Here is a 96,771-nt window from a genome sequence, read left to right on the forward strand (position 1 = left end):
GGCGCAGGGGTCGGGCGCGGGTGGCTCCGCCGCCGGTCGCGTCGGCGGTCCGGGGGCGGGCGGTGCGGCTTCCGCCGGGGGCCCGGGCGCGGGTTCCGGCGGGCCCGGGTTCGGGGCCGGCAAGGCCGCCGCGGCCCGTGCCGCCGCGGCGCAGGCCGAGGGCCGGGCGGGCGCCGCGGCCCAGGTCGCCGCTCCCGCCGCTCCCGCCGTGCCGCAGCAGTCCACCCCCGTCACCAGCGGGCCCGGCGGCGGGCAGTCCTCCTGGGCGCAGCAGGTGCACCAGCTCGCGGGGGCCGGCGACGAACAGTCCGTGGCGCCGTGGAAGCCACCCGTGGAGGACCCCTTCCAGGCGATGGCGCGGCGGCAGGCCGCGGCCCGGCCCGCGGCACTCGGCAAGCGGCTGGCGGCCCGGCTGATCGACACCGTGGCCGTCGGCGCCGTCACCGCGGTGGCCGCCGTGCCGCTCGGTGCCAGGGCGGCCGACCACATCCAGGAGAAGATCGACGCGGCCAAGCTCTCCGGCCGCACGGTCACGGTCTGGCTGCTCGACGGCACGACGGGCACCTACCTCGGCAGCGTCATCGCGGTCCTCCTCCTCGTCGGCGTCCTCTACGAGGTGCTGCCCACGGCCAAGTGGGGCCGCACGCTGGGCAAGCGGCTGTGCGGCCTGGAGGTGCGGGACATCGAGGGCCATGAGCCGCCGGGCTTCGGCGCGTCCCTGCGGCGCTGGCTCGTGCACACGGTCCCGGGTCTGCTCGGCATCGGGGTCATCGGCTTCGCGTGGTGCCTGTTCGACCGTCCCTGGCATCAGTGCTGGCACGACAAGGCGGCCCACACCTTCGTGGCGGGCTGACCGAGGGCCCAAGAGCCTGTCGTCACGGGAATGTGACGACAGGCCCTACGCCCGTTGCGGGAGGCGCGGATCCGCCGTAGGGCCTCGGTGATCCCGTACTCCGGACAGCCGCCCGCCGGATGCGGAACCGGGCGGTCCGCGGTCCACTCGGGCCATGAGCAGTGAACCGCCCCCCGGCTCAGGACAGCAGCCACCGGAAGAAGACCCGTTCAGGAAGCCGCCCCCGTCCGGTCCAGGGTCGGGCACGCCCTACGACACCCCGCACGGCGGCCAGGGCCGACAGCCGACGCCCCCGGGCGGTGGGGGAGAACAGCCCCCGCCCCAGGGCGGCGAAGGCGGGCAGCCCCCACCGGAGGGCGGCGCGGGCGGCGAGCCGCCACCGCCCTCCGGCGGACAGCCGCCACCGCCCTCCGGCGGACAGCCGCCACCGCCCTCCGGCGGCGAGCAGCCTCCGCCCTACGGTGGTCAGCAGCCCCCGCCCCACGGAGGTGAGCAACCCCCGCCCCACGGCGGCGGGCCCTACGGAGGCGCCGGTGGGCCCGCCGACCCGCTCGCCGGCATGCCCCCGCTCGCCGACAGCGGCAAGCGCACCCTCGCCCGCATCATCGACCTGATCCTGGTCGGCATCGTCGTCTGGCTGCTCACCTGGGCCTTCGGGGTGCGCGAGTACCAGATGAACGGCGACAAGGTCGAGGTCGGCAAGTCGTTCGCGCAGTCGCTGATCGCCGCCGTGCTCTACATCGCCTACGACACCATCCTGATCTCCAGGACGGGCCAGACCCTGGGCAAGAAGTGGCTGGGCATGCGCGTGGCCAACCTGGACAACGGCGCCACGCCCTCCGTGCAGACCTCGCTGGTCCGCGCGCTGGTGCTGTGGATCCCGTTCGCGTTCTGCTGCGCCTGCATCTGGACCGCGATCTGCGGCGGTTGGAGCTTCTTCGACCGGCCCTACAAGCAGGGCCTGCACGACAAGGCCGCCAAGACGGTGGTGGTCAGCACCGGGTGAGCCCGGCGGGCCGCACGAGCCGCCGGGGGACGACAGCAGTCGGCGGGTCCATAACCCTCACGGACCCGCCGACTTCGTGTGTCACTCAGCGAGCGGTGGGCTCGCGCACGGGCTCGGCCACGGCGGTCACCGGCTTGCGCGGCGCCGGCACCACCCGCTCGGCGGTGGTCGGCGTCCCGGCCGTCGGGGCGACCGTACGAGACTTGGGCAGGGGGACCGTCAGGGCGACCAGCAGCCCCAGGGCGAGCGACGCGAGGGCGATCACGGCGATCCCCACTCCCGAACTCGTCTGCGACAGCAGCAGCATGGCGAGCGTCGAGAAGATCACGGTGCATGAACCGTAGGCGAGCTGTGCGGCAGTCGGACGAGGCATGGCAATCGTGTCCTCGGAGGATATTGGGGGTGAGGCGGGTAAGCGACCTGGCTTTTCCGCCGACTTCCGGGCGTTCCACATTCGACTCTATTCGCGTGCATGCCCGAGCGGAACGGCCGGTAAGCATGGCCTAACTCACGGTACCGGTGCACAGGGGGCGCACGGAGTCATGCGTCCAGCAAGTGGAGGGTCTCATGCGCCGGTTGGGTATGCCACAGGCATCCTCGTCGAACGGCGGCCACGCATAGTGTAGTTGTCCTGCTCAAGTCAAGATCTGTCTTTTCTCTTGAACCTCTAGTCAAATGTCGTCACTTGACTACACGCGTTGATCAGGCGCGCACGGACCCGTCAAGCCCGGGACCACCTTTCCCGTGCGCGGCGACGCGGGGGAGGAACTCAAGTGACCAGCAGACCCTGGACGTTCAGAGTCGCCGCGGTCGGTGTTGCGCTCGCGGCGGCCTCGGCCACGTTCGCGACGTTCGCCGTCGCGGAGGCGAGCACCACCGCCGCGTCGGCTGCCGCGACCCGGCACGACCCGGCCCCGGTGAAACAGGAGACGCACAACCTCGACGGCCCGCTGAGCCGGACCCAGGAGGCCCAGCGTCAGGAGGCCCTCAACCAGGTCATCGCCGGCAAGGCCCAGGTGAAGGACCGCGACGGTTCGAAGGTCGTCCGGCTCGACCGCGGGAGGGGCGACGGCAAGTACGTCGAGTTGGGCCGCGAGAAGACCGACAAGATCTTCACGATCCTGGTCGAGTTCGGCGACCAGGCCGACCCCCGGTACGGCGGCTCCGCCGGCCCGCTGCACAACGCGATAGGGGCGCCGGACCGCACCAAGGACAACAGCACCGACTGGAAGTCCGACTACAACCAGAAGCACTACGAGGACCTCTACTTCGGCACCGGCAAGGCCACCGAGTCGCTGAAGAAGTACTACGAGAAGCAGTCCTCGGGCCGTTACTCGGTGGACGGCGAGGTCTCCGACTGGGTCAAGGTCCCCTACAACGAGGCCCGTTACGGCAACAACGCGTGCGGCTCCAGCACCTGCTCCAGCGTCTGGGACGTCGTCCGCGACGGTCTGAACGCCTGGGTCGCCGACCAGAAGGCGGCCGGCCGCTCCGACGCCGACATCAAGGCGGACGTGGCCCAGTACGACCAGTGGGACCGCTACGACTACGACGGCGACGGCGACTTCAACGAGCCCGACGGCTACCTCGACCACTTCCAGATCGTGCACGCCGGTGAGGACGAGTCCGCGGGCGGCGGCGCTCAGGGCGAGGACGCCATCTGGGCCCACCGCTGGTACGCCTTCGGCACCGACGCCGGCGCCACCGGCCCCGACCACAACAAGCTCGGCGGCACTCAGATAGGCAACACCGGCATCTGGGCCGGTGACTACACCATCCAGCCGGAGAACGGCGGCCTGGGCGTCTTCGCCCACGAGTACGGCCACGACCTCGGACTGCCGGACGAGTACGACACCGCGGGCGGCGAGAACTCCACCGGTTTCTGGACCCTGATGTCGGCCGGCTCCTGGCTCGGCCGGGGCCAGGAGGCCATCGGCGACCTGCCCGGCGACATGAACGCCTGGGACAAGCTCCAACTGGGCTGGCTCAACTACGACGTGGCGAAGGCCGGCCTCACGTCCTGGCACAAGCTGGGCCTCGCCGAGTACAACACCAAGTACCGGCAGGCGCTGGTCGTCGCGCTCCCCGACAATGCGGTCACGACCGAGATCGTCACCCCGGCGCAGGGCTCGACGCAGTGGTGGAGCGGCAGCGGTGACAACCTCAAGAACACGCTGACCCGTTCCGTGGACCTGACCGGCACGTCCTCGGCCGCGCTGACCCTGGACGGCTGGTACGACATCGAGGCCGGGTACGACCACCTCTACACCGAGGTGTCGACCGACGACGGCGCCAACTGGACCGCGCTCGACGGCACGGTGGACGGCGGGCCCATTCCGCGCGACGCCAGCGACAAGCCGGCCCTGACCGGCACGATCGACGCCTACCAGAAGCTGTCGTACCCGCTGGATGCCTACGCGGGCCAGAAGATCCAGCTGCGCTTCCGCTACCAGACCGACGGCGGGGTGGCGCAGAAGGGCTTCGCGGCCGACCGGATCGCCGTGACCGCGGACGGTGCGACGGTCTTCTCGGACGACGCGGAGAGCGCGGACGCGGCCTGGACGGCGAACGGCTTCTCCCGGGTCGGATCGTCGTTCACCAAGGACTACAAGCAGTACTACATCGCCGAGAATCGCCAGTACGAGTCGTACGACAGGACGTTGCGGACCGGCCCGTACAACTTCGGCTTCTCGACGACCCGTCCGGGCTGGGTGGAGCATTACCCGTACCAGAACGGCCTGTTGATCTGGAAGTGGGACACCTCCCAGCAGGACAACAACACCGGCGCCCACCCCGGTACCGGTCTGATCCTCCCGGTCGACTCGCACCCGGGCGCCCTGCGGTGGACCGACGGCACGCTGATGCGCAACCGCATCCAGGCATACGACTCGACGTTCAGCCTGGAGCCCACGGACGGCATCACGCTGCACAAGGCGGACGTGCCGACCGTGATCAAGCCGTCGAGGGGGGTGCCGGTCTTCAACGACCACACCAGCACGTACTACGACCCGGCGAACCCGGCCGGCGGTGTGAAGATCACTGACACCAACACCAAGATCAAGATCGCCAGGCAGGCGTGGGACGGCTCGACGATCGAGATCGAGGTCGGTCCCGCAGTGAAGTAGTTTGCATCCTCGCAGGTCAGAGGCGTATCGGCGGCGGCCCCTTGGCGGGTCGCCGCCGATCGTGTTTAGGTGCGTCCTGTGGCGCTCTTATTGACACCGGCTGACGCCGACCAAAAACGGGGATGTGACTGAATGGCCGCAGGAGGTTTCTGCAAGCTGCCGAACGGCACGGTGGTGGTGGCACTGAACCTGCCCAGCCCCACCGCCGACGGCTCGTCCGCGGGCCCGCCCACGTGCGGAGTGCGGGTGCTGGTGCACGCCCACAACCGGGCGCGGGCCCTGACCCGGCTGCGCAACCTGGGCATGCGGGCGGTCTATCTGCGTGGCAATGCGGCCCCGCCGACCCCGGACGAGATCACGGCGGTCCTGCACCATCCGGACGGCCTGATATGGCGTACCGCCCCCGCCGCGGACGTCACGACGGCGGAGCTGACGACCGAGCTGTGGCACCCGATCAGGGCCCTCCTACGCCCTAGCGCTCCGCTGGGTGGGGCGGGGTTGGGGCGGTGATTTTGTGCGGGGGCGCGCTGCTGGGTTGGGTGTGATCGGGTTGTTGGTTGGGTGCGGGTGGGTTGTGGCTGGTCGCGCAGTTCCCCGCGCCCCTTTGGGGTGCTGTTGGGTCGCTTCGCTGGGTGGGTTGTGATGTGCCGGTGTCGCGGCTCTGTGCGCGGTTCCTCGCGCCCCTTCAGGGTGTGGTCCAGCGCTTTGTTGGGGCTCGGCTAGGTGGAGGGGGGCTGGACGAGGGGTTTGCCGGTGAGGGTTGCGCCTGCTTTGCGTAGGTCTTCGATCGCGCGTTGGGTCGTTTGCTCGGCCACTCCGGCGGTCAGGTCCAGCAGGACGTGGGTGCGGAAGCCCTCCCGTACGGCGTCCAGGGCGGTGGCGCGCACGCAGTGGTCCGTGGCGATGCCCACCACGTCCACCTCGTCGACCTCCCGCGCCCTGAGCCAGTCGGCCAGGGACACCCCGTTCTCGTCGGCGCCCTCGAAGCCGCTGTAGGCCGCCGCGTACGCCCCCTTGTCGAAGACGGCGTCGATCGCCCCGGAGGCGACCGCGGGGGCGAAGTTCGGGTGAAAGCCCACGCCCTCCGTACCGGCGACGCAGTGCGCGGGCCAGGAGTCCACGTAGTCGGGGTTGTCGGCGAAGTGGCCACCGGGCGCGATGTGGTGGTCACGGGTCGCCACCACATGCCGGTAGCCCGCCGTGGCCTGGCCGATCAGCTCCGTGATGGCGGCGGCCACATCGGCACCCCCGGCCACGGCCAGGCTGCCCCCCTCGCAGAAGTCGTTCTGCACGTCTACGACGATCAAGGCGCGGCGCATGGTCGTGTCCTTCGACTGGCGGTCCCCCCGGCTCCCGGAGCCCGGGGGAGGGAAGCTATGAGCCTAGAGACTTCGGCGGCGGTACGGGAGGGGGTCGTCGGGGGCGGGCGATGGCGATCCCGCTCTAGCCGGCCGACCGTCCCGGGACATACTCCGTCGGAATGACGGGTTCCCCGCGCGACAGCTGCGTAGCGGACAGCGGCAGATCGGCGCGGGCGGCGGCGTGCCGGTCGCGCACGACGTCCAGCGGCTCGCGGGCCACCACCTCGCCGGCCTTGACCAGCTCGACCAGGAGCTGCCGCTCGACCAGATCCGCGGGCACCGGCCCGATGCCGATGACCTCGGCCTGCGCCACCCCTTCCGCGTCCAGCCGCCGGGCGGCCCACTTGCGCCCGCCGATGGAGGTCTTGCCGCCGGTGGACCGCTTGGCCACCGGCACCAGCGGTGCCCGCGGGTCGGTCGACTCGGCGCGCGCCACCAGCTTGTAGACCATCGAGCAGGTCGGATGCCCGGAGCCGGTGACCAGCTGGGTGCCGACGCCGTACGCGTCCACCGGGGCGGCGGCGAGCGAGGCGATGGCGTACTCGTCCAGGTCCGAGGTCACGACGATCTTCGTGTCGACGGCGCCCAGCTCGTCCAGCTGCTGCCGCACCCGGTGCGCGACCAGCAGCAGGTCACCGGAGTCGATGCGCACCGCGCCCAGCTCCGGCCCGGCGACCTCGACGGCGGTCCGGACGGCCTCGGCGACGTCGTAGGTGTCCACCAGCAGCGTGGTGCCCCGCCCGAGCGAGTCCACCTGGGCCCGGAAGGCGTCCCGCTCGCAGTCGTGCAGCAGGGTGAAGGCGTGGGCGGAGGTGCCCACCGTCGGGATGCCGTAACGGAAGCCGGCCGCCAGATCGGAGGTGGTGGCGAAGCCGCCTATATAGGCCGCGCGCGCGGCGGCCACGGCGGACAGCTCATGGGTGCGCCGGGCGCCCATCTCGATCAGCGGCCGGCTCCCGGCGGCCGAGGCCATCCGGGAGGCCGCGGCGGCGATCGCCGAGTCGTGGTTGAGGATGGACAGGACCACCGTCTCCAGGAGCACGCACTCGGCGAACGACCCCTCGACCCGCAGCAGCGGCGAGCCCGGGAAGTACACCTCGCCCTCGGGGTAGCCCCAGATGTCACCGCCGAAGCGGTAGCCGGACAGCCACTGGAGGGTCTCCTCGTCGACGATCTGCCGCTCCCGCAGGAAGCCGAGGACGCCCGCGTCGAAACGGAAGTTCTCGACCGCGTCCAGGACGCGCCCGGTGCCCGCCACGACGCCGTAGCGGCGCCCGTTCGGCAGCCGTCGGGTGAAGACCTCGAACACGCTGCGCCGCCCGGCGGTGCCCGCCTTGAGGGCCGCCTGCAACATCGTCAGCTCGTACTGGTCCGTGAAGAGCGCGGTGGACGGCACGTCCACCGGGAGCCCAAGGTCCGCTGTGTCCATGGCTTCGCATGCTACCCCCATTTCGTCAGTGTGACGATTTTTGCCGGGCGTGGCAGCATGGCCATGTGACGTCACCCGCGCCCGTAGAGATCGAACGCACCGAGTCGGCGGAGGAGGTCTTCGCCGTACCCGAGCCCGACGTCCCCTGGGTCACGATCGTGCACAACGACCCGGTCAACCTCATGAGCTATGTGACGTACGTCTTCCAGGCGTACTTCGGCTATCCCAAGGACAAGGCCACCAAGCTCATGCTCGACGTCCACCACAAGGGCCGGGCGGTCGTCTCCAGCGGCAGTCGCGAGGAGATGGAACGCGACGTGCAGGCCATGCACGGCTACGGTCTGTGGGCCACCCTCCAGCAGGACCGGAAGTAACGACCCCACCGATGCCAGGACACTTCGAACCGCTCCCCGGCGGCGGCGCCGCCGTCGCGCTCGACGACGTCGAGATCTCCATCATCCGGTCGCTGGCCGTCCAGCTGCTGGAACTGATCGGCCCCGGCCCCGCCCCGGACGCCCCCGCCGACCCGCTCGCCGAGCTGTTCGCCGAGGGCCCCAGCGAGCCGCCCGACGACCCGGTGCTGCGCCGCCTCTTCCCGGACGCCTACAGCGACCCCGAGCGGGCGCCGGACTCGCCCGAGGAGGCCGAGGAGCGGCAGGCGCACTCCGCCGAGTTCCGCCGCTACACCGAGAACGACCTACGGGCCGGCAAACGGGAGAACGCCCTCGCGGTGATCCGCGCCCTGGACGCGCTGGCCGCGGCGGGGGAGGGCGGTGCGGTCCTCAAGCTGTCGTCGGGGGAGTCCCGGCAATGGCTGGGTGCGCTCAACGACCTGCGGCTGGCGATCGGCTCCCGGCTGGAGATCACCGACGAGGACGACACCGATCTGCTCTACCGGCTGCCGGACGAGGACTCGCGCAAGCCGATGGTGATGGCGTACCTGTGGCTGGGCGGGCTCCAGGACACCCTCGTCTCGACACTTTTGCCCTGATCCGTCCCGTTGCCGCGTTTGCTGGTCGCGTTGGCTGCTCGTGTCCGCGTACCGCGTTCGCCTGCCGCGTTCGTGAGTCGTGTCCGCTTGTCGTGACCGCTTGCCGTGTCCGTTTGTTGTGTTCGCTCAGAGGACGCTCGGATTCGGATAACGATCGCGTCATCAAAGTGACCCTCTTTATGGCGACTGCGCACCTCTTGTCCCCTTTTTCCGTGTGATGCGTCACAGTGCACCGGTGTGATCTGTATGGCTGTCGTGGTACATCTTCACGACCGCCCGGCGAACACCACCCGTGTTCGACCGGGTGCGCCGCCGAGCCGGTGACCACCGGCCAGGCGCGACTCCATCAGTCCGGGGGGATCGAGACCCGATCCGGGGCCGCCGAAGGGCCTGGATCGGCATGGAGAAAGGCGCACCACACATGACCTCATCGCAGGTCACCGAGGCACCTGAAGAGGGCTACGAGCGCGGGCTCGGCAGCAGGCAGGTCCAGATGATCGCGATCGGCGGTGCCATCGGCGTCGGTCTGTTCCTGGGAGCCGGGGCGAACATCGCCAAGGCCGGACCCAGCCTCATCCTGATGTACGCCCTCGCCGGCGGCGTCATCTTCTTCATCATGCGGGCGCTCGGCGAGCTGCTGCTCTACCGGCCCGTCTCGGGCTCCTTCGCCGAGTACTCCCGGGAATTCCTCGGCCCGTTCTTCGGCTACTTCACCGGCTGGACGTACTGGCTGATGTGGGTGGTGACCGGCATGGCCGAGCTGACGGCCGCCGCGATCTACGTCCACTACTGGTTCCCGTCGGTCCCGCAGTGGGTGACGGCCCTGGTCTTCCTCGTGGTCCTGTTCGTGGCCAACCTGATCTCGGTGAAGCTGTTCGGCGAGATCGAGTTCTGGTTCTCGATGGTCAAGGTCACCGCGCTCATCGGCATGATCGTGATCGGCCTGGGCGTGCTCACCTTCGGCTTCAGCGCGGCCGGCGACACCGCCACGGTCTCCAACCTCTGGCAGTTCGACGGCTTCTTCCCCAAGGGCATCGGCTCCTCCCTGATGACCCTGCAGGGCGTCATGTTCGCCTACCTCGCCGTGGAGCTGGTCGGCGTCACCGCCGGCGAGTCGGCCAACCCGGAGAAGACCCTCCCGAAGGCGATCAACACCCTGCCCTGGCGGATCGCGCTCTTCTACGTGGGCGCCCTCACCGTCATCCTGTGCGTGGTGAAGTGGACCGAGTTCGCCGAGGGGGTCAGTCCCTTCGTGAAGGCGTTCGCGGTCATCGGCATCCCGGCCGGCGCGGGCATCGTCAACTTCGTGGTGCTCACCGCGGCCCTGTCGTCCTGCAACTCCGGCATGTACTCCACGGGCCGCATGCTGCGCACCCTCGCGGACAACGGCGAGGCCCCGAAGGCGTTCAGCCGGCTCTCGGCCACCAAGACCCCCGCGCTCGGCATCACGGTCTCCGTCGCCTTCATGGCCATCGGAGTGGTCCTCAACTACGTCGTCCCGGAGAAGGCGTTCGGCTATGTGACCTCCGTCGCCACCGCGGCCGGCATCTGGACCTGGCTGATGATCCTGATCAGCCATGTCCGCTACCGCCGCGAGGTCGTCGCGGGCCGGCTGCCCGCGTCCTCCTTCCCGGCGCCGGGCGGCTCGGTGTGCAGCTGGATCGCCATCGTGTTCCTGATCTTCGTCACCGGACTGATCGCCTACGACGCCGACTCCCGGGTCTGCCTGTATGTGATGGCGGTCTGGGCGGTCGCGCTCGGCATCGGCTGGTTGGTGCTCAGGAACCGCACGCCCGGGATCACCGGACCCCGCGAACCGGCACTGGAGAAGGTGGTCTGAACGGGGAGGATCGTGGTGGAGCACGTGCGGTGCGCGTGCGGCGCGCGGTGAACGAACCGGCGGGGCCCCGACGGTCCCCCGCCGAGGGCGCCCGGCCGTGGCGCGTCACACGTGGCCGCCGCCGCGGCCCAGAGCGTCCGTCATATGGGCCGCTCCGTACCAGCCCTCGGTACGAGCGGCCCTTCTGCTTATCCTTGCCCGCATGCTGACCCTCACCCAGGACCTGTACGACCGGATCGTCGCGCACGCCCGCGAGGACCACCCGGACGAGGCGTGCGGCGTGGTCGCGGGCCCGGCGGGCACCGACCGCCCCGAGCGCTTCGTCCCGATGCTCAACGCCGCCCGCTCGCCCACGTTCTACGAGTTCGACTCCCAGGACCTCCTGAAGCTCTACCGCGAGCTGGACGACCGCGACGAGGAGCCGGTGATCATCTACCACTCCCACACCGCGACCGAGGCGTACCCGTCCCGCACCGACATCGGCTACGCCAACGAGCCCGGCGCCCACTACGTGCTGGTGTCCACGGCGGACGCCGACGGCCTCGGTGAGTTCCAGTTCCGCTCCTTCCGGATTCTCGACGGCGAGGTCACCGAAGAGGAGGTCAAGGTCGTCGAGGCGTACTGACCGACGCGTGCCGACCTGACCGACGCGTGCCGACCTACGCATACTGACCACAATTCGGTCAGAATTCATCCACTATGCGAGATCACATTCCAGGAAGCGGACCGGGAATCGATACGATGAGCCCATGGTTCTCCACGACGTGAGCGAGAAGGCGCGGGGCGTGTTGCTCGTGGCGCGGCTGCACGTCGATCTGTGCAGGCTGAACAGCGCCATCTGTTGACGTTTCCCTGCCGCCGTGCGCCCGTGAGCCGCGGCGTTCCCCCCGTGCCGAGAGCCTGGGGGGACCCCACTGTGCGCCCCGAACCGATACTTCCGACAGGAGCCCGCAACCATGGCCATCGAGGTCCGCATCCCCACCATCCTCCGCCAGTACACCGACGGTCAGAAGGCGGTGGAGGGCAGCGGTGACACCCTCGCCGCGCTGTTCGCCGACCTTGAGACCCGGCACGCGGGCATCCAGGCCCGCATCGTGGAAGACGGCAAGCTGCGCCGCTTCGTCAACGTCTATCTGAACGACGAGGACGTTCGGTTCGTCGACGGCATCGACAGCAAGCTGTCCGACGGCGACACCGTGACGATCCTGCCGGCCGTGGCCGGCGGCATGGCCTGAGCTGATCCCCGATGCGCTACGACTCCCCGCTCGCCGCGGTGGGCGGCACGCCCCTGGTCCGCCTGCCGCGCCTTTCACCGTCCGCCGACGTCCGGATCTGGGCCAAGCTGGAGGACCGCAACCCGACCGGCTCGGTCAAGGACCGCCCGGCCCTGCACATGATCGAGCAGGCGGAGAAGGACGGCCGGCTCACCCCCGGCTGCACGATCCTGGAGCCCACCTCCGGCAACACCGGCATCTCCCTCGCCATGGCGGCCAAGCTCAAGGGCTACCGCATGGTGTGCGTGATGCCCGAGAACACCTCGCAGGAGCGCCGGGACCTGCTCGGCATGTGGGGCGCCGAGATCATCTCCTCGCCGGCCGCGGGCGGCTCCAACACCGCCGTGCGCGTCGCCAAGGAACTGGCCGCCGAGCACCCGGACTGGGTGATGCTCTACCAGTACGGCAACCCGGACAACGCCGGCGCCCACTACGCCACCACCGGCCCGGAGATCCTCGCCGACCTCCCCTCGATCACCCACTTCGTCGCGGGCCTCGGCACCACCGGCACCCTCATGGGCGTCGGCCGCTTCCTGCGCGAGCACAAGCCGGACGTGAAGATCGTCGCCGCCGAGCCGCGCTACGACGACCTGGTGTACGGCCTGCGCAACCTCGACGAGGGGTTCGTACCGGAGCTGTACGACGCCTCCGTGCTCACCACCCGCTTCTCGGTCGGCTCGGCCGACGCGGTCACCCGCACCCGTGAGCTCCTCCAGCAGGAGGGCATCTTCGCGGGCGTCTCCACGGGGGCCGCGCTGCACGCCGCGATCGGCGTCGGCCGGAAGGCGGTGCAGGCCGGCGAGAGTGCCGACATCGCCTTCATCGTGGCCGACGGCGGCTGGAAGTACCTGTCCACGGGCGTCTACACGGCGGCCACGACGGAGGAGGCCATCGAGCGGCTCCAGGGTCAACTCTGGGCGTAGCGCCCCTCGGACCGGCGCCCCTGACCGCCGGATGGCGGACCCCGGCCGGTGGACCCCGGCCGTGGTCTGCGCGGGATCCGGACGGCCGGGGGGAACGTCACATCCGTACCGGGGCCCGACACCCGGCGGAAGGCGGTCACCCCCATGCGTCGTACGACGGTTCATCGCACGACCGTCCACTGCAGGACGGTCCACCGCACAACGGTCCACCGCACGGCGGTCGCCGCCGCGGCGGCCGTGATCCTGCTCGCGGGCTGCGGCGGCCGGGGCGCCGGCGGGACCGCGCAGGACGGCGCGGGCGGCGGCAGCGGCGGTAGCGGCGCGATGTCGTCCGCCCCGGCCACGCCGCCCGCCTCGGGCCCGCGGTCCTCCGGCCCGGCCACGCCGCCCGCTCCGGTCACGCCCTCCACTCCGGGCGCCCCGTCCGGCCCGGTCACGTCATCTGCACCGGGCACGCCCTCCGCTCCGGGAACGCTGCCGCCGTCGAGCCCGGCGCCGACGGCCGACGGCTGTGTGACCCGGGCCGAGCTGACCGCCGCCGACAACGGCCGCAGCCTGTGCCTGAAGCGCGGCGGGGAGGTGCGGATCACGCTGGACGGCACCGCGGACCGCCCCTGGAAGCCGCTCACCGCGAGCGGCGACGCGCTGAAACCGGCCAACCCGGGCTTCGTCATCCTGCCCGGCGACGCGGTCGCCGCCTACGAGGCCATCGCCCCCGGCACCGCACGGCTCACCTCGTCCCGCCCGCTGTGCGCACGAACCGACCCCGGCCAGGTCTCCTGCCTGGGCATCCAGAACTGGGCGGTCGCCGTACGGGTCCGCTGAGCCGCACCCGCGCGGACCGGCCCGTACTCAGGTGGCCAGGTGCCGCACCTGGTCCCACAGGACCGGATCGACCACGCCCACCCGGCGCCGGAAGTCCCACACCGGCACCTGGCGCAGCTCGTCCGTCTCCAGGAAGCTCGGGCGGCCGTGCGCGTCGCCGACGGAACCCGGCGGAAGCGGGATCACCCCGGCGCGTTCGTCGTGATACTTGCTGGAGATCTTCGCCACCGTGGCCCGCTTGCCGTGCACCGCCAGCACCAGACAGGGCCGGTCCTTCGCCCGCCCGTCTCCCACCGCTGTCCTGCCTGACGTGCTGCGCGCGGCCCCTTCCGACTCTGGCCCGCCTCCGTAGGGCAGGTTCACCCACCAGATGTCACCCGGCCGCGGCCGCTCCGCGCGCGCCCGCGGATGCTCCTCGCGCCCAGGCGGTCGCGTCCCGCGCCGCGCCGGGCGACGGCCGCGTCCCCAGCCGTCGACGAGCGTGGCAACCAGCGCGAGCAGTACCACCGCCGCGAGCGCCAGCCACCAGGACGTGTCCATATCGTTGACGGTACCGGCGCGTGCAACCCTGCGCGCGCCCTCTGCCAAGACACCCGCGCATCAGGTCCAGCCGAACCGGTGACACCACAGGTGAGTTCGCCCACAACGGCCCCTGGCGAAGGAGCGACCCGTGCTGTCGCGCCGTACGCTCGACGGACCGCACGACCCCTGTGTGCGCCTTTCCTGAACCCCTTTCACCCTTTCTGGAGAGTTCCATCCGGTTCGCTCCAGCCGGATTCACCGCCAACGGAGGTTTCTGCTTCATGAAGCTCACCGTCGTCGGCTGCTCGGGGTCGTTTCCGTCCGCGGACTCGGCCTGTTCGAGCTACCTCGTCGAGGCCGACGGCTTCCGGCTGCTCCTCGACCTGGGCAACGGCGCCCTTGGCGAGCTGCAGCGCCACTGCGGTCTCTACGACCTCGACGCGATCTTCCTCAGTCATCTGCACGCCGACCACTGCATCGACATGTGTGCCTATTTCGTGGCGCGCTATTACCGGCACGACGGCGGACGCGCCGCCCCGCTCCCGGTCTACGGACCCGAGGGCACGGAACAGCGGCTCACCACCGCCTACGCCGACACCCCCACCGCCTCGTCCATGAGCGAGGTCTTCGACTTCCACACGGTCAAGCCGTCCACGTTCGAGATCGGCCCGTTCACGGTGCACACCGAACGGGTGCGGCACCCCGTGGAGGCGTACGGCATCCGCGTCGAACACGGCGGGATGTCGCTGACGTACTCCGGCGACACGGGTGTCACCGCGGCGCTCGACGAGCTGGCCCGGGACACCGACCTCTTTCTGTGCGAGGCCGCGTTCACGTACGGCAAGGAGAACATCCCCGACCTGCACCTCAACGGCCGTGAGGCGGGCGAGACCGCCGCCCGCGCGGGTGCCCGGCGCCTGGTCCTCACCCACATCCCCCCATGGACCGACCCCGAGGCCAACCTGACGGACGCCCGCGCCGTCTTCGACGGCCCGGTGGAGCTGGCCGCGCCCAGGGCGTCGTACGAGATCTAGTCCGTACGCGGCGCAGGCCAGTACGCACGAGCACGAGAAGGCCCCGAAGCCGCCTCCGCGGTTCCGGGGCCTCCGTTCTGCCATGCGCGGGGCTTAGAGCTGCGAACAGAATGGGCGCCCGGCGTGCGACGCCTGGCACGCACGCTCGCGGCGTTGCCGAAACGCCCTAGTAGCTCCGCTACGAGGACCTTCCGGCGCCTTGCGATCGCACGCACCAGACGCCGCACGCTGATCGGACTCCCATCCTGTTCGCAGCTCTTACGCCTTGGTGAGGTCCTCGACCTCCTCCTCGGGCTCGCGGCCCGGGGTCAACAGGTCGAACCTGACGATGGCGAAACGGAAGGTCGCGTAGTAGACGCCCGCGAAGACCAGGCCGATCGGGATGATCAGCCAGGGCCTGGTCGCCAGGTGCCAGTTGAGCGCGTAGTCGATGAGACCGGCCGAGAAGTTGAATCCGGCGTGCACGCCCAGGGCCCAGGTCACCGCCATCGACACCGCGGTGAGCACCGCGTGCAGCACGTACAGGACCGGCGCGACGAACATGAAGGAGAACTCGATCGGCTCGGTCACACCCGTGACGAACGAGGTCAGCGCGAGGGAGATCATCATGCCCAGCACGGCCTTGCGGCGCTCCGGGCGGGCGCAGTGGGCGATGGCCAGCGCGGCGGCCGGCAGACCGAACATCATGATCGGGAAGAAACCGGACTGGAAGAGACCGGCGGACGGGTCACCGGCCAGGAACCGGGTGATGTCGCCGTGCACGACCTCACCGGCCGAGTTCTTGAAGTCGCCGAGCTGGAACCAGGCCACGGTGTTCACGAACTGGTGCATGCCGACCGGGATCAGGGCCCGGTTCACGGCGCCGAACAGGGCCGCACCACCCGCGCCGAGGCCGGTCATCCACTCGCCGAAGTGCGCGATGCCGTTGCCGATCGGCTCCCAGACCAGGCCGAAGAAGACGCCCGTCACGAGGCCGACGAAGGCCATGATGATCGGCACGAGCCGTCGGCCGTTGAAGAAGCCCAGCCAGTCGACCAGCCTGGTGCGGTGGAAACGCTGCCACAGCACGGCGGCGAGCAGACCCATGATGATGCCGCCGAGCACCCCGGGGTCGTTGTAGACGGCCGGAATGTCCTTGCCCTTCTGGACCACCTCGGCGGAGACCGGGAACGCCTGGAGGACCTTGCTGTAGACGAGGAAGCCGACCACCGCGGCGAGCGCGGTCGAGCCGTCCGCCTTCTTGGCGAACCCGATGGCGACACCGATGCAGAAGAGGAGCGGCAAGGAGCCGGTCAGCGCGCTGCCCGCCTGGTTGAACACGGCGGCGCCCCGGTCCCAGCCGAGCCCGTCCTTGCCGAAGATGTCGTCCTGGCCGAGCCGGACCATGATGCCCGCCGCCGGCAGTACGGCGATCGGGAGCTGCAGGCTGCGGCCGACCTTCTGCAGGCCCTGGAACAGGCCCGACCCCCGCTTCTTCGCGGGGGCCGCCGTCGCGGTGGCGGTGCTCATGCTGCCTCCATCGGGGGGTGGTCTACGCCGCTCAGTGGTGTAGACCTGTTGTAGCACGATGAGGGGCATGCAAGGAACCCACGAATTGCATAAGCACAGTGCCATCGCCGGTCATCTCTTCGTGACGCCTTCGACCTCCTCTTCTATCTCCCGTCCAGGAGTCTTCGGGTCGAACCTGATGATCGCGAAACGGAACACCGTGTAATTGGCAACGTAATAGACAACGGTGAAGCACGGCCCGAGCATCATTCGGCATGGACGACCCGATCGCTCGCGAAGCCGCGCCAACTATGGGTTACTGCCACAAAGCGGTACGGATCAGGGAGAGAGAACATGGCCAGCAAGGCTGAGAAGATCGTCGCCGGCCTCGGCGGGGTCGACAACATCGAGGAGATCGAGGGCTGCATCACCCGGCTGCGCACCGAGGTCGTGGACCCCTCCAAGGTCGACGAGGCCGCCCTGAAGGCCGCCGGCGCCCACGGCGTCGTCAAGCTGGGCACCGCCATCCAGGTCATCGTCGGCACCGACGCCGACCCGATCGCCGCGGAGATCGAAGACATGATGTGACCCCGCTGCACCCGGGAACCCCGCGACCTCTCGGGCCCGCCCACGCACCCCGTCACGGGCCACCCACACGCGGCCGGAGTGCACCCGCCGGGGGACTAGGCTCAACGCCATGTCTCGAATCGACGGCCGCACCCCCGAACAGCTCCGCCCGGTCACCATCGAACGCGGCTGGAGCAAGCACGCCGAGGGCTCCGTCCTCGTCTCCTTCGGCGACACCAAGGTCTTCTGCACCGCATCCGTCACCGAAGGCGTCCCCCGCTGGCGCAAGGGCAGCGGCGAGGGCTGGGTCACCGCCGAATACTCCATGCTGCCCCGCGCCACCAACACCCGCGGCGACCGCGAGTCCGTCAAGGGCAAGATCGGCGGCCGTACCCACGAGATCTCCCGGCTCATCGGCCGCTCCCTGCGCGCCGTCATCGACTACAAGGCCCTCGGCGAGAACACCATCGTCCTCGACTGCGACGTCCTCCAGGCCGACGGCGGCACCCGCACCGCCGCCATCACCGGCGCCTATGTCGCCCTCGCCGACGCCGTCACCTGGGCCCAGGGCCGCAAACTGGTCCGCCCCGGCCGCCGGCCCCTGACCGGCACCGTGAGCGCCGTCTCGGTCGGCATCGTCGGCGCGATCCCACTCCTCGACCTCTGCTACGAGGAGGACGTGCGCGCCGAAACCGACATGAACGTCGTCTGTACCGGCGACGGCCGCTTCGTCGAGGTCCAGGGCACCGCCGAGGCCGAACCCTTCGCCCGCGAGGAACTCAACGCCCTGCTCGACCTCGCCGTCACCGGCTGCACCGAACTCGCCGCCCTCCAGCACAAGGCGCTCGAAGCCACCCTCGAAAAGTAAAGGGAGCACCAAAAGGCAGTGGGCCGCGGGGCAACCCCGCCGCCCTGCCCGGCGTCCCTATGAGTACGGGCGCACGGCATCCACCGTGCGCCCGGCCAGCCGGAACCGGGGAGGGAACCCAATCATGGCCGCGAGCCGACGCCACCGTCGCGCCCGTCTCAGCACCATCGCCGCCGTCACGGCCGCCGTCGCACTCACCACCGGCCTCGCCACCGGCTGCGACGCCGTCGACAAGGCCCTGGACTGCGTCCGCACCGCCGACTCCATCGCCGACAGCGTGACCGAACTCCAGCAGGCGGTGGAGAACGCGGCCACCGACCCCACCAGCGCCGACGAAGCCCTCGACGCCATCGAGAAAAACCTCGACAAGATCGGCGACCAGACCGACGACACCGACGTCAACAAGGCGGTCGACGACCTCGGCAAGGCCGTCGGCAACATCCGTACGGCGATCAAGAACGGCGACAGCACCCCCGACGTCGGCCCGGTCACCGACGCGGCCGGCGAACTGACCAAGGTCTGCACCCCGTAAACCCGCCGACAAGACCGCCGACAACCCGTCGGCGGGGGCGGGGGATACTGGCCCGCATGACCCGCTTGATCCTCGCCACCCGCAACGCCGGAAAGATCACCGAACTCCGCTCGATCCTCGCCGACGCGGGCCTGCCCCACGAACTCATCGGCGCGGACGCCTACCCGGACGTCCCCGACGTCAAGGAGACGGGCGTGACGTTCGCCGAGAACGCGCTGCTGAAGGCGCACACCCTGGCCCGGGCGACCGGCCTGCCCGCCGTCGCCGACGACTCGGGCCTGTGCGTCGACGTCATGAACGGCGCCCCCGGCATCTTCTCGGCCCGCTGGGCCGGGCAGCACGGCGACGACAAAGCCAACCTGAACCTGCTGCTCGCCCAGCTCTCCGACATCGCCGACGAACACCGCGGCGCCCACTTCGCCTGCGCGGCGGCCCTGGCCCTGCCGGACGGTCGCGAGGCGGTGGTCGAGGGCCGGCTGCGGGGGACCCTCCGCCACGCCCCCGCGGGCACGAACGGCTTCGGCTACGACCCGATCCTCCAGCCGGACGGCGACACCCGAACCTGCGCCGAACTGACCCCGCCCGAGAAAAACGCCATCAGCCACCGCGGAAAGGCGTTCCGCGCCCTGGTACCGGCGATACGAGAGCTGCTGGGCTAACACCACGAAGAGGCCCCACACCTACGAATCGAATGTGTGGGGCCTCTTTTACCTGTGGGCCCGGTGGGACTCGAACCCACGACACACCGGATCTAAACCGACGCCCTCTTGGCCAGCTGGGGTACGGGCCCGCAGCGCTGCCTACTTTACTGTGCGCCGCGAGGGGCGGCGTCGCCCCCCTCTGCACCAGGTACTGGTAACCGCATGACAGTTGGGGCACAGCAGCCGCAGGTTCTCGCGCCGGTCGTCGTGCCAGTCCCCGTTGATGTGATCGACCTCCAGCGTCATGGGACGCCCGAGCCACTGTGGCCCCACCCCGCACCGGGCGCACTCCTCTGGGACGCCGACCGAATGGAGCGCACGGCGCAGCCGTGAGGTCCGTGTCCGGCGCTCACCCTCGTGCTGTACCAGGACTTCCGAGGGATGCCGTCTGTTCGGGGCTCGCTTTCCCCGTTGGTGTGCCTGTCCCAGGAAGTGGTCGGTCGGCAGACGCTCCTCCGTGATCCACTTCCTGAGACTGGCACGTTGCCCGCAGTTGTCCGGGCGGCCCAGGCGGCGCAGCACCTCCGCCAACGACGCCGACTCGGCCACCGCGCCACGCAGTTCGCCGGGTGTGGGGCGGCGGAGCCTGCCGACGGGACGGAAATGCGAGACGTCGATGCCGAAGTGGGCGAAGCGCTTCAAGATGTATCGCCGGAGGCTCCCGTAGGGACTGGTGCCGAGGTAGGCGATGACCTCGTCGACATCGGAGCATTGCCGGGCAGCCTCCATCAGCCGCTCCCGGGTGTACCGCACGACGTCACTCATGCGGCGCCGTCCTGTTTCGCGACGTGCCGCGGCCTCGGTAACTGTCCGTGGTGGAGTGGCAGTTGGGGCAGAGTAGCCGCAGGTTCTGGATCTCGTTGTTGCGCCAGTCGCCGTCGATGTGGTCGACCTCAAGTGGCAGCGGTTCCCCCAGCCACACCGGCGCCATACCGCACATGGCGCAACGCTCCTCGATGCCGTGCTTCAGCAGGGCCCGCTTGAGACGGCTGCTCTGCATCCGCCGGGCGTTGGCCGCTGACTGCTTGACCAGCAACCCCTCCGGTGCGCGATGGCGACGCACGTCCCCCCGTTTCGGCACCCGGAAGTGGGAGGTGTTGATGTCGTACGCCTTGATGCGGCGGCTGATGTGTGTGTGGTGCCCGCCGACCACATCGATTCCGAGATGGCGCAGCACCTCGCTCATGGTGGACGAGGCCGACACCGCCGCCTGGAGGATCTCGCGGGTCCACTTGGTTCCCTCCCGCTCGAAGTGGGACGTGTCGATCCCCAGCCTCCTCATGCGGTCCCGGATGTAGTTCCGGGTGGAGCTTCGTGGGTCCACCCCCAGCCGCCCCAACGCCTCCGACAGTGTCCGCGCCCCCTGGGCGGCGGCCTCCAGCCGGTCCCTGCTGTATGCACTGGCCCCCATCGCGGTTCCCTCCGTTTTCTCGGCCGTCTGTTCGTGGACTCGTATGGAGTAACGAACCGTTTATCGGACGGTCACGGTCGAAAAGCGGAGCGGCCCGCCTCGGGACAACCGGGGCGGGCCGCTCGGTGCGGAGGGGTGGGGCTCAGATGTTCAGGTCCTTGATGATCTTGGCGACATGGCCGGTGGCCTTGACGTTGTACAGGGCCCGTTCCACCGTGCCCTGCTCGTCGACGATCACCGTGGAGCGGATGACGCCGACCACCGTCTTGCCGTACAGCTTCTTCTCGCCGAAGGCGCCGTACTCCTCCAGGACCCGCTTGTCCGGGTCGGCGAGGAGGGTCACCTTCAGGGACTCCTTCTCGCGGAACTTCGCCAGTTTCTCCGGCTTGTCGGGGGAGATGCCGATCACGTCGTACCCCGCGTCGGCCAGCAGGTCCAGGTTGTCGGTGAAGTCGCACGCCTGCTTGGTGCAGCCGGGGGTGAGGGCCGCCGGGTAGAAGTACACGATGACCTTGCGGCCCTTGTGGTCCGACAGGGACACCTCGTGGCCGTCGGCGTCAAGGAGGGTGAAGGCGGGGGCCACGTCCCCGGGCTGGAGTCGCTCGCTCATCGGTCTAGCGTAACGGGGGGTCCTGGCAGTGCGGCGGCGTGGAAGGCTGACAGACTGTCCGAAACAGCACCAGCAGACTTCGGAGGCCGTACGGTGGCGGACACGTCGGACACCAGAACCCCGGCGCAGATCGAGGCGGACATCAGGCGCCGCCGTGAAGTGCTGGCCGAGACGCTCGACGAGATCGGGGTGCGGGTGCATCCAAAGACCGTCGTCGGGGATGCCAAGGCCAAGGTCGTCGCCAATGTCGACCACACCCTCGGGCGGGCTTATGTGCAGGTCAACCGGGTGATCAGCGATGTCAGGGGACAGTTTGTCGACGAGGATGGGGCGCCGCGTCTCGAACGCATCGTGCCGGTCGCCCTCGTCGCCGTCGGGGTGGTGGGGCTGCTCGCCCTCGGATCCCGGCGTCGCAAGGGCTGACCCGGTCGCTTACGGGCACGCGAAAGGCAGGTAGGTTCGAAGGCGTGAGCGCCAACAGAAATGAGCACAGCAGCACCCCCCGGCACGACAAGCTGCCCATTCGGATGCTGCACGACCGGGTTCTCGTGCGGCAGGACACCACCGAGGGCGAGCGGCGTTCGGGCGGCGGCATCCTGATCCCCGCCACCGCGGCCGTGGGCCGTCGGCTGGCCTGGGCCGAGGTTGTGGCGGTCGGGCAGAACGTCCGGACCGTGGAGCCGGGCGATCGTGTCCTGTATGACCCGGAGGACCGGGCCGAGGTCGAGGTGCGGGGTGTCGCGTATGTGCTGATGCGCGAGCGTGATCTGCATGCCGTGGCCGCCGACCGGTTCGAGGGCTCGGAGGACTCCACCGGCCTGTACCTGTAGATGGCCTCCCTGTAGATGACCTACCTGCGGATGGCCTCCCTGTAGATCTGGATGGCCTACCTGTAGATCACACCTGTTCTTCGATGGCCCAAAGGGGCCGGTGACCTTCGTCACCGGCCCCTTTCGCGGTTTCCTTGCTAGTTTTGCCGGAGCCCGACGAGACGCGCCGTACCGGGACGTAGGCAAAGACGACGCACCCCCGTCCCATCGGTACGTATGTCCCGGAGGTGCCTGTCATGGCCTGGTTTCTGCTCGTCGTCGCCGGTCTGCTTGAGGTCGGCTGGTCGATCGGCATGAAGTACACCGACGGCTTCACCCGCCTGGTGCCCAGTGTGCTCACCGGCGCGGGCATCGTCGCGAGCATGGTGCTGCTCTCGTACGCCGCGAAGTCCCTGCCCATCGGTACCGCCTACGGCGTGTGGGTGGGCATCGGCGCGGCCGGGGCGGCGGTGCTCGGCATGGTGGTGCTGGGGGAGCCCGTCACCGCCGCCCGGATCTTCTTCGTCTGTCTGCTGCTGGTCGCCGTGGTGGGGTTGAAGGCGACCTCCGGTCACTGACCGGTCGTGGCCCGTCCGTCACTGACCGGTCGCGGCCGTCGCCCGTCCGGTGCCGGTCACTGTCTCCTGGTGAGGCTGGACAGCGGTCCCGCCGTGCCCGCCGTCGCCCCGCCGTCCGGGGTACCGCCCGTGTCCTGGCCGCCGTCGGCGGTGCCCCCGGGGTTGCCGCCGGAGTCGCCGCCGTCCGTGGTGCCCGCGCTGGTTCCGGCGTTCGTCGAGCCGTCGGTGGTGCCGCCGTCGGTGGCGCTGCCGGTGTCGCCGGTGCTGCTGTCGGTGGGGTTGCCGGTGCCGCCGTTGTCCTGCCCGGCTGTCTGGCCCTCGGTCTGGCCCTGGGTTTGCCCCTGGTTCTGGCCTTGGTCGTGCTGGTCGCCGGTGCCGGGGGTGCCGCCCGTGTCCTGGCCACCGGTGCCGGGTTGGGAGGCGGGCGGGGAGCTGGGCGGCAGGGTCTGGTCGGCGCCCGGCTCCAGTTCCAGGTCGAAGGCGGCGGGCGGGGTGCCCTTCAGGGCGTCCTTGGTGTACTGGCCCCAGATCTCGGCGGGCGCGCCGCCGCCGTTGATGCGCGGCAGGCCCATCACGTTGTAGAGGGACTTGTGGCCGGCCGTCACCGGGTCCTGGCCCATGACCGCCACGACCGTGGAGAGGTCGGGGGTGTAGCCCGCGAACCAGGCGGCCCTGTCCTCCTCGGCGGTGCCGGTCTTGCCCGCGGCGGGGCGGCCGGCGGCCAGGGCGGCGGTGGCGGTGCCGTTCTCGACGACGCTGCGCAGGACGGAGGTGGTGGTGTCGGCGGCCTCGCGGCTGACGGCCCGCTCGGTCTTGCGCTCGGGCAGCTGGATGTCCTCGGTGCCGTCCTTGGTGATCTTGTCGACCAGGGTGTACGCGGTGTGCTTGCCGTGGTTGGCGAGGGTCGCGTACGCCTCCGTCATGTCGAGGACGCTGGCGGTGGCGGTGCCGAGCGCGATGGACGGGCCGGGGCTCAGGTCCTTGGTGTCCGCGGGGATGCCGAGGTCGAGCGCGGTCTGTTTGACCTTCTCCGGGCCGACGTCGACGGCCATCTGCGCGTACACCGCGTTGACGGACTTGTCGGTGGCGGTGCGTACGGTGATGTTGCCGTAGGAGACGTCGTCCTCGTTCGCGGGGTCGTAGGTGCCGCCGTTCCAGCCTTGTACGGGCCGCTTGTTGGTTCCGTCGTAGTACGTGTTGGGCGTGATGGTCTGGCCGTCCTGGGTGGTCGAGGCGTTCTCCACCGCCGAGGTGAACACGAACGGTTTGAAGGTGGAGCCGACCTGGAAGTCGGCGCGGGTGGCGCCGTTGGTGTACTGCTTGACGTAGTCGATGCCGCCGTACATCGCGACGACCCGGCCGGTCTTCGGGTCGATGGAGGCGCCGCCCGCGCGGGCGTAGGTGTCGGCCTTGCGGTTCTTCTTGTCCAGTTTGGAGATCAGCCGGTCGTCGACCGCCTTGACGAGGGCGTCCTGCCGGCCCTTCTCCAGGGTGGTGGTGATGCGGTAGCCGCCCGCTTCCAGCTCGTCCGCGTCGACGATCTTGTTCGTGGTGAGGTAGTTCTTGACCGCCTCGACGAGGTAGCCGCGCTGTCCGGACAGCCCGGTGGAGAAGGTCTGTTCCTTCGGCATCGGGAACTTCAGGCCCGCCCGCTCCGACCGGCTGAGCCAGCCCTTCTTGACCATGCCGTCCAGGACGTAGTTCCAGCGGGCCACGGCCGCCGGCTTGTTCTCGGGGCGGGCGACGACGTCGTACTCGCTGGGCGCGTTGACCAGTGCGGCGAGATAGGCGGCGCGGGCCGGGTCGAGGTCGTTGGCGTCCACGCCGTAGTACGCCTGCGCGGCGGACTGGATGCCGTAGGCGTTGCGGCCGAAGTAGCTGGTGTTGAGGTAGCCCTCCAGGATCCGGTCCTTGGACTCCGTGCGGTCCAGCTTGATCGAGATGAAGAACTCCTTCACCTTGCGGGTGACGGTCTGCTCCTGTGCCAGGTAGTAGTTCTTCACGTACTGCTGGGTGATCGTCGAACCGGACTGCTTGCCCTTGCCGGTGGCGGTGTTCCAGCCGGCGCGGAGCATCGCCTTGGGGTCGACGGCGGACTCGGAGTAGAAGTCGCGGTCCTCGGCGGCCAGTACGGCGTGCTGGGCGTCCTTGGAGATCTGGGCGAGGGTGACGCTCTCCCGGTTGATCTCGCCGTCGCGGGCGAGTTGGGTGCCGTCGGCGTAGAGGAAGACGTTGCTCTGCTTGGTGGCGAGGGCGTTCGCCGGCGGGATCTTCACCAGTGAGTAGCCGAGGAAGAACAGCCCGATGAGCAGCAGTACGCCGATGACGAAGGTGCCGAGGAGCATGCGCCAGGTCGGCAGGAGGCGGCGCCAGCCCGTGCGCTTGGGGCGTTTGGGCTTTTTGCCCGGTCTGTCGGGTTCCCCCGGTGCTTCGCTCGATGCCCAGCCGTCGGTCGGCTGTTGCGGCTGCGGCTGGTCGCTCATCTCGTGCACGGACTCCTGTTTCGCGTCGTACGTTCCCGTACGCCCTCATACGCCTTCTGCGCCCCCTGGTGAAGACTCTCGCACCCGGCGTTCCGTTCCCGGATTCCGGCACGCGTCCGCGGGGAATAATGCGTGGCCCGCGGCCTCGCCCGCCGCTAGGCTCCTGCGCTTCGGTGTCGGGCGGTCCGGGAGGTCGGTGGGAGTGGGTGCGGGACGGTTGTATGCGGCCGTCGCGGCAGGGGGATTCAGACGATACGCGACATACCGGGCCGCCACTGCGGCGGGGGTGTTCACGAACACGGTTTTCGGACTGATCCTCGTGTACACCTACCTGGCCCTGTGGGAGGAGAGACCACACCTCGGGGGCTACGACCAGGCGCAGGCGGTCACCTATGTCTGGCTCGGCCAGTGCCTGTACGCGACGCTCGCCATCCAGGGCGGCGGGGTCGAGAAGGACCTCATGGACCGTATCCGCACGGGTGAGATCGCCATCGACCTGTACCGGCCGGCCGATCTCCAACTGTGGTGGCTGGCGGGCGACTTGGGGCGGTCGCTGTTCCAGCTGCTGGGGCGGGGCGTGATCCCGTTCGTCTTCGGCGCGCTGTTCTTCCCGATGGCACTGCCGAAGGACGTCACCACCTGGGCGGCGTTCCTGGTCGCGCTGCTGCTGGCGATGGTCGTCAGCTTCGGCATCCGCTATCTGGCGGCCCTGAGCGTGTTCTGGCTCCTGGACGGCATGGGCGTCTCACAGGTCCTGATGGTCATGGGGATCTTCTGCTCGGGCATGACACTGCCCCTGAACGCCTTCCCGGGCGCGCTCGGCGACGTCGTCCAGGCGCTGCCGTGGGCCGCGCAGCTCCAGATGCCGGCCGATGTGCTGATGGGGAAGGCCGACCCGCTGGGCGCGTACGCCTTCCAGGCGTCGTGGGCGGTGGCGCTGCTGGTGACGGGGCGACTGGTGCAGTCGGCGGCGACGCGGCGGGTGGTGGTGCACGGTGGCTGAGACCTCCGGGGTGGCGGAGGGCCTACGGGCCTATCGGCTGATCGCCGCGATGTGGATCCGGTCCACCATGACCTACCGCGCGTCCTTCGCCATGACGGCGCTCGGCAACCTGCTGGTGACCGGGCTCGACTTCGCCACGATCCTGCTGATGTTCTCGCAGGTCGGCTCGCTCGGCGGCTGGACACTGCCTGAGGTCGCCTTCCTGTACGGCCTGTCGGTGACGGCGTTCGGGATCGCCGACCTGCTGCTCGGCTCGACGGACTCCCTGGGCTCCCGGATCCGCGACGGTTCCTTCGACACGCTCCTCGTGCGGCCCGCGCCGGTGCTCGCCCAGGTCGGCGCGGATCGCTTCGCGTTGCGCCGCCTGGGCCGGATCACCCAGGGCGCGTTGGTGCTGGGGTACGCGCTCGGCCGGGCCGACATCGACTGGACGGTGCCGAAGGTGCTGCTGGTGCCGGTGACGCTGGTCAGCGGTGCCGCGATCTTCGGCGCGGTGTTCGTGGCGGGGTCCGCCTTCCAGTTCCTGGCACAGGACGCCGCCGAGGTGCAGAACGCGTTCACGTACGGCGGTACGACGCTGTTGCAGTATCCGCCGACCGTGTTCGGGAAGGACTTGGTGCGCGGGGTGACGTTCGTGCTGCCGCTCGCCTTCGTCAACTGGCTGCCCGCGAGCTATGTGCTCGACCGGCCGTATCCGCTCGACCTGCCGCGGTGGATCGCGTTCGCGTCGTTGCCGGTGGCGCTGGCGTGCTGTGCGCTGGCCGGTCTGGCGTGGCGGGCGGGGCTTCGTTCCTACCGGAGTACAGGGAGTTAGCACGTGACGGATGTGACGGACGTGACGGACGGTGACTTTGTCGGACCGGACCGGTTCATCGAACTGGACGGCGTGGAGAAGGTCTTCGACGTTCGAAGGAAGACCGGTTTCCTGCGGCACGAACGGCGCCAGGTGCGGGCGGTCGACTCGATCTCCTTCACCGTGGCGCGCGGCGAGATCGTCGGCTACATCGGCCCGAACGGCGCCGGCAAGTCGACCACGATCAAGATGCTCACCGGCATTCTCACCCCGAGCGGCGGGCGGCTGCGGGTGGCCGGCATCGACCCGTCCCGCGAGCGCAGACGGCTCGCGCAGCGCATCGGGGTGGTGTTCGGGCAGCGTACGACGCTGTGGTGGGACCTGCCGCTGATCGACTCCTACCGGCTGGTGCACCGCATGTACCGCATCCCTGACCGGCGTTACCGCGAGAACCTCGACCGTTGCGTCGAACTCCTCGAACTGGCCGATCTGTTGGACGTGCCGGTGCGCCAACTCTCGCTCGGCCAGCGGATGCGCGGCGACATCGCGGCGGCGCTGCTGCACGACCCCGAGGTGCTCTACCTCGATGAGCCGACGATCGGCCTCGACGTCGTCTCCAAGGCCAAGGTGCGGGAGTTCCTGCGCGCGCTGAACACCGAGCAGGGCACGACCGTCCTGCTGACCACGCACGATCTGCAGGACATCGAGCAGCTGTGCTCCCGGGTGATGGTCATCGACCACGGTCGGCTGGTGTACGACGGTCCGCTCGCCGGGCTGCACGAGGCGGGGGAGAGCGAGCGGACCCTGGTGGTGGACCTGGAGCGGGAGGTCCCGCCGATCGAGGTGCCCGGGGCCCGGGTGACCCGGGTGGAGGGCCCGCGGCAGTGGCTGGCCTTCCCGGCGTCCGCGTCGGCGGCACCGCTGGTGGCGGGGATCGCGGCGCGCTACCCGCTGGCGGACCTGTCGGTGCGGGAGCCGGACATCGAGGCGGTGATCGCCAGGATGTACGCCGGTGAGACCGAGGGTGCGGTCTCGTAGCCGAGCCGAGCCGAGCCGAGCCGTGACCCGGGCCCCGGGCCCCGGTGAGACCGACCCCGTGATGCCGGCCCGCGTTGAGGCCGGGCCCGTCGATACCGGCCCCGGTAATCCCCCGTGATACCGGCCCCCGTGGCCCCGGCCGTCGCGTGGCCCGGCCATCTCGTAGCACTCGGGCGGGGGGAACTCGTAGGCTGCTGGGTATGACCGACGATGCCCCGGAACTGCGCGCCTCCGACGCCGATCGCGAGCGAGTCGCCGAGGTCCTGCGGGACGCCCTCGCGGAAGGGCGGCTCGACATGGAGGAGTTCGACCAACGGCTCGATGCCACCTACAAGGCGCGCACCTACGGGGAGCTGGCCCCGATCACCAGGGATCTGCCCACGGCCGGTGCGGTGGCCTCGCCGCCGGCGGTGTCGCTGAACAAGGAGCCCGCGCCGGACGGAAGTTGGGCGGGCAGGATCGTCGGGGGCGAGGGTTCCTCGTCCTGGGCGGTCGCCGTGATGTCCGGGTTCCAGCGCAAGGGGCGCTGGACCATGCCGCGCCGCTTCACCGGCTTCGCTTTCTGGGGCGGCGGGGAGATCGATCTGCGGGAGGCGGACTTCGCGGACCGCGAGGTCGTGATCAACTGCATTGCGATCATGGGCGGTATGCAGGTCGTCGTGCCCCCCGGGGTGGAGGTCGTGGTGCGCGGCATCGGCATCATGGGCGGCTTCGACCACCGGGAGGAGGGCGTGCCGGCCGAGCCCGGCGCCCCGCGGGTGATCGTGACCGGCTTGGCCTTCTGGGGCGGCGTCGGCGTGGAACGCAAGATCACGCGCGCGGCGCGGCAGCGGCTGAAGGAGGAGCGCCGGCAGCAGCGGCTGGACCGGCGGGCCGAGCGCCGCGAGCTGTCCGAGGGACGGCGCGGTGGCCTCGGCCACGACCTCCGCGACGAGCGGGAACGACGCCGCCACGGGGAGTACTGAGCATCGGACGGCACGGCACCCGGGCGCCCGCGGTACCCGGGTGCCCCGGCACAGCGGCACCGAGAGCCGCCGCCCCGAGCCAGGCGCGCCACCGGTCGCCTACGGCCCCATCCGCGCCCACCGACCAGAGCGCCGTCCGTCCTGCCGTCGGGACGTGTGCGGTGCGCGCCGCTTGCGGCCGTGTGGAGTCCGCGCCGTTGTCGGTCGTGTGGTGTCCGAACCGTTGTCGGCTCATGTGCCGTCCGGCCGGCCGTCGGGCTCGGGCCGGGTGTCGTTCGCTCCGCGGCAGGGCTGTGTGCCGACCGTCCTGCTGTCGGCCTGTGTGCGGGTCGTGCTCGTTGTCGGCCCGCGTGTCCGTCGTCCGTCCTGCTGTCGGCCGTGTGCTGTCCGCGCCGCTCGGGCCGGGTGCGGTTCGCGTTGGTGTCGGGCCGTGTGCGGTGCGTCCTGCTATGGGGCCGCGTGCGGTCGCCCCGCTGTCGGGCCAAGGACTTTCGCGTTGCCGGGCCGCCCCGTTGCCGGGCCATGTGACGTTCGTCCTGCCGTCCTGCCGTCCTGCCGTCCTGCCGTCCTGCCGTCCTGCCGTCCTGCCGTCCTGCTGTCGGCCCGAGTGCCGTTCGTCCCGTAGTCGCCGGGCCCGGCACCCCGCTTCGGTGGCTACAGCTCCGCCTGGCCCGCGCCCTTGAGGGCTTGCAGGTCGAAGGTCTCGGCCATCTTGCGGTAGCCCCGGTCGCTGGGGTGCAGATGGTCGCCCGAGTCGTACTCAGGGTGGAGTCGGCGCGGGCTCCAGGGGTCCCGCAGGGCCGCGTCGAAGTCGACCACCGCGTCGAAGACCTCGCCCGCGCGGATGTGGGCGTTGATCTCCTGGCGGACCTGCTCGCGGGCCGGTGTCGAGCCCCGGTGCCCGACGAACGGCATCAGGGTGGCGCCGACCGCCTTGAGGCCGTGTGCATGGGCCCGGCGGACCAGGGTGCGCAACCCCTCGACGATCTCGTCCGGGTCGGCACGCCGCGGGTTGCGCAGGATGTCGTTGACCCCCAGCTCGATGACGACCACCTTGACGTTCGTACGGTCGAGCACGTCCCGTTCGAAGCGGTCGAGCGCACGCTCGTTGTCGGCGGGCCGGCCCAGCCCGTCCGCCAGGATCCGGTTCCCGCCGACGCCCTCGTTGACGACGCTGTAGCGGGGCGCGTCCGCGCCGTCCGCGACGGCGTCGTGCAGCCGCCGGGCGAGCAGGTCCGGCCAGCGGTGGTTGGCGTTCTCGGTCGAGGTTATGCCGTCGGTGAGCGAGTCGCCGAGGATCACCACCGTGCCGTCGGATTCGTTGCTCAGCACGTCGAGGGCGGTCAGATAACGCCAGGACGATGTCTGCTCGGTGTAGCGGGCGGCGGTCGTGTCCTCGGTGCGGTCGCCGTGGGCGACGTAGGAGGTCTGCCGCGCGTGCGGGTGGTAGGTGACCGGGCCCGCGGCGGTCGGTGAGTACGTGGTGACCAGGACGTCCGCGGCGTGCGGGACGGTGATCTGTACGGCGTCGCTCAGCACCTGCTCGCCCGGCGGGATCACCACGCCGGTGCTGCCGCCGAAGGTGAGCCGCCGCATCGTCCGGGGCGTGGCGGCCGCGGTGGCGTCACCGGCCGCGACCGCGAGGGACGCGTGCGTGATGGCCAGCGCCGACTGGCCGTAGAGGTTGGACAGGGTGATCCGGGCGCCGGTGCCGCCCACGCTCGTGTGCACCACGTTGCGGACCGAGCGGCCCGCCATGCCCTGGGTCTCCGTGCCCGGCTCGCCGCCCACCGGCGAGGCGGCCCAGGCGCCGACCCAGGTGCCCGTGGAGGCGGGGGCCGCCGAGGGGTCGTGGCGTGGGAGGTGGCTGGCGACGGTGGTGCGGGGGGTGCCGTCGTCGGCCGCCACGCCGGCATAGATGGCGGCGGACAGTCCCAGCACCAGCGCGATGACCGCACTGAGCAGGACGTACCCATGACGCCTGGTCATGCTTGTGCTGTTCTCCTCGGCGAGGGGAGCGGGGGCTCCGGTCCGGCGAGCCCATGATGTGTCATGAGCCGGGGTGACCTGACAGGACCCTGTCCAAACCAAACCCCTGTCCGGACAGACGCCGGGAACTCTTGTTCCGTTCCGGGAGTCGGTCAGGTGGGGACAATGGGTGCGGGATCACCGAACGGGTGGAGCGTATGGAACGCACGGAGGAAGGCACGGAAGGGCGTACGGCAGACCGTACGGCCGAACGCGTGATCGCGCGTGCGGGGGACGGTACGGAGGCGGGGACTGCGGCCGGGACGGCGGCCCGGACCACGTCCGGGACCGCGGCGCCGCGCGGCTACCGCGCCATGGCGACGTTCACCCCCGCCGACGCGGAGCGGCAGCGCGGCGTGCGGCACATGAAGCTCACCGCGACCAGCCTGCTGCTCTTCGTGGCCGTCGTCTACGTCCTCGCGAAATGGGCCTCGAACGCGGGCGCGGGCCCCTGGGCGGGCTATGTCGCAGCGGCGGCCGAGGCCGGCATGGTCGGCGCGCTCGCCGACTGGTTCGCGGTCACTGCCCTCTTCCGCCGCCCCCTCGGCCTGCCCATCCCGCACACCGCGATCATCCCCACCAAGAAGGACCAGCTCGGGGTCTCGCTCGGCGAGTTCGTAGGCGAGAACTTCCTGTCCGAGGACGTCGTACGGCAGCGGCTGCGCGCCGTCGGCATCGGCAGCAGACTCGGCGCCTGGCTGGCCGAGCCCGAGCACGCGGACCGGGTGACGGCCGAGCTGGCCACGGCGCTGCGCGGCGCCCTGACCGTGCTGCGCGACTCCGACGTCCAGGCGGTGGTCGGCGAGGCCATCACGCGCCGCGCCGACGCCCAGGAGATCGCCCCCGGCATGGGGAAGATGCTGGAGAAGATCGTCACGGACGGCGGTCACAAGCGGTTCGTCGACCTGATCGTCGGCCGGGCGCACGACTGGCTCGTCCTCCACGACGAGCAGGTCATGGACGCCGTCCAGGGCGGCGCCCCCGGCTGGACCCCGCGCTTCGTCGACAAGAAGGTCGGCGAACGGGTCTACAAGGAGCTGTTGCGCTTCGTCACCGAGATGCGGGACATGCCCTCCCATCCCGCGCGCGGCGCCCTCGACCGTTTCCTCGGCGACTTCGCCTCCGACCTGCAGTCGGACACGGACACCCGCGCGCGTGTGGAGCGGCTCAAGGGCGAGGTGCTGGGCCGCGGCGAGGTCCAGGACCTGATCGCCTCCGCCTGGACGGCCGTACGATCCATGATCGTCTCGGCGGCCGAGGACGAGCGCAGCGAGCTGCGGCTGCGGGTGCGCGTCTCGCTGCTGTCCCTGGGCGCCCGGATGGCCACCGAACCCAAGGTCCAGGAGAAGGTCGACAGCTGGGTCGAGGGCGCGGCGGTGCATGTCGTGACGACCTACCGCATGGAGATCACCTCCCTGATCACCGACACCGTGGCCGGTTGGGACGCCGAGCACACCACCCGGAAGATCGAGGCCCACATCGGCCGTGACCTGCAGTTCATCCGCATCAATGGCACGGTGGTGGGTTCCCTGGCAGGGTTGTTGATCTACACGGTGTCGCGGGCGTTCGGCGCTTAGCCGTTCGCTTGGCCGGACCGGCGGCGGGGAGCCTGCCGGGCTCCCCGGCAACGCGGCGACCCGACGACGAGGGAGCCCGCGCCCATGACCGCTGCCGAGCCCGCCACCGGCCGGACCGTCATCACCTCCGTACCCGCCCGGCTGGACCGGCTGCCCTGGTCCCGCTGGCACTGGACGATCGTGATCGGCCTCGGCACCGTGTGGATCCTGGACGGCCTGGAGGTCACGGTCGTCGGCAACATCGCGAGTCGGCTGTCCGAGCCCGGCAGCGGGCTGCCGATCAGCTCGGGCGAGGTCACCGGCGTCGCCGCCGCGCTGTATGTGGCCGGAGCCTGCTCCGGCGCCCTTTTCTGGGGCCGCCTGACCGACCGCTACGGCCGCCGGAAGCTCTTCATGATCACCCTGGGGGTCTATCTGGCCGCCACGGCGCTGACCGCGGCCTCCTTCTCGACCTGGTGGTTCTTCCTCTTCCGCTTTCTGACCGGCTTCGGCATCGGCGGCGAGTACGCGGCCATCAACTCGGCGATCGACGAACTGATTCCGGCGTACTACCGCGGCCGGGTCGACCTGCTCATCAACGGCAGCTTCTGGCTGGGCGCGGTCGGCGGTTCGCTGCTGTCGATCGTCGCGCTGAACACCGGCCTGCTGCCCGCGGACGTCGGCTGGCGGCTGACGTTCGCGCTGGGTGCCGTGCTCGCCCTGGTCATCCTCCTGGTACGGCGGCATGTCCCCGAGAGCCCGCGCTGGCTGCTGATCCACGGCCGGGAGCGGGAGGCGGAACGGATCGTCGCCTCGATCGAGCGGCAGGTCACGGCGGAACGGGGCGAACCGCTGCCCGAGCCGCACGGCGAACTGGTCATCCGCCAGCGCCGCGGCATCGGCTTCCGGGAGATCGCCCGCACGGTCCTGCACGACTACCGCCGACGTGCCGTGCTCGGCTTCGCCCTCTTCATCGGCCAGGCGTTCCTCTACAACGCGATCACCTTCGGCTTCGGCGCGATCCTGACCACGTTCTTTGCCGTCCCCACCGGCCACACCGGTTACTACTTCGTCGTCATCGCGGCCGGCAACTTCCTGGGCCCGCTGCTGCTCGGCAAGCTCTTCGACAGCGTGGGCCGCCGGGTGATGATCTCCTCGACCTATCTGCTCTCCGGCCTGCTGCTGTTCGGCACGGCCTGGCTGTTCGACCGGGGCGCGCTCGACGCGGACACGCTGACCGCGTGCTGGTGCGCGGTGCTGTTCTTCGCCTCGGCGGGCGCCTCCAGCGCCTATCTGACCGTCTCCGAGATCTTCCCGATGGAGACCCGGGCCATGTGCATCGCCTTCTTCTACGCCCTCGGCACCGCGGCCGGCGGGATCAGCGGCCCCCTGCTGTTCGCGGAACTCACCGGCACCGGAAGGGTCGGCGACACGGTCCTCGCCTTCCAGGTCGGCGCGGGCCTGATGTGCGCGGCCGGGCTGGTCGCGGCGGCCTTGGCGGTACCGGCGGAGCGGCGGGCCCTGGAGGACATCGCCCGCCCGCTGACGGCGGTGGATGAGCGCTCCGTCTGAGCGCTCCAGGACGCCCCCGACGAGCGCTGCCCCGCGCCCCTCCAGCGGGCAGCCGCCGCTCCGGTCCCCTCCCGGTCCCCTGTGCGCTTCGCTCGGCAGGTCCGGCGAAGTCCGGTGCGGTGCGACAGCGCCCTGAAGGGGCGCGGGGAACTGCGCGACCGGCCACGATGGTGCCGCAGACGACCGACGACACATCGCGGCACTTCCCATCGCGGCGCATCCAGCGGAGCGCGGAGGCGGGCCGCGCGCCCTGCCGGAGGCTCACGCGCCGGTGGTTGATCCCGGGCGGACGATCATCAGCACCGTCACGATCGCCCACAGGACATTGAACAACCCGGTGAACATGGCAAGCCGTACGGTCGTCTCCCGGGTACCCGCCCCCTCGACCAGCGCACTCTGCCCCGGCAGCACCAGCGCCACCAGCACCACGGCGGCCAGCGCGGTCAGCACGATCGACACGATCAGCCAGGCGTCGCCGAGCACCCCCATGTTGCTCGCGGTGGCGAACCCGAAGACGGGCACGACGACACCGACGACGCCGTACACCCGGCACACCCGGTGCAGCAGCTCCACGGTCCCGGTGGCCCCGGCGTCCTCCGGGGCGGCCAGGGCCCGGCGGGCGGCAGGCGGGAACATGCTGGCGGCGACGGTGACGGGACCGATGGCGACTATGGCGGCCAGAACGTGGACGGCGAGCAGAAACTTGGTCACGGGGCGACGCTAGACAGCCGGCCGACCCCGCAGAAGCGGCAGAAATGCCAAAGGCCAACGGATTCCCGCCGCCTGCCTCCACGGCACCGACCGGTCCGCGCCCCCTGTCCCGCCTGCCTGGCGACAACCCGTCGTACGCTACGTTTCCGCCATGCACACCGTGGCCGTACTGGCGCTGGACCAGGTCATCCCCTTCGACATCGCCGCCCCGATCGACACCTTCGGCTGGGCCCGGCTGCCGGACGGCCGCGAGGCATACCGGGTCCGGGTGTGCTCCCCGCCGGGCGAGATGAGCGCGGGCACATTCACCGTGCGGGCGCCGTACGGTCTGGAGGCGCTCGCGGACGCCGACACGATCATCCTGCCCGGTGTCGCGGACCCGACGGTGCCGCTGCCGCCCGGGGTGGCGCAGGCGCTGCGCGCCGCGGCGGCGAACGGCACGCGCATCGCGTCGATCTGCGTCGGCGCGTTCGTCTTCGCGGCGACGGGCCTGCTGGACGGCCTGCGCGCCACAACACACTGGGCGGCGGCCCGCCATCTGGCGGACCGCCACCCGCAGATCACCGTCGACCCGAACGTCCTGTACGTCGACAACGGCCAGTTCCTCACCTCGGCGGGCGCCGCCGCCGGAATGGACATGTGCCTGCACATGATCCGCAGGGACCACGGCTCCGCGGTCGCCGCGCACGCGGCCCGCATGTGCGTCATGCCACTCGAACGGGAGGGCGGCCAGGCCCAGTTCATCGTCCACGACCTGCCCCCGGCCCCCGCAGGCGCCACCCTGGAACCGCTCCTGGAGTGGCTGGAGGACCACTGCGACCGGGACCTCACCGTGGAGGAGGTGGCCGCGAAGGCGGGCATGAGCACCCGCACCCTGAACCGCCGCTTCCGCGAGCAGACCGGCACGACCCCGCTCCAGTGGCTGCACCGGGCGCGGGTACGGCGCGCGCAGCACCTGCTGGAGACGACCGCGCACCCTGTCGAACGCATCGCGCTCCAGGCGGGTTTCGGCTCCCCGACGGCGTTCCGGGAACGGTTCAGACGGGTGGTGGGAACGAGCCCCCAGGCGTACCGACGGGCATTTCGCACCCGGGGCGGTGCCCCCGCCGGGGCCGGGGCGCTCTGACAGACGGAAGGCGACCCGAAGGGCTGCGTACGGTTGCCCGGACCGGTACCGAGGGCCGGTACCGCAGATCGGTACTGCGGACCGGGCTCAGGCGGCCCGAAGGGCTGCGTACAGGTACCCGGGCCGATGGCGGGGCCGGTATCGCAGATCGGTATCGCGGGGCAGCCCGTCAGGCGGGGGGCGTACAGGTGCCGACGGCCGGTACCGGGAGCCGGCACCGAGGCCCAGGGCCCCGAGCTCAGGTCTCAGGCCCGCCGGTCGGCGACGGCCCAGGAGGCCAGGGCGACGGCGCCCGCGACCCCGAACACGGACGGCCAGGCACCGATCTTCTTGGCCAGCGGATGCGACCCGGCGAAGGCGGCGACGTAGGCGGCGCCGAGCGCGCCCGCCGCCTTGGGCCCGGCCTCCTTGTGCCACTGCTGAGCGGCGGCGGCCCCCGCGACGGCCAGGACAACCCCGCCGAGCTGCCGCTTCTTCGTCCAGCGGGCGACGCCATACCCCCCGACGAGCCCGCTCGCGGCGATCACGGAGCTGGGAACCTTGACCATCTCTGCCTCCTCATATCACTGCCCCGAGATTAACCCGGCCCGTTGCGGCGGCCGTGCCCGGCGATGCTGTTTCGCGCATGAGCGGCTCGACACGCTTGCGGTTCACCAAGCGGCCCTGGCGGCGCAGCTCGGCATGGATACGCGGAACGCCGTACGGCGTCCTCTTCGAAGCGACATGAATGACGGTGATCTCGTGGACCAGCAGAGTAGTTCCTCCCGCTCGGCCGCCTCCAGCCCGCTACCGGCGGCCACCGCCGCCCCCGCGCCGACCTGCCCGGTGCCGTTCGCCTTCTCCACCCAGCCCCGCAGGCTCTCCGAGCTGATGCCGAGTTCCCGGGCGATTCTCGGTCACCCTCCGGCCCGAGGAGGGCACGAGCGCGATGGCGTCCCGCTTGAACTCCTCCGAGTGCCGCTTCGTGTACGTGCTTCCTACCTGGCACTACTTCCTCTGGGCTCACACGTCCCAGTCTCCAGGTGTCCACTATCAAGGGGCAGTTTCAGTTGCCAGCGGCCGCTGCGACGATGGCCGGATGACCTCCACGATCTTTGACCGGCTCCGATCCGGCGGCTTCGAGCAGGCGCTGTTCAGTCACGACGCCGAGACCGGGCTACGTTCCCTCGTAGTCAGCCACGACACCACGCTCGGCCCCGCGCTGGGCGGCGTCCGCATGTACCCGTACGAGGACGAGACCGCCGCCCTCGAAGACGGGCTGCGCCTCGCGCAGGCCATGACCCTCAAAGCCTCGGCCGCCGGCCTCCATCTCGGCGGAGGCTGGAGCGTCATCATCGGTGATCCGGCACGTGACAAGACCGAGGCGCTGCTGCGTGCCCACGGCCGCTTCATCGCCACCCTCGGCGGGCGTTTCATCCCCGTCAACGATGTCGGCACCACGCAGGCCGACCTGAAAGTGATCGGCACTGAAGCCTCACCGGTCTGCGCCGACGGCGACCCCTCTCCCATGACGGCGCTCGGTGTCCTTGAAGGGATGCGGGCGTGTCTGCGCGCCACCGGCGACGGGAGTCTGCAGGGCGTGCGGGTGTGCGTACAAGGCGCGGGCAACGTGGGTGTCGCGCTCGCTCGTCTTCTGGCAGCGGAATCCGCAGAGCTGCTGGTGTCCGACACCGACGCTCGACGAGCCGATGCCGTTGCCCAAACCGTTGGAGCCCGCGTCATCGACCCCGCGACCGCGGCAGTCGCCGAGTGCGATGTTCTCGCCCCCTGTGCCCTCGGAGGCGTCGTCAACGACCGCACGCTGCCGGAGCTGCGCTGTCGGATCATCGCGGGCGGCGCGAACAATGTGCTCGCCGCCCCCGAGCACGCCGCCGCGCTGGAGGCCCGCGGAATCCTCTATGCACCCGACTTCTGTGTCAACGCGGGTGGCTTGGTCTTCCTTGAGGAGCGGCTCCTCGGCCATGACGACGCTCAAGCGGAGTACCGGGTCCGTCAGGTCGGCGAGCGCGTGGCGACGGTCATCGAGCATGCGCGTCGCTCCGGTGTGCCCCCGACAGAGGCCGCGCTCTCGCTGGCCAGGGCACGGCTCCGCCCTCACTGACGCGCCCTGCCTCAACCCTCGACTCCCGACCGAGCGTCTGCCCCCGAGTCGGAGGCGCGGCGCCCTCCGCTCCGCTACGGAGCGCCGGACGGCATTCGGCTCGCGCGGGCGCGGCTCTCGACCCGGGCCCCGACGCAAGAACGGTCGACGGCGGGAAGAGAGAGGGGGCACCATGTCCTTGCCGGTCCGGAACAACTGGGTTCGCACCTCCCGACTCGGCGCTTGGACGTCCGCGGACATCCAAGCGCGCCACACGTCAGGAAGCGAACAACAACCCAATCAACCTATGTGGTCACAGCACCAGCTCACCCCTCCGCAGGGCCCAGGTGAAGGCATGCCAAGCCGGACCGGGGAGGGTGAGCGAGGGCCCGTGGGCATCCTTCGAGTCGCGTATGGCAACGCCTGTCGGGACGAAGGCGGCCTCTAGGCATTCGGTCGCTTGCGCCTGAAGGTACTCGAACGCAAGTCTGTAGCGGTCCAGTTCCTGGTCCTTCTCCAGGAGGAGAGAGCCCGTGTGGAAGTCCACGTAGACCACGTCAAGTGCCGGCTCAGAGCCGCTGATGATGATCAAACTGCTCAGCGCGGCGGTGTGGGCAGCTCAGGACCACTACCCCGACAGGGCGCAACAGTCTGCCGGATCAGTCGAACTCCCGGAGCGCGGAAACGAGTTGCTGGCCTTCCTTGGCTCCTGCGCGCAGCAACACGGCTGCCGTGGAGTGCAGTTCGTTCCAGGAGTGGGGCCGCCCTACCGCAGCAGCATCGGGGACACTCGCCACGGCCACGGACACGGCTTGCGCCGACTCACCCGCTCCGGCGAGGGCGTGGGCGAGACAGGCCCGGTACCACGTCTTGTCACGCCGGTACTCGTCTGGCAGCGCATCGAGGCCGACCGTGAGATGGTCCATGGCCGCTTGCCAGTCATGCAGGTGCAGCGCCGCCATTCCTCGCTGAAGGGTGAACCACGTTTCGTCGTAGAAGTACATCCAGACCGGCTCATCCTCAAGATGCTCGGCCGCCCGGCTGATCAGCGCCTGAGCTTCGTCCAACAGACGGTGGGCGGCGCCGGGCTCGCCGTTGAGTGCATGGCCACGCGCGGCCATCTGCGCAGCCATCCCCTGTACTCCCCGAGACGTACCGGGGGCCGACCAGCGCGCCGCATCCGCCAAGCGCACGCAGCGGTCGCCGCGACCGCCAGACCACGCCATGTGTGCCTTCATGCTGAGCGTCGTAGCGGCCATGTTGGCGTCTCCGGCCTCCAACGCCCACTCGTGCGAACGGTCGTACCACGCCAGCGCCGCCGCCGTCTGCGCCTGATCCTGGGCCATCCACGCGAGGAACTGCGCGTGCTCGGATGCCAAACGAACCACACGGTCAGCGAGGGGACCACGGGCACCGGTGTATAGGTCAACAACGGTCCGGAGCTGTTGACGCATCACGTCGACGAGTGGCCGTGAGCCGATGGTGTCCTCGGCCCGGCGATGCTCGGCCAATAGTCGGTCCAGCCAGTCGAGAGTGGTTGTGTCTACCCGGTGGGCGGATTCCATCACGCTTGTGACACGTGCCAACAGGTCTTCGTCCGGCCCCGCCCCCGGGACCACAAGGCCCGCTACCGGAGATCCCCACGGAGTCGACAGAGCCCCGCTGGACTGGAGATCGGCGGGAACCCCGAGCCCGGCGAGGACACGTTGCCGCACCTCAACCGAGGTCACACGGCGACGACCACGCTCAATGTCAGAGACATCCGACTGAACGAGACCAACCCGTTCCCCCAACTTGGTCTGGCTTAGTCCGGTGAGCCTCCGGTAGGTCCGGAAGACAGCGCCCCAGTCCTCACTGACGACCGCCGCCGCCAGCTGTGGGTGAGACCACACGTTCCCCCTGAGCGCGTCCTCCATACCCCCAAATATAGGGCACTCCTATAGGGCCGAGGGATGGGTTCAACCCGCGCCCGACGCCAGGGTCTTCGTGACAGAAGACCCCCGCGACGCAGCGAACGTCCGGGGCGTGGCCACCAACCAGCAAGAGGTTGACGACAGTGCTCAAACCCACAGCCAGGCTCCCTGAAAGTCGCCCGCAGGCTGAGGCACAAACCGACGCGCGACAGTGGGAGTACACGACGTACGCCCCCAAGGGCGAAACCTGCCCCTCGTGCCTGAAGCCGATCAAGAGCCTTGAAGTCTGCCGCCGGGCCATGCTCGCAGCCCGGGACGCCTCTCCCGTCGTTGCTTACTGGCACTCGGACTGCGCCCCGAAGGAGGCGGCCCAGTGACTCAGGCGCAGCAGAACAACAGGAGGCGCCCGTGCTTGCCGAAGGGATGGACTTCCTTCTCCTCAAAGCCGGACAGCACCAACACGGCCCACTGGTACGCGACCTCCCCGTACCCCGTGGACGCCCTCAAGGCGGAATACGGCAGGACCGCTCAACCGCTGTGCCGTACGATCGCTGCGGCCACTTGGTCCGAGTTGCACACGAAGGTGGCCGCCCAGGCCCAGTTGTACGAACGGCTAACTGGCGTGGCGGGCGAGTGATGTGCATACGTCAGTGCGTCGCCACGGCTGAAGTGCCGCCCGTGTTACTGCTGTTGGCCATTTTCACGCCGGACGGAAACAGGTATCGAACAGCGAAAATGTCGACGCCCCTGGACGGTTCAGTGCGAACTCGGGCTGCGCCAAGGAAGGCCGGACCGCCATGTTCTGCTGCCAGCAGTAATGACCGAACGTGTCGCTTCGTGGTCAGGGTGACTCGAAATATGGGGCTGGCCATTCGATGGAGTTGTCGGCGTCGGCTTGGGCGACATGTTGGAGCAGCAGGGCTGTGGGGTTTTGTATATCGACCGCGGCGTCCTTCCCTAGCAGGCGAGTATCGACCGATATAGAGGGATACTCTATGCTCAGTAGTTTGCATATGTGCTCGAACTCAAGGTTCTCATTTCCGTTGCCGAGATTTCCATGAAGGTAGTCCCGCAGCCGTGAGCAGATGTCAAGCATGGCCGATCCGCTGTCCGTTATGCGGTACATTCCGCCTTGCAGGCTGTCGCTGTCAAGGAATCCGATGACGAAGAGTCGTTCGGTCTCAGAACGAATCGCATCTGCGCTTGCGGCCAGCGTCTTGGCGGTGTGGCTGTGGTTTCGATAGCCGTGATTCTTGACATGGGACAGAATGGCGATGGGTAGTCCGGGGCGCCGTGACGACGAAAAACGGGTCACGTCTTGCGGGGTGAGACCTCCGAGAGCCACCTGGAGGAGGAGGTCCTTTGTCATCTCCTCCTTCAAGTAGTTGTAGATCGATTCCTGGGCTTGCTCGTCGTCCGCATCAAAGTCCGATGGCACCCAAAAAACGCGCAAGCGAGACAAGCGATCCCGCATCGGCGTATCGAGGAAGGACTGAGTTACCTCCGCGAGCCGAGTGCGGTTCCGGCTCTCATGGCGCGCGATATATACCGCGGCAGCGATGTCCGACTCGTTGAGAAGCGTTCTGATGTCCTTGTCGATTCCATCCCCGCCGTGCTTCCACAATGTTTGCCCGGAAACCACCTTTGACCAGTCTTTCTTTAGGTCGCACGAGAAGTCAAAGAGCTTGCGTTGTCCCTCCGCATACCCGAACAACCTTGATCGTGAGGCGCTCTCCAGTATGCGTATAGCAGCATGTGTCAGGAAAACGTGTTCTGGTGAGGTAGGCACGGCGGCTCCATGAAGGTAGGAAGGCGGTTACTAAACCGCGTATCTCGTATATCCGGCACCGTCCTGATGTACGAGATCGATCCCCTCTATGTGGAGAAGATCCAGCAAGTCGTCGTGCGGCTTCTCGGGGAGCAGAACGGTCAGCTTGGGGTTGCGCGGTCTGATGTGCCTTACGTAATCCTTCAGTTGACCTACCGCTGTGCGTACTTCCTCTCGACCGCAGTCACCCCTCACCGAATACAACTCGTGTGCGGTGGCATCGTAGAGATCGGTCTTGAGGATGGTTGTCGTGCCTGCGATCTTAATCTGGAATGCGAAGACTTCGTGCCCCTGCTTTGTTAGCTCCGCAAGGTACTTGTCCCGCAGGTCTGATTGACGGAGGTCGGCTATGAGGCTCGGCTGTGCGGCACGCCTACTCTCCGATGCTCCTTTCCTCTTGGGCTCAACCATCTTGGGCTCGGTCATCCTGCTGGTGGTAACGCCCGCAGAAACCCTATGCGCATGAGTGGATTTGGCGCGTGCAATGACGTCCTCGGTGACGCGCTCAAAATTTTCTTTGGGGCGCAAGCGGAAGACAATGATGCGACGTCGGTCACCTTTCTCATCCAATGCCTCACGCACGGTGTATGGCTGCTTTGTGTCCAACTCAAATTCGCCGACATACCTTTGTTGTTTGGCGGAAGATTTGGAGTTGGATGCTTTTCCGGCTGCCATAAATACCCGCAGGGACCGTCTGGATTCCGCGTGATAGAGGACCGCTTTGTTCCGGGAACCCCCCGTTCCCAGAAACGTTTGGTCTTGGACCTTGCCTTGGCCCGTGTACTCGAACACGGGCCCCCACTGGTCCTCCTCTTCCAGCCAGCCGTCCTCGTAGCCGTACCGCTTGCCGCTGTCATGGTCTACGTAGATGAGGATGTTTGGGGTGGTATCGGAGGGTTCGATGCCTGCCTGACGCCCTCCGCCGAACACCTTCTTCATCTCTGCCCGCGTCGTCAGCAGTCCGGGTCTGATCGAAGATACGTCCATGTCTCGACGTTAGCCGAACCTCTGACGCCAAGAGTGCTCAATTAGTTTGTAGTGATGGCTGCATACGACCACACGTCCGCCGGTAGGGGGTGCTCAAGCCGCCATGTGATGGCCATCGGCTTGCTGCCCGTGTGGTCTTCGTAGGTGGCGGGCCCGAGAAGCATCCACGGCTGGGACTTGCCGATGTCGCTGTCCTTGTAGCGGCGCATGAACAGCAGGACGTGGCTGCCTCGATCGGTGTGATGCTGGTAGCGCAGTCCGGTTGGAGAGGTTTCGGCAGTCGAGTTCTGCGACTCCCAGTGGAACAGGGTTGGGCTCAGTGCGTAGTCCTTGTAGCGGATGGTGGGGGAGAAGTCCTTTTCGTTCTTCTCCAGGGTGATCAGCAGGGCGTCCGTCTGAAGTTCGTTGACCCACTGGACACCCTGGGCGAAGGAGCGGGGCATCTGACCGCCGAAACGGGCCACCCCGAGCGCCGCCAGGATCTCGGAGCGGTTATAGGAGCTGTGCACCTTCAGAGGGACATGGCTGTGGCTGCCCGACAGAGGGATGGGGAAGTGGTCTGCCCGATCGATGACGTACGACAGTACTTGTTGTAGTTCATCCCGGAATGCGTGCTGGATCCGAAGTGATTCGAGACCTTGCTGGAAGCTGGTGAATCCGCCCGCGTTGTCCCACAGGTTGAAGAACAGCATGCGGGCGTACGCCTGATCGGTCGGGGCCAGCGACTCATAAGTCGGTACGTCGTCGGCGAGTAGGCGGAGGTACGCGTTCGCGCGTTCGGAGTCGTCGATGTGGAGGAAGGCGTGGATGCGCTTGAGGAGCGCCGACTCGCCGGAAGGGGAGGGGAAGTTGAGTAGCCCCGCTCTGCGGAGGACCGTGGTCCAGGAGTTGTCGCTCTTGTACAGCTCCTTGATCTCCCGACGGCTCTCCCGGAGATAATCCGCAAGCCGGGGCGTGTCATAAGCCTTGACCTCGGTAACCAGGGTCTTGACCGTGGCGCCCAGTTGAGTACGGATGTTGTTGAGGACGAGATCCTTCGCCTTGCCTTCCAGAATGATCTGACATCCGGAGGGCAGGAGTGGGAAGTCATGCTTGATGTGGTCGACGAGCCGGTTTCTAGTGAGGTTCGTCAAGGCGCGGAACTGCTCTTCGAAGCGGAACTCCGCTCGATGCTGACCGATGAAGTCGAGCACCGTGAGGACGGGCTTCGTCTGGGTACGTCGCAGTCCCCGGCCCAATTGCTGGAGAAAGACGGTGGCGCTGTTGGTGGGGCGCAAAAGAAGGAGCGTGTCGACATCTGGGATGTCGAGACCTTCGTTAAACAAGTCGACGGAGAAGATGACCTGGAGCTTGCCGTCACGTAGCTCAGACAGGGCCTGAGCCCGAACTGCTGCTGGTGAGTCACTGTCGAGTGCCGTGGCTTGGAAGCCGGCCTGTCGGAAGAAGTCGGCCATGAAGTGGGCGTGCGCCTTGGTCACACAGAACCCCAGCGCACGCATGGCTCCAGGCTGAGAGACCTTGTCGCGGATCTGCTTGACCACGATACGTGCTCGGGCGTCGTTTCCGGTATAGAGATTTCCGAGTTCCTGGTTCGCGTATGTGCCCTTCCGCCAGCCGAGATTCGTCAGGTCTGTGCCGTCCGGGATGCCAAAGTAGTGGAAGGGACACAACAGGTCGTTCTCAAGGGCTTCCCAGAGCCGCATCTCTGCTGCGATGCGACCGTCGAAGAACTCATCCTGCACATTCAGACCGTCCATCCGCTCGGGAGTGGCGGTGAGACCGAGCAGCTCCTTCGGCTTGAAGTGATCGATGACTCGGCGGTACGTGGTGGCCGTAGCGCGATGGAACTCGTCGATGACGATGATGTCGAAGTGGTCCGGAGCCAGTTGCTCCAGCCGCTGGACGTTCAGCGACTGCACGCTGGCGAAGACGTGGTTTCCCGCACGCGGGTCTTCCCCGCCGTAGAGCAGCTCACCGAACGAGGCATCGTCCAGCACCTCTTGATACGTGCGTAGCGACTGCTTGAGGATTTCCTTGCGATGGGCGACGAAAAGCAGCTTTGGTCGGTCACCCTCGAACTTCTCGCTTAGGTTTCGGTAGTCCAGAGCGGCCATGACTGTCTTTCCGGTGCCGGTGGCCGCGACCAGAAGGTTGTGGCTTCGCCCGCGGATTTCTCGCTCGATCCGCAAGCGCTCAAGCATGTCCTGCTGGTAGGGGAAGGGGCGTACCTCCAGGCCCGACAGGCTGATTCTCAGATCAGCAGCGGACGCGCCGCCGCCCGCCTGGGCCAGGGCAGAATCGAGACGTTCGCTGTGCTGATCAGGGTCGTAGGTCTCGAAGGCGGAGTCGTTCCAGTAGGCATCAAAGGTCGCTTCGAACTTGTCGAGCACCGCCGGTGTGGCAATGGACGACAGACGTACATTCCATTCCAGGCCGTCAAGCAGGGCGGCCTTCGAGAGATTGGAGCTGCCGACGTAGGCGGTGTCGAAGCCACTGTTGCGCCTGAACAGCCATGCCTTGGCGTGCAGTCGAGTAGATCGGATCTCGTAGTTGACTTTTACTGTGGCGCCGAAGTCGCGGACGAGACGGTCGAGTGCATGGCGGTCGGTGGCGCCGATGTAGGTCGTCGTAATGACTCGGATCGGTACGCCCCGTTCTTTGGCGGAGCGCAGGGAGTCTTCCAAGACACGAATGCCGTACCACTTCACAAACGCGCAGAGCAGATCGATACGGTCTGCGGTGGCGAGTTCCGCTCTGAGCTCGGCGCCGAGGCTGAGGTCGTCGGGGGAGTTGGTGAGGAGTGAAGTCTCGGACAGGGGCGTGAGGGGACGCACCGCGTAAACGCCCGGAGCCTCCTGTCGAGCGAGAGCCAGGAGTTGCCGGGGGCCCTCCACGATGGTGCCGACAGCTTCAGTCTCAGCCGGATCAGACGCGCTGGCGGCCAGGGAAGCGAGGATGCGGTTCGCGGCCTCGACTCGGTCCGCTGGCGGAAGGTAGCGCAACCTTCGCACCACCGCTTCACCCACGTAGCGTGCCAGCACATGTGGGGCGGATTCCGGGCTGACCTCGGCGTCGATGGCTTTCCAGCCCGCGGCTTCGAAGCGCTTCAGCTCAAGGTCTACGTCGTGGGTGATCAGTTGCTCATAGACACCGGCGATCGGTGTTGACGCGTCCTTTGGCTGTGGTGCTTGCTGTGCCACGACTGCTCCCCTGATCCCTCGTGGTTCTTGCGTACGACGGCCGCGCCGACGTGGGATCTGTTCTAACAGCAGTCACTGCGTTCTTTCAGCGCGGCCGCTGAACAGGTGCCGTTCGGCGTTCCGTTAGGCCCCGTGGCAGCCCTGGTACGTTCCTCCCGTCCCGCACCAGCAAGCCGCCCCCCGTTCCGGGGGCCAGGTCTGGGCTCGGCCTCGGGCTGCCAGTGTTGTTGCGTACTGGGGCAGCAACTCCACCTCCGTCGGGGAGGATGCCTCCGATGCCGCGAATGCCTCGTACGACGGGACCGTGCCCGTGACGATGCCCAGGTTGGCCGTGCCCGAGGAGGACAGTTCGCGCAGGGAGGACTCTATGGTCGTCAGGTGCTGCTCGCGGGACGGGTACTCGGTCGCGAGGGACGGGTAGGCGGACAGCAGTTCGTCCAGTTCCGCCGTCGGCCAGTGCAGCACCGCCACCGGGAACGGGCGGGACAGGGCCTCGCGGTGGGTGCCGAGTTCCGCGCGGAGGCGGGAGATCTCGGCCGCCAGTTCCGCCGGGTTGTCCGAGCCGAGGGACCATACGCGTTTGGGGTCGTGGAGTTCGTCCAGGGACACCGAGGAGGAGCGGGTGGAGTGGAGGGTGTCGGCCAGGTTGTCCCAGTCGTCGTGGGCCGCGCCCAGCATCCGGCGGACGCGGTGGCGGCCGAAGAGGAGGGGGTGCGTGGCGTACGGGGGCTCGGGGACGTCCGTCAGGAGCAGCGTCGCGCCCTGTGTGAACGTGTCGTGTGCCGCTTCCAGTTCGTCGTGGGATTCGAGGGCCTCGGCCACGATCACCCAGGGCGCGGGGTCCCGGGGAGCGGCGGTGCGGACTCCGTCGATGATCGCGCGGGCCTCCGCCTCGTGGCCGTACTCCCAGAGGTTGGCCGCCTTCAAGGCCCGTACTAGGTAGGGGGTATCCAGGGTGTCAGGGGCGGACAGCAGGCGGTCGTAGAGCGCGGTCGCGGCGGGGCGGTCGCCGGCGAGTTCCAGGTGTGCCGCGGCCTGGAGGAGCAGGGCCTCGGCGTCCTCGGGATAGCGGCCGGCGGTCCGTTCCAGGCGTGCCGCTTCGGCGGTGTGGTCGACGTTCTCGGCGGGCGTGTCGGGGCGCATGGGGGACACCGTACTGCCGATGGCCGACAGGGAGGGCGGCGGCCAGGGGACCGGCCCGGTGAGGGGAAGGGCGTGCGGGAGGGGGTGAGGTGCCGGTCGTCGGGGGTGTGGGGCCGCGGACGCCATCGAGGTGGAGACGGCCGCGGCGATGTACACGTATGTCGGTTGTCGGTGACACGATCCTGCGGCAGACGTCGGCACGCGACTCGGGCGTTCCGCGGCCGTGCCGCGCTCGGCCGTGAGGCCCGCGTACGGCTATGCGCTCCCGCCCACTGAGCACAAGGCTCAGGTCACCCCCGTTCCCGCCCACTGATCACAAGGCTCAGGTCACCCCCGTTCCCGCCCACTGACCACAAGGCTCAGGTCACCCCCGTTCCCGCAGTGCCAGCACGCTTGCCGCGCCCGTCACCGCCAGGCCGGCCGACACGGCGATCGCCACGTCCGCTCCGTGGGACAGGCCCGCGCCGGAGGATGTGGCCAGGGCGATGGTCAGGGCCACGCCCGCGCAGGAACCGAGGTAGCGGAACGTCTGCTGGGCGCCCGAACCCATCGCGGCCCGCTCGACCGGTACCGACTCCACCGCCAGCAGCGGAAGCGCCGCGTTCAGCAGGCCGCTGCCCACCCCGCCGAGCACGAGCCCCGGTAGCAGCCGGACCCAGGAGTCCGCGTCAAGCGCGCCCAGCATCGTCAGCGCGCCGATCGCGTGGAGCAGGAAACCGGCCGCCAGTTGGCCGCGCGGCGGCACGCGCCCGGCAAGGCGCTTCGCCTGGAGCGCCACCGCGAAGGACAGCCCGGACCAGAGCAGGATCAGCCATGCCGTGTGCATCGGTGACAGGTGCAGCGTCTGCTGCATCAGTGCCGGGAGATAGCTGAACAGGCCGATCACCGCCAGGCCGGTGAACAGGCCGCCGGCCGAGGACGCGAGGAAGCGGGGGCTGCGCAGCAGACCGAGGTCGATCATCGGGGTGCGTACCCGCCGCTCCACGATCGTGAAGAGGACCACCAGCGCCACGGTCGCCGCCAGCAGCAGTCCCACCGGCGCCCGCAGCCAGCCGTCCCGGCCCAGCGTGAGCGCCGCGACCAGGGCGACCAGCGCCAGCCCGAAGGCCGCGGCCCCGGCCGTGTCCGGCCGTCCGCCCCGCGGCGAGCGCGACTCGGACAGCACGCGGACGCCCAGCCCCGCGACCAGCAGCGCCGCCGCGCCCAGGACGGCGTACCCCACCCGCCAGTCGGGCAGCGCGCCGGCGACCAGCGGGCCGACCGCGATGCCGCCGCTCACGAACGCGCCCCACACGCCGGTCGCGTGCAGCCGTCCGCGCGGGCTCGGGAACGCCGCCACCAGCAGGCCCAGACTGCTCGCCAGCAGCGCCGCGCTCGCCGCGCCCTGGGCGATGCGGGCCAGGGTGAAGGCCCAGGTCGACGTGGCCAGCCCGCCGAGGGCCGTGGTGATACCGAGGGCCAGCGTGCCGGAGAGGAAGACCCGGCGGCGGCCGTGGTCGTCGGCGAGGCTGCCGGCCACCAGAAGCAGCGCGGCGAGGCCCAGCGGGGTGCCGTTCAGGAGCCACGCCTGGGCGGAGACGGAGGTGTGCAGGGTCGCCGCGGTGTCCGGCAGCGTGACCGCCGGTGCCGTGTACGTCATCAGGGCCACCGCGGTCGCGGCGCTGGTCAGGGCCAGGGTGGCGGTGGGCCGGGGGCGCGGAGGCGATGCTGTGGCGGGCGCGGCGCGCGGGGTGCTCCGGGGGGTCGCGGCCAGGAGGGTTCTTTCATTGAACCTAGTCATGTGCGCTACCGTAACATCGTCGGTTCGGTCATTGAACCAAGGCGTCGGAAAGTGGCTAAGGTGGTCCCCATGGCACTGGGCAAGGACTACGCGACACAGGAGTGCTCGATCGCCCGCGCGCTGGAGGTCGTCGGCGAACGCTGGACGCTGCTCGTCGTCCGCGACGCGATCTACGGCGTCCGGCGCTACAACGACTTCCTCGTCCACCTCGGCATCCCGCGCGCCGTCCTGTCGGCCCGGCTCAAGGTGCTGACCGACGAGGGCATTCTCGACCGGCGCCGCTACCAGGAGTCGCCGCCCCGGGACGAGTACGTCGTGACCGAGCGCGGGATCGCGCTGTGGCCGGCGCTGCGGGCACTCGCCCTGTGGGGGCGCGAGCACTTCATGGACAGGCAGTTGCGTTCCTTCCGGCACGTGGACTGCGGTACGGAACTCGGGCCGTACGGCGAATGCCCGGCCTGCGGAACTGTCGTGCCCGTCGGGGACGTTGTCATCGTGCCGGGCCCCGGACTCGATCCCGATCCGGCCGACCCGGTCAGCCGGGCGCTCCTGAAACCGAAGCGGCTGCTGGAGCCCTTGGTGATCGAGCCCGCATCGACGGGGGAGCCCGCATGACCGACGGGGGACCCCGTGTGACCGACCGGGGACCTCGTACAACGGCCGAGACTCCGGGGACACAGACTCCGGGGACACAGACTCTGGGGATACAGACTCCGGGGACACAGACTCTGGGGATACAGACTCCGGGGATACAAGGGACCCTGTGTAGGGGCACAGGGGATCCTGTATATCTGTAAACCTGTGTAACGACGGGCGGTACGGCAGAGACCGAGACGTGCGGCAGCACGGCACGTACGAGCGCGCGAGGGGAGGGGCGATCGATGGTCCGTAGCTGGTTCGCCCTGCGCCCCGCCGCCGTCCTCCTGTTCCTGCTGCTCGAAGTCGCCCTGCTCGACACCGGCGCCCTGTCCGCCACGGTCGCGCTCGCCGCGACCGCCGCCGCGGCATCTGCGCTCGCCGTCTGCACCCTGATCGCCGCCCGCTGCGCCCCCGCCGTACCACCCACCCGGGTCCGTACGGCCATCCGCGACCGGGCCCGGCGTACGGCCTTCCTGCCCCAGCGGGACCCCGACGCCTCGGGCCGGCCACGGCCCAGAGCACCCGGGCACGCCCTCCCGGCGACCACCGCGTAGGGCTCACCCGGACCACCGGACACGCACGTGACCCCCGCGCGGGTCGTCATGCCGCCACGCACATCCGTCACCCCGGCACGACGAGACCCCACGGAGGGCTCACCCATGTCCGTTTTCGCCAGCCTTGTCGAGCAGCTCGCCGAGCTGCTCCGGCCGCTCTTCCACGCCTCCGCGGCGGCCGCCGCGATCGTCCTGTTCACCGCGTTCGTCCGGCTGCTGGTGCATCCGCTGTCCCGGGCGGCGGCGCGCGGGCAGCGGGCCCGGGCCGCGCTCCAGCCCCGGATCGCCGAGCTGCGCCAGAAGCACGGGAAGGACCCGCGGCAGTTCCAGCAGTCCGTGCTGGAACTGCACGCCGAGGAGAAGGTGTCGCCGCTGTCCGGCTGTCTGCCCAGCCTGTTGCAGCTGCCTGCCTTCTTCCTCCTCTACCACCTGTTCTCCAGCACGACGATCGGCGGGGAGACCAACGGGCTGCTCACGCACGAGCTGTTCGCCGCGCCGCTCGGGGGACGGTGGACGGACGCCCTCTCCCAGGGCGGGGTGTTCGGCGCGGCGGGCACCGTCTACCTCGGCCTGTTCGCCGTCGTCGCCGCCGTCGCGACCTTCAACTACCTGCGGACGAAGCGGATGACGGCGGCCGACGCGCCGGTGCCGGCCGGGGACGGGCAGGCCCCCGGGCTCGCGGCGGTCGGCCGGGTCATGCCGTTCTTGTCGTACTTCACGCTGCTGACCGTGGCCGTGGTGCCGCTGGCCGCCGCGCTGTACGTGGTCACCAGCACGACCTGGAGCGCCGTCGAACGGGTCGTGCTCTATCGGTGAGCGGTGAGCGGTGAGCGGTGAGCGGTGAGCGTGGGCGGTGGGCGCCCGTGGTCACCGGTCGCGCTGGTTACGGTCCAGTACGTGAACCGGGTGTTGCGGGCCGCGCGGTGACCTTGGAGGATCGACCAGTCCTCCGATGGCTGCATGGCTGCGCCCATCGGTCGGGGCGCCCGCGATCGAGGGAGATGGTGACCATGAAGCTGCTGCGAGTCGGTACGGCGGGGGCGGAGCGACCCGCGCTGCTCGACCCCGAGGGGACCCTGCGGGACCTGTCGGGACTGGTCGACGACATCGACGGGGCACTGCTCGCCGACGAGGCCGCGCTCGGCCGGGTCCGGGCCGCCGCGGAGGCCGGGGACCTGCCCGTACTGGACGCGACCGGGCTGCGGATCGGGCCGCCGCTCGCGCGCATCGGGAAGATCGTCTGCATCGGCCTCAACTACCACGACCACGCCCGCGAGACGGGGGCCGAACCGCCCGCCGAGCCCGTCCTCTTCTTCAAGGCCGCGGACACGGTGGTCGGGCCGAACGACACCGTGCTCGTGCCGCGCGACTCGGTGAAGACCGACTGGGAGGTGGAGCTGGCCGTCGTCATCGGACGTACGGCCCGCTACCTGGAGTCCGCGGAGGAGGCGCTCGGGCATGTCGCGGGGTACGCGGTGGTGCACGACGTGTCCGAGCGGGAGTTCCAGATCGAGCGCGGCGGGACCTGGGACAAGGGCAAGAACTGCGAGACGTTCAATCCGCTGGGGCCGTGGCTGGTCACCGCGGACGAGGTGCCGGACCCGCAGAACCTGTCGCTGCGGCTGTGGGTCAACGGCGAGCTGAAGCAGGACGGGACCACCGCCGAGCAGATCTTCCCGGTCGCGGAAGTCGTGCGATACGTCAGCCGGTTCATGACGCTCTATCCCGGTGACGTCATCAACACCGGTACGCCCGCGGGGGTGGCGCTGGGGCAGCCCGAGCCGAAGCCGTATCTGCGGGCCGGGGATGTCGTCGAGCTGGAGATCGAGGGGTTGGGGCGGCAGCGGCAGCAGCTCAAATCGGCGTAAGCGCTCCGCGTAAGCGCTCCGCTGGGGGCGGGGGAATGGGGGGTGTTCGGTACGGGGGGTTGTTCGGCTGCGGGTGGGGGGTGGCTGGTGGCCGGTTTGCGCAGTTCCCCGCGCCCCTGGGGTGGGGGAGTTGGTGGTTCCTCGGGTGCGGGTTGTCTGTGGTCGGTCGCGCAGTTCCCCGCGCCCCTGGGAGGTGGGGGTGGTGGTTGTGGTGGGGTGCGGGTTGTGGGTGGCTGGTCGCGCAGTTCCCCGCGCCCCTTTGGGGGCGGTCAGTTGGTTTGGTTGAGGAGGGTGGGTCGACGCTGTTGCGCCGCCAAGTCTTCGACGCTATTGCGCCTCCAACTCCTCGGAGCTCTTAGGGCGTGCAGCTCGGGGTGATCCGCGGGTGGTGGCTCAGAGCGTCACTGCCACGCCGTCGCGGGCGGACCTGCGGGCCGCCTCCAGCACGTCGAGGGCGTCGGCCGCCGCCGTCGCGGTGACCGGGTTGGCACCGGCGCCGGTGAGGGCGTCGGCCACCGCGGCGTAGTACGCCGGGTAGTCGCCGGGCAGGGTGGGTACGGGGGTGCCGCCGCCGGTGAGCGGGGACTCGCCGGAACCGAGGCGGCCCCACCGGGACTCGGGCTCGGCGCCCCAGCCGGATCCGGGCCGCCGCCCCTCGCGCAGGGCCGCCTCCTGCGGGTCGAGGCCGTACTTCACATAGCCCGCGCGCGAGCCGAGCACCCTGAAGCGGGGGCCGAGCTGGGCGGCCGTCGCGGAGACATACAGGTGGGAGCGGACGCCGCCGGCGTGGGTGAGCGCGATGAAGGTGTCGTCGTCGGTCTCGGCGCCCGGGCGGCGGATGTCCGACTCCGCGTACACCTGGGTGGCCGGGCCGAACAGGACCAGGGCCTGGTCGACGACATGGCTGCCGAGATCGTAGAGCAGACCTCCGATCTCTGTCGGGTCGCCGGACTCGCGCCAGCCTCCCTTGAGCTGCGGACGCCAGCGCTCGAAGCGGGATTCAAAGCGCCGGACGTCGCCCAGCGCGCCCTCGGCCAGCAGGGCGCGCAGGGTCAGGAAGTCGTTGTCCCAGCGGCGGTTCTGGAAGACCGACAGCAGCAGGCCGCGCTGCTCGGCGAGGGCGGCCAGCTCCCGGGCCTCGGCGGCCGTGCCGGCCAGCGGCTTGTCCACCACGACCGGCAGGCCCGCCCCGAGGGCGGCGGTGGCCAGCGGGACATGCGTCCTGTTCGGGGACGCGATGACGATCAGGTCCAGCTCGCCCGCGCGGTCGAACAGCTCGTCGGGACGGGCCGCGAGTCGGACGTTCGGGAACTCGGCGCGGGCCCGCTCCTGCCGTTCGGGATCCGCGGTGACCACCGTGTCGAGGGTGAGGCCCTCGGTGGCGGCGATCAGCGGGGCGTGGAAGACGGAGCCCGCCAGGCCGTAGCCGATCAGGCCCACGCGAAGGGCGGTGCCAGTCGTCGTACCAGTCGTACCAGTTGTCATGCGGCCTACTTTCGCAACGCCGTTGCCAAAGCACAACGCAGTTGATGTGGGCGCCGCTGTTCGGGCGGTGGGACGGTTGCTGTCGGTCATGGCGTCGGTCGTGGTGTCGGTCGTGGCGTCGGAGTGGCCGAGGACGGCGACAAGCGGCCCCCAACCAACAAGTGACGCCGGGGGAAGGCCGGGGGCTCGGTGCTGGGCCGGGTGGGCGGATGCGCGGCGCCGTACGAGTGTCCGTGCGGGGCGGTGCCGTCCCCGCTCGTCCGGGGTCCGGCACGGTCATGTGCTCATGCGACTGTGTCCGCCCCTGTCCCTCTGTCTCGCCGCGGCCGCCGCCCTCGTCCCCGTCCCGCCGACTCCCGCGCAGGACGGTCCCACTCCTGGCTGTGTCGGCCCGGACACCCGGGAGTTCCCGCTGACCACCCGGATCCGCGGGGGACCCGCCTCCTATGTCGCCGGGGGCGGGCCCGGGAGCTGGTATCTCGACCTCACCAACACCACCCACGACACCTGCGCCGACATCCACCCGGTCGTCGTGCTCGTCGACGACCGGCACGCCCTCAAGTCCTCCCAGCCCCGTATGGAGTTCTACGACGGCCCGCGCGTCCGCCCCGTGCGCTTCGAGACCACCGACGAGGACGAGCTGGTCGGCGTCTTCGAGGGGGACGGCTTCGGCGGGTTCACCGTGGCGCCCGGCGCGACCGTCACGGTGCGGGTCAGGCTCTCGGTCACCGCGGACACCGAGCCCGAGACGGTCACCGCCAACGCCGCCGTCGTACAGCGGCGCGGCGCGGACGGCGACTGGGTCGGGCAGTCGAACGACTACCGGTTCACGGTCGCGGACGGCCGGGCGCCGGACACGGCGGAGAACGGGGGCGGGGCGGACGGCGGGTCGGCCGGCACCGTTTCCACGGTGCACGCCGAGGCGGGGGATACGCCCGAGAAACTGCCCGGCCTCGGGTTCGGCGCCGTCGCGTACTCCGCCGCGGTCGGGCTCGTCGTGTTCGCCGCCTGCGCAGCCGTCGTCCTCGGGGCGCGTCGGCGCCGGTGATGCCCACACTCGGCGTCCCCGCCCCCGGCGCGCCAGCCCCGACGGCGACGATCCCCGGGTGGACGCCTCCCGCGTGGACGACTCCCGTCACTGAGGCGCCATACGGCGCGGAAGCACGGCGCGGAAGCAGTCGGTCACATTGCCACCGCGGGTGACCGACGCCGCAGCACGCCCCGTTCGGCGGAGCGCTTACGCTGGGGGCGCCGGTACGCCGTGGTTCCGGTGCCTCCAGCCCTTGACCGTACGCATGCCAGGAGACCGAAGCACATGGCAGACCGCAGGCCCATCGAGTCCTGGCTCACCGACATGGACGGCGTGCTGATCCACGAGGGCGTGCCGATCCCCGGCGCCGACGCCTTCCTGAAGAAGCTGCGTGACTCCGGGCGCCCGTTCCTGGTCCTCACCAACAACTCCATCTACACCCCGCGCGACCTGCACGCCCGGCTGAGCCGGATGGGCCTGGACGTGCCGGTGGACAACATCTGGACCTCCGCGCTGGCCACCGCCCAGTTCCTCGACGACCAGCGCCCCGGCGGCAGCGCCTATGTCATCGGCGAGGCGGGACTGACCACAGCGCTGCACGACATCGGGTACATCCTCACCGACCACGAACCCGACTACGTGGTGCTGGGCGAGACCCGCACCTACTCCTTCGAGGCCATGACCAAGGCGGTACGGCTCATCCTCGGCGGCGCCCGCTTCATCTGCACCAACCCGGACGAGACCGGCCCCTCCACCGAGGGCCCGCTGCCCGCCACCGGCGCCGTCGCCGCGCTGATCACCAAGGCCACCAGCCGCAAGCCGTACTTCGCGGGCAAGCCGAACCCGCTGATGATGCGCACCGGCCTGAACGCGATCGGCGCCCACTCCGAGACCAGCGCCATGATCGGGGACCGCATGGACACCGATGTGCTGGCCGGCATAGAGGCGGGGATGCAGACGTTCCTGGTGCTCACCGGCCTGACCCGGCCCGAGCAGGTCGAGGACTACCCGTACCGGCCGTCCAAGGTCGTGGACTCGATCGCGGACCTGGTCGACCGCATCTGAAACCTTTGAAGCCTTTGTAAACCTTTGAAACCTTTGTGACCCGAACGGCGCAGTCGGACGCCGTCGAGGATGCGGGCCCGTGGGCCCCGGGGGAGCCTCCAAGTACTGGAGGTTTCACGATGGGCTCACTATCCCTCACTCTCGGTACAGGAATGCTGGCCGCCGTGGCGCTCGCCCCGTCGGCGTACGCGGCGGACGGCGGCGGAGTCTCGGTGGCCCCGTCCGCCCCCGCCCCCGGCACCGACGCGGCCCTGCGGGTCGCCGGCTGCGACACGAGCACGGGCACCGCGGTCTCCGACGCGTTCGCCACGGACGGCAGCCTCACCGCCATGGACGGCACCTTCGCCGCCACCGAAGGCACCTTCACCGCCGCGGAAGGCGGCCCCACCGGCGCGGTCGGCACCCTCACCGGCCGGATCCGGATCCGGCCGGCGGCCCCGTCGGGCCCCCACGACGTGCGCATCGCCTGCGGCGGCACACAGATCACGGGCACCGTCACGGTGGCCGAGGCCGGCTTCGGCGCCGCGCTCCCGACCGGCGTCCCCGCCGCCCCCGTCGCCACGCCCGTCGCTGCGGTCGCCACGCCCGTCGCTGCGGTCGCCACGCCCGTCGCCGCGGTCGACGCGACGGGTGGCGACAGCGCCTATTTCGCCTCCGTCGCCACCCGCTCCGCGGGTCCCGGCCTCGTGCACGCGGTCATCGGTGTCGTCCTGGTCGGCCTCGCCGCGGTCGCCATAGGGCTGCGCAGCGCCCGCCGGAGCCGCGGCAAGGACTGAGAGCGCCCGCCAGACGTCAAGTCCCGTATCTGTGGCTCTCCGTCACCCCCGCAGGCAGCCCGCAGGCAGCCCACAGGTGGCCCGGAGCGCCACCCGGGGGCACCGGATGCGACGGCCCGCCTGCCCTTCCGTAAGCTCGACAGGGTCGCCGCGGCCTCGTGACCGGCACGGCGGGTATGTCACGATTGAGCCTCACGAGAGTGCACCCAGGGGGGAGTTGGATGTACGTCAGCAGGGGGGTCCCGGCTTCGGCGCGGGCACGGGCGTCCGCGCTGGTGCTGGGGGCGGTGCTACTGGTCACCGGATGCTCGTCGTCGGACGACGGGAAGAAACCGGGCGACGCGGGCGCCCGGATCACTCAACAGCCCAAGGACGCCGACCCGTTCTGGGTGAACCCGGACGGGAACGCGGCCCGTCAGCTCGCCACCTACGAGAAGGGCGGCAAGGACGCCGAGGCCGACCAGATAAGGAAGATCGCCGAGCATCCGACGGGGGAGTGGGTCGGTACGGAGAACCCGGAGCGGGAGGCGCGCGGCTTCACCGAGGCCGCTGCCGAGTCCGACCGCACGGCGCTGCTCGTCCTCTATAACATCCCGCACCGCGACTGCGGCCAGTACTCACAGGGCGGGGCCGCCGACGGCAACGCCTACCGCGACTGGATCGACGGCGTCGCCCAGGGCATCGGCGACCGGGCGGCGACGGTGATCCTGGAGCCGGACGCCCTGCTCCACCTGGTCAACGGCTGCACCCCGGACCAGTTCCACGAGGAGCGCTACGACCTGCTCAAGGGCGCCGTAGCCAAGCTGAAGTCCCTGAAGAACACGAAGGTGTACCTGGACGCGGGCAACGCCGGCTGGGGCCACCCCGACCAGATCTTCGAGCCCCTCCAGTGGGCCGGCGTCGACCAGGCGGACGGCTTCTCCGTCAACGTCTCCAACTTCTACTCCACCGAAGAGTCCATCGCCTACGGCAAGCAGCTCTCCGCGAAGGTCGGCGGCAAGCACTTCGTCATCGACACCAGCCGCAACGGCAACGGCCCCTACACGGGCGGCAATCCGGACGAACGCTGGTGCAACCCGCCGGGCCGGGCGCTGGGCGAGCCGCCGACGACGAAGACGGCGGACCCGCTGGTGGACGCCTACCTGTGGGTCAAACGCCCCGGCGAGTCGGACGGCGAGTGCAAGGGCGGCCCCAAGGCAGGCGAATGGTGGCCCGCCTACGCCCTGAAACTGGCAAAGGCTTCCAACTGACGTCAGTCCCCGCGCCCCGAAGGAGCGCGAGGTCGTGTGGATATGCGGCTCCACCGCGTGGGCGGCGCGCCCAGCCGAAGCGAACCGGCAGCCGCAAGGCGTCCAAGCCGGTGCGGCGAGCCGCTACGGCCGGCGGGGTGTCCACGCGCGCCATTACCGCACTTCACGCCCAGACGAAACGACCCCCGTCCAGGTGCGACGGGGGCCGATCTCAGTTCCCGGGCACGGAGCCAGGGGTACCGTTCTGGTGTCGATGCAGAACGGAGACCGGTATGCCCCTGCACACTGACGAGCACACAGGCGCACGCATCGCGCACACCCGCAAAGTCCGCCGGTTGACGCAACGCGAGTTGGCCGACCTCTCACACGTCTCTTACAGCACCTTGACCAAGGTGGAGCAGGGCGTCCTGCCCCCAAGTCCCTCGGTGATCGGCGCACTCGCCCGCGCCTTGTCCGTTGCGGTCACCGAATTGACCGGTCAGCCCTACCTCGAAGAACTGAGGCAGGACCAACTGGACGGCCTGATCAACCCGATTCGCGAAGCCCTCAACGTCTATGACCTCGGCCCGGACCCGGACGTGACTCCGCGCCCCGTCGAGGAGTTGGAGGCACACGCGGACAGGCTGTGCGCCATGGTCCGCGCGACGAACATCAAGCAGGTTGCCGCCGACCTACCCGGCCTGATCCACGAGGCCACGGCAACTGCGCACAGGGACTCGGCAGACCGCAGCTGGCGGTTGCTCGCGAGCACGTACCGGACCGCGTACGACGTGACGACGAAACTCGGGTTCGCCGACCTGTGCACCGTGGCGCTCGACCGTATGGACTGGGCAGCGCAGCGGGCCTCTGACCCCGTGCTGACGGGGATGCGTCAGTACCTGCGGGCACTCGCCTATCTCCGGGCGAGCGACTACCGGACGGGTAAGCGGCTGGTCCAGTTGGGCATGGCCACCCTGGAGCAGGCAGAGCCGGGGCGCGTGACGGATGCCGTCACGGGACAGCTCCACCTCGGCGCCGCCGTGCTGGCTGGACGGGACAAGGACAAGGACGCGGCAGAAGGACACCTCAGCGAGGCAGAGCGCATCGCGGAGCGGACCGGTCCGGCCGAGAAGGTGCATTGGCTGTCCTTCGGACCGACCAACGTCGGCGTCCACCGGGTCAGTGTGCTGGCTGAACTGGACCTGTATCCGGAAGCCGTGCATTCCGCGCAGGAGACCACGATCCCGGACGGGTGGCCTCCGTCGCGACTCGCACACCATCACGCCGAAGTGGCGCGAGCGCAGATGTGGACGGGACGCACGGATGCAGCGTTCAAAAGCCTGTTGACGGCACGCAAGCTGGCACCGCAGCAGACGCGGTATCACCCCACGGTGCGCGAGACATACGCCGGGCTGGAGGCAGCCAAGCGCAGGATGCCCGAAACCTTCAGCAACTATGGTGCATGGCTTCATATTTGACGTAGCGTCAAGTCATGGCCGGAGCTATCAGCGATGACTGATAGTTCCGGCCTTCGTCTGTCGGCACGATGCCAGGGTCAGAAGACCCCCGCGACCGTGCGACCGGTCCGGGGGCGTGGCCACCAACCGGTAAAGGGTTGACGACGTGCCCCATACAACCAGAATCCCCACGCTGAGCCAGCGAGCGGGGGTCAGCCGATGACCAGGGCGGACACCGACGCCGGGCAATGGGAGTACATGACGTACGCGCCCAGGGGCGAAACGTGCCCCTCGTGCCTGAAGCCGATCAAGAGCCTTGAGGTCTGCCGCCGGGGAATGCTCGCAGGTCGGGACGCCTCTCCCGTCGTCGCTTACTGGCACACGGGCTGTGCCGCGAAGGGGACGGCACAGTGACCCAGACTCAGCAGCGCAAGGCTGGGCGCCCGCGCTTGCCGAAGGGGTGGACTTCCTTCTCTTCGAAGCCGGACGGCAAAACCACGGCGCACTGGTACGCGGCCTCTCCGTACCCGGTGGATGCCCTCAAGGCGGAGTACGGCAGGAGCGCGCAACCGCTGTGCCACACGGTCGTTGCGGCCACGTGGACGGAACTGCACGCAGAGGTAGCCGCTCAGGCCGAGTTGTACGGGCGGCTTACCGACGAAGTAATCGAGAGAACCGTCAGTGCGCCGAAGCCGCCGAAGTGCCGCCGAGCTGCTGTAGGCCATGCTCGCCGGACAGCCTGAACAGGACAGTGCCGCCAGGCCCGTACTGGTTCCAGCCGTCGGCGTGCGACCGGCTCGTCCCGACCCGGCCGCTTCGCGAGGCCCTGGCGCAGCTTCGCCCCGAGCCCACCCCACATGTCGCGCTCGCGGCCCAGCTCGGCATCGCCCCTTGGATCCCGTGCTCGTCGGTGGGTGACGCCCCAGGACACCGACGAGCACGGCCCAACCCCTGCGGCCGGGGAGGATCCGGCCCGGCCGCAGGTCCTACACAGAGACGAGCCCCCATGACGAAGCTGTTCTCTTCCTTGACCTGGAGAGTGTGCCTTGCTCACAGCACCGACATTCCGCAGCATCGAAGGCGCCTACATCGCCTTGCTGGAGCTTGCAACCAAGGAGCCCGAGCACCGCATTGACGCACGAGGCAACGCGGCCCTCGAAGTGCTCGGCGTCAGCTTCAAGCTGCCCAACCCGAGACAGCGCCTGCCCTTCTTGGCCGAGCGTAAGGTCAACCCGGTCTTTCAGTTCGCCGAAGCGCTCTGGTACCTCGCCGGCCGCCGTGACCTGGAGATGATCGGCTACTACGCGCCGTCCATGCAGGCCAGCAGCGCCGACGGAGTCAACCTCGGCGGATCTGCGTACGGCTACACGCTGTTCACCCCCGCCGACGGCGAGAAGCGGTCGCCTTTCGAACAGGTCGTGGAGTTGCTGCGGAACGAGTCGGACAGCAAGCGCGGGTACCTGCCCGTGTTCTCCGCGAAGGAACTCGCCGACCGCGCCAATCCGGACGTCGCGTGTCTGGCCGGTCTGCATCTGCTGGCCCGTGACGGCCGCCTGCACATGGTGTGCAACATGCGCGCCAACGATCTGGACTGCGGCCTGCTGAGCGACGTGTTCTCTTTCACGATGATCCAGGAGTTCATCGCCATCCAACTCGGGCTGCGGCTCGGCACGTACACCCACACCATCGGCTCCGCGCACGTCAACGACGCCAACGCGGACCGGGTCCGCCGCGTCCTCAACGAGGTTGCGACCCGCACGGCGCCGACCACCTTCCCATTCCCCGCGATGCCCGAGTCGACAAGTGCGGAGACCATCTCCGATGTCCTGCGGCACGAGCAGGCGCTGCGCCTGAACCGGCTCCGCTACAGCGCCCAGCACATTCAACGCCTGGACCTGGAACCGTACTGGAAGCAGGTGGTGATGTTGTTCGAGCTGTACCGGCAGATGCAGCACGACAAGACCGCGGCCGTCGACCCCGTCCTCGTGGCCGCGCTCGACCCGGGCCTGCGCTGGCTCATGAAGCGCAAGTGGCCGGCCTGCATCGCGGCCACCACCGGGAGCGCGCAGTGAGCGCCGCCGGCAAGCCGGTGAGCGGTGCCGTCGTCGACGGCGTGGAGTTCGACCGCTGGGCGGTCGTCCTGTGCAAGCCGGACGCCGTGGCGCGGGGCCTGGTCCCCCGCATCCTGGACATGATCGCGGCGGCAGGGATCACCGTGTCGGACCGCATGGACGTAGTTGCGCAGCCATGGCAAGCACACGTTGCCTACCGGGACATGCTCGCCGACCCCGGCCGCCGCAACCTGAGCGATCTGCCGTCCTACATCGACGCCGCCTACGTGGGACGGACCGTCACGGTCGCCCTGGCGCATGGTGAGCCCGGTGTGCACGCCCGGCTGCGGCAGCTCATCGGCCACACCGACCCCACCCGGGCAGTGCCCGGCACGATCCGCGGCGACCTCGGCAACGACAGCATGACCGCCGCGTCATCCGAGAAACGGCTCGTGCGTAACCTGGTCCACACCTCCGATGACCCGGTCGGCGCCCGCCGCGAGTACGGCACTTGGTACGGCCCCGGTGTCCGCCTGCGAGTGTCCGACTTCGACCGCTGCTCGGTGATCCTCTGCAAGCCGGACGCCGTACAGCGTCATCTCGTCGACACCGTACTTGACCGGTTCACCGCGGCCGGTGTCACGATCGCCAACCGCCTTGATGTCACAGTGCAGCCGTGGCAGGCACACGTGCACTACTGGGATCTCCTCGTTGACGCCGACCACTTCCCGGACCGGGACATTCCCGCCTGCCTGGACGACGCGTACGTCGGCAAGACGGTCTCGGTCGCCCTCGCCTACGGCGAGCCTGGCATCCACGCTCGCCTGCGGCATTTCATCGGGCACTTCGACCCGACCCGGGCCGCTGCCGGCACCATCCGCGGAGACCTTGGCAACGACAGCCTTGAGCGTGCCGTCGCGGAGAAGCGCCTGGTGCACAACCTCGTGCACACCTCGGACGATCCGGACGCCGCCCGCCGCGACTTCGGCACCTGGTTCGGCGCCACCCGCCGTCTGCTGCTCACCTCCCCCTCCGGCATCCCGATCCAGCCCACCCATGCCGAATGACCACCCAGCCTCCGGAGGTTCACGTGACCCCTCCCGCCACGCCGCGCCGCCTGCTCCCCCTTCTGACGCCTGAGCAGATCAGCGGGCTCAAGCCGGAACTTGCTGACGTGATCGAGTACCGCAAGTCAGGTCTGTCCCTGAACGACATCATCGGCTGCCCGCTTGAGTGCGGATACTGCGTCCGGCACCTGTTCAGCAACTTCGAGATGAAGACGCCGCGACGGCTGATGGGCGACGAGGCCGCCGTCGAAAGTCTCGTCAGCCACCCGTACTTCCGGCCCCACACGACGCCCATCCAGCTCTACAACCGGGCCACCGACCCGATGCTGCCGGTCGTCAAGCCGCATCTGTTCACGAAGCTGCGGATGCTCGACGAGCGGGGCCTGACCAACCACGTGCTGATCATCACTCGATGGCGGGTCGACGCCGACGACTGCGCCGTTCTCAACAGCTTCAAGCACCTGCGGCTCACCGTCCTGGTCACCCACTCCGGCATCGACGACACGCGCATCGAGCCGGTGGACTCCACCATCGCGGCGAAGAGCCTGCACACCTTGTACGAGTACGCCGAGTGCTACCGCACCATCCTGTACTGGCGGCCGATCGTGCCTGGCCTCAACGACTCCCCGGAACACCTCGAACGGGCCCGTGAACTGTCGCTGCACGCGCACGCCACGGTGTTCACGGGCTTGTTCTTCCGCGACGAGATCAAGGCGTACTACGAGGGTCATGGCCTGCCGTCGCCGTACGACACCACGGCACGGCGGAAGATCATGCCCGAGCCGGCCGAGCAGCGAATCATGGACGCCTACGAGTCCCGCCACATGCCCGGCGGAGCCTCCTGGGGGACCCTGTTCCGCAAGACGAGCTGCGGTGTCGCCTACGCGCACGGAGAGGCCGACTACAACGGCCACTACGGCATCAAGGAGCTGTGCGACATCTGCCCGCCGAAGCAGATCGCGCTATGCAAGCGGGCGTGGCGCAAGCCGGAATTGGCGGAGGTCACCCGCGAGGCGCGCGCTCTGGGGGCGGTCGGCGACGTTGAGGTCAATGACCGTGCCATCGTCGTGGAAGGACTGGACGAGCCGCCCCGCTACTTCCTGCAGCACGGGTTCGGCTTCCAGTGCCATGCCCGCGAGCACCCCCACCTGTACCGCCAGCACGGCCGGGCCCCCGTCGGCTGGGAGGCGGAGAACGGAACCGACCCCACATGATCTTCAGCACCTGGCCCTCGCTGCTCGTTGTCGACGTCGAAGGCAACGGCACCACTCCGCCCGACCTCGTCGAGGTGGCCGCTCTGCCCATCCGGGACGGCTGCCCCGACAAGACCTCAGCAAAGGCGTGGCTGACTCGCCCCAACCGCCCCGTCACCTCCTTCGCGACCCGGGTGCATGGCCTGTCCAACGACGACTTGGCCAACGAGCCGGCATGGGCGGAGATCGCGGGCCAGGTGCACGCCTTCATGGGCACGGCGTGGATCTGCGCGCACCACGCCCACACCGACTACCGCGTGCTGAGCGCCCACCTGCCGAGCTGGGAGCCGGCCGGTGTCCTCGACACCCTCCGACTCGCCAGGACCACCTTCCCGGACCTGGGCAAGTACAGCCTGGACGCCCTCATCGAGCACGTGAAGCCCGACCTGAGCGGGGCCCCCGCCCAGCGGCACCGGGCCACGTTCGACGCGTTCGCCACGGCGCAGCTCCTCATCGTCATGGCCTCCCGATACGAGACCTGGGACCGGTTGGTCGCCGCAGCCGTGCCGCCCGGCCTGCCCGGTGCCCCCGAACCAGAACAGGACCCGACCCTGTGGTGACCACTTTCCAGCCCATCCGGATCAGCGTGCTCGGCACGCACTCGACCGGCAAGACGACGCTCCTGAAGCGCATGGAAATGGAGCTGCGCGGCCACGGCCTCACCGTGGCCCGCACCGGCCGACTCGGCAAGCGCGCGGCCGAGGCCGGCCTGCCGAAGATGCAGCACCACACCGCGCAGTCCACAGAGTGGATCATCACGCAGGGCATCGTCGACGAGATCGGCGCCGTCGTCCAGGGCGCCGAAGTCGTCCTCGTCGACCGGGCCGCTCACGACGCCATCGCCTACTGGCACGCCGCACTGGCCTTCCGCGCCGAGACGCCGCCCCGCCTCGAACGGGAGCGGCTCCTGGCTCTCGCATCGACGCAACTATCCAAGTACGACCTGGTGTTCGCCACCGTGCTCGACGAGGGAGTGCCGGTCGACACCAGCCACGACTACGACGCCGATTTCCGGCGCCTCGTCGACGAGCACGCGCACCGCCTCCTGGCCAACGAGAACATCTCTCACCAGCGCGTGACCAGCGACCCCGGCAGTCAGGCCCACGCTGTCGCCGTGGCCATCCGCCTGTGCCTGAAGGAGTCCCTGGTATGACGACGCCCCCGCCGGAACCATCACCATCGCCGGGAAAACCGTGTCCCGGCTCGGATTCGGCACCATGCGGCTGACCGGCCCCGGCACCTGGGGTGACCCGGACGACCGCGACACGGCGCTTACCGTCCTCCGGCAGGCCGTACACACCCACGGCATCAGCCACATTGACACCGCCGATGCCTACGGCCCGCATACCGTCGAGCACCTGATCCGCGACGCGCTCTACCCCTACCCGGAACACGTCTTGATCGCCACGAAGGTGGGCATGGTCCGCCCCGCACCAGGACAGTGGAGGCCGCTGGGCAACCCGTTCTTCCTGCGCGCCACCGTCGAGGCGAGCCTTCGCCGTCTGTACGTCGAACGGCTGGAGCTCTGCCGGGAGCTGGACATCCCTTACATGGTCTACCGGCCACTCGGCGCCGACACGTTGGCCCGGGTACACGGGCCTCAAGCACCGCTGGACTGGCTTCTGAACTACGGGCCCCACATCGCGTCCATCCCTGGCACCGGCCACCCTCGCCACCTGGATGAGATCGTGGCGGCCGTCCGGAGCAGTCCAGCTTGATGCCGACCGTCACTGCCGCAGCGCCCGTAAGACGTCGCGCTGCCTATGAGAACTGGCGGCCACCGGTGGTAGGCGTCGCGCTTTTCTCCCCGTCGGCGCCGACCGCCTTGCCGTAGCCGACTTGCGGGGGATGCTCATGTTGCCGGTGGGAGGTGCCCTCGACGGACAGACCCCAGAGGATGCAGCGCACCACGTGCTTTCCGGGGCTGAGCTGTGGTCCTTACGTCGTGTCATGGTGGACGCGGTGCAGACACGACGCAGGAAGATCATCACGCACGTTCTGGCAGCACCGTCCGTGACCAGCGAGGTGGTGAGCACGCTGGGCTATCACGATCCGCGAGCCACGATACGCATCATCCCCACCGCGCAGTTCCTGAACGAGGCGTGGCCCAAGACGCGGCTGCAGGTCGTGGTAGGGCTGCAGGCACTCGCTACCGGCGTAACCGTCCTCATCGAAGACGGCAGGGCACGGAGAGCGCCAACGCAATCTGCCACCTGAGCCCGCTGTGCCACCGAACCCCCGACTCGGTGGGCGAATCGCGCCCCGAAGGGGCGCGGGGAACTGCGCGACCAGCCACAGCGCTCCCGCGCTCAAAGGCAAACCCCCGTTAGCAGCCACCCAAGCCAGCGCAGCGCTCCCGTGCCCGAAGAACGAACCCGCGTTGCCGGCGGCCCAAGCCGGCGCAGCGCTACGGTGCTGCGGCTACGGAACCTTCACCCACTGTGCCTTGGACGGTGTTCCCTGGTCGTCGTCCACGAAGAGCATGTACCACCCGGACTGCACCAGGTTACGGTCCTTCGGTACGGTTACCGTGATCTTGTCCCCGGATGTGGTGAAGTCCAGCGCGACGGACCGCTGGTCGACGTCCGTCACATGGGTGGAGGCGCTGGGCCGGATCAGCCGGACCTTCTTGATCGTCGAGGCGTGCTGGGAGGTGAAGGTCCCCGAGGCGCCGCGGGCGATCGTCTTCGGTCCGCCGGACAGCGAGGGCCGTGAGTCCCGGTAGAGATACGGCGGCGTGTAGATCTCGATCCGCTGCTCGAACTTGCCCGGCTTGGTGTTCGCCTTGTCCGCGTACAGCGAGTCGGACCCGAAGAACATCACCCGCCCGTCGGGCAGCAGGATCGACCCGGAGTGGTAGTTGCGGCCCACCAGCGGGTCGGCCACCTGCGTGAAGCTGTTGCTGTCCGGGTGGTAGATCCGCGCCTGGTGGATGTTGGAGTCGCTGCGCCCCCGGTAGTCCTGCGAACCGCCCGAGACCAGCACGGTGTCATCGGGCAGGATCGAGGACTGCGGGTAGCGGGTGCCCTCCTCCAGCGACGGCCCGTCCACGAACTTCGGGTGGGTGGCCTTCAGGTCGATCAGCCGGGTCTTCTTGCTGGACAGCTTGGACTCGCCGACCCCGCCCCCGCCGATCACCAGGTATTTCTCGTCCTGCGCGGGCGGCAGCAGCACCGTGCCGGAGGTCTCCATCATGTCGGCGTCGCTCAGCCCGGTCAGCTTGGTGAACGCGTTGGTCTGTACGTCCCAGATGCCGGGGTCGCGGCCCACGTCGTCGGGGCCGTAGCCCGCGTTGGAGCCCGAGTAGAAGATCTTCCCGTTCTCCATCAGGAACAGGGCCGGGTAGGTGGGGAACTGACGGATCTTCTCGGTGTACGTCCACTTCTTGGTCTTCGGGTCGAAGATCTCGTTCTTGCCCGGGACCAGCTGCCCGATGTCATCGAGGCCGGAGACGCTGAGGATCTTGCCGTCGCTCAGGGTGGTCAGCGTCGGGTACCAGCGGGCCTCGTTCATCGGGTCGACCTTGATGTACTTCTCGGCGACCGGATCGAACTCGTAGGCGTCCCGGATCCCCTGGAAGTCCTTCTTGTCGAGGGCGAGTTTCTGCGCGATGCCGTACGTGTTGCGCGCTTCGGTGCCGGTCAGCCCCTGGATCCGATAGTTGTCCTGGGTGCCGGTCTCGTACTGGGTGCCGCTCTGCTTCGCCTCGACGTAGATCCGGCCGAGCCCCGGGTCGTTTCGCAGAAAGGCACCGGTCGTCTTGTCGAAGACCTTCTTCGCGCGCGGCACCAGGACCGGGTCCTTCGATATGAAGGTCTTGCCGTTCTCCTTGCCGGTGAACTTGGTACCCGCGGGCAGGGTGATCGGCTCGTCCGGGTTCTCGTTGTGCACGACCATCAGGCCACCGGCCTTGGTGATGTCACCCTTGAGTTTCTCGTACCGCTTGGTCCCGCCGGCGATGAGCAGATTGCCGTTGGCCAGCTGGGTGTGGCCGGTGCAGAACAGGTCGTTGGGCGTGGGCACCTTCTTGATCGTGCCCTTGACCGGGTCCCAGATGCGGGAGTCGAACTTCTTCGCGTCGAAGTTCTCCTGGTCGTTGCCCGACCCCGCGACCAGCAGCACCTTGCCGGTGTGCAGGAGCGCCGCGTGGATGGTGTGCTGGCGGTACTCCTCGGGGAACTCGATGATGTCCCACTTGCCGTTGGCGGCCTTGTACTCGGGTTTGTTGATTTTGTACTGGTGGTATTTCTCGGTCCCGAAGCGGTACAGCCACGGCCCGTTCATCCCGGCCAGCGCGAGTACCACCGCCGTGCCTATCGCGAGTCGACGAGCACGGCGGCGACCGGCACTGTCGTTCATTCCTTACGTCCCCCAAGTCCACCCAGGGTGATTTGCATGGTCTGTTCGTTGGTCCCGTTCGAGGCGGCCCAGGTGGGCCGCTGCTGCGGGGCGTGCGGCGCGGGTGCCGCGGGCATCGCGTCCTGCGGTTCATGGCCGACCGCCGCAGCGCCCGACGCGACGCCCGCCGAGGTGGCCGGCAGGCCGGCCGCGGGCCGCTTGCGCTCCTGCCGCAGCGTGTACCGCCAGGCGAAGACCGGTGCCGCGGTGATCAGCAGGGCGAAGATGGCCCAGGTGACCATCGCCGGGTGGGAGTGCCCGAAGACGAAGCCGGCGGCGAGCGATCCGCCGAAGACCAGGATGAAGAACCAGTGGATCCGGAACGTCCCGAACAGCGTGTCGGGGCTGGCCGACTCGCCCTTGGGCGTCACCACGAACTTGCTCTTGCGGCGCAGCACGGCGTCCATCAGCGAGCGGGCGTAGATCGGCGCGGACAGCGCGGACATCACCATGCCGGCGACACCGCCGGAGCCCTCCGGCTCGTGCGGGGAGACGTTGTGCCGACGGTTCCAGATGTAGAGGCCGATCTGGAGCGCGGAGGCGTTGCCGTAGAGCATCAGCCACACCGTCGGGTCGATGTTCACACCCGAGGCGCCCAGGCCCAGGAACAGCGCGCAACTCAGCGCCGCCAGAATCCAGTTGAGGGCGGACATCGGATAGAAGATGATCATCATGGTGTAGTTGAAGAGCTTGCCGGGCGGCAGCGAGAAGAAGCCCTTCCAGTACTGCTTGAGGATCGTCTCGTAGGTGCCCCGTGACCAGCGCAGCTGCTGGGTGAAGAAGTCGGTCCAGGCGTTCGGGCCCTCGCCGACCGCGAGCACGTCCGGCGTGTACACCGACTTCCATTTCCGGCCGGTGGCCGGGTTCTTGGCGCGGTGCATCTCGAAGCCGGTGGCCATGTCCTCGGTGATCGAGTCGTACAGGCCGCCGATCTGCTTGATCGCCTTGATGCGCACGGCGTTCGACGTGCCCACGAACATCGGGGCGCCGTACCGGTTGCCCGCGCGCTGGATCAGCGCGTGGAAGAGGAACTGCTGCGACTCGGCGGCCTTGGTGACGAAGGTGTCGTAGTTGCCGTACACCTGCGGGCCGATGACGAAGCCGACGTCCGGGTCGCGGAAGTAACCCAGCATCCGCTCCAGGTAGTTGGGCAACGGCACATGGTCGGTGTCGACCGAGGCGAAGAAGTCGTACTCGCTGCCGTGCGCCTCCAGCCAGGCGTTGTAGTTGCCGTGCTTGGTCTTGGCGCGGTGCGGGCCCTTGGGCTGGTTCCACTTCGTGACGCCCTTGCGGGAGAAGTGGTGCACGCCGAGCCGGGCGCAGACCTCCTTGACCTCCGGGTCGTCGCCCTCGTCGAGCAGCCAGATGTGCAGCAGGCCCCGGTGGCGCAGCCGGACGGCCGCCTCCAGGGTCTTGGTCACCATCTCCAGCGGCTCCTTGCCGGGCACGAAGGAGGTCAGGAAGGCGACTCTGGTGCCGGTCTCGGGAACCACCGGGACGGGGTCGCGGGCGACCAGCGTGGCGTGCGCGTTCGACAGGACGTTCATGCACCGGAAGAACTCGATCAGACCGATCGAGACCAGCATCACGATGTCGAGCGCGGGCAGGAAGTCGTAGGCGGGGTAGTCGCGTTCGGTCCAGTGCTCGGGCTGGAGCAGCCAGGCCAGCAGGACCAGCGAGAGCAGCGGGGCCGCGCCCAGCATGAGCGCTGCGCGTATGCGGTGCGGCTCCTGCGAGAGCAGCGAGCGGTACTGCACCTTGTACGGCTTGCCGGGATCGGGCTGGGTGAGGGGTCCTGCCAGTCGGCTGTAGTGCTCGTAGTCGTATCGCGGCAGGTTCTTCTTGATCCGGCGGAAGGTCCCCGTGTTGCCGGTGCGATGCCCAGGCACTCTGAGCTGTGTGGTCTGTGACGGGTCGAAGTTCTGCCGGGCGCCCGTCGGCGTCGACGTCATGAGTCATCCCCCCACACGCGGAACACCGCGTGTCAGTCGGTTCGTTGCACGCCCCTTCTGGTCCCCCTCGACCTTCGCGGGCGCATCAGTGGTGGGTCACCGTCACCACGTCATCCACACCTTATAGACATGGAACCGCGACGTTCCGGTTGCAGGGTGCCCCCCTCGGCATCCGATCATGGACGGGTCCCCTCTCCCCGTCGCTTCGGCAACCGGTTCCCTTTCCCCCCAAGCGCCGCGTATCGGCGGCAGCTTGAACAACCAGGTTTCTACGGTGCCGAGCATGATCGCAAGATGCGAAACGCGGTGTTCACCGGTCATACCCGCTCATTGTGGTGCGTGTGGGGATCCTGTGGACGCGTTGTGACGGCGGGGGACAGCCGGGTGCGGATGTTGTCGAAGTGGTCTCTTATGGCCTCCTCCGCCCGTATGGAATCGCCGGACCGGACCGCGTTCAGGATCTCCCGGTGCTGGCGGCAGGTGACCCGCGGATCGCTCGGTGCCTCCACCAGGTCCCGCCGTACGCGATGGAAGGCGTCCCAGAACGCCTCCAGCACCTCGCTCAGCAGGGCATTGTCCAGCCCCCGGTAGAGCGTGGCGTGAAACGCTCGGTCGGTCTCGGCGAGGCCGGCTCCCTGCGCGGCCCGCTGTTCCATACGGTCGACGAGCGCCTCCAGTTCGGTCAGATCGGCCTCGGGGAGCCGCCCGGCCAGCCGGGAGACCAGCCCCGCCTCCATCGCCTCGCGCAGTTCGAGCAATTGGAGCAGGGAGTCCTCGCCCCGGTGGTGCCCGGCGAGCGTGCGGAAGGCGAGGCCCTCGACCATCGGGGCGAGGGACATCGGGCCCACATAGGTGCCGAAGCCGTGCCGGATCTCCACGATGCCCATCGCCTGGAGGGCCTTCAGTGCCTCCCGCACCGAGTTCCGGCTCGCGCCGAGGAACGCCATCAGTTCGGGCTCGGTCGGCAGTGGTGCCCCGGAAGGCAGCCGTTGGTCGACGATGAGTTTCTTGATCCGCTCTTGCAGGTCTCGGGCTGCCATGGCCAGAGGGTATCCGGCCAAACAAGCGACGATGGCGAGCACGATCCGCACGCTTCGCGGACCTGACTCGCCATCGTTGTCGTGCGCCGCCAGGGACTCGAACCCCGGACCCGCTGATTAAGAGTCAGCTGCTCTAACCAACTGAGCTAGCGGCGCCTGCTGACGCGAGAACTCTACCCGACCCCGGAGTGTGCTCCCGACCACCGGCGGGCGACGCGGGGGTGCCCGCGCAGGGCGCGTACATCATTCGGACCGTCAACATGCGCACCGCGATGACAGTTGAGAAACTGACCAACGTGCACAGACGCGGACATTTCAACCCGGAAGGGGAGGGGGATTGCATGGCGACTCCGGTCTTCGAGGAATTCGATCCCGTGAGCGACTGCGACTGTCCCGGATGCGTTCACTGGCGGCGGGTGAGCCCGCGTACGCTGCCCGGCCGGTTCGGCGGGCATCCGGCCGCCCGGCGGGCCCTGGTCGTGGCCGCCGCCACATCCGCCCTCGCCGCGGGCCACGCGGCGCCCGCCCTCGCCGTACCGCACGCTCCGCCCGCCCCGCACCGGCCGGGCCACGCGGCGGAGCCCGAACCCGACGCCCCGCAGGGCGGCAAGACCCCGCTGCACGGGCCGAGCGGCAAGCCCGCCACCGCGGGCCAGCTGCGCACCCTCACCCGAACGCAGATCATCAACCGGGCCAAAACCTGGGTCACCGCCAAGGTGCCGTACAGCACGAGCGCGTACTGGTCCGACGGTTACCGCCAGGACTGCTCGGGCTTCGTCTCGATGGCCTGGGACCTGCCGGGCAACGAGTGGACCGGCAGCCTCGGCAAGTTCGGTGTGAAGATCAAGAAGGAGGACCTGCAACCCGGCGACATCCTGCTCTTCCACAACGCCGCCGACCCGCACAAGGGCTCACACGTCGTCATCTTCGGCGGCTGGACGGACTACACGCACACCTACTACACGGCCTACGAGCAGACACCGCCGCGGACTCGCCGGCTGTCCACCCCGTATGCCTACTGGAGCCACTCCGACAAGTACGTCCCCTACCGCTACAAGGGCCTCGCCGCCGGTACGACGGGTGCCCAGGCGGCCACCACGGTCAAGGCCGGGCCGTTCCCGGGGGCGGCCTACTTCGGACCCGGCGCGAACAACAAGTACGTCACCCTGCTCGGCAAGCTCCTGGTCGCCCGCGGCGGCCGGGCCTACTACCCGAACGGGCCGGGACCGCGCTGGTCGGACCAGGACCGGCGGGCGACCCAGGCATTCCAGAAGGCCCAGGGCTGGAGCGGCGCGGACGCGGACGGCATGCCCGGACCGAGCACCTGGGAGCTGCTGGCGACCGGGAAGGGCAAGAACATCCGGCCCGCCACGGCCGGCGCGTCCGTGCCCGCCTCGCACGGCGTGCCCGGCTACCCCGGCCGCAATATGTTCCGCCCGGGCGCGAACAACGCGTATGTCACCCAGCTGGGGCGGCAGCTGGTCAAGAAGGGGTACGGCCGCTACTACACCACCGGGCCGGGACCGCGCTGGGGCGAGGCGGACCGGCGGGCCGTCGAGGCATTCCAGCGTGCCCAGGGCTGGCGCGGCGGCGCGGCGGACGGCTACCCGGGGCCGGAGACCTGGCGGCGGCTGTTCGGCTAGGCCGCCCCCTTCCCGTCACTCACCTGTCATGACGCATCTGGCGCGGAGGCTGGAGGCACGCATGAGCACGACAACATCACACACGCCCGAGTCGGAGGGACCCGTAGAGGGGCCGTCCCGTCCGGCCCGGCTGATCCAGAACGAGGCGACCACCGAGATCCCTGTCCATCTGCTGTTCCGCGACGACCCTGCCCCGGTGTCGGTGCCGCTCAAGCCGGCGGTGGTGGCCCGCCGGCAGGGCACCGGCGAGCAGCCGCGGCTCAGACGCCCGGGGCCGGTGCGGGCCCGGAAGGTGCCCGAGGCCGACCCCCTGCTGGTGGAGCGGCCGGTGCGGGTGCTGCCCGGGGCGGTGGGGGTGCTCGCCGGTCTGGGCGGGGCCGCCGGGTGTGTGGCCACCTCCTGGTGGGCGGGGGCGCTGCCGCAGCTCGTGGTGGAGGCGCTGCGGCTGCCCGGGTACCCGGGCGCCGGTCTGGGCCCGGCCCAGTGGGCGGCGTACGCGGGGGCCGGGGCGCTGGGCGCGCTGGGCTTCGGCGGGCTCGTCCGGGGCGCGACCGGCCGGGCCTGGGTGCTCGGTCTGTTCGGCCGCTACCGGGGGACCGTGCGGCGCACCGGCCTCATGTGGGTGAACCCGATGCTGCGGCGGCGCCGGGTCGATGTGCGGCTGCGGCACTGGCGCAGCGAGCCGATGCCGGCCGCCGACGGCGGCGGGGTCGCGCTCAGGGTGGTGGTCCTCGTGGTGTGGCGGGTGCGGGACGCCGCGCGGGCCGTGCTCGGTGTGGAGGACCACGAGACGTATCTGCGGGAGTGCGTGGAGGCGGCGCTGGCCCGGGTGCCGGTGGACATGCCGGGCGGGGCGCGGGGGGCCGTGGACGCGGCGGGGGAGGCGCTGACCCGGCTGGTGGCGGCGGACGCGGCGGGCATCGGTCTTGAGGTGTTCTCGGTGCAGCCGGTCCGGGCCGAGTACGCGCCCGAGGTCGCCGCGGCCATGCACCGCCGCCGGATCGCCGCGCTGGACGCGCAGCAGCGCTCCTCCATGCTCACCTCGGTGGTGGACTCGGTGGAGGACACGGTGACCCGGCTGACCATGCGCGGGCTGGTCGCACTCGACGACTACGAGCGCAAGATGCTGGTGCGGGACCTGACGGTCGCCTTCTGCTCGGGCCGTACGGAGTCCGCTCCGTGAAGCCGTACGGGGTTCGCCCGTGAGCCGTACCTCGTGAGCCGTACGGAGTCTGCCCGTGAGCCTTATGGAGCAGAACGCCGAAGGGCCCCTCGTCTTCACGAGGGGCCCTTCACCGGTGCGCCGCCAGGGACTCGAACCCCGGACCCGCTGATTAAGAGTCAGCTGCTCTAACCAACTGAGCTAGCGGCGCATGACTCCCGCCGTCCGCTTCCCGCGGTCGGCGACGAGGAAAATACTACCCGGTCCGCGAGGGTGTTCCGGACCGCCCTCCCGACCGCTCCGCAGCCCGGGTCCGCGGTGTGGTCCACACCACTGGTTCTGGATCTGAGCCGGTTCTGGATCTGAGCCGGTTCTGGATCTGTGCTGGCTCTGGATCTGAGCTAGATCGCCAGGGAGAGCAGCACCGGTGCCGCGTTGCGGTTCAGGGTGTCCGCGGCCTGCCGCAGCCGGTGCGCGTGCTCCACCGGAAGCGACAGCGCCAGACAGCCCACCGAGGAGCCCGCTGTGATCGGCACCGCCGCGCACACCGTGCCGACCGCGTACTCCTGTAGGTCCAGCACGGGCACCGTCGGCGGCTGGGACGCCAGCCGGGACAGCAGCAGCCGGTCGCTGGTGATGGTGTGCGAGGTGAGGCGGGCCATCTTGTGCCGGGAGAGATGGTCGCGGCGGGCGTTGTGGTCGAGCTGGGTCAGCAGGCTCTTGCCGAGGGCCGTCGCGTGTGCGGAGGAGCGGAAGTCGACCCACTCGTGGACCGCGGGCGCGGCCGGGCCGTCGGCGTACTGGGTGATCTTCACCTCACCGTCGACGTACCGGCTCAGATAGACGGCCGCGCCCACCGAGTCCCGCAGCCGGACCAGCGTGAGCTGGAGCTTCTCGCGCAGTGCCCGCTGCCGGTCGTGCGCCGAACCGAGGCGGCGCAGCGCCTGCCCGGTGACATACGTGTCGTCGGCGACCTGCTCGACGTACCCCTCGCGGCGCAGCATCCGCAGCAGCGCGGTCAGTCGCTCGGGGCCCAGGCGGGTCCGGCGGGCCAGTTCGGTGTCGGTGACGCCGGTGGTGTGCCGGGCCACCGCCTCCAGGACGCGCAGGGCGTCCTGGGCGGAGTGGTATGGGGCGGTCGGCTCGTGCGTCAGCGCCACGGTGGTCCCCCCTGCGCTTGCTCTCTGGGCCGTGATCCCTCTGGGCCGTGATTCTTCTGGGCCGTGATTCTTCTGGGCCGTGATTCTTCTGGGCCGTGATCCCTGTGGGTCGTGATCCTTCTGGGGCGTGATCCGGACAGCGGATCGCTTCCACGATAACGGGCAAAAGCCCTGTGCGGAGGGGGTGTTGGGGAGATCGCGAGGCCCTCGGCCGGGGCGCTGACACGCCCGGCATATGCCTAGGGCACGCCCCAGTCGGTGACCTGCTGTGTTGAAACTCTCACGCGCTGCAATTGCACCGGCCCGGCGGAAAGAATCACAGGACCGCGCCGAGGAACTCCCGGGTGCGGTCGTGCTCCGGATCGCTGAAGATCTTCTCCGGTGACCCGGCCTCGATGATCCGGCCGGCGTCGAACATCAGGACCTGGTCGGAGATGTCCCGGGCGAAGTTCATCTCGTGGGTCACACACAGCATCGTGAGGTCCGTGCTGCGGGCGATGTCCCGCAGCAGGTCAAGGACGCCCGCGACCAGCTCGGGGTCGAGCGCGGAGGTCACCTCGTCGAGGAGCAGCACCTGCGGCCGCATGGCCAGCGCCCGTGCGATCGCCACCCGCTGCTGCTGGCCGCCGGACAACTGGGACGGACGCATGCCGCACTTGTCGCCGAGTCCGACCATTTCCAGCAGGTCGCGGGCGCGCGCCTCCGCCTCGTCCCGGTCCAGGCCGAGCACGGTGACCGGGGCCTCAGTGATGTTCCGCAGCACCGTCATGTTCGGGAACAGGTTGAACTGCTGGAACACCATCCCGATCTTCTTGCGGACCTCGCGGACCTCCTTCTCGGTGGCCGGGAACAGCCGCTGCCCGTCCACCGTGATCGTGCCCTCGTCCGGCACGGCCAGCGTCATCAGCAGCCGCAGGATCGTGGTCTTGCCGGAGCCGGACGGGCCGATCAGGGTGACGTGCCGGCCCGCCTGCACGGACAGGTCGAGCCCGTCGAGGACCGTGTGCTCCCCGAACCGCTTGGTCACCCCGGCCATACGGATCAGCCGGCTCGAACGGTCCTCGGCGGCGGCCGGCTGCTTACTGGTCTCAACGGACAAGACGACGCTCCAGGGTGCGCAGAAGGAGGGAGGCGAGATAGGAGATGACGATGAAGGCCACGCCGATCACCGTCACCGGCTCGGTGAACTGGAAGTGCTGCTGGGAGAAGAGCCGCGCCCGGCCCAGCATCTCCAGGACGGTGATCGTCATCAGGATGGGCGTGTCCTTGAGCATCGAGATGACGTAGTTGCCGAGCGGCGGCACCACCCGGCGGATCGCCTGCGGCAGGATCACCACCGTCCAGGTCCGGCGCACCGACAGGCTCAGCGCCGTCGCGGCCTCCCACTGGCCGACCGGTACCGCCTCGATACCGGCCCGGTAGACCTGCATCGTGTACGTCGAGTAGTGCAGTCCGATCGCGAAGACACCGGTGGTCAGCGCGGAGAAGGTCAGGCCCCACTCGGGCAGCACATAGAAGAGGAAGAACAACTGCACCAGCAGCGGGGTGTTGCGGACGAACTCCGTCACCACCCCCACCGGCCAGCGCACCCACCGCGTCGGCATCCGCATCAGCAGCGTCCACACCAGGCCCAGGCTGAACGAGAGCAGCGAGCCGAGCGCCAGCGCCTGCAATGTGACCAGCAGGCCGTCCCAGAAGTGCGGCATGAAGTCGCCGACGGCGTTCCAGTCCCAGGTCATGCCACCCCACCGCCCGCGGCGCCCACGCCGGTCGTCTGCGCCCGCTTGACCGCACGCGCCGTCTTCTCCGTCCCGGGGTCCTTGCCGACCCCGGCCTTCAGCCGCTTCTCCAGCGCCCGCATCAGCCGGGTGATGACGAAGGCGATCACGAAGTAGATCAGCAGGACGTAGGTGTAGACCTCCGCGCTCTGCTGGAGCGCCAGCCGCACCAGGTTGGCGCTGAACGCCAGATCGCCCATGCCCATGACGGACACCAGCGCGGTGCCCTTGAGCAGTTCGATCACCAGGTTGCAGAAGGACGGGATCATCTCCGGCACCGCCTGCGGCAGCAGGATCAGCCGCAGCCGCTGCCAGGGTGTGAAGCCGAGGGCGATGCCGCCCTCCTGCTGCGTCGCGTCGACCGCGGTCAGCGCCCCGCGCACGACCTCCGAGCCGTACGCGCCGTAGGTGAGCCCGAGCGCCAGCGTGCCCGCCCACAGTGGCACCAGCTGCCAGCCGAAGGCGATCGGCAGCACGAAGAACACCCAGAAGATCATCACGAGCGCCGAGGTGCCGCGGAACACCTCGGTGTAGAAACCGGCGACGAAGCGGACGGTGCGCAGCCGGTGGGTGCGCGCCACGCCTACGACGAAGGAGACCGCCGCGGCCATGAGCGAGCTGAGGACCAGGAGCTGGACCGTGGTCCACACTCCCTTCAGGACGAGTTCCCAGAGCCCGGTGGTCATCCGCCGCACAGCTCCTTCGCGGTGAGGTCGGTCATCTCGGTCTGGGTGAAGCCGAACGGCCGCAGGACGCGGAACAGCTCACCGCTCTTCTTCAGCTTGTGCAGCTCGGTGTTGAAGGCGTCCCGGAGCTTGGTCTCCGTGGGCCGGAAGGCAAACGCGCCGCCGTCCACGTGAGGTTTGCCGTCGACGAGCGGGGCGAAGGCCGTGGTGGCCTCCACCTTGGCGGACTTCTTCACCACCTGATGGGTGGTCAGGGCGGTCCCGGCGAACACGTCGACGCGTCCGGCCTCGACCGCGTTCAGCCCGGCCACCTGGTCCGGGACGATCAGGATGTCGCTCTCCTTGTAGCCGGCCTCGACCGCGTACTGGATCTGGGTGTATCCGGTCCCGGTGGCGAACTTGGCCTTCCTCGCGACGACGTCCTTGTAGTCGTGCAGCCCCTTCGGATTGCCCTTGCGGACGATGAAGGCGTCGGGCATCTGGAAGTCGGGATCGGCGAAGATCACCTGTTCGCAGCGGTCCGGGCTCACGGACATCCCGGCGGCCACGACGTCGAACTGCTGCGAGTTCAGTCCGGGGATCAGCGAGCCGAACTCGGTCGGCACCGGCTGCACGCGGTCCACGCCGAGCCGTTTGAAGATGACCTTCGCCAGCTCCGGTGCCTCACCGGTCAGCCGGCCGTCCTTGTCGATGTAGCCGAACGGTATTTCGCCCGCGATCCCGAGCCGTACGACACCCTGTGCCCGCAGCCGGTCCAGCAGGTCGCCGCCGTTCGTCGCGGACGCCGTGGCCACGCGTGAGCAGCCCGCGGCGCCCAGCGCGCCGAGGGCCGCGACACCCGCGAGCACCGCCCGTCGGCTGTGTCTGTGCCCGTACCCGGTCGTGTGTACGCCGTTCCCAAGTGGTGGAGCCATGGCCGCGCGGCTACCCGGGACCGCACGAGTTATGCACCATGGATTTCATGACGGATTCCATGACCGCCCGCTTCCTGGACATCTCGCTGGTCAAGCGCGAAGTGCGGTGCACGGCCCGGCTTCTGGACGAGCGTGCTCCGCTGACCTGCGCCGCGGTGTGGGACGCCCTGCCGCTGTCCGGCGACGTCTATCACGCCAAGTACGCGCGCAACGAGATCTACGCCCTCTTCCCGCCCCTTACGGCATCCGAACCGCCCCTGGAGAATCCGACCGTCACCCCGATCCCCGGTGACCTCTGCTATTTCTCCTTCGCCGGCGCGGAACTGGGCACGCGCGCCTACGGCTACGACCGGGAGGTTCGCCCCGGGACCACCCTGGTGGACCTGGCCCTGTTCTACGAGCGCAACAACCTGCTGCTCAACGGCGATGTGGGCTGGGTGCCCGGCATCGTCTGGGGCCAGGTCGTCGACGGTCTCGACCGGATGGCCGAGGCATGCAACGACCTGTGGCGGTCCGGGGCGGCCGGGGAGACGCTCAGCTTCCGCCGCGCGTGAGCCCGGCCGTGTACAGCGCGTGGGCGGCGCGCAGCACCAGAGCGTCCCGGTGCCGGGCCGCGACCAGCTGCAGACCGATCGGCAGCCCCGCCTCGTCCGTCCCTACGGGTACGGTCGCGGCGGGCTGCTGGGTGAGGTTGAAGGGGTACGTGAACGGCGTCCACCCCGTCCAGCGCCGGTGGCGCGAGCCCTTCGGCACCTCCACGCCCGCCTCGAACGCCGTGATCGGCAGGGTCGGCGTGACCAGCAGGTCGTATCTCTCATGGAAGCGGCCCATGCGCCGGCCGAGGTCCATCCGGACGTCCACCGCGGCCAGATAGTCCAGCGCGCCGAACCGGGCGCCCGCCTCGCAGATCTCGCGCAGCCCGGGGTCGAGCAGCTCCCGCCGGTGGGGCGCAAGGCCCTGCACGACCCGGGCGGCGCCGCTGAACCACAGGGTGTGGAAGGCGTCCACCGGGTCGGTGAGGTCGGGGTCGGTCTCCTCGACGTACGCGCCCAGTTCCGCCAGCCCCGTCACCGCCCGCCGCACCGCCGCCGCGACCGCCGGACGCACCGCGACCTGGCCGCCCAGCGACGGCGAGTACGCCACCCGCAGCCCGCGCACGCCCCCGTCGAGGGCCGCGCGGAAGGAGCCGGGCGACTCGGGCAGCGCCGACCAGTCCCGGGCGTCGGGCCGGCCGATGACGTCCAGCAGCAGCGCCGCGTCCGCCGCGTCCCGGGTCATCGGGCCCACATGGGACAGCGTGCCGAAGGCGCTCGGCGGATACAGCGGCACCCTGCCGTACGTCGGCTTCAGCCCGAAGATCCCGCAGAACGCCGCCGGGATGCGCACGCTGCCGCCGCCGTCCGTGCCCAGCGACAGCGGGCCCGCGCCGAGCGCCACGGCCGCCGCGCTGCCGCCGCTGGAGCCGCCCGCGGTGCGGGCGGGGTCGTGCGGATTGCGGGTCACTCCGGTCAGGGGCGAGTCGGTCACCCCTTTCCAGCCGTACTCGGGTGTCGTCGTCTTGCCGATGAAGACCGCGCCCTGCTCGCGCAGCCGGGCCACCGACGGCGCGTCCTCGGCCCACTCGCCGTCCGCTGCTACGGTCCGCGAACCGCGCAGCGTCGGATGGCCGCGGAGCAGCAGGATGTCCTTGACCGTCACCGGCACGCCGTCCATCAGCCCCGCCGGCTCCCCGCGCCGCCACCGCCCCGCCGACTCCCGGGCCTGTTCCAGCGCCTCCTCGTTGAGGAGCCGGACGAATGCGTTCACCTCCGGCTGGATCCGGGCCGCCCGCTCCAGCGCGGCGGCGGTGGCCTCCACGGGGCTGAACGCGCCCTTGCGGTAGCCGTCGAGGAGTTGTACAGCGGTCAGGTCGGTCAGCTCCATGCACCCTCCCGGGGTCAGCGACCCGGTACGTATCCGCGCTTCTTGTCGACCACGTTCACCAGGGGTCTGCCCGCCGCCCACCGCTCGTACAACTCAACGAACTGGGTGCTGAGTTCATCCCGCCAGCCGACCGTGTCGCCGCTCATGTGCGGGGAGACGATCAGTCCCGGCAGCTGCCACAGAGGGCTGTCCGCGGCGAGCGGCTCGGTGGCGAACACGTCCAGGGCCGCGCCCGCGATCCAGCGCTTGGACAGCGCCTCGACCAGCGCGTCCTCGACGACCAGCTGGCCGCGGCCGACGTTGATGAAGTGCGCCGAGGGCTGCATCACGCCGAAGCGGCGGGCGTCGAACATGCCGTGCGTCTGCTCGGTCAGCGGCGCCGCCGCGATCACCCAGTCCGCCCGCGACATCAGCCGGTCCAGGTCGTCCGGGCCGTGTATGCCGGTGCGCGGGACGCGGCCGACGACCGCGGGCGTCACCTCCAGCGCCTTGAGCGTGCGGGCGATGGTGCGGCCGATGGGCCCGGAGCCGACCACGCACGCGCGCGTGCCGGCCAGCCGCCGGGTCTCGCGGTGCCGCCAGGTGCGCTGCCGCTGGAGGTCCAGGGTGTGCGGGAGGTCCTTGGCGATGGCCAGCACGAGTGCGGCCACGTACTCGGCGATGGGCCCGTCGAAGATCCCGCGCGCGTTGGTCACCACGGTGTCCGAGTCGGCCAGCTCCGGGCACATCAGATGGTCGACGCCCGCGCTCGCCGTGTGCACCCAGTGGGGGCGCGGACCGCCGCCCGGCCAGGCCACGCGGACCGCGCGCGAGGCGAAGTCCCACACCAGCAGGACGTCCGCCGTGGGCAGCAGCCCGGCCAGCGTGCGCTCGTCCGCGTGCACGACGCGGGCGTGGCCGGTGAGCCGGCCGAGGCGGGGAAGGGGGTCGGCGTCGAGGACGAGAACCGTTGGGACAGGCGTCGGCAAACCGTTCCTCCGTATTCCGTAGCGAGAGTCGGGACGAGGCGGACGGGACGAGGCGGGGCGGACAGGACTGGCGGGGCTCGCGGGGCTGGCGGGATGTGGGGGGCGGTGCCGGACCGGGCAGGCCGGGCGGGGCGGGGCGTGCGGGAAGGTGGCGGACGGTATCGGATCGGGCGGGGCGGACGGGACGTGCGGGGCGGTGCCGGACCAGGTGGGGCAGGCCGGAGAGGTGAGCCGGCTCGGGGACGTGGGGCGGTGCCGGACCAGGCAGGCCGGGCGGGGCGGGGCGTGTGGGAAGGGGGCGGACGGGGCTTGCGGGATGTGGCGGACGGTATCGGATCGGGGTCGGGTGGACGGGACGTGCGGGACGGTGCCGGACCAGGTGGGGCAGGCCGGAGGGGTGAGTCGGCTCGGGGACGTGGGGCGGTGTCGGATCGGGCCGGGCCAGGCGGGTCGGACGGAGCTGGCGGGAAAGGGATGTGCGGGGCGGTGGTGGACCGGGCGGTGCGGCGGGGGACGTGCGGGGCGGGGCGTGCGGGAAGGTGGCGGACGGGGCTTGCGGGATGTGGCGGACGGTATCGGATCGGGGTCGGGTGGACGGGGCGTGCGGGGCGGTGCCGGACCAGGTGGGGCAGGCCGGAGGGGTGAGTCGGCTCGGGGACGTGGGGCGGTGCCGGATTGGGCCGGGCCAGGCGGGACGTGCGGGACGGTGCGGTGCGAGGTCGGACGGGTGGGACGGCGGTGTCGGATCGGGCCGGGCCAGGCGGGTCGGACGGAGCAGGCGAGACGTAGGGATGTGCGGGGCGGTGGTGGACCGGGCGGTGCGGCGGGGGACGTGCGGGGCGGTGCCCGACCCGCCGGGCGGGGCGGTGGTGCGAGAAAAGGGCGGATGGGGCGGTGTCGGACCGGGCTGGGCGGGGCGTGCGGGAAGGTGGCGAACAGGGCAGGACGGACCGGCAGGGCCCCGGTGGGCGGTCTGGGGCAGGGGGTCTGACATGCGTGGATTGACCACGCTCGCACCCGAACCTACCTTCGTCAACACGGGCGTACCCGCACTCTGTTGCCCTCCCGTTTTCTTACCGTGAGGGGTGTCTTCCATGGACGTCTCTTTTCTCGGCGGTCCCCGCCCGCAGCGCGGCGTCGGCGTGGTCGCCCCCTTCGACTTCGCGCTCGACCGGGAGCTGTGGCGCTGGGTGCCCGACGAGGTGTCGCTGCACCTGACGCGGACGCCGTACGTACCGGTCGAGGTGAGCCTGGACCTGGCCCGGCTGGTCAGCGAGCACGAGACGCTCGGCAAGGCGGTGTATGCGCTGACCGCCGTCGAGCCCGAGGTGGTGGCCTACGCCTGCACATCCGGCAGCTTCGTCGGCGGGATCGCCGGGGAACGGGCGATGGGGGAGGCGATGGTCCGGGCCGGCGCCGTCCCGGCCGTGACGACGTCCGGGGCGCTGCTGGAGGCGCTCGCCGAGCTGCGGGTGCGGCGGGTGGCGCTGCTGACGCCGTACACGGAGTCGGTGACCCGCGCGCTGCGGGACTACGTGGCCGAGGCGGGTGTCCGGGTGACGCGGTGCGTCTACATGGGGCTGACCAGGCACATCTGGCGGGTGCCGTACCGGGAGGTGGTCGCGATGGCGCGCCGGGCCGTGCCGGTGGGCGGGGCCGTGCGGGCGGGCGGGGCCGACGCCCTGTTCATCTCCTGCACCAACCTGCCGACGTACGACGTGATCCCCCAGCTGGAGGCGGAACTGCGCATGCCCGTGCTCTCGGCCAACCAGGTCACAATGTGGGCGGCGCTGCGCCGACTGGGTACCCCAGCGGTGGGGCCGTACCAGACGCTGCTCGGGGACACCTCCCACGCCCTTTGGGACAGTGAGGGAGGCGCGGCGCGCGGATGGCCCGTACTGCCGGGAGAACAGCAGGAGGGCTGGACATGACCGCACTCGGATTCCTCTACCCGGGGCACTCCGCCGAGGACGACTATCCGCGCATCGAGCAGCTCCTGGGCAGCGACATCCGGGTGGACCTGGTCCATACCGACATCGGCGAGGACGCGCACCGGGTGGACGCGCTGCGGCGGATGGGGGCGCCGGAGCGGCTCTCGGCGGGTGTCGAGGCGCTGCGCCTGGCGGGCGTGGAGGCCCTCGTGTGGGCGTGCACCAGCGGCAGCTTCGTGTACGGCTGGGAGGGCGCCCAGACGCAGGTACGCTCGCTGGCCCTGGCCGCGGGCATGCCGGCCTCCTCGACGTCGTTCGCGTTCGTGCACGCGCTGCGCGAGATCGGGGTGCACCGGGTGGCGGTCGGCGCGACCTATCCGGACGACGTGGCCGAGCTGTTCGCGGACTTCCTGCGGACCGCGGGCGCGACGGTGACCGGAGTGCGGCCGTCCGGGATCATCACGGCGGCGGAGGTCGGCGACTGGGGCGAGCGCGAGCTGTTCGACCTGGCCCGGCGGGCGGACCGGGCGGACGCCGAGGCGCTGCTGCTGCCGGACACGGCCCTGCACACGGTGGCGCAGCTGCCCGCGCTGGAGAAAGAGCTGGGCAAGCCGGTCCTCACGGCCAACCAGGTCACGGTCTGGGAGGCGCTGCGCCTGACGGACCGCAGGGTGAACGCCCCGGCGCTGGGCTCCCTGTTCACCCGGGAGCCGATCGTGCAGGTCTGAGCCCGCCGGTCGCCCGGCAACGCCTCTCGCGAAGACCCTCGCGCCCCCTCACGAAGACCCCCGGGAATAAACCGGAGACTGCCTCCCGTTAGCTCCCGGAGGACAGTGCACGGCGGACCGTGCAGGGCGAACCACAGGAGGCAGCACCGTGGCGGCAGACGAGATCCGGGGGACGGCCCACGGGACCGCCCCCGTCCCCCTCTCCGTACTGGATCTGGTGACCGTCGGGGCGGGCAGTACCGCCACCGAGGCGCTGCGTACCGGCGTCGAGCTGTCCCGGTTCGCCGAGGCGCGCGGCTTCCACCGGTACTGGGTGGCCGAGCACCACTCGATGCCGGGCGTCGCCTCTTCCTCGCCCGCGGTGATCCTCGCCCACCTCGCCGCCCACACCGAGCGGATCCGGCTCGGCTCGGGCGGGGTGATGCTGCCCAACCACGCGCCCCTGGTCATCGCCGAGCAGTTCGGCACGCTGGAGGCGCTGGCGCCGGGGCGGATCGACCTTGGGCTGGGGCGGGCGCCGGGCACCGACGGGGCCACCGCCGCCGCGCTGCGCCGCACCGACACCCTGAACGAGGGCGCCGACGACTTCCCGCAGCAGCTGGCCGAACTGACTCGGTTCCTGGACGACGACTTCCCGGACGGCCATCCCTACCGGCGTGTCCACGCCGTGCCGGGCCCGGTGCAGGGCAGCGCGCCCGGCGGCGTCCAGTCCCCGCACCGCCCGCCCGTCTGGCTGCTCGGCTCCTCCGGTTTCAGCGCGCGGCTCGCGGCCCTGCTCGGCCTGCCGTTCGCCTTCGCGCACCACTTCTCCGCGCAGAACACCGTCCCGGCCCTCGACCTGTACCGGGAGAACTTCCGGCCGTCCGACGTCCTCGACGAGCCCTACGCCCTCATCGGCGTCTCCGTCCTCGCCGTGGACGACGAGCGGGAGGCGCGTCGGCAGACCCGGGCGATGGCGCTGAACATGGTCCGGCTGCGCACCGGCCGCCCCGGCCTGTTCCCCGACCCGGCCGAGGCGGAGAAGCACGAGTTCAGTCCGATGGAGGAGGAGTTCGTACGGTCCTGGACGAGCAACATCGTGCACGGCGGCGCCGAAGAGGTGCGCGCCGGACTCGACGCGCTGCACAAGCGCACCGGCGCCGACGAGCTGATGCTCACCTCGCACGCCCACCACGGCGACCTGCGGCTGCGCTCGTACGAACTGATCGCGGACGCCTACGGGTTGCCCACCGCCTAGGGACTGCGGACGCCTACGGGTTGCCCACCGCGTAGGACTGTGTCGCCAGCAGTTCGGAGATGCGGTCCGGCGGCACCGGCCGGGAGTAGAGCCAGCCCTGGCCGGTGTCGCAGCCGATGTTCCGCAGCCGGTTCGCCTGCGCCGCGGTCTCCACGCACTCGGCGGTCACCGTGAGCCCCAGCCGGTGGGCCAGCTGGATCATCGCCTCGACCACGACCTCGTCGGCCGGATTCGGCCGGTCGCCGGGGTCGTCGTACTGGAAGCCGCGCACGAACGAGCCGTCCAGCTTGAGGACCGACACCGGCAGCCGGCTCAGATAGGCGAGGTTCGAGTAGCCGGTGCCGAAGTCGTCGATGGCGATCTGTACCCCCATGTCGCTCAGGGCCTGTAGGGCTTCCAGCGGGCGGCCCGCCGATCCCATCACCGCCGACTCGGTCAGCTCCAGCTGCAACAGATGCGGGGCCAGGTTCGTCCGGGCGAGGGCGTCCGCCACGTCGGCCACCAGGTCGGAGTCCCAGATCTGGCGGACCGCCACGTTGACGCTCACGAAGATCGGCGGCTCGCCCGGGTGGTCCAGCTGCCAGCGGCGCGCCTGGCGGCAGGCGGTGACCAGCGCCCAGCGGCCGAGCGGCACGATCGAGCCGTCCTCCTCGGCCAGTCCGATGAACCGATTCGGCGTCAACGTGCCGAACTGCGGGTGGTGCCAGCGGGCCAGGGCCTCGACCCCGCGCAGCCGGCCGTCCGCCATGCCGACCAATGGCTGGTACTCCAGGGCGAATTCACCGTGCTCGATGGCGGGGCGCAGCGCGGAGGAGAGGGCCTGCCGGGTCATCCGGTGCGCGTTGCGCTCCGGGTCGAACAGCGTCCAGCGGCCCTTGCCGTCGGCCTTCGCCCAGTACAGGGTCGTGTCGGCCGCCTGCATCAGGCCGGTGGCCGTCGTGCCGGCCGTGTGCCGCTCGACCACGCCGATGGAGGCCGTCAGCGACAGCCGCCGGCCCGCCAGATCGAAGGGCGCCCGGAGCGCGGTCAGCGCGGACTCGGCCAGCTCGGCCAATTGGTCCGTGCCCGTGGAGTCCTCGACGAGCAGGGCGAATTCGTCGCCGCCGAGCCGCGCCACCAAGGGGGTGGACGCCCGGCCGGCCCCGGCCTCGTCCGCGATCCGGCTCAGCCGCTCCGCCACCGCGGCCAGCAGCCGGTCGCCGACCCGGTGGCCGAGGGTGTCGTTGACCGCCTTGAAGCCGTCGAGGTCCAGGGAGCACAGTCCGACCCGGCCGGTGCCGCCCTGCTCGTAGGCGTCCGCTTCCAGCGCGGCCGTCAGCCGCTCGAAGAACAGCGTGCGGTTGGGCAGCCGGGTCACCGGGTCGTGCATCTGCAAGTGCCGCAGTCTGGCCTGGAGTTCGCGGCGGGCGCTGATATCCGCGACGGAGAACAGGACGCCCTCCTCGGACTCGGCGAGCGGAGCGACGGTGACCTGCACCCACACCGAGCGGCCGTCGGGCTGCTTCAGTCGCCGGGTGCAGCGCAGTCTCGCCTGCCGGCCGCGCAGTACCTCGCGGTAGGCGTGCCAGGCGCGGGCGTCGGCGGTCAGGTCGACCAGGTCGGCCGCGACGAGTCCGGTCAGTGCGGCGGCGTCGGTGCCGAGCAGCGTGCCGAATGTGTCGTTGGCGCTGACCACCAGGCCGTCGCGGTCGACGACGGCCATGGACAACGGGGCGGCCGCGAAGACGGAACGGTAGGTGTGCGCTGGTGCTCCGGCGTGCGGCCGGGCACCGGGAGGCGCATTGTTGTCACTGTCTGTGACGGCGGACCGGTCGAGGTCTGCCGCGGGCGTCGGCCCTTCGGACGTTCCGCTCACCGCTCGCTCCCGCAGTGCACTCGATCTCTGTCCGTGCCGGAAAGTGTGCCGATCATAGAGGCTGGCCCGAGGGCCTTCCAGCCACCCTCCAGTGTCCCTGATCGACCCACGGTTCTGACAGATCGTTTCTGCCCGTGGATGGACAGGTTCTTCGGGCCTACGACCGCTTGTGACGTTCCGTGAGTGATTCGGGGTGTCGGCCATTCGGGGGTGTGACGGATGCTCACCCTTCTGGTGCAGACAAACAGGGCGTAGTGGATCAAAATCCCACAGGCTGGGTGCGGTGTCCGTGCAATCGCACCCGGAGGTCTCCCCTTGCCGCCCCATCTGCGCAGTGCCGCCGCCGTGTTCACCACGATGTCGGCGCTCGCCGCGACGTCGATCCTCACCGTCCCGTCGGTGGCCGAACCGTTCTCCACGACGCCGTGCGCCCTGCAGCGGACCGACGCGCACCACTCGGAGGGAGTGGACACCTGGAACCCCTCCTATCCGCGTCCGACCCGCCCGCTCGATGCCGTGCTGGTGTTCCTCTCCTTCCCGGACTCGGCCCCGCACAGCACGACCGCCGCATTGGCCGCCGACCACTTCCCGGCCACCAGCCGCTTCTTCGAGCATGCCTCCTACGGCAGGTTCACGCTGCGCCCGCATCCGCTGAAGCGCTGGCTCCGCATGCCGCACCCCTCGACGTCGTACGTCATGAGGCGTGACTGGAGCGCCGCACAGCGGGCCGCCTATCTGCGCGACGCGTTCGCGGTGGCCGACGGTGACGTCGACTTCTCGCGCTACGACATCGTCTACTTCGTGGCCGACCCGGATGCGCCCGGTGTGGACTCCGACGCGACGAAGGTCGTCAACCTGGACACCCCGATGCGGGTGGACGGCAAGGACATCCGCCGGGTCGTCACGGTCTTCGAGGAGCATCCGCCGGACCGGCTGGTCCTCGCGCACGAGACCGGGCACGCCTTCGACCTGCCGGACCTCTACCACCGCCCGGTGGACGACAAGGGCGACTGGGACACCTATGTCGGCGACTGGGACCTGATGGGAAGTCAGTTCGGGCTGGCGCCGGACCTGTTCGCCTGGCACAAGTGGAAGCTCGGCTGGCTGGATCCACGCCAGGTGGTGTGTGTGCACGGGACCGGACCGACCCGGCTGACCCTGGAGCCGCTGGCCGCCGGGGAGACGCCGGCCGCCGGGACGGCCGGGTCCCCGGCGTTCGGCCTGGGCGGCGGGGTGAAGCTGGCCGTCGTGCGCACCGGGTCCGACAGCGCGCTGGCCTTCGAGGCGCGCGGGCCGGTCGGGAGCGACCGCGGGGTCTGCCGGCAGGGGGTGCTGGTGTACCGGGTGCACAGCGGCGCGGCGTCCGGAAACGGCCCGATCGAGGTCGTGGATGCCCATCCGCGCACCGAGGCATGCTGGGAGGGTTCGGTCTACCCGCCGCTCGCCGACGCCCCGGTCGCCCTCGGCGAGAGCTTCACGGTGCCGGATGACGGCGTCCGGGTGGCGGTGGAGGACCGTACGGTGTCCGGCGCCTGGACGGTGAAGATCACCCCGAAGATCGGGGACTGAGCGCTGGAGACGAAGATCCGGAGGGGGAGGAAGAGGGGGGCTGATCCCGCTGGAAAACAGCGATGGCGAGGGGGTTCGCGTGTGCTGCGAACATGCCTCGCCATCGTCATTGTGCGCCGCCAGGGACTCGAACCCCGGACCCGCTGATTAAGAGTCAGCTGCTCTAACCAACTGAGCTAGCGGCGCCTGCTGACGTCGTAGACCCTAGCACCCTGGTCGGCGGGAGGAAAAATCGATATCCGTACGGTTTCCCGGGCCGCCCGGACCGCCGCCCAGAGCACCACCTCGGGCCCGGGCAGCCAGGGGTGCCGGGTGTCGGGGGCGACCAGCCAGCGGGAGCCGTCGCGGGCGGCGGACCCCACGCCGTCCGGGGCGTGCGGGCCCGGTACGGTCACCGCGTCCCCGGTGCCGTGGCACAGCAGCGGTGGCACGCCGCAGGTACGGTCCCGAAGGCCCCACTCCTCCCAGGCCAGCAGCGAGGGCAGGCGCTGGGCCGTGCCCGGCGCGGCGAACAGCAGCACGCGGCCCCGGAACACCGCGACCGGTCCGGACCCCGGGCCCTCGGCCCACAACCGGTCCAGCATCCGGCGCCCGAAGATCGCCGGCGCGTTCACCACGTCGAAGGCGGTGCCGCAGGGCAGTACGAGCGGGGCGTCAGGCCGCTCCTCCCATAACGCGAGTGCGCTGCGCGGATACGTTTCTGCGGAGGCGAGCCAGGCGGCGCCGTCGACGGTGACCTTCCGTGTGCTGCTCATGCCTCATAGATCTACCGTCGGTGAAATTACCGTTGCTGTGAGTTGCGGAATCTCAGGACGGGAGGGTGGAAGGGGGAGTATCTTGCCCGCCTGGCATAGGGCGTAGGGCATAGTCGGTGGGACGGCGATTGCCCTGGCGGCGACGCTGTGGGGCGGCGATTGGTGTGGGGCGTCGGTGTGACACCCGCCCCAGGGTCACGGGTCACACAGGATCGACGGTGCCGCGCCCCTCGGTGTCGGCCCCGCGCATCAGGTCCCGGCCGAACTCGACCATCCGCTTGGCGTAGTCCTCGGTCCACTCCGCCCGCTCGGCGATGTCCGCGGGCGTCAGCCGGTCGAAGCGGCGCGGGTCGGCCAGCTGGGCCGCCGCGATGGCCTGGTACTCCACGGCGCGGTCGGCGGCGGCGCGGAACGCCTGGGCCAGCTCGGTCGCGCGCGCCAGCAGGGCCCGGGGGTCGTCCATCGACTCCAGGTCGAAGAAGTGCTCGGGATCGGCGACCGCCGCCACGGGCTCGAAGAGCAGGGGCGCGGGGCGTAGCCGCGATTCGTTCCGACGCGGCGTGGGCTCCGCCATGTCTCGTCCTCCTTGTACGGTTCCGTTGGCCGCCCCCCTAACAGGCTGCGCCACCGTCCATTCTCCCGCGCCCCCACAAGCCCCCGTCACGCCCGCCCGGGTTCACCCTCACACAGCCCAGCCAGGTCGAGCAGTACACCCGTGCCTTTGAACGGCTGTCACAGGGAGCCGTGAGGGGAGCGGCAGCACGTTCTCTCATCGCGGGCGCGTTGGCGTCCCTGGACTGATTGCCTGCGCGTCACCCCAGCTCACGGTCGCCAGGGCACACGGTGTTCCTGGAAGTGGAGCCAGGTGGTGAACATGGCCTCCCAGCCGTCCGGGAACTTGACGAGTGTGCCGAGTTGGACCGGGTCGGTCGACGGGTAGTCGTCCAGGAGTTCGGCGACGCCCGCCCGGCAGACCACGATGCAGGCGTGGCGGTGCCGGGAGGCGAGCACGCACAGGCGGCCCGTCTCCAGGTGGAAGGCGGTGGCGTCGGGGCGGCCGGACAGGGGGTGGAGCATCACCGTCACGTCGTACTCCCGGCCCTGCAACCGGTTCGCCGTGTCGACCGTGACGTCCGCCACGCCCAGCTCGGCCAGTGCCGCCCGTACCGCCGCCGCCTGGTCCCGGTGCGCCGTGCCGACGGCGATCCGGGCGGCGGTGAGCGGGGCCGGGCCCGTATCGCGCTCCGAGGTCGCCGCGCCACCGCGGTCCAGCAGCCGGCGGACGACCGTGGCCACCGCCCGCACCGCCTCCGGATCCGTGCGCGGCGTGTGCCGCGCGGGCAGTTCCAGCAGGCCCCAGCCCGAGGCCGCCGCCTCGTCGATCACCCGGTCGGGGCCGGAGCCGTCGGACGGCACCGCGAAGACCAGCCCGCGGTCGCCGTGGTCCGTGCCGCTGCGAAACGGCGTGTACGGATAGAACGCGTCCGAGACCAGGGGCGCCGCCGAGGCCGGCAGCCGCCAGGACACCGGCAACCGGTGCTGCGGCAGCTCGGGATTGTGCGCGAGCAGCGTCGTCACGGCGGAGGCCGACGGGTCGTACGACAGCCCCGCCCACTGCTCGCCGCCCACGATCGCGAACGGGTCCAGCTGGCCCGGGTCGCCCACGAACAGCGCCCGCTCGAACAGTCCGGCCACCGCGAGCAGTGCGTCCGAGCGCATCTGGTACGCCTCGTCGACGATCGCGTGCCGCCATGGCTCGTCCACCGTGACGTGCGCCCACTTCGCGGCCGTGGACAGCACCACCGGGACGCCGGCGAGATCCGCCGCCTTCGCCGATGTGCGCACGCTCGGCAGTTCGTCCAGCGCCTTGTCGTACGGATCTGCGTCGCTGCTGTGCAGTCGGCCCACGGGCAGCTCGGGGTTCTTCTCCGCGAGCCGCAGGACCAGGTCGTCGACCTGGGCGTTGGTCTGCGCGACCACCATCAACGGACGCCCGGCGTCGGCGAGTTCGAGCGCGGCCCGGACCACTAGCGTGGACTTGCCGGCGCCGGGCGGGGAGTCGACCACCACGCCCCGGTGCGCGCCGTGCAGGGTGTCGTGCAGGATCGCCTCGGTGGCGCGCGCCGCCACGGCCCCGGGGTCGAAGGTGCCCGTCGTCATGTCTGTTGTCATGCCCGCCGTCATGCCCGCGGTCACAGCACGTCCTCCTCGGTGAGGGGATCGGCGGCCTCCGGGACGGCCTCGCCCGGCGGCCCGCCGTGCGTCCACGGGGTCTGCTCCGGGTCGGGCAACTTGGCCCCGCCACGCTGCTCGTGCTCGAACAGCGTGCAGCACAGCCGGTCGCCCTTCTCGGGCACGGACCCGGCCTCGGGATCCTTGCCGCGGCCCATCTTGTCCAGGATCCGCAGCACGATCAGCCCCTCGCCCTCGTACCCCACGAACTCCGCCGACTGCGGCCTGCCGCCCAGCGAGCGGTATGTCCTCGCCCGCTCCCCGAGGTGTGGCCGGTCGTCCGTGCGGACGGTGACCAGCGGGCGCGGACTGGGCCGCTTCCCCTCGCTGTACGCCATGACGACATCGGTGACCTCGCCCGCGAACGCCTCCCCGGCCAGCCGTCGTCCCGCCATCACCAGCGGGTCGTCGAGCGCTTCCTGGGCGTCCAGTCGGGCCTGTTCGCGTTCCCGCGCGGCCAGCTTGTTCGCCGCGGTGACCGCGTCGTCGCGGCGCGGCTGCGGGGGCTCACCCGCGCGTACCCGGTCGCGGTGGCCGGTGAACGACCAGCGGTCCCGGGTCCACCGCTCCTCGACGTGCGCGCCCTCGGGCAGCGCCCGCAGCAGGTCGAGCCCGCGCCACACGGCGTCCCAGGTGGGCCGCGTACGGCTCTCGACCAGGGCGTGGATCTCCCGTTCGGCGACGGTGACCGGACCGAGCCGGGCGTCGGCCTCCAGGCCGTCCGCGGCGGCGGCGAGGGCGGTGCGGGCGCGGTGGTGGCGCTCGATGGCGGGGGCGAGCAGCCGGTTGTCGAAGGCCGGGTCGGTGGCCGGTCCTGCGGGCGGGTACAGCAACTGGCCGTCGGCGTCCCGCGCCCGCTCCATCCGCTCGGCCGCCGCGGCGCCGGGCTCGCCGTCGGGCGGGTCGATCCAGGCCAGCAGCGCGCCCAGGTGCTGGTCCTCCAGGCTCGACTGACCGGTCGCCCAGTGCCGGGCCAGCACGTCGGTCAGCGCGAGCAGCAGCGCCGAGCCGGGCACCCTGGCCCGCTCCCCGAAGTGGGTGAACCACCGGCCGAGCAGCGGCACCCGGGGCGGCGCGGGGTACGGAGCCTGCGGGTCCTGCTCGGCCGTACGGCGAAAGCGCATGGAGCGGCCCAGCAGCCGTACGAAGTCGACGCCCGCGCGGCTCGGCACGATCAGCTGGGGCGCGTCCGCGCACAACTCCGTCATGACCTTGACCCGCTTGCCGGTCTCCGGGTCGGTCTCGGTGCGCTCGGCGTACGCGTCGAGGTACGGCAGGACGATGTCGGCGAGTTCGGCGAGGAAGGCGAAGCGCAGGTCGCGGTCGCGCGGCTGCGGCACGACCAGCAGGCGGGGCGCGTTCCGGTCGGTGCCGACCAGGGCGCCGAGCGGGGCACCGGCCTCGCCGGCGGTGGTCAGTGGCACGAACACCAGGGGCCGGTCGGACAGATGCCGGTGCCGGACGGTGGCGGCGGGGCGGGCCCGGCCACAGCTCACGGCCTCCAGCCGGCCGAGGGTGGCGATCAGCGACAAGGGGCCACCTCCCGATCGGCCCGCGCTCCGGGGAGCGCCAGGTCGCCCGGTGTCGCCTCGCCCGCTGCCGCCTCGCGCAGCGCCTCCGTGCGCAGGACCGCCGCCCGGCGCAGGGCGGCGACCGCCGGGTCGTCCGGGTCGCCGCTCGCGCCACGGGCCGCCGACAGCACGTCATCGACGGTGGTCAGACCGCCCAGCTCGGCGCGCTGCGCGCGGCCGAGGGCGGTGACCGCGCCGGCCGCGCGCGAGCGTGTGCGGCAGTGGAAGGCGAGTTCGCAGGCGGCCAGGCACTCGGGCGCGTACGCCGCGGGCACCGAGTCGACCGCGGCCGTCAGCTCGGCGGCGGGCAGGCCGGGGGCGAAGCAGGTGCCCTCGGGCAGGGTGTCTGCGATGTCCTGGATCCGGGTGAGCCGGGCCAGTTGACGGGCGGTGACGGCGCGCTGCTTGCGGACGTCGACGGCGGAGGCGGCCGGCAGGTTGGAGAAGTCCTTGGGGCAGACCAGAAGCACCCGGTGGCGCACGCGCGGGGCCGGTTCGAGGCGGGCGGCGACCTCCTCCAGGGCCAGCACGTACACCGCGGCCTGCCGGGCGGCGGCACCCACCTTCGCCGGGTCCGCCGCACCGTCCAGCATCGGGAAGGACTTGATCTCCACGACGGACCAGCTGCCGTCCGGATGCACGACCACCGCGTCCGGTTCCAGGTACGTGGGGGAGCCTGCCACGTCGAGGGCCAGCATCGGGTGGTCGAGCAGCGTCCAGGCGCCCGGGGCGGCCGTGGCCTCGCGCAGCGCCAGCGCCGTACGGGCCGTGCGCCCCTCGGGGCCGATCGCGGACAGGTCGGGGACGGCGGCCTGCCGCGGCGGTTCGGCGGCCGGATCCAGTGTGGTGTGCACGAGCCGCAGCAGTTCCGCGCCGTCGCCTGCCTTCACCCGCGCCTCGAAGGCGTTGCCCCGGGTCAGGGCGAACTGCGACTGGCCGAAGACGGCCGGCGCGCCCAGCGACTTGGCCAGCGCGGTCTTGTCGACCCCGGCACCGTCCAGGATCGCCCGCCTGCGGCATCCCGGGTTCGCGGCGAGTGCCGCGAGGGCGCGCGCGTCCAGTGCCTTGGGCTGGACGTCGGCGCCGCCGCGCAGCTCAGCGAGTCTTCCCCAGACTCTCGACTTCGCCGGAGCGGGGGAGGCCCCAGCCCGGGGTCCCTTCTCCCGCGTCCCTGGGGGAGTCTCCCGGGTCCCTGGGGGAGGTGTCCGGCTCGGCTCCGGGCCCGAGCCGGTCCTCGCGCTGCCGTGGAATTCGTTCACCCGTCGAAGTCTGGCATCCGCCACCGACAATCGGTGAACCTGCGCCGCCGGAGCGCCCGGTGACGGCGGTGGCCGCCGGGGCGAGACGGGCCCGCAGCGCGTACTGGGCCCGTACCGCGGGCGGGGTGAGTCGGGTCCGCGTCGCGGCGGCGGCCCGCGTCACATGCGGCGCGAGCAGCAGCCCGGCGCCCATCACGACCGCGCCCGCGACCGCGTCCAGCAGATAGTGGTTGGCGGTGCCCATGACCACGATCGTGGTCAGCAGCGGGTAGGCCACGCCGAGGACCTTGGTCAGGCGCGTGCCGCCGTACCGCCACAGCATCACTCCGCACCACAGCGACCAGCCGACGTGCAGGCTCGGCATGGCCGCGTACTGGTTCGTCATGCCGCCCAGCCCGCGCGGGGCGCTGGCATCGCCGCCCCACCAGCCGTACGAGCTGTACTGGGCCATCGTGTCGACGAAGCCGTGTTCCGGCGAGAGCAGCCGGGGCGGGCAGGTGGGCAGCAACGTGAAGCCGATCAGGCCGATGAACGTGGACGTCATCAGCCAGGTGCGGGCCGCCTGGTAGTGGGCGGTGCGGAACCGGAAGATCCAGATCAGGATGACCGGTGTGACCACATAGTGCAGGGACGCGTACCAGAAGTCGGCGGGTACGCCGAGCCATGCCTCGCGCGTGAACAGCCGGTTGAGCGGGTGCTCGGCGTTGACGTGCAGGAACGTCTCGGCGCGCAGGATCGCCAGCCCGTGGTCGACGGCGGTCGAGACATCTCCGCGGGCGAGGAGGCGGCCGGCCGAGTAGCCGCCGTACACCAGCAGGATCAGCGGCAGTTCGGTCCACCACCGCAGCCGGATCGGCCGGGACTTCCCGGTGCCCGGTGTCTCGGTCTGCGGCATCCGATCGCCCTCCCCCTTTTTCTCACGTGCCGCCCGGCGGGCCGACCGTGCCACTTTACGGTGTACGTGGTCCGCCCGTGCGGGGCGTTCCAGCCCTCAAAGACGCCGAGATCGCCCGCTGGGTTGCCCCCGAAGGGCGTGCGCGATGATGGACGGGTTCCGCTTCCGTTCGCGCTCGTTCTCCTCCTCTGTCCCTCCCTGTTCCTTCCTGTTCCGCTCCCTTGATGTCCTGTTCCCCTCGTTGATTTCCTGTTCCCCCTGTGATTTCGGGCGGTTTCACATCGTCTGTCCAGAAAGGTCTCCTCATGGCACCGCGCATCCTGTTGGCCCGGCACGGACAGACACAGTGGTCGCTGTCCGGCCAGCACACCGGCAGGACCGACGTGCCGCTCCTGGAGGAGGGACGGCGGGGCGCCAAGCTGCTCGGCGAGCGGCTGCACCGGGCGCCCTTCGACGGCCTGCCCGGGGCCGAGGTGCGCACCAGCCCGCTGGCACGCGCGCGTGAGACATGCGAACTCGCCGGGTTCGGCGAGCGGGCCGACGTCTGGGACGCGCTCCTGGAATGGGACTACGGCGCCTACGAGGGCCTGACCCCCGCCGAGATCCAGGCCGCCCGCCCCGGCTGGCTCATCTGGCGGGACGGTGTCCCCGAGGGCGAGAGCCTGGCCGAGGTGACGGCCCGCGCGGACGAGGCGGTGGCCTGGGCCCGGTCGGCGGACCGCGACGTCCTGGTCTTCGCCCACGGGCACATCCTGCGCTCCATAGGGGCGCGGTGGCTGGGGCTGCCCCTGGACTTCGCCGCGCGCATCCGCCTCAACCCCACATCCCTGTCGGTCCTCGGCTGGGCGTACGGCGAACCGGCGATCGAGAGCTGGAACGACCTGGGGCACCTCGCCGGGTGACTCGCCGGGTGAGCGGACTCACACACCGCGCGGCAGTGCGGCATGCCGCTCCAGGAACTCGGACACCCCCGAGGCCCTGCGGTGCGGCAGCAGCACGCGCGCGGTCCCGGCCAGCATCGTCTGGATGCGGGACGACTGGACCTGGTCCAGCAGGTCCAGCACTTGCAGACCGGCCTGCGCGGCCTCGTCGGGTCGCCCCCCGCGCGCGAGGTCGTCGGCCAGCTCCGCCGTGTACAGGGCGATGTTCCGGGTGAAGTGCGGGTCCTGAAGCCCGGCCGCGCGGCGCGCGTGCCGGGCCGCCCGCGGCCAGTCGCCCAGCGTCGACCAGCACTGCGCCTCAAGCCCCTCCAGTTCGGCCTCTCCGTAGAAGGTCATCCACTCGGGGTCGGCGTCCGAGCGGCCCCGCTCGAAGAATGCCTGCGCGCGGGCCAGCGCCTGTGCGCAGCCGGTGCGGTCGGCGAGCCCCGCCCAGCCACCCGCCTCGCGCAGCGCCAGCAGCGACATCAGGCGCGCGGAGCCCAGCGGGCGCCCCACCCGCTGCGCGGCCTGCGCCGCCCGCACCGCCTCCCGCGGCCGTCCGGCGTCCCGCGCGAGGAACGCCGTGTTGCAGAAGGCGTGCGCCTCCAGGGCCGGGTCCCCGGTCACCCGGGCGGTCGCCAGCGCCTCCGCGTAGTGCGAGCGCGCGTCGTCGAAACGGCCGGAGTCGTGCGCCAGCCAGCCCACCGAGATGGCGAGTTCACCGGCGCCCGAGTGCAGCCGTTCGGCGGTGGCCTGCCGGGTCGCGCC

90 protein-coding genes, 4 tRNA genes, 2 pseudogenes and 1 riboswitch are annotated in these 96,771 nt (G+C 70.2%); of the genes and pseudogenes, 53 read left to right on the top strand and 43 right to left on the bottom strand.

Annotation, left to right across the window (positions count from 1 at the left end):
• Together ACWEKM_RS10610 and ACWEKM_RS10615 are read left to right on the top strand one after the other, a co-directional pair.
• The coding region (locus tag ACWEKM_RS10610; RefSeq protein WP_451620788.1) for an RDD family protein at positions 1–853 on the top strand (853 nt) is incomplete at its 5' end.
• Positions 854–1,007: 154 nt separating this feature from the next.
• The gene (locus ACWEKM_RS10615) at positions 1,008–1,859 is read left to right on the top strand and encodes an RDD family protein (RefSeq protein ID WP_451620789.1); all 852 of its coding nucleotides are present in this window, start codon (positions 1,008–1,010) and stop codon (positions 1,857–1,859) included.
• A gap of 85 nt (positions 1,860–1,944) precedes the next feature.
• Here ACWEKM_RS10615 and ACWEKM_RS10620 read toward each other — a convergent pair whose 3' ends face one another.
• A complete protein-coding gene (locus tag ACWEKM_RS10620) occupies positions 1,945–2,232 on the bottom strand; it encodes a hypothetical protein (protein ID WP_451620790.1) in 288 nt (95 codons plus the stop codon).
• A gap of 400 nt (positions 2,233–2,632) precedes the next feature.
• Between ACWEKM_RS10620 and ACWEKM_RS10625 the strand changes: the two genes are divergently transcribed.
• Positions 2,633–4,984: an immune inhibitor A domain-containing protein gene (locus ACWEKM_RS10625; protein ID WP_451620791.1), complete on the top strand. Its 2,352-nt coding sequence runs from the start codon at positions 2,633–2,635 to the stop codon at positions 4,982–4,984.
• Between the two features lie 132 nt (positions 4,985–5,116).
• Positions 5,117–5,494 (top strand): hypothetical protein, encoded by a 378-nt coding sequence (locus tag ACWEKM_RS10630; RefSeq protein WP_451620792.1) that lies wholly within the window; start codon positions 5,117–5,119, stop codon positions 5,492–5,494.
• Positions 5,495–5,703: 209 nt separating this feature from the next.
• Here ACWEKM_RS10630 and ACWEKM_RS10635 read toward each other — a convergent pair whose 3' ends face one another.
• Complete coding sequence (locus tag ACWEKM_RS10635) at positions 5,704–6,303, bottom strand: isochorismatase family protein (RefSeq protein ID WP_451620793.1); 600 nt, start codon at positions 6,301–6,303, stop codon at positions 5,704–5,706.
• Positions 6,304–6,427: 124 nt separating this feature from the next.
• Positions 6,428–7,774 (bottom strand): nicotinate phosphoribosyltransferase, encoded by a 1,347-nt coding sequence (locus ACWEKM_RS10640; protein WP_451620794.1) that lies wholly within the window; start codon positions 7,772–7,774, stop codon positions 6,428–6,430.
• A gap of 8 nt (positions 7,775–7,782) precedes the next feature.
• On the opposite strand from ACWEKM_RS10640, the gene clpS reads away from it, so the two are divergent.
• The 8 genes from clpS (at position 7,783) to ACWEKM_RS10680 (ending at position 13,627) form a co-directional block, all read left to right on the top strand.
• Positions 7,783–8,148, top strand: a complete 366-nt coding sequence (gene clpS / locus ACWEKM_RS10645; RefSeq protein WP_451620795.1) for an ATP-dependent Clp protease adapter ClpS — start codon at positions 7,783–7,785, stop codon at positions 8,146–8,148.
• An 11-nt stretch (positions 8,149–8,159) separates the two neighbouring features.
• Entirely contained in the window at positions 8,160–8,765 is a 606-nt protein-coding gene (locus ACWEKM_RS10650) for a DUF2017 domain-containing protein (RefSeq protein ID WP_451620796.1), read from the top strand.
• A gap of 421 nt (positions 8,766–9,186) precedes the next feature.
• The gene (locus ACWEKM_RS10655) at positions 9,187–10,605 is read left to right on the top strand and encodes an amino acid permease (RefSeq protein ID WP_451620797.1); all 1,419 of its coding nucleotides are present in this window, start codon (positions 9,187–9,189) and stop codon (positions 10,603–10,605) included.
• A gap of 202 nt (positions 10,606–10,807) precedes the next feature.
• Entirely contained in the window at positions 10,808–11,230 is a 423-nt protein-coding gene (locus ACWEKM_RS10660; protein WP_451620798.1) for a Mov34/MPN/PAD-1 family protein, read from the top strand.
• A 124-nt stretch (positions 11,231–11,354) separates the two neighbouring features.
• Positions 11,355–11,450 carry a putative leader peptide gene (locus ACWEKM_RS10665; protein ID WP_451620799.1) on the top strand — a complete coding sequence of 32 codons (96 nt, stop codon included), beginning with the start codon at positions 11,355–11,357 and terminating at the stop codon, positions 11,448–11,450.
• A gap of 111 nt (positions 11,451–11,561) precedes the next feature.
• Positions 11,562–11,840 (top strand): MoaD/ThiS family protein, encoded by a 279-nt coding sequence (locus ACWEKM_RS10670; protein ID WP_451620800.1) that lies wholly within the window; start codon positions 11,562–11,564, stop codon positions 11,838–11,840.
• 11 nt (positions 11,841–11,851) lie between these two features.
• Positions 11,852–12,802 carry a PLP-dependent cysteine synthase family protein gene (locus ACWEKM_RS10675; RefSeq protein WP_451620801.1) on the top strand — a complete coding sequence of 317 codons (951 nt, stop codon included), beginning with the start codon at positions 11,852–11,854 and terminating at the stop codon, positions 12,800–12,802.
• Between the two features lie 144 nt (positions 12,803–12,946).
• Complete coding sequence (locus ACWEKM_RS10680; RefSeq protein WP_451620802.1) at positions 12,947–13,627, top strand: hypothetical protein; 681 nt, start codon at positions 12,947–12,949, stop codon at positions 13,625–13,627.
• Between the two features lie 27 nt (positions 13,628–13,654).
• On the opposite strand, the gene ACWEKM_RS10685 is transcribed toward ACWEKM_RS10680, so the two are convergent.
• Positions 13,655–14,167: a type II toxin-antitoxin system PemK/MazF family toxin gene (locus ACWEKM_RS10685; protein WP_451620803.1), complete on the bottom strand. Its 513-nt coding sequence runs from the start codon at positions 14,165–14,167 to the stop codon at positions 13,655–13,657.
• 263 nt (positions 14,168–14,430) lie between these two features.
• Between ACWEKM_RS10685 and ACWEKM_RS10690 the strand changes: the two genes are divergently transcribed.
• Entirely contained in the window at positions 14,431–15,183 is a 753-nt protein-coding gene (locus ACWEKM_RS10690; protein ID WP_451620804.1) for an MBL fold metallo-hydrolase, read from the top strand.
• A 258-nt stretch (positions 15,184–15,441) separates the two neighbouring features.
• Here the strand turns inward: ACWEKM_RS10690 and ACWEKM_RS10695 are convergent, their stop codons facing one another.
• Positions 15,442–16,692, bottom strand: a complete 1,251-nt coding sequence (locus ACWEKM_RS10695; protein WP_451620805.1) for a PTS transporter subunit EIIC — start codon at positions 16,690–16,692, stop codon at positions 15,442–15,444.
• A 333-nt stretch (positions 16,693–17,025) separates the two neighbouring features.
• On the opposite strand from ACWEKM_RS10695, the gene ACWEKM_RS10700 reads away from it, so the two are divergent.
• From ACWEKM_RS10700 to rdgB, 4 genes are all read left to right on the top strand, one after another.
• Positions 17,026–17,259 (top strand): glucose PTS transporter subunit EIIB, encoded by a 234-nt coding sequence (locus ACWEKM_RS10700; protein WP_451620806.1) that lies wholly within the window; start codon positions 17,026–17,028, stop codon positions 17,257–17,259.
• 109 nt (positions 17,260–17,368) lie between these two features.
• Complete coding sequence (gene rph, locus ACWEKM_RS10705; protein WP_451620807.1) at positions 17,369–18,106, top strand: ribonuclease PH; 738 nt, start codon at positions 17,369–17,371, stop codon at positions 18,104–18,106.
• Between the two features lie 124 nt (positions 18,107–18,230).
• Positions 18,231–18,638 carry a hypothetical protein gene (locus ACWEKM_RS10710; protein ID WP_451620808.1) on the top strand — a complete coding sequence of 136 codons (408 nt, stop codon included), beginning with the start codon at positions 18,231–18,233 and terminating at the stop codon, positions 18,636–18,638.
• Positions 18,639–18,694: 56 nt separating this feature from the next.
• Entirely contained in the window at positions 18,695–19,297 is a 603-nt protein-coding gene (gene rdgB / locus ACWEKM_RS10715) for an RdgB/HAM1 family non-canonical purine NTP pyrophosphatase (RefSeq protein WP_451620809.1), read from the top strand.
• A gap of 55 nt (positions 19,298–19,352) precedes the next feature.
• Here rdgB and ACWEKM_RS10720 read toward each other — a convergent pair.
• The 4 genes from ACWEKM_RS10720 to bcp all read right to left on the bottom strand — a co-directional run bounded on the left by ACWEKM_RS10720 (position 19,353) and on the right by bcp (position 21,360).
• Positions 19,353–19,428, bottom strand: a tRNA-Leu gene (locus ACWEKM_RS10720).
• Positions 19,429–19,438: 10 nt separating this feature from the next.
• On the bottom strand, positions 19,439–20,104 hold the full coding sequence (locus tag ACWEKM_RS10725) for an HNH endonuclease signature motif containing protein (RefSeq protein ID WP_451620810.1): 666 nt from the start codon (positions 20,102–20,104) through the stop codon (positions 19,439–19,441).
• Complete coding sequence (locus ACWEKM_RS10730) at positions 20,097–20,750, bottom strand: HNH endonuclease (protein ID WP_451620811.1); 654 nt, start codon at positions 20,748–20,750, stop codon at positions 20,097–20,099. Before ACWEKM_RS10730 ends, ACWEKM_RS10725 begins: the two co-directional genes overlap by 8 nt.
• A gap of 142 nt (positions 20,751–20,892) precedes the next feature.
• Entirely contained in the window at positions 20,893–21,360 is a 468-nt protein-coding gene (bcp, locus tag ACWEKM_RS10735; protein ID WP_451620812.1) for a thioredoxin-dependent thiol peroxidase, read from the bottom strand.
• Positions 21,361–21,453: 93 nt separating this feature from the next.
• On the opposite strand from bcp, the gene ACWEKM_RS10740 reads away from it, so the two are divergent.
• The 3 genes from ACWEKM_RS10740 (at position 21,454) to sugE (ending at position 22,747) form a co-directional block, all read left to right on the top strand.
• Positions 21,454–21,783, top strand: coding sequence for a DUF3618 domain-containing protein (locus ACWEKM_RS10740; protein ID WP_451620813.1), 330 nt, complete (start codon positions 21,454–21,456; stop codon positions 21,781–21,783).
• 104 nt (positions 21,784–21,887) lie between these two features.
• On the top strand, positions 21,888–22,190 hold the full coding sequence (locus ACWEKM_RS10745; RefSeq protein ID WP_451620872.1) for a GroES family chaperonin: 303 nt from the start codon (positions 21,888–21,890) through the stop codon (positions 22,188–22,190).
• Positions 22,191–22,318: 128 nt separating this feature from the next.
• Positions 22,319–22,388: riboswitch (guanidine-III (ykkC-III) riboswitch) on the top strand.
• 38 nt (positions 22,389–22,426) lie between these two features.
• On the top strand, positions 22,427–22,747 hold the full coding sequence (gene sugE / locus ACWEKM_RS10750; protein ID WP_451620814.1) for a quaternary ammonium compound efflux SMR transporter SugE: 321 nt from the start codon (positions 22,427–22,429) through the stop codon (positions 22,745–22,747).
• Positions 22,748–22,803: 56 nt separating this feature from the next.
• Here the strand turns inward: sugE and ACWEKM_RS10755 are convergent, their stop codons facing one another.
• Positions 22,804–25,230, bottom strand: a complete 2,427-nt coding sequence (locus ACWEKM_RS10755; protein WP_451620815.1) for a transglycosylase domain-containing protein — start codon at positions 25,228–25,230, stop codon at positions 22,804–22,806.
• A 202-nt stretch (positions 25,231–25,432) separates the two neighbouring features.
• Here ACWEKM_RS10755 and ACWEKM_RS10760 point away from each other — a divergent pair, with 202 nt between their 5' ends.
• The 4 genes from ACWEKM_RS10760 (at position 25,433) to ACWEKM_RS10775 (ending at position 29,029) form a co-directional block, all read left to right on the top strand.
• Positions 25,433–26,233, top strand: a complete 801-nt coding sequence (locus ACWEKM_RS10760; RefSeq protein WP_451620816.1) for an ABC transporter permease — start codon at positions 25,433–25,435, stop codon at positions 26,231–26,233.
• Complete coding sequence (locus tag ACWEKM_RS10765; RefSeq protein ID WP_451620817.1) at positions 26,226–27,047, top strand: ABC transporter permease; 822 nt, start codon at positions 26,226–26,228, stop codon at positions 27,045–27,047. The genes ACWEKM_RS10760 and ACWEKM_RS10765 overlap by 8 nt, the downstream gene beginning before the upstream one ends.
• Positions 27,048–27,050: 3 nt before the next feature.
• Positions 27,051–28,064, top strand: coding sequence for an ABC transporter ATP-binding protein (locus ACWEKM_RS10770; protein WP_451620818.1), 1,014 nt, complete (start codon positions 27,051–27,053; stop codon positions 28,062–28,064).
• 200 nt (positions 28,065–28,264) lie between these two features.
• Positions 28,265–29,029 carry a DUF1707 SHOCT-like domain-containing protein gene (locus ACWEKM_RS10775; protein ID WP_451620819.1) on the top strand — a complete coding sequence of 255 codons (765 nt, stop codon included), beginning with the start codon at positions 28,265–28,267 and terminating at the stop codon, positions 29,027–29,029.
• A 654-nt stretch (positions 29,030–29,683) separates the two neighbouring features.
• On the opposite strand, the gene ACWEKM_RS10780 is transcribed toward ACWEKM_RS10775, so the two are convergent.
• Entirely contained in the window at positions 29,684–31,018 is a 1,335-nt protein-coding gene (locus tag ACWEKM_RS10780) for an SGNH/GDSL hydrolase family protein (RefSeq protein WP_451620820.1), read from the bottom strand.
• Positions 31,019–31,215: 197 nt separating this feature from the next.
• On the opposite strand from ACWEKM_RS10780, the gene ACWEKM_RS10785 reads away from it, so the two are divergent.
• Together ACWEKM_RS10785 and ACWEKM_RS10790 are read left to right on the top strand one after the other, a co-directional pair.
• Positions 31,216–32,634 (top strand): DUF445 domain-containing protein, encoded by a 1,419-nt coding sequence (locus tag ACWEKM_RS10785; protein WP_451620821.1) that lies wholly within the window; start codon positions 31,216–31,218, stop codon positions 32,632–32,634.
• Between the two features lie 84 nt (positions 32,635–32,718).
• Positions 32,719–34,185, top strand: a complete 1,467-nt coding sequence (locus tag ACWEKM_RS10790) for an MFS transporter (protein ID WP_451620822.1) — start codon at positions 32,719–32,721, stop codon at positions 34,183–34,185.
• A 261-nt stretch (positions 34,186–34,446) separates the two neighbouring features.
• Here ACWEKM_RS10790 and ACWEKM_RS10795 read toward each other — a convergent pair whose 3' ends face one another.
• Positions 34,447–34,896, bottom strand: a complete 450-nt coding sequence (locus ACWEKM_RS10795; protein ID WP_451620823.1) for a hypothetical protein — start codon at positions 34,894–34,896, stop codon at positions 34,447–34,449.
• A gap of 151 nt (positions 34,897–35,047) precedes the next feature.
• Between ACWEKM_RS10795 and ACWEKM_RS10800 the strand changes: the two genes are divergently transcribed.
• Positions 35,048–36,022, top strand: coding sequence for a GlxA family transcriptional regulator (locus ACWEKM_RS10800; protein ID WP_451620824.1), 975 nt, complete (start codon positions 35,048–35,050; stop codon positions 36,020–36,022).
• A 245-nt stretch (positions 36,023–36,267) separates the two neighbouring features.
• On the opposite strand, the gene ACWEKM_RS10805 is transcribed toward ACWEKM_RS10800, so the two are convergent.
• Complete coding sequence (locus tag ACWEKM_RS10805) at positions 36,268–36,570, bottom strand: hypothetical protein (protein ID WP_451620825.1); 303 nt, start codon at positions 36,568–36,570, stop codon at positions 36,268–36,270.
• A 70-nt stretch (positions 36,571–36,640) separates the two neighbouring features.
• A pseudogene (locus tag ACWEKM_RS10810) lies at positions 36,641–36,775 on the bottom strand (IS3 family transposase); the annotation flags it as partial.
• A gap of 325 nt (positions 36,776–37,100) precedes the next feature.
• On the opposite strand from ACWEKM_RS10810, the gene ACWEKM_RS10815 reads away from it, so the two are divergent.
• A complete protein-coding gene (locus ACWEKM_RS10815) occupies positions 37,101–38,123 on the top strand; it encodes a Leu/Phe/Val dehydrogenase (protein ID WP_451620826.1) in 1,023 nt (340 codons plus the stop codon).
• Positions 38,124–38,415: 292 nt separating this feature from the next.
• Here the strand turns inward: ACWEKM_RS10815 and ACWEKM_RS10820 are convergent, their stop codons facing one another.
• Together ACWEKM_RS10820 and ACWEKM_RS10825 are read right to left on the bottom strand one after the other, a co-directional pair.
• A complete protein-coding gene (locus ACWEKM_RS10820; protein WP_451620827.1) occupies positions 38,416–38,694 on the bottom strand; it encodes a DUF397 domain-containing protein in 279 nt (92 codons plus the stop codon).
• 67 nt (positions 38,695–38,761) lie between these two features.
• Complete coding sequence (locus tag ACWEKM_RS10825) at positions 38,762–40,018, bottom strand: helix-turn-helix domain-containing protein (protein WP_451620828.1); 1,257 nt, start codon at positions 40,016–40,018, stop codon at positions 38,762–38,764.
• 409 nt (positions 40,019–40,427) lie between these two features.
• On the opposite strand from ACWEKM_RS10825, the gene ACWEKM_RS10830 reads away from it, so the two are divergent.
• Positions 40,428–40,652 (top strand): hypothetical protein, encoded by a 225-nt coding sequence (locus ACWEKM_RS10830; protein ID WP_451620829.1) that lies wholly within the window; start codon positions 40,428–40,430, stop codon positions 40,650–40,652.
• A 204-nt stretch (positions 40,653–40,856) separates the two neighbouring features.
• On the opposite strand, the gene ACWEKM_RS10835 is transcribed toward ACWEKM_RS10830, so the two are convergent.
• From ACWEKM_RS10835 to ACWEKM_RS10855, 5 genes are all read right to left on the bottom strand, one after another.
• Positions 40,857–41,804: a hypothetical protein gene (locus tag ACWEKM_RS10835; RefSeq protein WP_451620830.1), complete on the bottom strand. Its 948-nt coding sequence runs from the start codon at positions 41,802–41,804 to the stop codon at positions 40,857–40,859.
• Positions 41,805–41,834: 30 nt separating this feature from the next.
• Complete coding sequence (locus tag ACWEKM_RS10840) at positions 41,835–42,830, bottom strand: hypothetical protein (protein ID WP_451620831.1); 996 nt, start codon at positions 42,828–42,830, stop codon at positions 41,835–41,837.
• 41 nt (positions 42,831–42,871) lie between these two features.
• The gene (locus ACWEKM_RS10845) at positions 42,872–46,030 is read right to left on the bottom strand and encodes a DUF3427 domain-containing protein (RefSeq protein WP_451620832.1); all 3,159 of its coding nucleotides are present in this window, start codon (positions 46,028–46,030) and stop codon (positions 42,872–42,874) included.
• Positions 46,031–46,153: 123 nt separating this feature from the next.
• The gene (locus ACWEKM_RS10850) at positions 46,154–47,173 is read right to left on the bottom strand and encodes a hypothetical protein (RefSeq protein WP_451620833.1); all 1,020 of its coding nucleotides are present in this window, start codon (positions 47,171–47,173) and stop codon (positions 46,154–46,156) included.
• Positions 47,174–47,537: 364 nt separating this feature from the next.
• A complete protein-coding gene (locus tag ACWEKM_RS10855) occupies positions 47,538–48,953 on the bottom strand; it encodes an MFS transporter (RefSeq protein ID WP_451620834.1) in 1,416 nt (471 codons plus the stop codon).
• A gap of 69 nt (positions 48,954–49,022) precedes the next feature.
• Here ACWEKM_RS10855 and ACWEKM_RS10860 point away from each other — a divergent pair, with 69 nt between their 5' ends.
• The 4 genes from ACWEKM_RS10860 to ACWEKM_RS10875 all read left to right on the top strand — a co-directional run bounded on the left by ACWEKM_RS10860 (position 49,023) and on the right by ACWEKM_RS10875 (position 52,014).
• Entirely contained in the window at positions 49,023–49,568 is a 546-nt protein-coding gene (locus ACWEKM_RS10860) for a winged helix-turn-helix transcriptional regulator (protein WP_451620835.1), read from the top strand.
• A gap of 266 nt (positions 49,569–49,834) precedes the next feature.
• Complete coding sequence (locus ACWEKM_RS10865; protein WP_451620836.1) at positions 49,835–50,146, top strand: DUF6412 domain-containing protein; 312 nt, start codon at positions 49,835–49,837, stop codon at positions 50,144–50,146.
• Between the two features lie 105 nt (positions 50,147–50,251).
• Positions 50,252–50,962: a YidC/Oxa1 family membrane protein insertase gene (locus ACWEKM_RS10870; RefSeq protein ID WP_451620837.1), complete on the top strand. Its 711-nt coding sequence runs from the start codon at positions 50,252–50,254 to the stop codon at positions 50,960–50,962.
• 194 nt (positions 50,963–51,156) lie between these two features.
• Positions 51,157–52,014 (top strand): fumarylacetoacetate hydrolase family protein, encoded by an 858-nt coding sequence (locus ACWEKM_RS10875; protein ID WP_451620838.1) that lies wholly within the window; start codon positions 51,157–51,159, stop codon positions 52,012–52,014.
• Positions 52,015–52,407: 393 nt separating this feature from the next.
• Here the strand turns inward: ACWEKM_RS10875 and ACWEKM_RS10880 are convergent, their stop codons facing one another.
• Entirely contained in the window at positions 52,408–53,499 is a 1,092-nt protein-coding gene (locus tag ACWEKM_RS10880) for a Gfo/Idh/MocA family protein (protein WP_451620839.1), read from the bottom strand.
• A gap of 286 nt (positions 53,500–53,785) precedes the next feature.
• Here ACWEKM_RS10880 and ACWEKM_RS10885 point away from each other — a divergent pair, with 286 nt between their 5' ends.
• The 12 genes from ACWEKM_RS10885 (at position 53,786) to ACWEKM_RS10940 (ending at position 65,644) form a co-directional block, all read left to right on the top strand.
• A complete protein-coding gene (locus ACWEKM_RS10885) occupies positions 53,786–54,547 on the top strand; it encodes a hypothetical protein (RefSeq protein WP_451620840.1) in 762 nt (253 codons plus the stop codon).
• 267 nt (positions 54,548–54,814) lie between these two features.
• Positions 54,815–55,594 carry an HAD-IIA family hydrolase gene (locus ACWEKM_RS10890; protein ID WP_451620841.1) on the top strand — a complete coding sequence of 260 codons (780 nt, stop codon included), beginning with the start codon at positions 54,815–54,817 and terminating at the stop codon, positions 55,592–55,594.
• A 119-nt stretch (positions 55,595–55,713) separates the two neighbouring features.
• On the top strand, positions 55,714–56,370 hold the full coding sequence (locus tag ACWEKM_RS10895) for a hypothetical protein (RefSeq protein WP_451620842.1): 657 nt from the start codon (positions 55,714–55,716) through the stop codon (positions 56,368–56,370).
• Between the two features lie 221 nt (positions 56,371–56,591).
• Positions 56,592–57,620 carry a glycoside hydrolase family 6 protein gene (locus ACWEKM_RS10900; protein ID WP_451620843.1) on the top strand — a complete coding sequence of 343 codons (1,029 nt, stop codon included), beginning with the start codon at positions 56,592–56,594 and terminating at the stop codon, positions 57,618–57,620.
• Between the two features lie 272 nt (positions 57,621–57,892).
• Positions 57,893–59,077, top strand: coding sequence for a helix-turn-helix domain-containing protein (locus ACWEKM_RS10905; protein WP_451620844.1), 1,185 nt, complete (start codon positions 57,893–57,895; stop codon positions 59,075–59,077).
• Between the two features lie 1,025 nt (positions 59,078–60,102).
• Positions 60,103–61,128: a thymidylate synthase gene (locus ACWEKM_RS10910; protein ID WP_451620845.1), complete on the top strand. Its 1,026-nt coding sequence runs from the start codon at positions 60,103–60,105 to the stop codon at positions 61,126–61,128.
• Positions 61,125–62,174, top strand: coding sequence for a nucleoside-diphosphate kinase (locus tag ACWEKM_RS10915; RefSeq protein WP_451620846.1), 1,050 nt, complete (start codon positions 61,125–61,127; stop codon positions 62,172–62,174). Before ACWEKM_RS10910 ends, ACWEKM_RS10915 begins: the two co-directional genes overlap by 4 nt.
• A gap of 23 nt (positions 62,175–62,197) precedes the next feature.
• On the top strand, positions 62,198–63,388 hold the full coding sequence (locus tag ACWEKM_RS10920; protein WP_451620847.1) for a radical SAM protein: 1,191 nt from the start codon (positions 62,198–62,200) through the stop codon (positions 63,386–63,388).
• Positions 63,385–63,987 carry a 3'-5' exonuclease gene (locus ACWEKM_RS10925; protein ID WP_451620848.1) on the top strand — a complete coding sequence of 201 codons (603 nt, stop codon included), beginning with the start codon at positions 63,385–63,387 and terminating at the stop codon, positions 63,985–63,987. The genes ACWEKM_RS10920 and ACWEKM_RS10925 overlap by 4 nt, the downstream gene beginning before the upstream one ends.
• A complete protein-coding gene (locus ACWEKM_RS10930) occupies positions 63,984–64,580 on the top strand; it encodes an AAA family ATPase (RefSeq protein WP_451620849.1) in 597 nt (198 codons plus the stop codon). The genes ACWEKM_RS10925 and ACWEKM_RS10930 overlap by 4 nt, the downstream gene beginning before the upstream one ends.
• A gap of 40 nt (positions 64,581–64,620) precedes the next feature.
• Positions 64,621–65,145, top strand: a complete 525-nt coding sequence (locus tag ACWEKM_RS10935) for an aldo/keto reductase (RefSeq protein WP_451620850.1) — start codon at positions 64,621–64,623, stop codon at positions 65,143–65,145.
• A 232-nt stretch (positions 65,146–65,377) separates the two neighbouring features.
• Positions 65,378–65,644 (top strand): hypothetical protein, encoded by a 267-nt coding sequence (locus ACWEKM_RS10940; protein ID WP_451620851.1) that lies wholly within the window; start codon positions 65,378–65,380, stop codon positions 65,642–65,644.
• A 204-nt stretch (positions 65,645–65,848) separates the two neighbouring features.
• Here the strand turns inward: ACWEKM_RS10940 and ACWEKM_RS10945 are convergent, their stop codons facing one another.
• The 4 genes from ACWEKM_RS10945 to ACWEKM_RS10960 all read right to left on the bottom strand — a co-directional run bounded on the left by ACWEKM_RS10945 (position 65,849) and on the right by ACWEKM_RS10960 (position 70,973).
• The gene (locus ACWEKM_RS10945) at positions 65,849–67,786 is read right to left on the bottom strand and encodes a galactose oxidase-like domain-containing protein (RefSeq protein WP_451620852.1); all 1,938 of its coding nucleotides are present in this window, start codon (positions 67,784–67,786) and stop codon (positions 65,849–65,851) included.
• Positions 67,783–69,777, bottom strand: a complete 1,995-nt coding sequence (locus tag ACWEKM_RS10950; RefSeq protein WP_451620853.1) for a glycosyltransferase family 2 protein — start codon at positions 69,775–69,777, stop codon at positions 67,783–67,785. Before ACWEKM_RS10950 ends, ACWEKM_RS10945 begins: the two co-directional genes overlap by 4 nt.
• A gap of 317 nt (positions 69,778–70,094) precedes the next feature.
• Entirely contained in the window at positions 70,095–70,817 is a 723-nt protein-coding gene (locus ACWEKM_RS10955) for a FadR/GntR family transcriptional regulator (RefSeq protein ID WP_451620854.1), read from the bottom strand.
• 82 nt (positions 70,818–70,899) lie between these two features.
• Positions 70,900–70,973: transfer RNA gene (locus ACWEKM_RS10960), tRNA-Lys, on the bottom strand.
• Positions 70,974–71,158: 185 nt separating this feature from the next.
• On the opposite strand from ACWEKM_RS10960, the gene ACWEKM_RS10965 reads away from it, so the two are divergent.
• Both ACWEKM_RS10965 and ACWEKM_RS10970 read left to right on the top strand, forming a co-directional pair.
• Positions 71,159–72,460 carry a peptidoglycan-binding protein gene (locus ACWEKM_RS10965; RefSeq protein ID WP_451620855.1) on the top strand — a complete coding sequence of 434 codons (1,302 nt, stop codon included), beginning with the start codon at positions 71,159–71,161 and terminating at the stop codon, positions 72,458–72,460.
• A gap of 61 nt (positions 72,461–72,521) precedes the next feature.
• Entirely contained in the window at positions 72,522–73,643 is a 1,122-nt protein-coding gene (locus tag ACWEKM_RS10970; protein WP_451620856.1) for an SPFH domain-containing protein, read from the top strand.
• A gap of 116 nt (positions 73,644–73,759) precedes the next feature.
• On the opposite strand, the gene ACWEKM_RS10975 is transcribed toward ACWEKM_RS10970, so the two are convergent.
• From ACWEKM_RS10975 to ehuB, 6 genes are all read right to left on the bottom strand, one after another.
• A tRNA-Lys gene (locus tag ACWEKM_RS10975) sits at positions 73,760–73,833 on the bottom strand.
• A 190-nt stretch (positions 73,834–74,023) separates the two neighbouring features.
• Positions 74,024–74,782 carry an IclR family transcriptional regulator gene (locus ACWEKM_RS10980; RefSeq protein ID WP_451620857.1) on the bottom strand — a complete coding sequence of 253 codons (759 nt, stop codon included), beginning with the start codon at positions 74,780–74,782 and terminating at the stop codon, positions 74,024–74,026.
• A 316-nt stretch (positions 74,783–75,098) separates the two neighbouring features.
• The gene (gene ehuA, locus ACWEKM_RS10985) at positions 75,099–75,818 is read right to left on the bottom strand and encodes an ectoine/hydroxyectoine ABC transporter ATP-binding protein EhuA (protein ID WP_451620873.1); all 720 of its coding nucleotides are present in this window, start codon (positions 75,816–75,818) and stop codon (positions 75,099–75,101) included.
• Between the two features lie 52 nt (positions 75,819–75,870).
• Positions 75,871–76,521, bottom strand: a complete 651-nt coding sequence (ehuD, locus tag ACWEKM_RS10990; protein ID WP_451620858.1) for an ectoine/hydroxyectoine ABC transporter permease subunit EhuD — start codon at positions 76,519–76,521, stop codon at positions 75,871–75,873.
• The gene (gene ehuC / locus ACWEKM_RS10995) at positions 76,518–77,246 is read right to left on the bottom strand and encodes an ectoine/hydroxyectoine ABC transporter permease subunit EhuC (protein ID WP_451620859.1); all 729 of its coding nucleotides are present in this window, start codon (positions 77,244–77,246) and stop codon (positions 76,518–76,520) included. Before ehuC ends, ehuD begins: the two co-directional genes overlap by 4 nt.
• Positions 77,243–78,160 (bottom strand): ectoine/hydroxyectoine ABC transporter substrate-binding protein EhuB, encoded by a 918-nt coding sequence (gene ehuB / locus ACWEKM_RS11000; protein ID WP_451620860.1) that lies wholly within the window; start codon positions 78,158–78,160, stop codon positions 77,243–77,245. The genes ehuC and ehuB overlap by 4 nt, the downstream gene beginning before the upstream one ends.
• A gap of 59 nt (positions 78,161–78,219) precedes the next feature.
• Here ehuB and ACWEKM_RS11005 point away from each other — a divergent pair, with 59 nt between their 5' ends.
• Positions 78,220–78,714 carry a DUF3830 family protein gene (locus ACWEKM_RS11005; protein ID WP_451620874.1) on the top strand — a complete coding sequence of 165 codons (495 nt, stop codon included), beginning with the start codon at positions 78,220–78,222 and terminating at the stop codon, positions 78,712–78,714.
• Here ACWEKM_RS11005 and ACWEKM_RS11010 read toward each other — a convergent pair.
• Both ACWEKM_RS11010 and ACWEKM_RS11015 read right to left on the bottom strand, forming a co-directional pair.
• Complete coding sequence (locus tag ACWEKM_RS11010; protein WP_451620861.1) at positions 78,695–80,083, bottom strand: amidase; 1,389 nt, start codon at positions 80,081–80,083, stop codon at positions 78,695–78,697. The genes ACWEKM_RS11005 and ACWEKM_RS11010 overlap by 20 nt on opposite strands.
• Positions 80,084–80,097: 14 nt before the next feature.
• Complete coding sequence (locus ACWEKM_RS11015; RefSeq protein ID WP_451620862.1) at positions 80,098–81,051, bottom strand: D-2-hydroxyacid dehydrogenase; 954 nt, start codon at positions 81,049–81,051, stop codon at positions 80,098–80,100.
• Positions 81,052–82,145: 1,094 nt separating this feature from the next.
• On the opposite strand from ACWEKM_RS11015, the gene ACWEKM_RS11020 reads away from it, so the two are divergent.
• The 3 genes from ACWEKM_RS11020 to ACWEKM_RS11030 all read left to right on the top strand — a co-directional run bounded on the left by ACWEKM_RS11020 (position 82,146) and on the right by ACWEKM_RS11030 (position 84,947).
• Positions 82,146–82,982, top strand: a complete 837-nt coding sequence (locus ACWEKM_RS11020; RefSeq protein ID WP_451620863.1) for a maleate cis-trans isomerase family protein — start codon at positions 82,146–82,148, stop codon at positions 82,980–82,982.
• Positions 82,979–83,710: a maleate cis-trans isomerase family protein gene (locus tag ACWEKM_RS11025; RefSeq protein WP_451620864.1), complete on the top strand. Its 732-nt coding sequence runs from the start codon at positions 82,979–82,981 to the stop codon at positions 83,708–83,710. Before ACWEKM_RS11020 ends, ACWEKM_RS11025 begins: the two co-directional genes overlap by 4 nt.
• A 148-nt stretch (positions 83,711–83,858) precedes the next feature.
• Positions 83,859–84,947 carry an LLM class flavin-dependent oxidoreductase gene (locus ACWEKM_RS11030; protein ID WP_451620865.1) on the top strand — a complete coding sequence of 363 codons (1,089 nt, stop codon included), beginning with the start codon at positions 83,859–83,861 and terminating at the stop codon, positions 84,945–84,947.
• 13 nt (positions 84,948–84,960) lie between these two features.
• Here the strand turns inward: ACWEKM_RS11030 and ACWEKM_RS11035 are convergent, their stop codons facing one another.
• Complete coding sequence (locus ACWEKM_RS11035) at positions 84,961–86,802, bottom strand: putative bifunctional diguanylate cyclase/phosphodiesterase (RefSeq protein ID WP_451620866.1); 1,842 nt, start codon at positions 86,800–86,802, stop codon at positions 84,961–84,963.
• Between the two features lie 357 nt (positions 86,803–87,159).
• On the opposite strand from ACWEKM_RS11035, the gene ACWEKM_RS11040 reads away from it, so the two are divergent.
• Positions 87,160–88,371 (top strand): M6 family metalloprotease domain-containing protein, encoded by a 1,212-nt coding sequence (locus tag ACWEKM_RS11040; RefSeq protein WP_451620875.1) that lies wholly within the window; start codon positions 87,160–87,162, stop codon positions 88,369–88,371.
• A 112-nt stretch (positions 88,372–88,483) separates the two neighbouring features.
• Here the strand turns inward: ACWEKM_RS11040 and ACWEKM_RS11045 are convergent.
• From ACWEKM_RS11045 to ACWEKM_RS11075, 7 genes are all read right to left on the bottom strand, one after another.
• Positions 88,484–88,557 (bottom strand) — tRNA-Lys (locus ACWEKM_RS11045).
• Entirely contained in the window at positions 88,548–89,126 is a 579-nt protein-coding gene (locus ACWEKM_RS11050) for a bifunctional DNA primase/polymerase (RefSeq protein WP_451620867.1), read from the bottom strand. The genes ACWEKM_RS11045 and ACWEKM_RS11050 overlap by 10 nt, the downstream gene beginning before the upstream one ends.
• A 202-nt stretch (positions 89,127–89,328) precedes the next feature.
• Positions 89,329–89,700, bottom strand: coding sequence for a hypothetical protein (locus ACWEKM_RS11055; protein WP_451620868.1), 372 nt, complete (start codon positions 89,698–89,700; stop codon positions 89,329–89,331).
• A gap of 248 nt (positions 89,701–89,948) precedes the next feature.
• Entirely contained in the window at positions 89,949–91,286 is a 1,338-nt protein-coding gene (locus ACWEKM_RS11060) for an AAA domain-containing protein (RefSeq protein ID WP_451620876.1), read from the bottom strand.
• Positions 91,287–91,318: 32 nt separating this feature from the next.
• Complete coding sequence (locus ACWEKM_RS11065; protein WP_451620869.1) at positions 91,319–92,890, bottom strand: hypothetical protein; 1,572 nt, start codon at positions 92,888–92,890, stop codon at positions 91,319–91,321.
• Positions 92,881–94,023: a hypothetical protein gene (locus tag ACWEKM_RS11070; RefSeq protein ID WP_451620877.1), complete on the bottom strand. Its 1,143-nt coding sequence runs from the start codon at positions 94,021–94,023 to the stop codon at positions 92,881–92,883. Before ACWEKM_RS11070 ends, ACWEKM_RS11065 begins: the two co-directional genes overlap by 10 nt.
• A gap of 1 nt (position 94,024) precedes the next feature.
• The gene (locus ACWEKM_RS11075) at positions 94,025–95,083 is read right to left on the bottom strand and encodes a phosphatase PAP2 family protein (protein ID WP_451620870.1); all 1,059 of its coding nucleotides are present in this window, start codon (positions 95,081–95,083) and stop codon (positions 94,025–94,027) included.
• 305 nt (positions 95,084–95,388) lie between these two features.
• On the opposite strand from ACWEKM_RS11075, the gene ACWEKM_RS11080 reads away from it, so the two are divergent.
• Entirely contained in the window at positions 95,389–95,985 is a 597-nt protein-coding gene (locus ACWEKM_RS11080) for a histidine phosphatase family protein (protein ID WP_451620871.1), read from the top strand.
• A gap of 18 nt (positions 95,986–96,003) precedes the next feature.
• Here ACWEKM_RS11080 and ACWEKM_RS11085 read toward each other — a convergent pair.
• Positions 96,004–96,771 (bottom strand): annotated as a pseudogene (locus tag ACWEKM_RS11085) (hypothetical protein); the annotation flags it as partial.

The sequence above is a fragment of the Streptomyces sp. NPDC004752 genome (assembly GCF_053601275.1).

What these genes read in the sequence shown, in the direction of transcription:
- ACWEKM_RS10615 (WP_451620789.1), top strand. Translation starts at nt 1,008, where the DNA reads ATGAGCAGTGAACCGCCCCCCGGCTCAGGACAGCAGCCACCGGAAGAA.
- ACWEKM_RS10620 (WP_451620790.1), bottom strand. Translation starts at nt 2,232, where the DNA reads ATGCCTCGTCCGACTGCCGCACAGCTCGCCTACGGTTCATGCACCGTG.
- ACWEKM_RS10630 (WP_451620792.1), top strand. Translation starts at nt 5,117, where the DNA reads ATGGCCGCAGGAGGTTTCTGCAAGCTGCCGAACGGCACGGTGGTGGTG.
- ACWEKM_RS10635 (WP_451620793.1), bottom strand. Translation starts at nt 6,303, where the DNA reads ATGCGCCGCGCCTTGATCGTCGTAGACGTGCAGAACGACTTCTGCGAG.
- ACWEKM_RS10640 (WP_451620794.1), bottom strand. Translation starts at nt 7,774, where the DNA reads ATGGACACAGCGGACCTTGGGCTCCCGGTGGACGTGCCGTCCACCGCG.
- clpS (WP_451620795.1), top strand. Translation starts at nt 7,783, where the DNA reads ATGCTACCCCCATTTCGTCAGTGTGACGATTTTTGCCGGGCGTGGCAG.
- ACWEKM_RS10650 (WP_451620796.1), top strand. Translation starts at nt 8,160, where the DNA reads ATGCCAGGACACTTCGAACCGCTCCCCGGCGGCGGCGCCGCCGTCGCG.
- ACWEKM_RS10655 (WP_451620797.1), top strand. Translation starts at nt 9,187, where the DNA reads ATGACCTCATCGCAGGTCACCGAGGCACCTGAAGAGGGCTACGAGCGC.
- ACWEKM_RS10660 (WP_451620798.1), top strand. Translation starts at nt 10,808, where the DNA reads ATGCTGACCCTCACCCAGGACCTGTACGACCGGATCGTCGCGCACGCC.
- ACWEKM_RS10665 (WP_451620799.1), top strand. Translation starts at nt 11,355, where the DNA reads ATGGTTCTCCACGACGTGAGCGAGAAGGCGCGGGGCGTGTTGCTCGTG.
- ACWEKM_RS10670 (WP_451620800.1), top strand. Translation starts at nt 11,562, where the DNA reads ATGGCCATCGAGGTCCGCATCCCCACCATCCTCCGCCAGTACACCGAC.
- ACWEKM_RS10675 (WP_451620801.1), top strand. Translation starts at nt 11,852, where the DNA reads ATGCGCTACGACTCCCCGCTCGCCGCGGTGGGCGGCACGCCCCTGGTC.
- ACWEKM_RS10680 (WP_451620802.1), top strand. Translation starts at nt 12,947, where the DNA reads ATGCGTCGTACGACGGTTCATCGCACGACCGTCCACTGCAGGACGGTC.
- ACWEKM_RS10685 (WP_451620803.1), bottom strand. Translation starts at nt 14,167, where the DNA reads ATGGACACGTCCTGGTGGCTGGCGCTCGCGGCGGTGGTACTGCTCGCG.
- ACWEKM_RS10690 (WP_451620804.1), top strand. Translation starts at nt 14,431, where the DNA reads ATGAAGCTCACCGTCGTCGGCTGCTCGGGGTCGTTTCCGTCCGCGGAC.
- ACWEKM_RS10695 (WP_451620805.1), bottom strand. Translation starts at nt 16,692, where the DNA reads ATGAGCACCGCCACCGCGACGGCGGCCCCCGCGAAGAAGCGGGGGTCG.
- ACWEKM_RS10700 (WP_451620806.1), top strand. Translation starts at nt 17,026, where the DNA reads ATGGCCAGCAAGGCTGAGAAGATCGTCGCCGGCCTCGGCGGGGTCGAC.
- rph (WP_451620807.1), top strand. Translation starts at nt 17,369, where the DNA reads ATGTCTCGAATCGACGGCCGCACCCCCGAACAGCTCCGCCCGGTCACC.
- ACWEKM_RS10710 (WP_451620808.1), top strand. Translation starts at nt 18,231, where the DNA reads ATGGCCGCGAGCCGACGCCACCGTCGCGCCCGTCTCAGCACCATCGCC.
- rdgB (WP_451620809.1), top strand. Translation starts at nt 18,695, where the DNA reads ATGACCCGCTTGATCCTCGCCACCCGCAACGCCGGAAAGATCACCGAA.
- ACWEKM_RS10725 (WP_451620810.1), bottom strand. Translation starts at nt 20,104, where the DNA reads ATGAGTGACGTCGTGCGGTACACCCGGGAGCGGCTGATGGAGGCTGCC.
- ACWEKM_RS10730 (WP_451620811.1), bottom strand. Translation starts at nt 20,750, where the DNA reads ATGGGGGCCAGTGCATACAGCAGGGACCGGCTGGAGGCCGCCGCCCAG.
- bcp (WP_451620812.1), bottom strand. Translation starts at nt 21,360, where the DNA reads ATGAGCGAGCGACTCCAGCCCGGGGACGTGGCCCCCGCCTTCACCCTC.
- ACWEKM_RS10745 (WP_451620872.1), top strand. Translation starts at nt 21,888, where the DNA reads ATGCTGCACGACCGGGTTCTCGTGCGGCAGGACACCACCGAGGGCGAG.
- sugE (WP_451620814.1), top strand. Translation starts at nt 22,427, where the DNA reads ATGGCCTGGTTTCTGCTCGTCGTCGCCGGTCTGCTTGAGGTCGGCTGG.
- ACWEKM_RS10755 (WP_451620815.1), bottom strand. Translation starts at nt 25,230, where the DNA reads ATGAGCGACCAGCCGCAGCCGCAACAGCCGACCGACGGCTGGGCATCG.
- ACWEKM_RS10775 (WP_451620819.1), top strand. Translation starts at nt 28,265, where the DNA reads ATGACCGACGATGCCCCGGAACTGCGCGCCTCCGACGCCGATCGCGAG.
- ACWEKM_RS10780 (WP_451620820.1), bottom strand. Translation starts at nt 31,018, where the DNA reads ATGACCAGGCGTCATGGGTACGTCCTGCTCAGTGCGGTCATCGCGCTG.
- ACWEKM_RS10785 (WP_451620821.1), top strand. Translation starts at nt 31,216, where the DNA reads ATGGAACGCACGGAGGAAGGCACGGAAGGGCGTACGGCAGACCGTACG.
- ACWEKM_RS10790 (WP_451620822.1), top strand. Translation starts at nt 32,719, where the DNA reads ATGACCGCTGCCGAGCCCGCCACCGGCCGGACCGTCATCACCTCCGTA.
- ACWEKM_RS10800 (WP_451620824.1), top strand. Translation starts at nt 35,048, where the DNA reads ATGCACACCGTGGCCGTACTGGCGCTGGACCAGGTCATCCCCTTCGAC.
- ACWEKM_RS10805 (WP_451620825.1), bottom strand. Translation starts at nt 36,570, where the DNA reads ATGGTCAAGGTTCCCAGCTCCGTGATCGCCGCGAGCGGGCTCGTCGGG.
- ACWEKM_RS10815 (WP_451620826.1), top strand. Translation starts at nt 37,101, where the DNA reads ATGACCTCCACGATCTTTGACCGGCTCCGATCCGGCGGCTTCGAGCAG.
- ACWEKM_RS10825 (WP_451620828.1), bottom strand. Translation starts at nt 40,018, where the DNA reads ATGGAGGACGCGCTCAGGGGGAACGTGTGGTCTCACCCACAGCTGGCG.
- ACWEKM_RS10840 (WP_451620831.1), bottom strand. Translation starts at nt 42,830, where the DNA reads ATGGACGTATCTTCGATCAGACCCGGACTGCTGACGACGCGGGCAGAG.
- ACWEKM_RS10850 (WP_451620833.1), bottom strand. Translation starts at nt 47,173, where the DNA reads ATGCGCCCCGACACGCCCGCCGAGAACGTCGACCACACCGCCGAAGCG.
- ACWEKM_RS10855 (WP_451620834.1), bottom strand. Translation starts at nt 48,953, where the DNA reads ATGACTAGGTTCAATGAAAGAACCCTCCTGGCCGCGACCCCCCGGAGC.
- ACWEKM_RS10860 (WP_451620835.1), top strand. Translation starts at nt 49,023, where the DNA reads ATGGCACTGGGCAAGGACTACGCGACACAGGAGTGCTCGATCGCCCGC.
- ACWEKM_RS10865 (WP_451620836.1), top strand. Translation starts at nt 49,835, where the DNA reads ATGGTCCGTAGCTGGTTCGCCCTGCGCCCCGCCGCCGTCCTCCTGTTC.
- ACWEKM_RS10870 (WP_451620837.1), top strand. Translation starts at nt 50,252, where the DNA reads ATGTCCGTTTTCGCCAGCCTTGTCGAGCAGCTCGCCGAGCTGCTCCGG.
- ACWEKM_RS10875 (WP_451620838.1), top strand. Translation starts at nt 51,157, where the DNA reads ATGAAGCTGCTGCGAGTCGGTACGGCGGGGGCGGAGCGACCCGCGCTG.
- ACWEKM_RS10880 (WP_451620839.1), bottom strand. Translation starts at nt 53,499, where the DNA reads ATGACAACTGGTACGACTGGTACGACGACTGGCACCGCCCTTCGCGTG.
- ACWEKM_RS10885 (WP_451620840.1), top strand. Translation starts at nt 53,786, where the DNA reads ATGCGACTGTGTCCGCCCCTGTCCCTCTGTCTCGCCGCGGCCGCCGCC.
- ACWEKM_RS10890 (WP_451620841.1), top strand. Translation starts at nt 54,815, where the DNA reads ATGGCAGACCGCAGGCCCATCGAGTCCTGGCTCACCGACATGGACGGC.
- ACWEKM_RS10895 (WP_451620842.1), top strand. Translation starts at nt 55,714, where the DNA reads ATGGGCTCACTATCCCTCACTCTCGGTACAGGAATGCTGGCCGCCGTG.
- ACWEKM_RS10900 (WP_451620843.1), top strand. Translation starts at nt 56,592, where the DNA reads ATGTACGTCAGCAGGGGGGTCCCGGCTTCGGCGCGGGCACGGGCGTCC.
- ACWEKM_RS10905 (WP_451620844.1), top strand. Translation starts at nt 57,893, where the DNA reads ATGCCCCTGCACACTGACGAGCACACAGGCGCACGCATCGCGCACACC.
- ACWEKM_RS10925 (WP_451620848.1), top strand. Translation starts at nt 63,385, where the DNA reads ATGATCTTCAGCACCTGGCCCTCGCTGCTCGTTGTCGACGTCGAAGGC.
- ACWEKM_RS10940 (WP_451620851.1), top strand. Translation starts at nt 65,378, where the DNA reads ATGGTGGACGCGGTGCAGACACGACGCAGGAAGATCATCACGCACGTT.
- ACWEKM_RS10945 (WP_451620852.1), bottom strand. Translation starts at nt 67,786, where the DNA reads ATGAACGACAGTGCCGGTCGCCGCCGTGCTCGTCGACTCGCGATAGGC.
- ACWEKM_RS10950 (WP_451620853.1), bottom strand. Translation starts at nt 69,777, where the DNA reads ATGACGTCGACGCCGACGGGCGCCCGGCAGAACTTCGACCCGTCACAG.
- ACWEKM_RS10955 (WP_451620854.1), bottom strand. Translation starts at nt 70,817, where the DNA reads ATGGCAGCCCGAGACCTGCAAGAGCGGATCAAGAAACTCATCGTCGAC.
- ACWEKM_RS10965 (WP_451620855.1), top strand. Translation starts at nt 71,159, where the DNA reads ATGGCGACTCCGGTCTTCGAGGAATTCGATCCCGTGAGCGACTGCGAC.
- ACWEKM_RS10970 (WP_451620856.1), top strand. Translation starts at nt 72,522, where the DNA reads ATGAGCACGACAACATCACACACGCCCGAGTCGGAGGGACCCGTAGAG.
- ehuA (WP_451620873.1), bottom strand. Translation starts at nt 75,818, where the DNA reads ATGGCCGGGGTGACCAAGCGGTTCGGGGAGCACACGGTCCTCGACGGG.
- ehuD (WP_451620858.1), bottom strand. Translation starts at nt 76,521, where the DNA reads ATGACCTGGGACTGGAACGCCGTCGGCGACTTCATGCCGCACTTCTGG.
- ehuC (WP_451620859.1), bottom strand. Translation starts at nt 77,246, where the DNA reads ATGACCACCGGGCTCTGGGAACTCGTCCTGAAGGGAGTGTGGACCACG.
- ehuB (WP_451620860.1), bottom strand. Translation starts at nt 78,160, where the DNA reads ATGGCTCCACCACTTGGGAACGGCGTACACACGACCGGGTACGGGCAC.
- ACWEKM_RS11005 (WP_451620874.1), top strand. Translation starts at nt 78,220, where the DNA reads ATGACCGCCCGCTTCCTGGACATCTCGCTGGTCAAGCGCGAAGTGCGG.
- ACWEKM_RS11010 (WP_451620861.1), bottom strand. Translation starts at nt 80,083, where the DNA reads ATGGAGCTGACCGACCTGACCGCTGTACAACTCCTCGACGGCTACCGC.
- ACWEKM_RS11020 (WP_451620863.1), top strand. Translation starts at nt 82,146, where the DNA reads ATGGACGTCTCTTTTCTCGGCGGTCCCCGCCCGCAGCGCGGCGTCGGC.
- ACWEKM_RS11025 (WP_451620864.1), top strand. Translation starts at nt 82,979, where the DNA reads ATGACCGCACTCGGATTCCTCTACCCGGGGCACTCCGCCGAGGACGAC.
- ACWEKM_RS11040 (WP_451620875.1), top strand. Translation starts at nt 87,160, where the DNA reads ATGTCGGCGCTCGCCGCGACGTCGATCCTCACCGTCCCGTCGGTGGCC.
- ACWEKM_RS11050 (WP_451620867.1), bottom strand. Translation starts at nt 89,126, where the DNA reads ATGAGCAGCACACGGAAGGTCACCGTCGACGGCGCCGCCTGGCTCGCC.
- ACWEKM_RS11055 (WP_451620868.1), bottom strand. Translation starts at nt 89,700, where the DNA reads ATGGCGGAGCCCACGCCGCGTCGGAACGAATCGCGGCTACGCCCCGCG.
- ACWEKM_RS11060 (WP_451620876.1), bottom strand. Translation starts at nt 91,286, where the DNA reads ATGACGACGGGCACCTTCGACCCCGGGGCCGTGGCGGCGCGCGCCACC.
- ACWEKM_RS11075 (WP_451620870.1), bottom strand. Translation starts at nt 95,083, where the DNA reads ATGCCGCAGACCGAGACACCGGGCACCGGGAAGTCCCGGCCGATCCGG.
- ACWEKM_RS11080 (WP_451620871.1), top strand. Translation starts at nt 95,389, where the DNA reads ATGGCACCGCGCATCCTGTTGGCCCGGCACGGACAGACACAGTGGTCG.